This is a genomic window from Streptomyces flavalbus (assembly GCF_042674625.1).
Taxonomy (GTDB): Bacteria; Actinomycetota; Actinomycetes; order Streptomycetales; family Streptomycetaceae; genus Streptomyces; species Streptomyces flavalbus.
This window is the reverse complement of sequence record NZ_JBHTEB010000001.1, coordinates 3350911-3464174: the sequence shown is the minus strand read 5'-3', so window position 1 is coordinate 3464174 and position 113264 is coordinate 3350911. Positions and strand designations below refer to the sequence as shown.

The following is a 113264-nucleotide window of genomic DNA, read 5'->3' as shown; positions in this document are numbered from 1 at the left end:
TGAGGTCGTCTGCATAGCGCTTGGTGAAGGCCGGGTGGGCGGTGACGGCAGCGATGTAGGCGATCAGGTCCTCGGGGAGTACGTCCTGGAGCCCGTAGGAGTTGGCGAGGTGGTGTAACAGCCCTGGAGTGATGTTGGGGGTGCGGTCGGCGTGCATGAGTGGCAGCACACGGCCGCCGTTTCCCTTGAAGTAGTCATTGTCGGGGATGAGGGCGGTGAAGAGTAGCGCTGGGCCGGTTTGTAGGCGTTGAGTGTGCTGTTCGACGACAAAGACCTGGCCGTCAATGTCGGCCTGCCACAGCTCGGGGCGGGAGAAGTCGATGACACGGCCGTCGGGTATGAGCCACTGGCGATCAAAGGCTCTGCGGGCGATGCGTATTGGAGCGGGACAGGGGCCCTGCTCAACTCGGAGGAGTGTCGGCGGGTGGGGATGACCGGGGATCTGGACGGCTTCCTTGTCCAGGGTGCGGTCGCGGGTTTCTTTGAACAGTTCCTGCTTCGTGGAGGGGTTGCGTTCTTGGATGAGGCGGTTCCAACGTCGTCGGAGGAGCGCTTTCGAGGGGCTGATGACCCAGTTCCGGTTGGGTTTGATGCCGGGTTTATGCCAGGGAAGGAGGTCGGTGAGGGCGGGGAAGGTGTCCCACCCACTCTGGGAGGCGGGTGTGAAGGGCACAGCCTCCGCACATCGTGACGTGCGCCAGCCGGGACCATTGATGTGTAAGTTGTGCAGTTGCTCTTCCTTGTTCCGGCGGGTGCCATAGACGGCTGCGTAGTGGATGGGGGCCAGTTCGTCCTGTGGCTGGCCTTTTCGGCGGACGAAGATGGCGATGGCCAACTCCTGCTGAACTCCAGGGAAGAAGCGGCTGTTGACCGGTGGCCTTTTGGTCTCGGGTGTGAGGTCGATAACCCAGCCCTCGGTGCAGTTACGCCGCAGGTAGGAGCGCATACCTTGGAAGCCCGCGCCGCGGATGAATCCACCGGTGCTGACGAAGCAGACGACACCATGTCGGTGGTCATCGTGCTGGTCGAAAACTTTGTGGGTGGCCCAGCGCCAAAAGTAGGTGCACAGGCTCTTTAGCTTGTTCTCGTACACGCCTGCCGCACCGCGCAGCCGGAACGCGTCCAAGGGCGGGGCGCCGCGGCCTGGGGAACCCTTCTCGATCCATCCACCCTGGCCTTCTGCCTGTTCGCGGTGGGGAGGGTTGCCAATGACCACGGTGATGCGTTCATTGCGCTGGATGGTGCTGGCAGCTTCGGCGTTATCCCGTAAAGGGCCCCACAAGGCACCGTATCGATCAAAGAGTTCGCTGGGCCGCCAGGGGTCAGCGAGCGTGTCGGCTAGGTGCAGTCGCATGTCACGCAGCCGGACCCGGGTATTGAGCCGGCGCAGCATCTGCCCGACGCGCATCTGTGCAACGGCGAAAGCGCCCATCTGCTTTTCGAAGCCGATCAGACGGCCTGCGAGTTCCTGGACGGATTCGGCGCGGAAGCCGTAATTGCCGCCCTCGGACTGTTTGTGGGCGACGAGATCGATGATGCCGGTGAGGAAGGTGCCGGTGCCCATGGCCGGGTCGATGATGGACACACCGGGGTCGGCGAAACCGTCTTGGCAACCCAGCGTGGTGATCAGCACTTCGTCGACAAGGCGGACCATCTCCTCCATCAGCGGCGCTGGGGTGTAATAGGTGCCGGAGTCCTTGCGGAGGTCGGGGTCGTACTCCTGCAGGAAGTGTTCGTAGAGGTGAATGTGGAAGCTGGGTTCGCTGGCCAGGGCGCTCTGCCAGTCGATGGCGTCGATGACGCGCACGAGCATGTCGAGGCTGTCGCGAAACTCTCCCTCGACCTGATCGGTGAGGATCTGCAGAGCGCGCCCCATGACGGAATGCTCCGCTCCCAGCCGACGGCCGACCTCATGCAGGCTCATCTTGGCCAGTGACCTGTCATGGCCATCGGCGGTGTCCGAGCTGGCGAGCAGGAGCGCGAAGGTGACGGATTGGGCATACCGGTCGGCGAAGGCCGCGCGTTTGTCCCGGTCATCGGTGGTGGGAAAGAGATCGACTTCGAGAGTGGAGGCCAAGTCAGTGAAGGGACGCTGGTGGCGTGGGAGACTGGCCTCGGCGTCGAGCCGGTCATGGACGGCATCGCGCAGGAGTGTGCACAGCGGGGCTACCTGAGCGACAACTTCCCGCATCGATGTCAGTGCATGCGGCTGCCAACTGAAGAACGCTGTCAGCATTGATACGAAGGCGGCTTCGCTGGCCACCGGTAGCCGCAGACGGGCGCCGGCAGTACGCAGATCGCCGTCGAGATGGATGGCGTCGCCGTATTGCCGCCCTGAGCGATACATGATCCAGGTCTGGCCGTTGGTGTAGATCAAGTTGGGGAGCTTCGCCATTCCCTCCCACTGCCGTCGATCACGTTGGTTCAGCCCGCCAGGATGAATCACGCTTTTGTCCGGGCTCTTCAGCTCGACGTAGCCGACGATGTTGCGAGATAGCTTCCCGATCCGCACAGCCAGGTCGGGGCGGATTCGGTGTGTGGCGACCGCTACCTCGGCATGCAGGACGGCTTGTAGCCCTAACACGTTCGCCGCGTCGACGAGAAGTGTCTCCACGGCGCGGCGGATCCCCGCTTCCTTCTGCCCGTGCAGCAATGCCTGCTTGCAGGCTGCGCCGAACTCGCTGATGATTCCCCGAAACCCGTCCCTGCGCTGCATCCCGCCCCCCAGAGGCCAGCACACTGCCGGTATCCAACTCAACACACGGTAAGCGTGACATCACCGAACGTCGAGAGGGTCTCAAGGCTGCGTACACCCACCGGCCTGCGACAGCGCCCCCTTCTCCCTGCACTGCGCTGGTTCCGGAAGCGTAGAGGCCCCTCCGTGATCTGGCGGAAGGGCCTCTGAACAGCGATTTGTTTGTGCCCGGCAGGATTCGAACCTGCGACACCCGCTTTAGGAGTGGGATTGGATCCTTGCCGGGGGGGACTGGCCCTGCCGTGTGGTGCTGTTCTGCCTGATCAGCGCCACACGTCACGGGGGTGTACCAGTCTGTGACGGCTAGTCCCACACCGTCCGCTCACGCATCGCTCACGCATGTGGGACGTTCTCACCTGCGGCGGAGCGAATGTCTCTGGGTAGCTATCGGACGTAAGCCCTCCCCTGGGCGGGATGTCGATGGCCTGTGTGAGCGGATTGTGCCGCTCCTGCGGGAGTGGGCGAGGCGGTTCAGGTACCCGGGTCGCAAGCCGGTCCCGGACCGGCAGATGCTGTGCGGGATCCTGTTCGTGCTGCACACCGGCGGCCAGTGGGAACACCTTCCCCAGGAGCTCGGCTTCGGGTTCGGTGTGGCGTGCTGGCGACGGCTGAGGGACTGGAACGAGGCCGGGGTCTGCAGCAGCTGCATGAGGTGCTACTGGCCGAGCAGGATGCCGCCACCCCCACCCGCCTCGACTGGTTGAGGGCAGTTGTCGACTCCAGCCATGTCAGAGCGTTGGAACTGGAATGCACCTCCACTCAGTGATCAGAAGTTGAGAGAGTGTGGCTGTATGACTCGGATTCGAGGTAGACGGAGCCACCCGCCTTGATCATTCTGGACACGAACATCCTCAAGTCGACGTCGCTGCGGAGTCCCGCCGCCGACATGCTCCGCGCGATCCGGGCCGCGAAGGTGGAGCGGGTCGCGGCTCCTTAGATCGTCATGGAGGAAATCGCCGCGCAGCAGGTCCTCAGCTACCCGGCGAAACACGACGCGGCCTTGGAGGCAGTGGATAGCCTGCGCAAGGCCACCCCTTGGGCAGACATCGTGCGCCCTAAGAGCTCGTAACACGATCTTGGAGCGTCGCTCTCCCATGGGTGGCCCGATGGCTTCTTGGTGCTGCGGCTCAGGCTTCCGATACCTTGCGTGGCATGAGTGGCAGCTTCGACGTGGCCGAGGCTCTGGACGGCGGGCTTTCCGATCGGGAGCGGGCCTGGGCATTCATCCGCAGTTTTGCTGGTGCTTGGGGTGATCCGTTGACCGAGGGCGACGGCACGCCCGGGGCGGAACTGGCGCAGGCGGAGGCGGTTCTCGGCTGCTCGCTGCCGACTGCGCTGCACGAGCTCTATACGCTCGCCGGAGCCCGGACCGACCTGGTCGCCAACCAGGACCCCCTGCTGCCGCCTCACGAGATGTTCGTGCATGACGAGTGCGGTGGTGTCCTGGTATTCCGCAGCGAGAACCAGGGCTGCGCCTTCTGGGGCGTGCGCCTTACCGACCTTGACCAAGACGATCCCCCAGTGCTCGTCCAGGCGCGGCACGGCTGGGTGCCGTTCATGGGCCAGGTATCCGTGGCCTTCGTCGAGCTCGTACTGAGTGAGGCGCTGTTCGGCGGCGGGGGACGGCTGTACAACGCCTGCGAGCTCCCGGCAGACCTGCTTGATGCGGTGCCCGAACACTTTCAGCGGATCCAACTGCCGGACTACCCGATGTGGACCGGTCCGGAAGAGTTTCCCGTGCGTTGGTTCTCTGCCCCCGGCAAGCTGCTGCGCCAAGACGGCCTGGGCGTCCTCAGTTGGCTTCACGTCCGGGGCCGGACACGCGCCGATTTGGATGCGATCTGCGAGATCGTTCCTGGACGGTGGTCCCTGGGATACACCGAGTCACTCAGCTCCGAGCCGCCGCCCTTCTAATCTGCTGCGGGCCTTCTTGAGACGTCTCCAGCAAATGAGGCCGCAGGCAAGTGAGACGAGGGCGTCGTGCATGTCAAGGCGTCTTTCCCAGCGGACGGCCAGGCGCTTGAAGTGGTGCAGGAGCGAGAAGGTCTGCTCGACGACGTAGCGGAGCTTGCCCAGGCCCTTGATGTTTGGGGAGCCCTTACAGGAGATCACCGGCAAGATGCGCCGCCTGCGTAACTCACGCCGGTTGGGGTTGCTGTCGTAGCCCTTGTCGCCCAGAAGGGCGTCGGGGCGCCTGCGCGGACGGCCCGGCTTGCCGGCCACGGGTGGGATGCCGTCGACCAGGGCCAGGATCTGGGTGACGTCGTTGACGTTGGCCGCGGTGGTGACGACCTTGAACGGGGTGCCGTTACCGTCGCAGATCAGGTGATGTTTACTGCCCGTCTTCCCGCGGTCGACCGGTGACCGGCCGGTGGCCTCGCCCCCTTTTTCGCGCGGATGTGGGAGGCATCCACGCAGGTCCGCGTCCAGTCCAGGGCGTCGGCCGCGTGCAGCTCCGCTAGCAAGAGACGGTGCAACTGGTCGAAGACACCGGCCATGTGCCAACGGCACAGTCGACGCCAGCAGGTCTGGCCGGAGCCGAACCCCAACTCCACCGGCAGCAGTTGCCAGCTGACGTCGTTGTAGAGCACGTACAAGATGCCCTGCAGACATAGCCGGTCGTCCACCGGCTTCGGACCAGGCGCCTTCTCTGGCCAAGGCGGCAGCAGAGGCTCGATCAGCGCCCACAAGTCATCGTCCACGGTCCACGGCCGGTTCCCCACACGTCACGAACGGCGGAACCGTAGTACTGGTCACTGCCGGCCAGCACACATCCACAAGATCGTGTTACGAGCTCTAAGGGAAGGTAGCACGGCATTCTCGAAGAAACTGCTCGTGATGTGCCGGAATTCGATGAAAGGAACGCCACTCAGTCCCGGGGCGACTTCTGTAGAGGTTAAGAACCAACTCTTGCCACGCCGCCCCGCCGCAAGTTACAGCTAACTGTCATGGCAACCCGACCTATCGAAATGGGCCCCCGCCGGCCTCCATACCGCCCACGCCATCGAGCATGTGCGAACTGCGCGCGGCCTGACCCAGCACCAGCTCGCCGCTCACTGCACCGCACTGGGCCGCCCGATGACCAACACGGCCCTCAGCCGAACCGAACGCGCTCGCCGTCGCTGCGACATAGACGACCTCGTCGTCATCGCCACCGCGCTCGGCATCCCTGCCGCGACCCTGCTCCTGCCGTTTCCGTCGGTGCGCACCGGCGACCGGGAGGGGTGCTAGGGTCCGTCTTCAAACGGATCTTGCCCAGAGTAGGAGCGATGCGAGGGTGACCGCCGCTTCGTAGGAGGTGGCGGTCTTGTCGTATCGGGTGGCGATGCCGCGGAAGCCCTTGAGCCGGTTGAAGCAGCGCTCGATCACGTTGCGCCGCCGGTAGGTCTCCCGGTCGAACCCTGGCGGTCGGCCGCCTTGGCAACCGCGCCTCAGCCGGTGCCGTCGCTGGTCGGTTTTCTCCGGAATGGTGTGCGCAATGCCGCGTTTTCGCAGGTAGGCGCGGAAGCTGCGGGAGCTGTAAGCCTTGTCTGCGATGACCTGGTCGGGCCTGCACCGAGGCCGGCCCAGGCCGGTGCGGGGAACACGGATCCGTTCCAGCAGAGGGCGTGCACAGACACTGTCGTGGCGTTGGCCGGGCGTCACCAGGATCGCGAGCGGGCGGCCCTTGCCGTCGCAGGCGAGGTGGACTTTGGTGGTCAGTTGTCCAGGTACTTATGTGAGTGCACCACCGAGTACGAAGTTATGTGCACCACTGGTTAGGCCACGTCGGTCTCCCGCTCGATGGCCTGGAGGCGGTTCTTGAGCCGGTAGCTGTTGCCGTTGATCGAGACGACTTCGCAGTGGTGCAGGAGCCGGTCGAGGATCGCGGTGGCCAGGACCTCGTCGCCGAAGACCTGGCCCCATTCGCCGAAGGTCTTGTTCGAGGTCAGGATGATCGAGCCCTTCTCGTAACGCTTGGAGATGACCTGGAAGACCAGGTTCGCCTCGGCCCGTTCCAGCGGCTGGTAGCCCACCTCGTCCACCACGAGAACGGCGGGCCGGAGGTAGCTGGTGAGCTTGCTGATCAGACGGCCCTGGTCCTCGGCGGCCTTGAGGTGGCGGACCATGTCGTCAAGGCTGGTGAAGTAGATCGAGTAGCCGGCCCGGCAGGCCGCGACCGCCAAGGCGACGGCGATGTGCGTCTTGCCGACCCCGGGCGGTCCGAGCAGAGCGACGTTGGCCTTGTCCTCGACGAAGGAGAGGGTGGCCAGGTCCTTGACCTTGCGCGGGTCGAGGTCGGGCTGGAAGGAGAAGTCGTAGTCCTCCAGCGTCTTGTGGTGCGGCAGCTTCGACAGCCGCAGACCGTTGCGGAAGCGCCGGTCGTCGCGGACGGCGAGTTCCTCGGCCAGCACGAGGTCGAGGAAGTCGAGGTAGCCCATCTTGGCCTCGTCCGCCCGCTGGACGTACTGGTTCAGGGCCTCGGCCAGGTGCGGCAGGCCGAGCTTGGCGGCGGTGGTGCGGATGCGGGTGCTGGTCAGCTCGCTCAACGGGCTTCCTTGGTCGGGGTGGTGAAGGGACGGGTGCCGGTCAGCTCGTCATAGACCGACAGCGGGCGGCGGCCGACCTCGACGTTCGCGGCGGCGGCCCGGTTCAGCAGAGCCTGCAGCGGTCCGGCCTCCGCCTTCGGCGGCTGGCCGCGTCGGGGTGAGGGCAGAGCGTCGTCACCGGTGGTGACGCGGCGGCCTGCGCCGGTGGGAAGGCCGTCCCAGTGCGTCTCATCCACGATGCGGGCGCCCCGGCCAACGGCCCGCGGATGGATGGCCAGCAGGGTCTGGCCGCTTGCATCGGGAACGGTGGAATGGAGGCTGACTTGCGATTTCGTGGCCCGGATCTCGACTAGCTGGCGGGGGCGGACCTTGCGGGCGGGCACCGAGTAGAGGTTCGCGTCGAAGGCGACCAGGCAGTCCTTGCCGACATGCCGCAGGTGCCTTTGGGCGACCACGTAGGGGGCCGCCGGCAGCGGACGCAGGGCCATGTGGTCGCGCACGGCCCGGTGTCCGATGACCTCACCGTGGGTGCCGTGGACCTTCGCCCGCCGCAGCGGGACCCAGGCGGCGAAGGCGGCGTTGAGTTCCTCGATGGAGGAGAAGGCCCGCCCGGCCAGGACGTGGTCGCGGACGATGTTCACCTGCCGCTCGACCCGGCCCTTGCCCTGAGGCCGGTAGGCGGCCAGCACGTCGATGTCGAAGTCGTAGTGGCCGGCGAAGGCGACCGCCTCCGGGTGCAGCGGAACCGCCTCACCCGGGGCGACGTGCCGGCGCACGACCGTCTTGGTGCGGTCATAGACGATACTTATCGGCACCCCGCCGAAGTGCGCGAACGCGGCCCGATGGCAGTCGAAGAACGTGGCCAGGTCCTGGCTGGTGGTGAAACAGCAGAACGGGTCGCGCGAGTACGACAGCGTCATGTGGAAGGAATAGACCTTCGGGATGCCGACATGCGCGAGGATCTTGCCCTCGTCTCCCCAGTCGACCTGGGCCTGAGCACCGGGGACGACCTCGAAGCGCCGGTGCAGGCCCGCCAGCTCACCCGGGCTGATGCCCAGTTCCTCCGCGATCCGGGGCCGGGCTTCCTGCAGATAGAGCTTCACCCGCTGGTAGTTGATCGCGACCCCGTACTCCTGGGCCAGGCGGTCGTGGATCACCCTGCCCTTGAGCAGGATCTCCGACCTGAGCATCGCGTCGATCAGCGGCGCGACCTCATCCACCACCCGCCGAGGCCGCTGATCTGCTGTTTCTCTCTTCGGCGGCGCGACCGCCGCGGAGTCCTTCAGGTACTTGCTGACCGTCCGGCGGTTCAGCCCGGTCTCCTTCGCGATCTCCCGCAAGCTCATCGCACCGGACTCGTACAGCGGCCGGAACCGCCTCAACTCCAGCCAGCGATGTGGATCCAAAACCACCGTCAGCGGCCTCCCTGCCACCCCGAAACGACAGCAGCAGGCTCACGGCTGGCACCCCATCACCGCATCAAGAATGGTGCACTTTCATCCGTACGAGGTGGTGCACGTTCGCTTGTACGCCGACATCAGTCCGCCGCGGGATCGGCCGAGGGCGTGATCGTCCGGTTCGTCCTGCTGGTGCCGCCCCCTTTTCGGCCCGTGGCGGCGGCGTGCTGGTGAGCGCGGACGATGGTGGAGTCGATCTGGACCAGCCAGTCGATGTCGCCGGCCGCGTCCGCCTGGGCCTGGATCTGCTGCAGAGCCCGGGTGAACACCCCGTCCAGGGCGTAGCGGCGGAAGCGGGTGTAGACGGTCTTCCACGGCCCGTAGCGTTCCGGCAGGTCACGCCAGGAGATCCCGGTGCGGATCTTGTAGACCATCCCGTTGATGACCTGCCGGTCCTCCACTCGAGGCCGCCCCGTCGCGGCCCGGGGTATCAGCGGAGCGAGCAACTCCCACTCCCGGTCGGTGAGTTCATGACGACGTACCACAACACCATGATCTACCACCCAGATGATCTTTGAAGACAGCCCCTAGGCCGTTTCGTTTGGATCAGTCGGTCGTTGGTCCGGGTGTGCCGTTGACTGACGCGCAGTGGGCGCGGATCGAGCCGTTACTCCCGGACCGGACGCCGAGGCGGGGTGGCCGGTGGCGTGACCACCGTGAGGTGATCGACGCGATCGCCTTCAAGTTCCAGACCGGCACGCAGTGGGTCCACCTGCCGGAGAAGTACGGCAACTGGCGAGGCGTCTACAACCGGCTGCGGATGTGGGCCGTCGATGGCACCTGGGAGCGGGTGTTCACCGCGCTGATGGCGCAGGCTGACTCTGACGAGGACCTCAACTGGGCTGTCTCGGTGGACTCCACCATCGTGCGCGCTCACCAGCACGCGGCCGGGGCTCGCAAAAAGGGGCCCCGGTCGGCGAACCGGACGATCACGCCATCGGCCGGTCCCGCGGCGGACTGACCACGAAGATCCACCTGGTGGCCGACGGCCGCTGCCGACCCCTGGCGTTCGTCCTGACCGCAGGACAGGCCGGTGACGCACCCGCCTTCGAGCAGGTCATGGCCCGCCTGCGAGTGCCCCGGCAGCGTGGTCGGCCTCGCACCACTCCGGACGTCGTCCTGGCCGACAAGGCGTACTCCTCGCGTGCCATCCGCAAGCACCTGCGCAAGCGCGGAATCCGTGCGGTCATCCCCGTCCCGGCCGATCAGCAGGCACACCGCCTTCGACGCGGCAGCCGGGGCGGCAGGCCGCCCGCCTTCGACCGCGAGACCTACAAGCACCGCAACACCGTCGAGCGGTGCATCAACCGCCTCAAGCAGTGGCGCGGCATCGCCACCCGCTACGAGAAGACAGCCACGATCTACCTGGCCGGACTCCACATCGCAGGCATCTTTCTGTGGTCCGCACGGTGATCCAAACGAAAGTCCCTAGTTGGCGCGGGTCTGGATTGAGGACCGCATAGGGCATGCGACGTACGCACGGGCTGCGGCGGAAGCCAAGCGGGCGGGCCGTACGCCGCCAGGGCGGTACCGCGTGCGCTGGTACGACCCCGACGGCAGGCCGAAGATGAAGACCTTTGCCCGCAAGGTCGATGCCGAGGCGGAGCGGACGAGGATGGAGTCCCGTCTCAACGACGGCTCCTACCGCGATCCCGCAGCCGCACGCGTGAAGTTCGCGGAGGTGGCTGAGTCCTGGCTGGCGGCGCAGATTCATCTCAAGCGTTCGACCCGGGGGCGCTATCGCGGTGTTCTTGACGTCCACGTGATCCCCAAGTGGGGTACCACTCCGCTGGACCGCATCCACTTCGAGGACATCGCCGAATGGCTCGCGGACCTGCTGTCCGGCGAGGCGACCGGCGGCAGGAAGCTCAGCCCCCGCTCGGTCCGCAAGGCGTACGTCGTCCTCAGCCGCGTTCTCGGCTACGCGGTCAAGGCCCGTCGTCTGGCGGTCAACCCGGCTGTCGGTGTGCCCCTGCCGAAGGCGGCGCCGGCCGACCACGTGTACCTCGACGACATGCAGGTCGACGCGCTGGCCAACGCGTCAGGCGCTTACCGGGTGTTCATCCTGCTGCTGACCTACACCGGCCTGCGCTGGGGCGAGGCGTCCGCGCTGAAGGTCGGCCGCGTCGACCTCGACGCCTGCCGGGCCCACATCGTTGAGGCGTACGCCGAGGACAACGGCAAGCTCTACCTCGACACCCCCAAGAACCATGAGCGCCGGTCCGTACCCATCCCGCGGTTCCTGGCGGAGGAGTTGAAGCCGCACGTCCAGGGACGGGGAGATGAGGAGTTGCTCTTCACTGCCCCGCAGGGCGGACCGTTGCGGGCGCGGAACTTCCGCCAGAGGTTCTTCGCGCCGGCGGTCGTGAAGGCAGGGCTGGGGCACCTCAAGGTCACCCCGCACAAGCTGCGGCACACGGCGGCTTCCCTGGCCATCGCCAGCGGAGCGGACGTCAACGTCGTACAGACGATGCTGGGCCACAAGTCCGCGACCTTGACGTTGGACACGTATGGTCACCTCTTCCCGGACCGTCTGGACGAGGTCTCGAAGAAGATGCACAAGCGCCGGGCCAAGCAGTTGGCCAAGGCGAAGGCCAAGCTGGAGAAGGCGGAGCGGAAGGCTCGCGAGGCGGCCGAGGCGGTGGCTGCCCTGGAGGGCGATGCCGCGTGATGTGTGCCTAACCCGTGCCGGGGCGCCGTAGCCGAAGAGGGAACCCCGACGCGCTAATGCGGTGGGGTTCCCCTTTGCGTCTCCCTCGGATCAGATCAGTCGCGGTCGGCGGCCTTCCTCCCAGGCTCTGTCCATCGCAGCAGCGGCCGCATCCCCGGCCAACCGCTCGATCTCCTCGGGCACCTCCCGCTCGTCGAGGACGAAGAGCCTCCCGCCGACGAGGTGCGTGGTCGTCTTCCAGCCGAGACGCCGTCCCGCCTCCCTGGCGGCACGCCGGACGTCCTTGAGCTCGCCCATCTCCGCGAGATCGTCCGCGCCGAGGATCAGCTGCCCGTAGTAGCCCTCGTACTCCGGCTTCAGAGCGCCGCGCATCAGCGACTCAAGCCGCTCCACCAGCTTCTCGCACCGGCGCCGGGCCAGCTCGTCCTTCGCGGGCATATCGCACAGCTCCCCACCTCTGCCCGCAGCCCGTGTGTGCCATATGTGTGCTGCGAGTGCGAAGGCCCTCCCGTCCGATGGACGGAAGGGCCTCTGACCTGGCGTTTTGCTGTGCCCCCGGCAGGATTCGAACCTGCGACACCCGCTTTAGGAGAGCGGTGCTCTATCCCCTGAGCTACGAAGGCGGTGCCGCCCGTGCAGGCGGCGTCACAAGGTTAGCGGATCGGGGGTGGGGTGTGGGGGTCAGGGTGGGGGGAGGTGGGTGAAGCGGGCGGCGACGTGGAGGTCCGTTTCGATGGCTGAGGCGGTGGCGGCGAGGGGCGGGAGGATGTCTTCCAGGCACTCGGCGATGGTGCGGCGGGCCGCGTGGGTGGCGACGTTGATCGCGGCGATCGCTCGGCCGGTGCGGTCGCGGACGGGTACGGCGATGGAACGCAGGCCCTCCTCAAGTTCCTGGTCGACCAGGGCGTAACCCTGGGCTCGGGTCTCGGCGAGGGTCCGCCGCAAGGCCGTGACGTCGGTGATCGTGTGGGGGGTGAAGGGGAGGAGGGGGACCGTTGCCCACGCGCTGTCGTCCGGGGCGTCTGACAGGAGGACTCGGCCCATTGAGGTGGCGTATGCCGGGAGGCGGGTGCCGGTGGTGAGGTTGACGCTCATGACGCGGGTGGTGGCTACCCGGGCCGTGTACTGGATCTCCTTGGCGTCTGGGGTGAGGACCGCCAGGGAGGAGGACTCGTGGAGCGTCCCGGTCAGGGCCGTCAGGTGGGGGGTCGCGATGTCCGCCAGGGACGTGCGGGAGAGGGGTGGGAAGCCCAGGGAGAGGACGCGCGGGGTGAGGGTGAACGTGCGGTGGGGGGTCTGGGTCGCCAGGCCCAGGTGTTCGTAGGTGATCAGGGCGCGGCGGGCCGTCGCGCGGGCCAGGCCCGTTGCCCTCGCGACCTCCGTCAGGGTCAGCTCGGCGCGGCCCTCGTCGAAGGCGGTGAGTACGGTCAGGCCCCTGGCGAGGGACTCGATGAACTCCCGGCCCAGTTGCTGCTTCGAGGCGCCCGTCCAGAGGGCCAGGTCGGAGGGGGGTGGGCCCGGTTCCGGGGTGGGGGCCGTGGCCAGGTCCTCCTCCATCGCCGCGACCGCCTCCCGTAGGCGGGGGAGCAGGGTTTCCCTCAAGTTCTGTGCCGAGTGGCGGCTCGTGTGGCTGACGATGCTCGCCACGCACGCGATCCTGGAGGTCGCGGGGTTCCGTACGGGGACGGCCACCGCCACCAGGCCCGGTTCGATCAACTGGTCGTCCAGGACGTGGTCGTCCTGGCGCGCCACCTCCGTGCGGGCGGTGAAGTCGTCGGGGGGAGGGGGCTCCCAGGGCTCCCCAGGGGTGGGAACGTGGCCTCCGTCGGGTTCGCGGCGCGGCGGGTTCGCCAGGTGTGCCAGTCGGCCGCCGACCACTCCGTCGCGAACAGGGGGCCCGGAGCCGTGCGTTCCGCCGGGAGCAGGTCGCCGATGCGGAAGCTGAGGGACATCGCCCGGCGTCGGGTGGCCTGGTGGATGAAGCGGATGCCGTCGCGGTCGCCGACCGCCAGCGACACCGACTCGTCCAGTTCGTCGGCGAGGGCGTCGGCGCGGGCGCCGAGCAGGGTGGGGAGGCGGAGAGCGGCCAGGTAGGCGTTGCCCAGTTCCATCAGGCGGGGGGCCAGCGTGACGTCGCGGCCGTCCTGGCGGACGTAGTCCATGCGGGCCAGGGTCGCGGTGATGCGGTCCACCGTGGAGCGGGCGAGGCCCGTCGCGCGCTCCAGCTCGCTGGGGGTGAGCGTGCCGTCGGCCTCGGTGAGGCGTCGCAGTACGGCGATCCCGCGCATGAGTGGGGTCACCGCCTCCGCCGGAACGACGGGCTGGGGCGCGGCCCCAGTGGCCTCGGGCTCCTGCGTCGTGGTGTGGGCGGGCATCGGGTGGTCGTCTCCGGTACGGCGGTCGTGGCAGGGCCAACCGTAATGCGCCCCACCTGAATGCGCCCTGACGGAAGGCGCCCCGGCGGAGGGCCGTGGCTCGCTGCCCCACCTGAACGCGCCCTGGCGGAGGGCCGTGGCTCGCTGCCCCACCTGAACGTGCCCCGGCGGAAGCCCGCCGCCCCGCCGCCCCGCCTACCGTCTCGTCACCCGCACCACAAGGTTCCCCGACGCGTCCGCCGCCGTCACCTCCACGCGGATGCCGTGCCGTCGGTCCTTGAACGTCTCGCCGGGGGTGAACGCGGCGTCGGAGAGTTCCGCGTGGACGTTGGGGGAGCGGGTGCAGCCGCCGCTGTCACGGCGGGAGTCGTGCACCGTGATCGGGCCCCGGCCGGTGTCCACCTCCGCGTCGACCCGGTAGACCAGTACGCCCGGACGGCACACCGCCTCGTCGTTGCCGCCGCGGGTGCGCAGTTCGAGGGCGTACCCGGTGCTGTCGTCCACCGGTATGAAGACCAGCTTGGGGCCGCCCGCGCGGGACAGCGGCGTCAGCAGGTGCTCCGTCGTGCCGGGGAGGGACGCGCAGGCGACCTGGTGGGCGTCCAGCCAGCCCAGTTTCCACTTGTGCCAGCCGAGCAGGTCGTTGTTGGCGCCCCAGTCCTCGCTCATGATGTCCCAGTGGCCGACCGCGCCCCCGCCCTCCTGCGTGTAGAGGTCGGGCAGGCCGAAGACGTGGCCGTTCTCGTGCGGCAGGACGCGGTAGCCGGTCCTGGCGTAGGAGCCGGAGCCGTCGTCCTGGCGGGAGTAGACGAAGGAGGCGTTGGCCACCGGGACGCCGTCCGCCGTCGGCGCCTCCGCGTTGCCCGCGAAGGTGACGGAGAGGACCGTGTCCAGGGCGGAGGGGCCCGCGTTCGGGGTGACCAGGACGTTCAGGAGGTCGTACGCCCGGAAGTCGACCTCGGGGTCGGCGGCGGCCACGATGTCCTCGACCAGCTTCCGGTAGCCGGGGTCGAAGGGCGCGCCGCGTTCTATGCCGTACGCCCGGAACGGCTTCGGCATCCGCAGCCAGCCGCGGATCGGGGTCTCGGGGCGGTAGTCGAGGCGGCCGTAGGAGCTGGTGCGGAACCACTTGCGGGTCTGCGGGAAGAACTCCCGGAAGCGGGCCCGCGCGCTGCCCTTCCCGGGCGCGTCCGAGAAGTCGATCATCAGGGTGAGGGCGCGTACGGTGCCGGTGGAGCGGGTGTAGCCGGTGGAGGTCGGGACGCCCTCCGACATCTGCACCTCCAGACCGCCGCTGATCATGCAGGGGCCCAGCGCGGCGGAGTGGGCCGCGGACATCGGGCGGGGACCGGCCGCCGTCATGTCGCCCGGCAGCAGGTGTCCCGTGCCCGCCGAGGTGCTGACCGCCAGGGTGAGGGCCGCCACCGCCGTGAGCGCGCCCGCCCGCCGGGCGCGTATCCGACGGCTGCGCGGCAGCGGCTGCATGTGGGCACCTTCCGCTCCAGGCAGCCACCGGTCTCCGGCTGCACCCTCTTGATCACCCTCCGCCGAGGCGGGCGCGGGCGCTCGTTGGGGGAGACCGATCGTGGGAACCGGGGAAGAGCGCGGCTCTAGTGGTGCGCTAGGCGGGTGCGAGTGGCGTGCGAGGAGCGCGCGACTGACATGCGAGTGGTGTGCGAGTCGCGTGCTAGTCGGCTGTGATACAGGTCACGCCGATTCTTGCCCCCCGGGTGAAATAACCGGGGACCCGTTCCCCGTTTGAACCTGCGTCCGGGTCGAAACGGGGAGTGCCTCCCCGGATTGCCCGAGACCACCAGTCCGACACGATCAGTCAGCCCTCCGAAGGAGCACACCGTGCAGACCGCGCCCCCCGTGCGACGCAGGACGACCCGGCCGCGCGCCGACGCTCTGCGGAACCGGGAGCGGATCGTCACCGCCGCCCGTGAGATGTTCGTCGAACACGGCCCTGACGTGCCGCTCGACGAGATCGCCCGCCGCGCCGGTGTCGGCAACGCGACGGTTTACCGGAACTTCCCCGACCGTGACGCCCTCGTACGCGAGGTCGTCTGTTCGGTGATGGACCGTACGGCGCGGGCGGCCGAGGAGGCGATCGCCGAGGGCGGTGACGCGTTCTCCGCGCTGGAGCGCTTCGTGCACACCGCCGCCGAGGAGCGGATCAGCGCGCTGTGCCCGATGATCTCCAGCACCTTCGACCAGCACCACCCCGACCTGGAATCGGCCCGGCTACGGGTCGAGCGACTCGTCGCGGACGTCATGGACCGCGCCAAGGAGGCCGGTCAGCTCCGCGTCGACGTGGGCGTCGGCGATCTGATGATCGTCATCGCCCAGCTCAGCCGCCCTCCGGCCGGGCTCGAATGCCTCAGCGTGGACCGCTACGTCCACCGCCATCTCCAGTTGTTCCTGGACGGTCTGCGGGCCCCGGCCCGCTCCGAGGACCTGCCGGGAGCCTCCGTGACCTTGGAGGACCTGCGGAAGTCCTGAGTCCGATCGAACGCTGAGCGCCGGGCGGCGATGAGTTCCCGCCCACCCGGCAGTCCTCATCTTCGAACCTTCGAAGCTCAGCCCGACCAATCACCGAATCGCCACCGAATCAACGTCCCTCACCACCACCAGCACCACCAAGCACCGACATTTCCGTCACGAAGTCCCGAAGTGGGTACCCCCATGTCTGAAACAGTCCGAAGCACCCCGGGTGCTTCCGGCGCTCCCGGCGCCTCCGCCGCCCCGGCCCCCGAGCCGGGTCGCTGGAAGGCGCTGGTCTTCATCGCGCTCGCCCAGTTGATGGTCGTCCTCGACGCGACCATCGTGAACATCGCGCTGCCCTCCGCCCAGCAGGACCTGGGCATATCCGACGGCAACCGGCAGTGGGTCGTCACGGCCTACGCGCTCGCCTTCGGTGGTCTGCTGCTGTTCGGCGGCCGGATCGCCGACCTGTGGGGCCGCAAGCGCACGTTCGTCCTCGGCCTGGTCGGCTTCGCCGCGGCCTCCGCGCTCGGCGGTGCCGCCACCAACGGCGCGATGATGTTCGGCTCGCGCGCCCTCCAGGGCGTGTTCGGCGCGCTGCTCGCGCCCGCCGCGCTGTCGCTGCTCGCCGTGATGTTCACCGACGCCAAGGAGCGCGCCAAGGCGTTCGGCATCTACGGTGCGATCGCCGGTGGCGGTGGCGCCGTCGGTCTGATCCTCGGCGGTTTCCTCACCGAGTACCTGAACTGGCGCTGGACGTTCTTCGTCAACATCCCGTTCGCCGTGGTCGCCGCGGCCGGTGCCTACCTGGTCGTCCGGGAGCCCAGTGGCGGCCGTAACCGCTCCCCGCTCGACATCCCCGGCGTGGTCCTGTCCACCCTCGGCCTGGTCTCGCTGGTCTACGGCTTCACGCGCGCCGAGTCCGACGGCTGGAGCGACGCGGTGACCGTCACCATGTTCGTCGCGTCGGCCGTGCTGCTCACCGCGTTCGTCGTGGTCGAGGCCCGGGTCAAGGCCCCGCTGCTGCCGCTGCGCGTGGTGACCGAGCGCAACCGCGGTGGGATCTACCTCTCGCTGGGCCTGGCGATCATCGCCATGTTCGGTCTGTTCCTGTTCCTCACCTACTACCTCCAGATCGTCAAGGGCTACTCGCCGGTGAAGACCGGCTTCGCCTTCCTGCCGATGATCGTGGGCATGATCACCGGGTCCACCCAGATCGGCACCCGGCTGATGACCCGGGTCGCGCCGCGCCTGCTGATGGGCCCGGGCTTCCTGGTCGCCGCCCTCGGCATGTTGCTGCTGACCCAGTTGGAGATCGACTCCTCCTACGCCGCCCTGCTGCTGCCCGCGATGCTGCTGCTCGGCCTCGGCATGGGTACGGCGTTCATGCCCGCGATGTCGCTGGCCACCCAGGGCGTCGAGCCCCGGGACGCCGGTGTCGCCTCCGCGATGGTCAACACCTCGCAGCAGGTCGGCGGCGCGATCGGCACGGCCCTGCTGAACACGATCGCCGCCTCCGCGACGACCGCGTACATCGAGGACCACCTCGGCTCCGCCGGTACCCGCGCCCAGGCGCAGCTCGTGCAGCTCCAGGGCCAGGTCGAGGGCTACACCAGCGCCATCTGGTTCGCCGTCGGCATCCTGGTCGTCGCCGCGACGATCGCGCTGACCCTCGTCAACGCGGGCAAGCCCAACATGGGCGCCGCGGCCGGGTCCGGCGTCGGTGCCGAGGACGCTGAGGGCGCAGCCGCCATACCGGTGGTCGCGCACTAACCGCGCCGCCCCTTCGGGTTCGTTCGCACCACCCGTACGTACGGGGAAGGGGACGCCCCGTCCGTACGGTCCCCAGCGGGCCTGCCCTGGACCGCGCCGAGCGTCTGACTCAGCGCAGCCAGGGCAGGTCCGCTCCCGCTTCCCGGGGCTGGAGTCCCTCGGCGACGATCTCCATGATCTCGCCGAGGGACTTCTGCTGTTCCGGGGAGAGGCGGTCGAACAGCGCCTGGCGTACGGCGGCCACATGGCCCGGCGCGGTGCGCCGCAGCACGTCGTAGCCCTGGTCGGTCAGTACGGCGAGCTGGCCCCGCTTGTCCGAGGGGCAGTCCTCGCGGCGGACCCAGCCGCTCTTCTCCAGCCGGGCGACGGCGTGCGAGAGCCGGGAGCGGGTGATCTTCGCCCGCCTGGCCAGCTCCGTCATGCGCAGCTGGCGGTCCGGGGCCTCGGCGAGCTGGACGAGCAGCCCGTAGTACACGTGCGGCATCCCCGCGTCCCGCTGGAGCTGACGGTCGAGGTGGTCCTCCAGGAGGGTCGCCGCGTTCAGGTACGAGCGCCAGACGCGCTGCTCCTCCGCGGTGAGCCACACGGGGTCGTCGGGCGGCGGGGTCGTGGGGGCCGTGTTCATGGGTCCACTGTACGAGCGGGCTTCTTGAAAGTTAAACAAGTGGGTCGTATCGTGATGACGTCAAGTGCTTGAGATTTGAAGCAATCGGATGCCCAGGTGCCGAGTAGCCGGGCAAGCAAGGAGTCGTCGTCATGGCTGCCGCAGCCGTCGAGCGTATGCCCGCCCTCTACCTCAGCCACGGCGCCCCGCCCCTCGCGGACGACCCCGTCTGGCCCGGCCAGCTCGCCGCCTGGGCCGCCGGACTGCCGCGGCCCACGGCCGTCCTGATGGTCTCCGCGCACTGGGAGGAGGCCCCGCTCGCCATCGGCGCCACCGAGACCGTCCCCCTCGTCTACGACTTCTGGGGCTTCCCCGAGCACTACTACCGCGTGCGGTACGGCGCCCCCGGCGCCCCCGGGCTGGCCGAGTCCGTACGGAAGCTGCTGCGCGCCCCGGGCACGCCCGTGCAGGACATCCCCGACCGTGGCCTCGACCACGGCGCCTACGTCCCGCTCGTCGAGATGTACCCGGACGCCGACATCCCGGTCCTCCAGATCTCCCTGCCGACCCTGGACCCGGTGCGGCTGATGGAGATCGGGCGCAAGCTCGCGCCGCTGCGCGACGAGGGCGTACTGATCGTCGGCTCCGGCTTCTTCACCCACAACCTCGCCGCCCTGCGGCACACCGGCGGGGGAGTGCCGCGCTGGTCGGCCGAGTTCGACGACTGGGGGCGCCGGGCGCTGGAGACCCGGGACGTCGACGCCCTGCTCGACTTCGGGCACAAGTCGCCCGCCGGGCGGCTCGCCCACCCGCGCACCGAGCACTTCGCCCCGCTCTTCGTGACCATGGGCGCGGCCGAGGCCGCCGGGGACCTCGGGGAACAGGAGTCGGTGATCGACGGGTTCTGGATGGGGCTGGCCAAGCGGTCGGTGCAGTTCGGGTGACCGGGCGGGGCGCGTGGCCGCTTGCCCGTCGCGTGGTCGCCGCCTGGCTGCGGCCTGGCCGCGGCTTGGTCGCCGCCTGGCCGCCGCTTGGTCGCCGCGGCAACTTTCGCGCGGCACCGTTCGTCTAGAGGGGTGAGGGTCACCAACGGCGGTGCTCCTCGGGGGTGAGGACCGCGGTACCGAGTGTGATGGGCCGGTGTGACGGCCATCTCACGCACGGAGGGCCGGAGAGGCTCGCCAGGGCCCTCGGATCGCTCTCGATCCGGGTGCTGAGCTGGGCCTCCGTACGGTTCGGCGGTCGCCGGTCACCCTTGGGCGCCCGGTGCAGCCCGACAGGGTACTGCATGATCAGAAAATTCGAGGGGTGGGTTGGGAATTCTGTCCTGATTCCAGTCGTTGTTTCCATCGGATGCCGGGCACCCGGAGAGAGTGCCGAGAGCCCCAGGTGTCCCTAGGAACACCCGCTGACCTCACCATCGCAAGGGAGCACGCATGGCAACCCGTGCCGTCGCCCGTCGTACGTCCGCCAGTGGCGAGACCTCCGGCGCGGCAAGCAGTGTTCGCGGCCACGGCGGCGAGATCGCCGACCGCGATCTGGTCGGCATGTACCTCGACGAGATCGCGCGGACCCCGCTGCTCGACGCCGCCAAGGAGGTCGAGCTGTCCCAGACGATCGAGGCGGGTGTGTTCGCCCAGCAGGTCCTCGACGGGTACGAGGAGTCGAAGACCGACGCCAGCCGCGAGGAGCTGGAAGCCCTGGTCGCCGAGGGGGAGCGGGCCAAGGACGTCTTCATACGCTCCAACCTCCGCCTGGTCGTCGCCGTCGCCCGTCGCTACCCGCGCAGCGGCCTGCCCCTGCTCGACCTGATCCAGGAGGGCAACGCGGGCCTGGTGCGCGCCGTCGAGAAGTTCGACTACCGCAAGGGCTTCAAGTTCTCCACGTACGCGACGTGGTGGATCCGCCAGGCCATCACCCGCTCCATAGCCGACCAGTCGCGCACCATCCGGCTCCCCGTCCACCTGGTGGAGGAGCTGGGCCGGATCCGGCGCGTGCAGCGCGAGTTCAACCGTGAGCACGGCCGGGAGCCGGAGCCCACGGAGATCGCGGCCGAGCTGGGCTCCACGCCGGAGCGCGTCACCGACGTGCTCGACTGGGCCCGTGACCCGGTCTCCCTGAACATGTCGGTCGACGACGAGGGCGAGACGCAGTTCGGTGACCTCCTGGAGGACACCTCCGCCGTGTCGCCGGAGCAGTCGGTGCTGACGCTGCTGCGCAGCGAGGAGCTGGACGACCTGATCGGCCGCCTCGACCAGCGCACGGCCTCGATCATCAAGATGCGCTACGGCATCGAGGACGGCCGCGAGCGCACCCTGACCGAGGTCGGCAAGGAGCACGGCCTGACCCGTGAGCGCATCCGCCAGATCGAGAAGCACGCGCTGATCGAGCTGAAGAAGCTGGCCCGCCAGACCGGCTTCGACGCGGCGGCGTGAGACCGCCCCGGTCGACGACCGGGGGCGCCCCGAGGGCGTCTGGACTGTGACACGAGTGGCTGAGGTGACTCGTGCGCCCCGGGGGCGTACGGTGGCGAGGCCGCCGGTGGCGTACGACCGGGGGTGGCCGCGTACGCCGGGTGGCTAAAGCCCGCGCGAACATGGCCGTGGAACGCCGCTTCAATCGGCTCGGACCGGGAACAAGACTTCCGGGTACAGGAGTTCGAGCCGGTTCGCTGCTGGCGCATCCGTGACCGACCTGTACCACCGAGCCAGAGACCAAGTCCCGTCGCACACCCCCCCAGCGCCGGGACTTTCCCCGCCGGGCTTCGGCGCCTTCCCCCGGGCGTCGGAGCCCGGCCCTTTTGCGGGCCGTACGGCCGAGGTGCGCTCAGGGGCGTGCCAGGGAGCGGGGCACCCCGTACCTGAACACCGGGGTGGCCCGCTCCGGATGGCAGATTGTGCCACAGCGGCATAGCCTGCCGACGTGAGTAGCGCCACCCCATCGCCGTTTCCGCCCGGATCCTCCGCTTCCCTCTCCCTCACCGAGCGGCGGAAGGCCGCCACGCGGATGGAGATCGCCCGCGCGGCGGCCCGGCTCTTCGTCACCCACGGACTGCGCGGCACCCGCGCCGAGGACATCGCCCAGGCGGCCGGGGTCGCCCCGCGCACCTTCTACCGCTACTTCGCCACCAAGGAGGAGGCGGTCGCCCCGCTCTACGCGACGGGCGCCCAGCGCTGGGCCGACGCGGTGCGCGACGCCCCCGCCGAACTGTCCGTCCCGGCGGCGCTCGAACACGCCGTACGCCACACCCTCACGCCCGGCGTCGGGGTCTCCGCCGCGTCCTGGGAGTGGGCGCGCACCCTGATCCGCCTCGCCAGCACCAGCCCGGCGGTGCGCAAGGTGTGGGCGGAGGTGTGCCAGGAGACGGAGGGGATGCTGGCGGGGGCGCTGCGGGGGCGGGTCACGAGGGCCGAGGACGGGGGCGGCGGGGAACCCGGCGATCCCGGCGATCCCCGTGACCCCGGTGACCTCGGTGACCCCGGTGATCCCGCCTTTCCCGGGCTGCGGTTCGCCGCCGCCGTCGCCAGTGCGGCCGTACGTGTGGCGGTGGAGTCCTGGGCCAGCGGTGACGAGCCGTTCGACGGCCCCCGGGGGCCGGTGGAGTCGGCGCTGCGGAACCTGGCGGCGCTGCGGGGGTTCCCGTGGCCGGGGTCTTCGTCCGGGGCCTAGGCAGCCGCCCTCGCGTGACTCACCCTCCCGCCCGGCTCAACCGCCCGCCCAGCTCCCGTACGCACGTCACCAGTTGTTCCGGTGCGTGGACGGTGAAGTCGCAGCCCAGCATGGCCAGGCGGACCGCCAGCCACTCCACCGGGTCGCCGGTCGTGGCGCGCAGGCGGCAGCGGTCGGGGCCGAGGGGCTCGGGGGCGCCCAGCCAGGCGGGGACGCGCGCCGCGACGGCCTCGGCGGGGGCGGCGAGGGTGACGTGGAACTCGTAGGTCTGGCCGTGGTGCCGTATCGACTGCCGTAGGTACTCGGCCGCGTTGCCGGTGGGGAGTTCGCGCGGGGTGAAGCGGGCGCCGGTGGCGAAGGGCTCGCTCACGCGGTCGACGCGGAAGGTGCGCCAGTCGTCGCGGTCGAGGTCGTAGGCGACGAGGTACCAGCGCCGCCCCGTCGACACCAGCCGGTAGGGCTCGGTCAGGCGTCGGGACTCGATGCCGTCCTTGGCGCGGTAGGCGAACCGGAGCCGTTCGTGCCCGGCGACCGTGGACGCCATCACGGTGAGCGTCTCGGGGGCGATGCTCGGGCCGTCCCCGCTGGTCAGCGGGGTGGTCGCGGCCTGGAGGGTGGCGACGCGGTGGCGGAGCCGGGAGGGCAGTACCTGCTCCAGCTTGGCCAGGGCGCGCACCGACGCCTCGTCCACGCCCTCGACCGCGTGCCCGGCCCCGGCGCGCAGGCCGACCGCGATGGCGACGGCCTCCTCGTCGTCGAGCACGAGCGGGGGCAGCGCCTTGCCCGCGACGAGCCGGTAGCCGCCGTCGGCGCCCATGGTCGCCTGCACGGGATAGCCGAGTTCGCGGAGCCGGTCGATGTCCCGGCGGACCGTGCGCCGGGAGACCCCGAGCCGGTCGGCCAGTTCGCCGCCGGGCCACTCGCGGGGCGTCTGGAGGAGGGACAGCAGTTGGAGGAGCCGTGCCGGGGTGTCCGTCGTCATGGATCGAGGATGCCGCAGAACTAGGACGTGATCTGTCCTACTCGGGGTCTAACTTCGAGGCATGACCTCCACCGAGACGACTCCCACCACGGATGCGAGTACCGGCGACCGGCGCCGCTGGCTCGCCCTCGCGATCATCATGACGGCGGCCTTCATGGACCTCGTCGACGTCACGATCGTCAATGTCGCGATCCCCTCCATCCAGCGGGACGCGGGCGCGTCCTTCAGCCAGATCCAGTGGATAACCGCCGGTTACGCGCTCGCCTTCGCCGCCGGTCTGATCACCGGTGGTCGGCTGGGTGACATCCACGGCCGCAAGCGGCTGTTCCTGATCGGTATCGGTGGCTTCACGCTCGCCTCCGCGCTGTGCGGGTTCGCCGCCAACCCGGAGATGCTGGTCGCCTCCCGAATCCTCCAGGGCGGCATGGCGGCGATGATGGTGCCGCAGGTGCTGGCGATCGTGCACGCCACCTTCCCGGCGCACGAGCGGGGCAAGGTGTTCGGGCTGTTCGGCGCGATCGTGGGGCTCGGGGCCGTGTCCGGTCCGCTGCTGGGCGCGCTGCTGACGCAGTGGAACCTGTTCGGGCTCGAATGGCGACCGATCTTCCTCATCAACCTTCCGGTCGGGATCGCCGGACTGATCCTCGGCCGCCGCTTCATCACCGAGTCCAAGGCCCCGCACGCCCTGCGCCTTGACCTGGTCGGCGTGGCGCTGGTGACGCTGGGACTGCTGATGCTGCTGTATCCGCTGACCCGCGGCCATGAGCTGGGCTGGCCGCTGTGGGGGTACGTGTCGATGGGCGGCGCGCTGGTGGTGTTCGGGGCGCTGGTGGCGTACGAGCGGCGCAAGAGCGCGCGGGACGGTTCGCCGCTGATCGAGCTGTCGCTGTTCAAGGTCAAGAGCTTCGCGGCGGGCATCGCCGTACAGACCGTCTTCGGGATCGGGCTCGGCGTCTTCTTCCTGGTGTGGACGCTCTACATGCAGATCGGCCTGGGCTGGACGCCGCTGCGGGCCGGGCTGACCGGGGTGCCGTTCTCGATCGCGGTCTCGGTGGCGGCGGGGATGTCGGTGCAGAAGCTGGTGCCGCGGTTCGGGCGCAAGGTGCTCCAGTCGGGCGCGCTGGTGCTGGGCGCCGGGCTGCTGATCTACCTGTGGGAGGCCGAGCGGTACGGCCTCGGCATCTCCTCCTGGCAGATGATGCTGCCGCTGGTCGTCATGGGCGCGGGCATGGGCCTGATCTTCGCGCCGCTGACGGACGCGATCCTCTCGGAGGTGCCGCACGAGCACGCCGGGTCGGCGTCCGGGCTGATCAACACCGTGCAGCAGATGGGCAACGCGCTCGGGCTCGGGCTGGTGTCGGTGGTGTTCTTCGGGGTGATCGACGAGGACGTGGCCCCGGCCCGGATCGGTGCGGAGTTCGTGGACGCCTTCCAGTACGCGGTGGGCTGGGTCGCCGCGGTGATGGGCGTGATCTTCCTGCTGATGTTCGCGCTGCCGAAGCGGCCCGCGCAGCATGTGGAGGGGGCCTCGGCCGCGGCGGTGGCCAAGGAGCCTGAGCTGGTGGGCTGAGGGGGCATCCCTCGGGAGCGGGGCCCGGCATCAGCGGGATGCCGGGCCCCGCTCGCGTCCGGGTGAGCCCGTTCATGCCCGGTTAGAGTCCGATCCTGTTTACTTTCCGGAAATCCGGGCGTAGCCTCCGCACTGAAACCACACGTTCGGGCATGACGTGCGGAGCGTCAGCGGAAGCGGAGGCGAACGGGCATGTACGCACCGGAGCGGCAGCAGGAGATCCTCCGGCTCGCCCGGGACGGCGGCAGAGTGGACGTGGTCTCGCTGGCCGAGGAGTTCCAGGTCACCGCGGAGACCATCCGCCGGGACCTGAAGGCCCTCGACCGCGCCGGACTGGTCCGGCGGGTGCACGGCGGCGCCATCCCCGTCGGGCGGCTCGACTTCGAGCCGGACCTCGCCGAGCGCGAGTCCACCTCCACCGACGAGAAGGACCGCATCGCCAAGGCCGCCGTCGCGGAGCTGCCGACCGAGGGCACGCTCATCCTCGACGCCGGTACGACGGTGGCCCGCCTCGCCGCCGCCGTCCCGCTGGAGGCCGACCTCACCGTCGTCACCCACAGCCTGCCGATCGCCGCCCGGCTCGCGGACCACCCCGGCATCCAGCTCCATCTCGTCGGGGGGCGCGTCCGGCACCGTACGCGCGCCGCCGTGGACGCCTGGGCGCTGCGGGCGTACGGCGAGATCCGCGCCGACGTGCTCTTCGTGGCCGCCAACGGCTTCTCCGCCGAGCACGGGCTGACCACGCCCGACCTCGCCGAGGCCGCGGTGAAGCGGGCGGCGATGGCGGCGGCCCGCCGCGTCGTGCTGCTCGCCGACTCCGGCAAGCACGGCCAGGAGCACTTCGCCCGCTTCGGCGCGCTGACCGACGTGGACCTGCTGGTCACCGACAGCGGGCTGAGCCCCGAGGACGCCGCCGTCATCGAGCGCGGCGGCACGGAAGTAGTACGCGCATGATCGTCACCGTCACCCCCAACCCGTCCCTCGACCGCACCTACGAGGTCCCCTCCCTGGAGCGCGGCGACGTCATCCGCGCCACCGGCGAGCGCATGGACCCCGGCGGCAAGGGCGTCAACGTCTCGCGCGCCGTCGCCGCCGCCGGGCGGCGCACGGTCGCCGTGCTGCCCCTGGGTGGTGCGCCGGGCGCGCTCGTCGCGGAGCTGCTCGACGCGCAGGGCATCGAGGTGGCGCCGGTGCCGGTGGCCGGGGCGACCCGGTCCAACATCGCGCTCGCGGAGGCGGACGGCGTCCTGACGAAGATCAACGCGCCGGGTCCCGAACTGTCGGACGCGGAACAGGAACTGCTCCTGGAGACGGTACGGCGGCAGTCCCGCGACGCCGACTGGATCGCCTGCTGCGGCAGCCTGCCCCGCGGTCTCGCCCCCTCCTGGTACGCCGACCTGGTCGCCCGCGCCCACGCCGCGGGCACCCGCATCGCCCTCGACACCTCCGGGCCCGCGCTGCTCGCCGCGCTGCGCGAGCGCCCCGACGTCGTCAAGCCCAACGCCGAGGAACTCGCCGAGGCGGTCGGACGGCCACTGGCCACCGTGGGCGACGCGGTGAAGGCGGCCGAGGAGTTGCGTGAGCGGGGCGCGTGCGCCGTCCTCGCGAGCCTGGGCGCCGACGGGCAACTCCTCGTCGACGCCGCGGGCACCTGGTACGGCAGCGCCCAGGTGGACGCCGTCCGCAGCAACGTCGGCGCCGGTGACTCCTCCCTCGCCGGGTTCCTGATCGCGGGCGGCAGCGGGCCCGACGCCCTCGCCTCCGCCATCGCGCACGGCGCCGCCGCCGTCCAGTTGCCGGGCAGCGTGATGCCGACGCCCCGGGACCTGGACCCGGCGGCGGTGACGGTGACGTCCGAGGTGCCGGTGGACCGGGTGCTCACGGAGCCGGTGTCGTGAGCGGGCGTACGGCGTCCCGGCGGCGGTCGGTGAAGTGGTCGGCGAGGTGGTCGGGCGGCTCTCCGGCCCTACGCGCCTTGCTCGCCGTGCACGCCTTGCTCGCCGTACATGCCTCGCTCGTCGTACGCGCCTTGCACGCCTTACTCGGCGTCGTCCGCCACCGCCCCCTCCACACGGCGGTTCGGGTCTTCCCGGCCCGAACCGGCAGCAGCCCCACAACCCCCCACCGCACCCCCGTCCCCACCTTCGCCCACCTCCCCACCCCACACCGGGCGATACGCGTGCTAAGGAGCCCGCGATGAGTGACATGATCACCGCGGATCTGGTCGACCTCGACCTGTCCGCCGACACCAAGGAAGCAGCGGCGCGCGCCCTCGCCGAGCGCATGGCCGCGCTCGGCCGGGTCACCGACCTCGACGGCTTCCTCGCCGACGTGGCGGCCCGCGAGGCGCAGATGCCGACCGGCCTGGACGGCGGCATCGGCATCCCGCACTGCCGGAGCGAGCATGTCACCGAGCCGACGCTGGCCTTCGGGCGCAGTACGGCCGGGATCGACTTCGGCGCGGCGGACGGCCCCGCCGACCTGGTCTTCCTGATCGCCGCGCCCGCCGGGGCCGACGACGCCCATCTGACGATCCTGTCGTCGCTGGCCCGCAAGCTGATGGACGCCGAGTTCACGGGCGCGCTGCGGTCGGTGTCCGACGCGGCGGAGGCGGCGGCGCTGATCCGGGGGGACGCGCCGTCGGGCCCCTTGGCTTCCGCGGCCCCCGAAGACTCCGTGGCGGCGCCGGTGGCGGCCTCCGCCGACGCCGCCACGGACCGCCCGACGTCGGAGGGTCCGGCATCGGGCCACCCCTTCCGGATCGTCGCCGTCACCTCCTGCCCCACCGGCATCGCGCACACCTACATGGCGGCCGAGGCGCTGGAGAACGCGGGCCGGGACGCCGACGGCGTCGAGATCGTCGTGGAGACGCAGGGCTCGGCCGGGTTCACCCGGCTCGACCCGGCGGTCATCGCGGCGGCGGACGGCGTGATCTTCGCCCACGATGTCGCCGTACGCGAGAAGGACCGCTTCGCCGGGAAGCCCACCGTCGACGTCGGGGTGAAGGCGGGCATCAACCGGCCCGCCGAACTGATCGCCGAGGTGCGCCAGAAGGCGGCGCGCGGGGAGGTCACGGCCGCCGCCCGGCCCGGGGCCAGGCCTGTGGACCGCGCCGGTGAGCCCGGTGAGGGGTACGGCACCAAGCTGCGCAAGTGGCTGATGTCCGGCGTGAGTTACATGGTGCCGTTCGTCGCCGCGGGCGGTCTGCTCATCGCGCTCGGCTTCGCGATCGGCGGCTACCAGATCAACGAGGCCAAGTCCGTCACCGAGCACTTCGACTGGGGGCAGGTCGACAGTTGGGGCGCGCTGCTCTTCCAGATCGGCGCCGCCGCCTTCGGGTTCCTGGTGCCCGTCCTCGCCGGGTACATCGCCTACGGCATGGCCGACCGGCCCGGCCTCGTGCCCGGCTTCGTCGGCGGCGCGATCTCGCTGACGGTCGGCGCCGGGTTCCTCGGCGGCCTGGTCGCCGGTCTGATCGCCGGTGGGGTGGTCCTCGCCATCCAGCGGATCGACATACCGCCGGTGCTGCGCGGGATCATGCCGGTGGTGGTGATCCCGCTGGTGTCCACGGTCGTCGTCGGGTTCCTGATGTTCGTGGTGATCGGCAAGCCGATCTCCGAGGCGCAGAAGGCCCTCACCGACTGGCTGAACGGCCTCTCCGGCACCAACGCCGTCCTCCTCGGCGTCCTGCTCGGCCTGATGATGTGCTTCGACCTCGGCGGCCCCGTCAACAAGGTCGCCTACACCTTCGCCACCGCCGGGATCTCCGTCGCCGCGCCCAGCGACTCCGCGATGAAGATCATGGCCGCGGTGATGGCGGCAGGCATGGTGCCGCCGCTGGGCATGGCCCTCGCGACCGTGCTCCGCAAGAAGCTCTTCACCACCGCCGAACGCGAGAACGGCAAGGCCGCCTGGGTCCTCGGCGCCTCCTTCATCTCCGAGGGCGCGATCCCGTTCGCCGCCGCCGACCCGCTGCGGGTCATCCCGGCGTCGATGGCGGGCGGCGCGGTCACCGGCGCGCTGACCATGGCCTTCGGCTCCACCCTGCGCGCCCCGCACGGCGGCGTCTGGGTCACCTTCCTGATCGGCAAGCCGTTCCTGTACCTGCTGGCCATCGCGGCCGGTACGGCGGTGACGGCGGGGCTGGTGATCCTGCTGAAGGGGATGCGCGGACCGGTCCCCGGCGCCGAGCCGACCGAGGCGACGGACGGCCCGGCGGCCACCGGCACGTCGACGGACGCGAAGCAGGCGGTGGCGGCGGCGTAAGGCACGTCAGGAACGCCGGGCGGGAACGCCGGGCGGTGGCGTCGGGCGGTGGCGTCGGGCGGTGCGGGTCAGGAGACCTGTGCCGCCCGGCGCTCCATGGCGTCCCGCGCCGCGTCCTCCGTCGGGTACACCTCGCACATGTGCCGCCCGTCCGGGGTGGCCGTGTGCTCGACCTCCCACAGGGAGATCTCCCGACCGTCGCGGAGCAGGAACGCGTGCTCGTAGAGCGAGAACCCCATGCCGACCCGGCCCGCCCGGCACGGACGCCCGAACGCCTGCGTGATCTGGTGCGCGAACGCGGTGCTCAGCAGCGCCGCCGTCTCCGCACCGGGCCGGTCGGGGTTCTCCGCGCGGCGCAGCAGCCGACGCGCGTGGTCCGCCGAGTCGTCCGGCACGTACGCGTGCCGGGGTTCGGGGAGCGGTGCCAACTGCGCCAGCACCGGCAGTTCGAAGTCCGGGGCGTCCGGAGGCATCGGCAGCCGGGCGGTGGCCACGCGCAACTCCTCCTCGTCGACGTACACCTCGCGCTGTAAGCAGTGGTCCGGGGCCGTGTTGTGCACCAGCTCCCAGAGCGTGAGCGCCGAACCGTCGGCCAGCAGCCACGTGTGCCGGTACGTCTCCCGGTGCAGCCCCGCGCCGTGGTGCGCGGAGTGCAGCGAACTGTCGTGGGCCAGCGCGCTGTCGAGCCGCCTTATCGTGTCGTCGGGCAGCTCGAAGGAGTTCAGTGCACGGCCGAGCAGTCGCGCGAGGTGCTCCTCCGGAGACTCGGGCGACTCGGATGGTTCGTACGCTGCCGTCTCGTACGGAACGCTCAAGGTTTCTCCTGGCGTTGCTGCATGTCACCTTGTGGGTGCATACCGTAGCCCCTCGGTCGGACATCATGTCCGGGAACCGAGAAAACGTACGCCGGGAAAACGGCCGCCCCGCGCGAAAAGTTCCCGCATCCCCGACGATCCGTCAAACCATCGCCACCACCGCCCCGTCGCCCGCTGGTCCACACCCCCCGTCCACCCCTGGTCTACGGCGCCCCGTACAGCTCCCCGTACGACGGCCACGCGCCCCCGGGCCCCGTCACCGGCTCGGCCGCCCGCACCGCTCGTACGATCGCCCGCGTCACGGTGTCCGCCGCGGCGGCGAGCAGGTCGTTCAGCGCCAGCGGGCCGCCGCCGGGGTCGAGCGGGCGGTCGCCGGTCGCCAGGGTGAAGACCGTGTCGCCGTCGTTGAGCAGGTGCACCGGGCGTACGGCCCGGGCGATGCCGTCATGCGCGGTACCGGCCACCTTCTGCGCCTGCGCCTTGGAGAGGACCGCGTCGGTGGCGACCACCGCCAGGGTGGTGTTGAGCGGCGGTGGCGCGTTCTTCGCCGCGACCTCCGCCAGACGCCGCCGCGCCGCCTCGTGCACCCGCGCCGCCGGATACTCCACCCGGCCCTGGAACAGCTCCCCGTACAACACCCCCGTCCGTGGATCCACCACCTCACCCGCCGCGTTCGCCACCACCAGCGCCGCCACGGTGATCCCCGAGTCGAGCAGGACGCTCGCGGTGCCGATGCCGCCCTTCACCGTCCCGACCACCGCCCCCGTCCCGGCGCCGACGCAGCCCTCCGCGACCGCCGCGCCGTCCCCGCTCGCCGCCGCCGCTTCCACCGCGGCCCGGCCGAGCGCCGCGTCCGGCCTGGCCCGGAAGTCGCCGCCGCGCCCCAGGTCGAAGACGCACGCCGCGGGCACCACGGGCACCACGTGCGCCGCATCCGGCCCGACCCGCACCCCGCGCCCCTGCTCCTCCAGCCAGCCCATCACTCCCGACGCCGCGTCCAGCCCGTACGCGCTGCCGCCGGTCAGCACCACCGCCTCGACCCGCTGCACCAGGTTGCGGGGGTCCAGGGCGTCGGTCTCCTTCGTGCCGGGGCCACTCCCGCGCACGTCCACCGCGGCGACCGCCCCGCCCTCCGGGGCGAGCACGACCGTGGTGCCGGTGAGCCAGCCGTCCCCGATCCGCGTCGCGTGGCCCACCCGCAGCCCGGCCACGTCCGTCAATGCGTCTGCTGTCATGGGACCAGTGTGGTGCTGTCGCGGGAACCGGTCCGGGACCCCGGTCACCGCGCCACGCTCGCCTCCCGGGGCGCCCTCCCGCTCCGTCCCCGGTCGGTGCGCGCCGCCAGCAGCACGCCGGTCAGGACCGACAGCGCCGACACCGCGCCCGCCACCAGGACCGCCCAGTCGCCGAGGAACGTGCAGCAGATCACCAGGAGCGCGGTGCTCGGCAGGAGGAGCTGCTCGGCGATGCCCACCTTGAAGTACCGCGCGTGCAGGGCCCACACGGACAGCAGGTACAGCGCCGTCGGCAGGGTCACCGCCGCCGCGGCGGCCAGTGTCGAGATGTGCGCCGCGCCGACCGCCTGCTCGACCGCCACCTCCAGACCCGCGCCGATGGCCGCCGCCGAGGCGAAGATCAGGTAGTGGCCGTAACCCCACAGGAACGCCTGTCTGTTGGAGCGCAGGTGACCGTGGATCGGCACCACGAAGTAGACCCACCAGGCGGAGAACACGATCAGCAGCCCGCCCGCGGCGACCGGCAGCAGATCGCCCAGCGCCTCGTGCTCGTCGGCGGCGGACTGCACGGCGACCGTGGCCGCGAGGATCGTCTCGCCGAGCACGATGATCGTGAACAGTCCGTACCGCTCGGCGATGTGCCGGGGATGCCACGTCGTGGACCGGGCGCGCTCCGCGATCACCGGCACGCACAGCTCCGCGACCACCATCACCCAGAACACCCACAGCCGGGCGGGCTCCGGCAGCACCAACAGCCCCAGCCAGCCGACCTGGCAGAGCAGCACCCCGGTCGCGTACCGCACGGCGACGGCTCTCTCCGCGCCCTGGGCCGTTCTCGCCGCCCGCAGCCACTGCGTGGCCATCGCCACCCGCATGATCGCGTAGCCGAGCCAGACGAGCAGGAAGTCATGGTCGTCGAAGGCCCGCGCCACCCCGGCGGCGAGCACCAGCACGCCCGCCATCTGCACCAGGGTGACGATGCGGTACAGCACGTCGTCGTTGTCGTACGCCGAGGCGAACCAGGTGAAGTTCATCCAGGCCCACCAGATGGCGAAGAACACCATCGCGTAGTTCAGGATGCCCTCGCCCACGTGCTGCTCCGCGAGGGCGTGCACCAGTTGGGCGCCCGCCTGCGCGACGGCCACGACGAAGCAGAGGTCGAAGAACAGCTCCAGCGGGGTGGCGGTGCGATGGGCCTCGTCCCGGGCACGGGCGGTGAGCCGCCGCAGCGGCGCCTGCGGATGCCGCGCGCCGCTGGATCCGGCCGAGCCGACGGGCGGTGTCGAACTGGACATCATGGGACCAAGTGCAGCAGATACCTGCCGGGAAATCTTGGAAACGTGCGCACGCGGGGGCGTGGGCGCGGGGCCGTACCCTGGAGGCATGACCACCGCATCCGCCCCCGAGCCGCGCGAGCCGAAGGCCGCGCTGATCTTCGACGATCCGCTGGACCAGCAGTCCTCGGACGACACCGACCGAGGCTGGGGCGAGCGGCCGGGCGGCACCGGCGGCGGCGCGGACGACCTGAAGCGCTTCCTCGACGAGAAGCCGCCGCACCACCTCTGACGGAGCCCCGCTACCGGCCTCGTGACCTGACGGAGCCTTTCTACCGCTGGTCGGGACCCGAGCCCGTGCCCTGCTGGGCGGGGCCCGTACCGCGCTGGGCGAGCAGCGCGTCGCGGATCTCCTTGAGGACCTCCAGCTCGGTCACCTCGATGACCTCCTGCGTGCCCTCGCGCGCCTTGCGGCGGGCCTCCTGCCGGGCCAGGTACTTGGACATCGGCAGGACCATGATGAAGTAGACGACCGCCGCCGTGATCACGAAGGTGAGCGTGGCCCCGAGGACGGAGCCCCACAGGATCGTCACGCCGGTGACCGTGCCGTCCTCCGCGACATCGCACGGGCCCTTCAGGCAGGACCGGTAGTGGTCCAGGTTCTGCGTGCCGATCGCCCCGACCAGCGGGTTGATGACCCCCTTCACCACCGAGTTGACGATGTTGGTGAAGGCGGCGCCGATGACCACCGCCACGGCCAGGTCGATCACGTTGCCGCGCATCAGGAAGGTCTTGAAGCCCTGCCAGACGCTCGGTCCCTGCTTCTCGCTCACGTCGGAGCCTCTCCCCACGCGCACCCGGCGCGGAACACATCGCGGAACAAAACGCTCCGCAACCTACGTCAGCGCCCCGCGGAGCTGTCCAGCCGGGTTGCCTGAAGAGGGGACTTGGCACGAAGCCGGGGCGCGGTGCGGGCACCCGGTGTAGGGCACGGCTCACCACAACGTCACCGCCAGCCGTGCCGTCGCGCTCGCGCCCGCCAGCTCGGCCGCGTCGCCACGCGGCACGGAGAGCAGCAGCAGGGTGCCCTCGATGGCACCGGGGTCGGCCGACGACCCACCCGGCACCTTGCTCACCACGGCTCCGCGCGCGACCACCCGGACCTCCCCGCCCGTCGCCGTCTCCTCCGCGGCGATGACGTCGACCCGGTCGCCCGGCCGCAGCAGCCGGACCGTCGCCGCGTCGGCGATCCGCACCGGTGCGGTCACGCGCCGGGCGCGGCGCTGCTCATCCACCCGCCCAGGCCGGTCATCCGCCACCGGACCCATCGGACTCACCGGACCCATCGGCCCCATCGGACTCACCGGCCCCATCGGACTCGCCGGACTCGCCGGGTGCCCGCGGGCCCGCCCGTCCCGCTGCGGTTCCGAGGGTGCCCGCGCTCCGGCCGCCACCAGCGCGACGGCGGTGACGGCCAGCCCGGCCGCCACGGCCCGCCGCCGGTGTCGTAGCAACCGGCGCAGTCCCTCCCGCCCGCCGCGCACCCGCACGGGCGGGAAGTGCGGCACCTCGCGGCCGGGCGGCACGTCCGTGCCTGACGGGGGCGTGGGCAAGGACGCGGGAAGCACCGGAGCGCCGGACATGAACATGGACATGGGCATGGGCATGGACATACGAGCCACCACCTGGGACAACGCGACGACGAATCGGCTTGCCCGTCCACGATGACGTCTCACGCCGCCGCCCGCCGAAGCCCGTGCACTACTCACAGGTTGTGGACAACTCGCCCACCCGAACGAGGAATTCCGCCCCCGTCCTCACCTTCCCCCATGGCGGCACGCCCTACGGCAGCTCAAACCCCGCATCCATCCCGCCCAACGCCCCCACGCACAGACAGTCCCGCTCCCCGCTCGCGGGCAGTGCCGCCACCGCGTCGAACAGCACCCCCCGCAGCCGGTCCACGTTGGCCGCGAAGACCCGCAGCACCTCGTCGTGGGAGACGCCCTCGCCAGTCTCGGCGCCCGCGTCGAGGTCGGTGACCAGGGTCAGGGACGTGTAGCACAGCTCCAGCTCACGGGCGAGCGCCGCCTCCGGGTGCCCGGTCATGCCGACCACGGACCAGCCCTGCGCCTGGTGCCACAGCGACTCGGCGCGGGTGGAGAACCGCGGCCCCTCCACCACGACCAGCGTGCCGCCGTCCACCGGCTCCCAGTCCCGCCCGCGGGCCGCCTTCAGCGCGGCGGCGCGACCGGTGGGGCAGTAGGGGTCGGCCAGGGACACGTGCACGACGTTCGGGACCCGGCCGTCGGGCAGCGGCAGGCCGTCGAAGTACGTGGCCGCCCGGGACTTCGTACGGTCGACCAGTTGGTCCGGCACGAGCAGCGTGCCCGGCCCGTACTCCGGCCGCAGCCCGCCCACCGCGCACGGCCCGAGGACCTGGCGCACGCCGACCGACCGCAGCGCCCACAGGTTGGCGCGGTAGTTGATCCGGTGCGGCGGCAGATGGTGGCCGCGTCCGTGCCGGGGCAGGAAGGCGACCCGGCGCCCGGCGACCTCGCCGAGGAAGAGGGAGTCGCTGGGCGCTCCGTACGGCGTGTCCACCTGTATCTCGGTCACGTCGTCGAGGAACGAGTAGAAGCCGGAGCCTCCGATCACGCCGATCTCGGCGTTCACCTTGTTCGCCATGCCCCTGACCCTAGCCGTCCCGGACGGCCCCCAGGTACGCCGAGAACCCTGTCGCCGTACGACGACAGGGTTCCGTAAGACCTGGCGGGAGTGCTACGCGGCCGAGCTGGTGGAGGTGCCGCTGCTCGACGACTTCGAGTCCGAGGACGACGACGAACCGGACGCGGACGAGCTGGACGACGAACCCGACGACGACTTCGACGCGGCGGGCGAGCTGCTCGACGAGGAGCCGCGGCTGTCGTTGCGGTAGAAGCCCGAGCCCTTGAACACGATGCCGACCGCGGAGAACACCTTCTTGAGGCGGCCACCGCAGTTGGGGCACTCGGTCAGGGCGTCGTCGGTGAACTTCTGCACCGCCTCAAGGCCCTCGCCGCACTCGGTGCACTGGTACTGGTAGGTCGGCACTGTCTTCCTCCTGGCACTCTCACTCGATGAGTGCTAACGACGCTCCATAGTGACGTATTCCCGCCGTTCAGTCCACTGCCACCGGCGAGCGGTGACCGACGCCACGCGCGACGGTCCGGCCACCGGGCCGTGCCGCGAGCCGCGAACGCAGCGCCAGCACGGTCGCCAGGGCGAGCATCGTGCCCCCCATCGGCACCAGGAACCCGGCGCCGTCCCACAGCCGGTCCTCCAGTTGCCCGGCGACCGTGACCGCCGCCGCCTGGCCGAGCGCGACCGCGCCGGTCAGCCAGGTGAACGCCTCGGTGCGGGCACCGGCCGGAACCAGCCCCTCCACGAGGGTGTAGCCGGTGATCAGCGCGGGCGCGATGGCCATGCCCACCAGCAGACCGAGCCCGGCGAGGACGACCACCGAGTGGGCGGCCCACAGCCCGGACGCGACCAGCGCGAGGGCGGCGTACCCGACGACGAGGCGCTGCTGCGGGGCCGCCTTCCAGGCGATGGCGCCGCAGGCGATGCCGGAGAGCATGTTGCCCGCGGCGAAGACGCCGTACAGGACGCCGTTCAGGCCCGGTTCGCCGATCGACTCGGTGAACGCGGCCAGGGAGACCTGCATCCCCCCGAAGACGGAGCCGATGCCCAGGAACGCCACGATCAGCACCCGCACGCCGGGGACGCGCGGCGCGGAGGCGTGCTCCACGCGCGCGTGCCCGCCCGCGCTCACCTCGGGCTGGCTACCCCGCTGCGCGGCGAACAGCAGGCCGCCGACGAGGGTCAGCGCGGCCTCGGTCACCAGGCCCGCGGCCGGGTCGACGGTGGTGCACAGCGCGGTGGCGAGCAGCGGACCGACGACGAAGGTCAGCTCGTCGGTGACCGACTCGAAGGCCGCCGCGGTGGTCATCAGGGGCGAGCCCTGGAGCTTGACGCCCCAGCGGGCGCGCACCATGGGGCCGATCTGCGGCACCGAGGCGCCGGTGGGCACGGCTGCCGCGAACAGCGCCCACAGCGGCGCGTCCGCCAGCGCCAGCGCGGTCAGGCCGAGCCCGGCCACGCCGTGCACCAGCACGCCGGGGACCAGGACGGCACGTTGCCCGAAGCGGTCGGCCAGACGGCCGCTGTAGGGGGCGAACAGCGCCATGGAGACGCCCGTGACGGCCGCGACGGCGCCCGCCGCGCCGTAGGAGCCGGTGGTGTGCTGCACGAGCAGCACGATGGACAGGGTGAGCATCGCGAACGGCTGGCGTGCCGCGAAGCCGGGCAGCAGGAACGTCCAGGCGCCGCGGGTGCGCAGCAACTGGCCGTAGCCCTGGCGGGACGAGGACGCCGAGTTCTTCGGCTTCTTCGAGGAGGTGACCGTGGACACCACGGCCCGTGCCTTTCTGCCGCCTGGTAGCGCGCCCTCGTGGGTGAGGGGCGGCGCCGAGAGCTGTCCTCGCGCGCGGGACTGCGGTAGATACCGGGGCCCGCTGCTCCAGCGGGCGACCCGGCCGCCATACGGCCGCGCCAGCTCTGCGTCAGGCAGAGGTGGTTCGATCAGGTGCGTCCACATGATACAAGGACCGACGCCGGGCGCGCCTGTGAAAGCCAGCACTACCAGGCCGTACACCTGCGATGAGGCCCGGCACCGCGACGCCGTACCCCCGCGATCAAGCTCCGCACTGCGACGCCGTACGTCTGCGACGCCGTACGTCTGCGACGAGGCCCCGCACCACGGCGCCGTACCCCCGCGATCAAGCCCCGCACCTACGACACCGCACACCTAACGGAGTGCCTACGTACCGCTGGTCCCCAGCCACCCCGCCAGCTTGCCCCCGCGGCCCACCGCGCGCAGCCGTCGTTCCGCCGCGTCGCGGACCGGGTCGGTGGTGACCACCAGGAGTTCGTCGCCGCGGCGCAGCACGGTCGTCGGCAGGGGCACGAAGGACTTCCCCTCCCGGACGACGAGGGTGACCGCCGCCCCGGGTGGCAGCCGCAGCTCGGCCACCTCGACGCCGTGCATCCGGGAGCCGTCCGGGATCGCAACGGACAGCAGGTGCCCGCGCAGCCGCTCCAGGGGCGCCGACTCGATGCCGAGGTCGGTGGCCTCCGCCCGGTCGCCCAGGCGCAGCTTGCGGGCGAGCCAGGGCAGGGTCGGGCCCTGGACGAGGGTGTAGACGACGACCAGGACGAAGACGATGTTGAAGATCCGGCGGCTGCCCGCGACGCCGTTCACCATGGGGATGGTCGCCAGGATGATGGGCACGGCGCCGCGCAGCCCGGCCCAGGACATCAGCGCCTGCTCCCGCCACGGCACCCGGAACGGCGGCAGGCAGAGCGCGACGCTCAGCGGGCGGGCGACGACGGTCAGGACCAGCCCGATGACGAGGCCGGGCAGGATGTCGTCGCCGAGTTCGTGCGGGGTGACCAGCAGGCCGAGCAGGACGAACATGCCGATCTGGGCGATCCAGCCGAGGCCGTCGGCGAAGCCCCGGGTGGCGGGCCAGTGCGGGAGGCGGGCGTTGCCCAGCACCATCGAGGCGAGGTACACCGCGAGGAACCCGCTGCCGTGGGCGATCGCGCCGAGCGCGTAGCCGCTGACGGCGATCGCCAGCACGGCGATGGGGTAGAGGCCGGAGGCGGGCAGCGCCACGTGCCGCAGCGCCCATGAGCCGAGCCAGCCGACCGCGAGTCCGATGGTGCCGCCGATGAGCAGCTCCAGCGCTATCTCGCCCACCAGCACGGTCCAGTGCTCGATCGGCCCGGCGGTGGAGAAGGCGACGACGAGGATGACCACCGGGGCGTCGTTGAAGCCGGACTCGGCCTCCAGCGTGCCGGTCACGCGCGCGGGCAGCGGGATGCGCCGCAGGACGGAGAAGACGGCGGCGGCGTCGGTGGAGGACACCACCGCGCCGATGATGAGCGCCTGCCGCCACTCCAGCCCGGTCAGGTAGTGCGCTCCGGCCGCCGTGACCCCCACGCTCACCGCGACCCCGAACAGCGCCAGCGCGGAGGCGGCGGGCAGGGCGGGCCGGATCTCCTTCCACTTCGTGCCGAGTCCGCCCTCGGCCAGGATCACGACGAGGGCCGCGTAGCCGATGACCTGGGTGAGTGCGGCGTTGTCGAAGTGGATGTCGCCGATGCCGTCCTGGCCCATGGCCATGCCGATGCCCAGGTACACGAGCAGGCTGGGGAGCCCGCTGCGCGAGGAGATCCGGACCGCTGCGACGGCGACGAGCAGGACGAGCGAGCAGACGAGCAGGAGCTGGTTGAGCTGGTGGACAGTCAGCGGCCGTTCCCTTCCCTGGCCCACGCGTGGCACGCACGCGTGACGGCTCACGCGCGGCACGCGCGCGTGGATGCCTTCGTGCATGGGACACGGAGCGGCACCGCGCGCCCCCGGCCGACGCCGCGCTCCGTATCAACCATTCGGTTACTTCATTACCTTACCTAACTCTTGACGATTTCTTGACGCGGATCCAGGCATGATCGAACGTCCGTCCGCGCCGGTTCCCCACTCCGCGTCAAGTGGCGTGGGGCCCTGCGCCTATGGTTGCTCCAGCGCTCATTCAAAATCACAGCACCGACAGCACCGACCTGCCGCTCGCGTTAGGACAGCAAGGACAGCGATGCCCCCCAACACCACCGCCACAACGGGTCAGCAGCCCGCCAAGTCCGGCAGGAAGAAGGGACGCGGCGCCCGCCTGATCGTGCTCGTGCTGGTACTGGCCATCATCGGCGGCATCGCCTACGGGGCGTACTGGTCCATCAGCACCGTGCGCGCCTCGTTCCCGCAGACCAAGGGCTCGATCACGCTCGACGGCCTGTCCGGCCCGGTGGACGTCAAACGCGACGGCTACGGCATCCCGCAGCTCTACGCCTCCTCCGACGAGGACCTGTTCATGGCGCAGGGCTTCGTGCAGGCGCAGGACCGGTTCTACGAGATGGACGTCCGCCGCCACATGACGTCCGGGCGGCTGTCGGAGATGTTCGGCAAGAGCCAGATCGACAACGACGAGTTCCTGCGCACCCTGGGCTGGGACCGCGTCGCGCGGGAGGAGTACGACAACAAGCTGTCGGACGAGACCAAGAAATACCTCGACGCGTACGCCAGGGGGGTCAACGCCTACCTGGAGGGCAAGGACGGCGAGGAGATCTCCCTGGAGTACGCGGCGCTGGGCTTCAGCAACGACTACAAGCCCGCGAAGTGGACGCCGGTCGACTCGGTCTCCTGGCTGAAGGCGATGGCCTGGGACCTGCGCGGCAACATGGAGGACGAGATCGACCGGGCGCTGGCGACCAGTCGCCTCGGTCCGCAGCAGATCGCCGAGCTGTACCCGCAGTACCCCTACGGCCGCCACAAGGCGATCGTGCAGGAGGGCCAGTACGACGAGCTGACCGGCGCCTGGTCGCAGGGCGAGGACACCGGCACCGGGGGCTCCGGGACGGGGTTCGGCACCGACTCCACCGGCACGTCGACGGACGGCACGGCGACCGGCACGGCCGGTACGACCGGAACAGGCACGGGCGCGACTGGAACAGGCACGGACGCGACCGGAACGGCCACCGGTACCAGCGACGTCCTCCAGACCCAGCTAGGCGGCCTCTACGGCCTCCTGGAGGACCTCCCCACCGCCGTCGGGGTCAACGGCAACGGCATCGGCTCCAACTCCTGGGTCGTCGGCGGCGAGCACACCATCACCGGCAAGCCGCTGCTGGCCAACGACCCGCACCTGTCGGCCTCGCTGCCGTCGGTCTGGTACCAGATGGGCCTGCACTGCCGCAGCCTCTCCGACAAGTGCCAGTACGACGTCGCCGGTTACACCTTCGCGGGCCTGCCCGGCGTGGTCATCGGCCACAACCGGGACATCTCCTGGGGCATGACCAACTCCGGCGTCGACGTCACCGACCTGTACCTGGAGAAGCTCACCGGCGACGGCTACCTGTCCGGCGGCAAGGTCGTCCCGTTCACCACGCGCGAGGAGACCATCAAGGTCGCCGGGGGCAAGGCGGAGCGGATCGTCGTCCGCGAGACCGACAACGGCCCCCTGCTGTCCGACCGCGACGACGAGCTGGTCAAGGTCGGCCGCAAGGCCACCGTCGACACCGCGGCACCCGACCGCGGCGACGGCTACGGCATCGCCCTGCGCTGGACCGCGCTGGAGCCGGGCACCACCATGGACGCCGTCTTCGCGATGAACAAGGCGGCCGACTGGGAGGACTTCCGGGCCGCGGCGGCGCTGTTCGACGTCCCCTCGCAGAACCTGATCTACGCCGACACCGAGAACAACATCGGCTACACGTTGCCGGGGAAGATCCCCACGCGCGCGAAGAACCACGACGGCTCGATCCCGGCGCCCGGCTGGGACACCAAGTACCGCTGGACCGGCTACATCGAGCGGGACGAACTGCCGTACGAGTACAACCCGGAGCGCGGCTACATCGTCACCGCCAACCAGGCCGTCGTGAACAAGGACTACCCCTACACGCTCACCACGGACTGGGGCTACGGCACCCGCAGCCAGCGCATCACCGACCTGATCGAGTCGAAGATCAAGGGCGGCGGCAAGGTCTCCACCGACGACATGCGCCAGATGCAGATGGACAACAGCAGCGAGATCGCCAAGCTGCTCGTCCCGCAACTGCTGAAGATCGACGTCGGCGACAAGGACGTCCGCGAGGCGCAGAAGCTGCTGGAGGGCTGGGACTACACCCAGGACGCCGACTCCGCGGCGGCGGCCTACTTCAACTCGACGTGGCGCAACATCCTCAAGCTGGCCTTCGGCAACAAGCTGCCCAAGGAGCTGCGCGTCAAGGGCCAGTGCCTGTGGGTCGACCCGGTCAACCCCACCGGCCCGGCCGACGAGGTGGAGAAGGTCCGCGAGTGCGGGCAGCGCGACGCCGAGCAGGCCCAGCCGGACGGCGGCGACCGCTGGTTCGAGGTGGTGCGCAACCTCATGGACGACGAGGACAGCGACTGGTGGACCACGCCCCGCTCGGGCACCCGCCCGGCCGCCTCCGCCGACCGTGACGCCCTGTTCAAGCGCGCCATGATCGACGCCCGCTGGGAGCTGACCGCCAAGCTCGGCAAGGACATCGACACCTGGAGCTGGGGCAGGCTGCACCGCCTGTTCCTGAAGAACCAGACGCTCGGCACCTCCGGCCCCGGCTTCCTCCAGTACGTCCTCAACCGCGGCCCCTGGAAGCTCAGCGGCGGCGAGGCCACGGTCAACGCGACCGGCTGGAACGCGGCGGGCGGCTTCGGCGTCGTCTGGGTGCCGTCGATGCGGATGGTGGTCAACCTGGACAACCTCGACAAGTCCCAGTGGATCAACCTCACGGGCGCCTCCGGGCACGCCTACAGCGCCCACTACACCGACCAGACCGACAAGTGGGCCGACGGTGAACTGCTGCCGTGGGCCTTCACCGAGAAGGCGGTCGACGGCGGTACGAGCGACACGCTGGTGCTCAAGCCCTGACACGTCGGGCATTCACGGAAGGGGCCGTCACGCGCGCGTGACGGCCCCTTCGCCTGTCCGGGGAGGCTTCAGGGGAAGCGTCGCACCCCGGATGGCGTCACGACCGCCCGCACCGGCCGGTCGTGCGGCTCGGCGGGCACCCGCGCGACGACCTCCGTGTCATACAGCAGGACGACCAGCGCGGGGTGCGCGCCCGCGCGGTCCAGACGGGCGAGGACCCGGTCGTACGACCCTCCGCCGCGGCCCAGCCGCATCCCGCGCGTGTCGACGGCGAGGCCGGGCAGCAGCACGGCGTCGGCGGCGGTGACGGCGTCCGGGCCGAGCCGCTCCCCGGCGGGCTCGAACAGGGCCATCCGGCCGCCGTGTTGCACCCGCGCGAGCGAGCCCTCCCCGGTGTACTCGCCCCAGTCCAGGTCGTTGTCCGGCAGCAGCGCGGGCAACAGGATGCGCACGCCCCGCTCGCGCAGCGCGTCAAGGAGCGCGAGCGTGCCGGGCTCGCTCCCCACGGAGACGTACGCCGCCACCGTGCGCGCGTGCGCCAGCTCCGGCAGGCCCAGCGCGTGCCGGGCCAGCGCCTCGCCCGATTCCCGCACGTCATCCGCCGTCAATCTGTTCCTCACCGTGAGGAACTCCCGCCGCAACGTTCGCTTGTCAGGCTCCGCTGAGGAGTCGATGTGGCGCACCTGTTGCTCCTGTTGTCTCCGTCAATGTGCTCATATGTGAGCCATCGGGCCGGAGCCTCAGATTCCTCACAAAGGCACCGGTTATGGTGTCGGGCATGACTCAGTCGCACCCCAGGATCAGCAAGGCTGTCATCCCCGCAGCAGGCCTCGGCACCCGGTTCCTGCCGGCGACGAAGGCCACTCCCAAGGAGATGCTGCCGGTCGTGGACAAGCCCGCGATCCAGTATGTGGTCGAGGAGGCCGTGTCCGCCGGTCTCGACGACGTCCTCATGGTCACGGGCCGCAACAAGCGCCCCTTGGAGGACCATTTCGACCGCAACTACGAGCTTGAGTCGGCCCTGGGGAAGAAGGGCGACGCCGAGCGGCTCGCCAAGGTCCAGGAGTCCAGCGACCTCGCCACCATGCACTACGTCCGCCAGGGCGACCCCAAGGGCCTCGGCCACGCCGTCCTGTGCGCCGCCCCGCACGTCGGCCAGGAGCCCTTCGCCGTCCTCCTCGGGGATGACCTGATCGACGCCCGCGACCCGCTGCTGAAGCGGATGATCGAGGTCCAGGAGCAGTACGGCGGCAGCGTGATCGCCCTCATGGAGGTCGCGCCCGAGCAGGTCCACCTCTACGGCTGCGCCGCCGTCGACACCACCGAGGACAGCGACGTCGTCAAGGTCAACGGCCTGGTCGAGAAGCCGGACCCGGCGGACGCCCCGTCGAACTACGCCGTCATCGGCCGCTACGTCCTCGACCCGGCGATCTTCGCCATACTGCGCAGGACGGAGCCCGGCCGCGGCGGCGAGATCCAGCTCACCGACGCCCTCCAGCAGCTCGCCGCGGACGAGAAGGTCGGCGGCCCGGTGCACGGCGTCGTCTTCAAGGGCCGCCGCTATGACACCGGGGACCGTGGCGACTACCTGCGTGCCATTGTCAGACTCGCGTGCGAACGTGAAGACCTGGGCCCGGAGTTCCGGGCCTGGCTGCGCAGTTACGTCACCGAGGAGATGTAGCCACCTTGAGCACCGCCGCCGCCCACGCCACCGGCCCGGACCAACCGGATCACGCGGGCCACCCGGACCATCCCTCCGGTCCGCGGGAGGACCGCTTCGGCCCGGACCGCCTGTGGTCGGTGGACGAACACCTGGACGACATCCTCGCCACCGTCCGCCCCCTGGACCCCATCGAGCTGCAACTGCTCGACGCCCAGGGCTGCGTCCTGGTCGACGACATCACGGTGCCGGTCTCCCTGCCGCCGTTCGACAACAGCTCGATGGACGGCTACGCGGTCCGGGTCGCCGACGTCGCGGGCGCCAGCGAGGAGTACCCGGCCGCCCTGGAGGTCGTCGGGGACGTCGCGGCGGGCGCCGCCGAACCGCTGCACGTCGGCCCCGGCCAGGCCGCCCGCATCATGACCGGCGCCCCGCTGCCGCCCGGCGCCGAGACGGTGGTGCCCGTGGAGTGGACCGACGGCGGCCTCGGCGCGGGCCCGGTCACCGGGATGCGGGCCCGCAGCCTCGCCCCGGAGGCCGCCTCCGGGCAGGTCCAGGTGTACCGGGCCGCCGAGGCACGCGCGCACGTGCGCGCCCGGGGCAGCGACGTCAAGGAGGGCGACCGCGCCCTGGCGGCCGGTACGGTGCTCGGCCCGCCGCAGATCTCCCTGCTCGCCGCCATCGGCCGCGGCACCGTCCGGGTACGGCCCCGCCCACGCGTGGTGGTCCTGTCCACCGGCAGCGAACTCGTCCAGCCGGGCGGCGAACTGGCCCCCGGTCAGATCTACGACTCCAACAGCTTCGCCCTCACCGCCGCCGCCCGCGACGCCGGGGCCATCGCCTACCGCGTGGGCGCCGTCACCGACGACGCCGAGACCCTGCGCACCACCATCGAGGACCAGCTCGTCCGCGCCGACCTGCTGGTCACCACCGGCGGGGTCAGCGTCGGCGCGTACGACGTCGTCAAGGAGGCCCTGTCGTACGTCGGCGACGAGGACGAGCCCGGCAGCGGCATGGAGTTCCGCAAGCTGGCCATGCAGCCGGGCAAGCCGCAGGGCTTCGGCTCCATCGGCCCCGACCACACCCCGCTGCTGGCCCTCCCCGGCAACCCGGTCTCGTCGTACGTCTCCTTCGAGCTGTTCGTGCGCCCCGCGATCCGCACCCTGATGGGCCTGAAGGACGTCCACCGCCCGCGCGCCCGCGCGCGGCTGACCGCGGACGAGCCGCTGACGTCCCCGAAGGGCCGCAGACAGTTCCTGCGCGGGCGGTACGCCGACGGCGCGGTCACCCCGGTCGGCGGCGCCGGGTCCCACCTGGTCGCGGCCCTCGCGCAGGCGGACGCGCTGATCGTCGTCCCGGAGGACGTGACGGCCGTCGAGCCCGGCAGCGAGGTCGAGGTGGTCCTGCTCGGCTGACGGCCACCGGTTGGGGGTACCGTGTCGCGCACGACAGGCCCGCGCGCCGCACCGCACCGGGCCACCCCGGACCGGGAGCGCCACGACAGCATGAGTACGCAGGACCGACTGACGCACCTCGACGACGCGGGCGCCGCCCGTATGGTCGACGTATCGGAGAAGGACGTCACCGCCCGCACCGCGCGCGCGAGCGGACGCGTGCTCGTCTCGCCCCGCGTGGTCGAGCTGCTGCGCGGCGAGGGGGTGCCGAAGGGGGACGCCCTGGCCACCGCGCGGATCGCGGGCATCATGGGCGCCAAGCGCACCCCGGACCTGATCCCGCTGTGCCACCCGTTGTCGGTGGCGGGTGTGAGACTGGACCTGTCGGTCGCGGACGACGCCGTGGAGATCGCCGCCACGGTGAAGACCACCGACCGCACGGGCGTGGAGATGGAGGCCCTCACCGCGGTCTCGGTCGCCGCGCTCACGGTGATCGACATGGTCAAGGCGGTCGACAAGGGAGCGGTCATCACGGACGTTCGGGTGGAGGAGAAGACGGGCGGCAAGTCGGGCGACTGGAGCCGGGCATGAGCCTCGACGGGTCGGTTGGCGGAGCGCTGACCGCGCCGTACAGCGCCCTGGTGGTCACGGCGTCCAACCGGGCCGCCGCGGGTGTCTACGCGGACAAGGGCGGCCCGCTGGTCGCGGACGGCCTGCGCGGCTTCGGCTTCGCGGTGGACGGCCCTCAGGTCGTCCCCGACGGCGACCCCGTGGAGGCGGCCCTGCGCGCGGGCGTCGACGCCGGGTACGACGTGATCGTCACCACCGGCGGTACGGGCGTCTCGCCGACCGACCGCACCCCCGAGGCGACCCGCGCGGTCCTCGACCACGAGGTGCCGGGCATCGCGGAGGCGATCCGCGCGTACGGCCGGGACAAGGTGCCCACGGCGGTGCTGTCGCGGGGGCTGGCGGGCGTGGCGGGCGGGACGCTGATCGTGAACCTGCCGGGCTCCACGGGCGGGGTGCGCGACGGGCTGGCCGTGCTTGAGCCGCTGCTGGTCCACGCCGTCGACCAGTTGCGCGGCGGCGACCACCCGAGACCCGGCGGCAGTGGGGGTGCGAGCTGAACAGCCCATCCTGGCCCGTCGAGCTGGCGGAGGGCGATGTCGTCCTCCGGCCGATAAAGCTGCGTGACCAGCGGGCCTGGCGCGAGGTGAACCGGCGCAACCGGGACTGGCTGCGCCCCTGGGAGGCGACCATCCCGCCGCCCTCGCCCGGCGGCCCGATCACCCACCGGCCGACCTACCGGCAGATGGTGCGGCACCTGCGCGCGGAGGCGAACGCGGGCCGGATGCTGCCGTTCGTGATCGAGTACCAGGGCAGACTGGTCGGCCAGCTAACGGTCGCCGGAATCACCTGGGGGTCGATGTGCTCGGGGCATGTCGGTTATTGGGTGGACGAGGCGGTGGCCGGTCGCGGGGTGATGCCGACGGCTGTCGCGCTGGCCGTGGACCACTGTTTCCGTACGGTCGGACTGCACCGTATCGAGGTCTGCATTCGCCCCGAGAACGGGCCGAGCCGCCGGGTGGTGGAGAAACTCGGATTCCGTGAGGAGGGGCTCAGGCCCCGTTATCTCCACATCGACGGCGCCTGGCGCGACCACCTGGTCTTCGCGCTGACCGCCGAGGAAGTGCCGGACGGCCTGCTCAACCGCTGGCGGCGCAGACGGAACTCACACAACGCGGAAATTGAATAAACGTTCGAATTTAGTCGGTCGGGGATCGTGACGGGACGCAGAATTCACGGTTCCAGTGGTCTGCTGATCGCATCGATCACAAAAAAAGTTCGAAATATCAGCCAGATCGTGCGACACACCGGCCCAATTGGCGGATGGCCTCACGCCAACCCCTCTACCGTGTGAGGCGTGAGCAGCAGCGGCCTCATCTACGCAGTCATCGTCGGGGCCTGGGCCGCCTACTTGGTGCCGATGTGGCTCCGTAGGCAGGACGAGCTGAACGAAGCCCGTCCGACGGAACGCTTCAGCACCGCCATCCGGTTGCTCTCCGGACGGGCGGCCATGGAGCGCCGGTACGCCAAGGACCTGCGGGCGCGCTCCACCGACGAGGAGGAGCCCGGCCCCGCCGACCCGGACGACGTCACCGACTCGGTGGACGTCCGGGCCTTCGCCATGCCCCCGACCCGCCCCAAGGCGCCGGTACCGGCCCCCGAGCGCGCCCGCACCGCGGAACGTGCCCCGGACGCGGCCCAACCGTCCCCGCCCTCCCCGCCTTCTCCGTCGTCCCCGCGCCCGCAGCGCATCCCGCCCGCCCGGCGCGCGCCCGGCGCGGAGGCGGCTGCGGCACGCGCCCGGCGCTCGAAGGTGCTCGCGCGCCGTAGACGTACGACGGTGATGCTCTTCCTCGCCTTCACGCTCGGCGCGATCGTCGCGGCGGTCGGCGGGCTCGCGTTCCTGTGGGCGCCCGGGGTGCCCGCCGTGCTGCTCAGCGGATACATCGCGTACCTGCGCTCGCAGGAGCGGCGGCGCTTCACGTACCAGATGGACCGCCGTCGCGCGGAGGCCGCGGCCCAGCATCTGCGGGAGCGCGCCCGCGCCCCGCGCCGCCCCTCCGGCACGGCCGTCGACGCCGACGAGCCCGAGGAGGAGGGACCGGAGCCGGAGGCCGACCCGGGGCTGACCGCCCTCGCCGCGGACCGGCGCGCGCTGGTCGAGCAGACCGACCACGCCGAGTGGGTCGACCAACAGCGTGAGCGCCAGCAGGGCCCCGGGCAGGGCGACAGTTGGGACCCGGTGCCGGTGCCGCTCCCGACGTACGTCACGGCCCCCGTCGCCCCGCGCGCGACGCCCGGCGTGGACCTCTCCGCCCCCGATACCTGGAGCTCGGCCCGCTCGGGCCCGGCAGCCCAGGAGCAGCGGACGGCGCCGGAGCCCCCTGCGGCTCCGGAACCAGCCCCGGAGGTCCCCGCCCCCGCCCGCGGCGACGCCCGCCGCCGTGCCGCCTCAGCCCGCCGCTCCCGCGAGCGCGGCGGCCGCACCCCGCTCTTCGACCAGTACGAGGACGGCGACCGCCCCCGCGCGGCCAACGAGTAGCGCCCTTCCGCCCTGCCCGGGGAACGGATTTCCAAGCACCCTGATCGGGATGCTAAGGTTTCACTCGTTGCAAGGGCCTGTGGCGCAGTCCGGTAGCGCACCTCGTTCGCATCGAGGGGGTCTGGGGTTCAAATCCCCACAGGTCCACGCAGCTCAGAGCCCCGGTTGGTGATCCAACCGGGGCTCTGACACGTTGTACGGCAGCCGTTTGTGGCGAGCCTCTTGGATCATTCCGGCGTCTGCCAGTTGGCGGCGCGGCCAAGCAGCTGCTGGCGGCTCAGATCGCTGATGCCCCGGCTCAGGCGGCCTCGTGCTGCGGGAGGCGGGTGCTGATGGCGTCGTCGAGTTCGGTCATCGTGCGGTGGAACGCTGCTTCCAGGTCCACGTCGTAGCGGTGGGCCAGGATCAGGATCGACCAGAGGCAGTCCGCGAGTTCGTGTTCCAGGGCCGTTCGGCCACCCGGTGCCTCTCGGGCGTCCTCCTCGGCCATTACCGGTTTGGCCAGGTCGCCGACGTCGTCCGCGGAGCCGAGCGTGAACTCCTCCCGGCCTCCGGACCTGGCCGCGTTCGTGGCGGCTCAGGGTGTGTGTGGGCTCACAACGCCTTCGCGTAGCAGCGGCTGTCCTTGTGGAAGCGGTAGTAGCCGAACTTCGTGCAGGGGGTGTAGCCGCTGGAGGTGTAGAGGGCTATGGCCTCTGGTTGTTGGGTGCCTGTTTCCAGGACCATGCGGGTGCGGCCCGCCGCGCGGGCGTCTTCCTCCAGGGCGGCCAGGATGCGGCGGGCGAGGCCCAGGCCGCGGGCCTCGCGGATGACGAACATGCGCTTCAGCTCGGCGTCGCCGTCCTCGTTGCCCTCATCGTTCTTGTCCTGGCTGCGCCAGCCGCCGGTCGCCACCGGGCGGTCCCGGTCGTCGTAGGCGATGAGGTAGACGCCGTTCGGGGGCCGGAAGTCGGCCGGGTCGAGCGGGGTGGCGTCGCCGCCGTCGCCGTAGCGCTCGTGGTACTCGGCCTGGACCTCGTCGTTCAGCTTGACGGCGTCGGGGTGGTCGAAGGCGACCTGGCGTATATTCATGCGGCGTATCGTACAATCATGCGGATGGTGGGCAGGGGCTGCTCGAATCTGGACAATGTCCAAGGTAAGGGTATGGTGCCCCGGTGCTGACTGTGACCACCGTGAATGTGAACGGGCTGCGGGCCGCCTCGAAGAAGGGGTTCGTGGAGTGGCTTCGTGACACCTCCGCCGATGTGCTGTGCCTCCAGGAGGTGCGCGCCGAGCCCCAGCAGTTGCCCGAAGAGGTGCGGGCGCCCGACGGGTGGCATGTCGTGCACGCGCCCGCCGCCGCCAAGGGGCGGGCTGGCGTTTCGTTGTACACGCGGCGGGAGCCCGATCGGGTGCAGGTGGGGTTCGGGTCGGCCGAGTTCGATGGCAGTGGGCGGTACGTGGAGGTGGAGCTGCCGGGGGTGGTGGTCGCGTCGCTCTATCTGCCGTCGGGGGAGGTCGGGACCGCGCGGCAGGAGGAGAAGGTGCGGTTCATGGGGGAGTTCCTTCCCTATCTGAAAGAGCTGCGGGAGCGGGCCGCCGCCGGGGGGCGGGACGTGCTCGTCTGTGGGGACTGGAACATCGCTCACCAGCGCGCCGATCTGAAGAACTGGCGGGGGAACGCCAAGAGTTCGGGGTTCCTGCCCGAGGAGCGTGAGTGGTTGTCGCGCGTGCTCGACGCGGGGGACGGCGGGTACGTCGACGTGATGCGGGCGCTGCATCCTGACGTCGAAGGGCCTTACTCCTGGTGGTCCTATCGCGGGCGGGCCTTCGACAACGACACCGGGTGGCGGATCGACTATCACTTCGCCACGGCCGGGCTTGCCGCGCGGGCCGTGAAGGGGGTCGTCGAGCGGGCCGCCCGGCATGAGGAGCGGTGGTCCGATCACGCGCCCGTGACCGTGGTGTACGAGTCGCGGTAGTCAGCGTTGCAGTCTTCTGTCCAACGCCAGTGACAGTTCCGCCTCCACCACGCTGCGCGCCAGCGGGCGCAGGCGTTGCAGGTCCTTCTCCGTGCCGTGGCGCAGGACCATCTCGGCGAACAGGTCCGCCAGCGCGTCCGCGTGTTCCCGTACCCGGGCGCCCGCCCGCAGCACCTCCGCGAGCGGGATGCCCTCGCGGACCAGCGCCGAGGAGACGTCCAGCAGCCGTCGGCTGATGTGCACGATCTCGTCGCCGTCCGTGCCCACGTACCCGAGGTCCATCGCGGCGGCCAGGTTCTCCGGCGTGACCTCGCCCTCGAAGCGGGCGGCGAGTTCCTCGGGGGTGAGGCGGACCGGCGTCTCCTCGGTGGGTTCGCCGTAGTAGCCCAGCAGGTCACCGACCTCGCGGCCATGGTCGAAGGCGTCGGCCAGCTCCGCGATGCCGTTCAGGGTGTGGCCGCGGTCGAGGAGCGCGGCGATGGTGCGCAGGCGGGCCAGGTGGTGGTCGTCGTACCAGGCGATGCGGCCCTCGCGGCGCGGTGGCGGGAGCAGTTTGCGTTCCCGGTAGAAGCGGAGGGTGCGGACGGTGATGCCAGCGAGGCTGGCCAGTTCCTCCATGCGGTACTCACGCTTCTCTGTCACGCCCCGACTCTAAATCGTACCGCCGGTAACTTTCCTTCGCCTGACCCCTACCCATCGGTAGTCACCTCCTCTACGCTCCCATTGCGCCAGTGTTCACTGGCGGAATCGGCTGACGACAGCAGTCGGGTTCAGCATGTTCGGACGAGTGTGGAGGCATCGGATGGCCGAGCACGAGCACGTAAGGGTGGCCGTCGTCGGGTCCGGGTTCGGCGGACTCGGGGCCGCCGTACGGCTGCGCAGGGAGGGAATCACCGACTTCGTCGTCCTGGAACGGGCCGACAGCGTCGGCGGCACCTGGCGGGACAACAGCTACCCGGGGTGCGCCTGCGACGTGCCCTCCCACCTCTACTCCTTCTCCTTCGCGCCCAACCCCGACTGGCCGCGCACCTTCTCCGGGCAGCGGCACATCCGCGCCTACCTGGAGCACGTCACCGACACCTTCCGGCTCCGTCCCCACCTCCGCTTCAACTCCGAGGTGAAGAAGATGACCTGGGATGCCGAGCGGTTGCGGTGGGTCATCCAGACCTCCTCGGGGACGCTTACCGCCGACGTCGTCGTGTCCGCGACCGGGCCGCTGTCCGATCCCAAGGTGCCGGACATCCCCGGGCTCGACTCCTTCCCCGGCAAGGTCTTCCACTCCGCCCGCTGGGACCACGACTACGACCTGCGCGGCAAGCGCGTCGCCATGGTCGGCACCGGCGCCTCCGCCATCCAGATCGTGCCGTCCATCCAGCCCCGGGTCGGTCGACTCACCCTCTTCCAGCGGACCCCGCCGTGGGTGATGCCCCGGGTGGACCGGTCGATCAGCGGGCTTGAGCGCGCCCTGCACCGGAACCTGCCCTTCACCACCCAGCTCCGGCGCGGACTGCTGTGGGGCATCCGGGAGTTGCAGGTGGGGGCCTTCACCAAGCACCCGGGCCAGCTCGGCTTCGTCGAGCAGCTCGCCAAGCGGAACATGGCCCGCGCCATCAAGGACCCCGCGCTGCGCGCCAAGCTCACCCCGGACTACCGCATCGGCTGCAAGCGCATCCTGCTCTCCAACGACTACTATCCGGCGCTCGCCCAGCCCAACGTCGACGTCGTCGCCAGTGGGCTGACCGAGGTGCGGGGCTCCACCCTCGTCGCCGCCGACGGGACCGAGACCGAGGCGGACGCCATCATCTTCGGGACCGGGTTCCACGTCACCGACATGCCCATCGCCGAGCGGGTCGTGGGGGCCGACGGGCGCACCCTCGCCGAGACCTGGAAGGGCGGCATGGAGGCGCTGCGCGGCGCCTCGGCGGCCGGGTTCCCCAACTGGATGACGCTCATCGGGCCCAACACCGGGCTCGGGAACTCCTCGATGATCCTGATGATCGAGTCCCAGTTGAACTACCTCGCCGACTACCTGCGCCAGTTGGACGTGCTCGGCGGGCGCGTCGCCCTCGACGCCCGCGCCGACGCCGTCACCGCCTGGAACCACCGGGTGCAGGAGCGGATGAAGCGCACGGTGTGGAACACCGGCGGCTGCACCAGCTGGTACCTGGACGCCAGCGGGCGCAACACCACCATCTGGCCGGGTACGACGGCCGAGTTCCGGCGCGCGACCCGGCGGGTGGACCTCGCGGAGTACGAGGTGCTGCGGCCCGCCGTCGCCGAGGCCCAGGACACCGACATAGCCGAGGCCGCCGTATGAGCCGGCTGACGCACGCCACCAGCGGCCCCTACGCCCCGCCCGCCCCCGCCCGCGAACTCACCGCCGTCTCCGCCGACGGCGCCCGGCTGCACGTCGAGGTGCACGGGCCCGAGAAGGCGCCCACCGTCGTCCTCTCGCACGGCTGGACCTGCTCCACCGCCTTCTGGGCCGCGCAGATCCGCGACCTGGCCGCCGACCACCGCGTCATCGCCTACGACCAGCGCGGCCACGGACGCAGCCCGGCCAGCCCTACGTGCAGTCCCGAGGCGCTCGCCGACGACCTGGAAGCCGTACTCGACGCCGCCCTCGCCCCCGGCGAACGCGCGGTGGTCGTCGGGCACTCCATGGGCGCCATGACCGTGGTGGCCGCGGCGGAGCGCCCGGCGCTGCGGGAGCGGGCCGCCGCCGTCCTGCTGTGCAGCACCGGCGTCTCCCGGCTGGTCGCGGAGTCGACGGTGATACCGATGCGACCCGGCCGGGTGCGCACCTGGCTCACCCGCAAGGTGCTGGGCTCCCGCGCCCCGCTCGGCCCGGTCACACCGCTCGCCCGCCGCATCCTCAGGTACGGCACGATGGGCGCCGGTTCGAGCCCCGCCGCGGTGGACGCCTGCGCCCGGATCGTGCACGCCTGCCCGCGCCGGGTGCGGTACGCCTGGTCGCAGGTGCTGGACCTGCTCGACCTCGACCACGGCGTACGGCAGCTCACCGCGCCGACCGCGGTGCTGGTCGGCACGCACGACCGGCTCACCCCGCCGGTGCACGCGCGGGCGCTGGTCGCCGCGCTGCCGCACTGCGTGGGGCTGACCGTGGCGCCCGGCCTCGGCCATATGACGCCGATGGAGGCGCCCGAACTGGTCACCGGGAAGATACGGGAACTCGTCACCACGTACGTGAAGGTCAAGGAGGGCGCATGACCAGGGTGAGCCTGGAGGGGCAGGTCGCGGTCGTCACCGGAGCCGCGCGCGGCGTCGGGGAGCTGCTGGCCCGCAAGCTGTCGGCGCGCGGCGCGAGCGTGGCGCTGGTCGGCCTGGAGCCGGACGAGCTGAAGCGGGTCTCCGAGCGGCTGCACGGCGACAGCGACTGCTGGCACGCCGACGTCACCGACCACGAGGCCATGGCGGAGGTCGCCCGCGAGGTCAAGGAACGGTTCGGCAAGGTCGACATCGTGGTCGCCAACGCGGGCGTCGCCACCGGGGGACCGTTCAGCGAGTCCGACCCGGTGGCCTGGCGGCGGGTCATCGAGGTGAACCTCATCGGGTCCGCCGTCACCGCCCGCGCCTTCCTGCCGCTGCTCGCCGCGAGCCGGGGGTACCTCCTCCAGATCGCGTCCCTCGCCGCGATCACCCCGGCGCCGATGATGACGGCGTACTGCGCCTCCAAGTCCGGTGTGGAGGCGTACGCGCACAGCCTGCGCGCCGAGGTCGGCTACAAGGGCGTGCGGGTCGGGGTGGCGTACCTGTCGTGGACGGACACCGACATGGTGCGCGGCGCCGACCAGACGGACGTGATGCGGGAGTTGCGGCAGCGGCTGCCGTGGCCGTCGAACAAGACCTATCCGCTGGGTCCGGCGGTGGACCGGATCGTCGCCGGGATCGAGCGTCGGTCCAGCCATGTGTACGGGCAGTGGTGGCTGCGCGGGATGCAGGGCGTGCGCGGCTACCTGCCCGCGCTGATCGGGACGGTCGGGCAGCGGGAGGTGAGGCGGTTCGCGGACCGGCTCGACGGGCTGCGCACCGGGCTGGTCGGCGCGGGCGGCGCCGCCGACGAACAGGCCAGGGCTACGCAGCGTAAGTGATCGACATGCGGGGCGTCACCGCCCATGTGAATCTGGGTCGGGGCCCACGAGGCCCACTTCCCCCACTCACCACAGGAGTGAACCCACATGGGTATGAAGGACAAGTTCCAGGACCAGGCCGAGCAGTGGCAGCAGCAGGCCAAGGACAAGATGCAGGAGACCCGCGAGCGGTCCCAGCAGCAGCGCGGCCGTCAGCAGGGCGAGCAGCCGGAGCACATGCCTCCCGGCGGCGAGCGCTCGCGCCAGGACCGGGAGCGTGACGACGAGGAGCGCTTCGACCAGGACTACGACGTCTGACGCGAGGCGATGCGCTGAGTAGAAGGGGTGCTCCCGGACGGGGGGCACCCCTTCTCTCGTGCCCGGCACTTAGGTGCGCGGTGGCAGCTTCGGGCGGGACCTGTCCGGTACGGCGCCGTAGTCCGGCGGCACCGACGCGGGGTGCTCCGCCAGCAGGTCGAGGGCGAGGCGTACGGCGTCGTCGAGCTGGGCGTAGCGGCCCTCGGCCCAGTCGAGCGGGGTGCGCAGGGCCTCCAGGTCGGGGGTGACGCCCTCGTTCTCCACGGACCAGCCGTAGGCGTCGAACCAGGCCGCGTTCATCGGCACCGTGATCACCGTGCCGTCGCCGAGCCGGTGCCGTCCGGTCATGCCGACGACGCCGCCCCAGGTGCGCTGCCCGACCACCGGGCCCAGCCTCAGCAGCTTGAACGCGGCGGTGATCATGTCGCCGTCGGAGGAGGTCGCCTCGTCCGCGAGCGCCACGACCGGGCCGCGCGGGGCGTTGGAGGTGTACGACACCGGCTGGGCGTTGCGGGTGAGGTCCCAGCCGAGGATCGTGCGGGTGAGCTTCTCCACGACGAGTTCGCTGATGTGGCCGCCCGCGTTGCCGCGCACGTCGACGATGAGCGCGGGCCGGGACACCTCCATGCGCAGGTCGCGGTTGAACTGCGCCCAGCCGGAGCCGCCCATGTCGGGGATGTGCAGATAGCCGCACTTGCCGCCGCTCAGCTCCCGGACCACCTCGCGGCGTTTGGCCACCCAGTCCTGGTAGCGCAGGGGGCGTTCGTCGGCGAGCGGGACGACGGCGACCCGGCGGGAGCGGCCCGCGGTGCCCTCGGCCGGGGTGAAGGTCAGCTCCACCGTCGTACCGCCCGCACCCGCGAGCAGCGGGTACGGTCCCGCCACCGGGTCCACCGGCCGTCCGTCGACATGGGTGAGGACGGCGCCCTCGCGGATGCCGGAACCGGCGAGCGGGGAGCGGGCCTTGGAGTCGGAGGAGTCGCCGGGCAGGATGCGCCGGACCGTCCACTGGCCGTCCCGGCGGGTGAAGTTGGCGCCGAGGAGGCCCTGCCAGCGCTGGTAGTGCGGCGGGCCCTCGTTGCGGCGGGCGGGGGTGACGTAGGCGTGCGAGGTGCCCAGCTCGCCCAGCACCTCGCGGAGCAGGTCGGCGAACTCGTCGGGGGAGGCGACCCGGTCGACCAGCGGCCGGTACTGCGCCAGCACCGCGTCCCAGTCGATGCCGCACATCCCCGGGTCCCAGAAGTAGGCGCGGATGAGCCGACCGGCCTCCTCGTACGCCTGCCGCCACTCGGCGCCCGGGTCGACCTCGTGCAGGATGCGGCGGGCGTCGATCCACACGGTGCTGTCGCTGTCGCCGGTCTCGGTGGCGGGGACGGCGCGCAGGTCACCCTCGTCGACGACGACCAGCCGGGAGCCGTCACCGCTGACGGCGAACCAGTCGAGGTGGCCGACGAGTTCGGTCCGCTTGGCCTTGGTGATGCCGAAGTGTTCGAGGGTGGGGCGGCCGGTGGTGTCGTCGGGGTTGGCGAAGGTCTCGCCGAGCGCGCCGGAGATCGGCCAGCGCAGCCAGACCAGGCCGCCGCCCGCGACCGGGTGCAGCGCCGAGTACTTGGAGGCGGTGACGGGGAAGGGCGTGACCCGGCACTCCAGGCCCTCCGTCTCGACGGTGACCGCGCCCGCCTCGCCCCCGCCCGCCTCGTCGGCCACCGGGTCCAGGCCACCGGCCGCCGGGCGCCCGTCGGGGCTGAGGGCGAACGGGGACGGGGTCGCCGACGACAGCGGCACCAGGTAGGGGCGGCAGCCCAGCGGGAAGGACAGGTCGCCGGTGTGGACGTCGTACACCGGGTCGAAGCCGCGCCAGGAGAGGAAGGCGAGGTAGCGGCCGTCGGAGGTGAAGACGGGGTTCTCGTCCTCGAAGCGGCCGTCGGTGACGTCCACGACGAACCGGTCCTTGATGCGGGCCATCCTGATCTGCCGCAGGGTGCGCCCGATCCCGGGGTGCGACCAGGTCAGCCACGCCCCGTCCGGCGAGAACGCCAGGTCGCGGACCGGGCCGTTGTCCGACCTGACCAGCTCGGTGACCTCGCCGCCTCCGTCCTCGGTGGCGTCGAGCAGCAGCAGCCGTCCGTCGTGCGCGGCGAGGGCGAGGCGCTCGCCGCGCGGGTCGGAGACCAGCTCCAGGACCCGGCCCAGCTCGCCCCCCGCCAGCCGCCGGGGCTCACGGTCGCCGGTGGCGCGCGGCAGGTAGGCGATCTCGACGGCGTCCTCGCCCTCCGCGTCCGTCACGTACGCCACCTGGCCGCCCGAGCCGAGCATCACCGGCAGCCGGACCCGTACGCCGGGGGTGTCGGTGATGGTGCGGGCGGGGCCGTCGCGGTGGGTGAGCCAGTACAGGCTGCCGCGTACGACGACGGCGCTGGCGCGGCCCGTCTCGTCCACGGAGACGCCGTCGACGTGCTGGGAGGCGGGCACCTGGTAGCGGCGCCGCCCGGCGCGCGGCCCGCTGAGCCGGACGTCCAGGCGGCGCGGCTGCGAACCGGCGGCCAGGTCGTCGACGATCCACAGGTCACCGGCGCACTGGTAGACGACCCGGGTGCCGTCGCTGGCGGCGTGCCGGGCGTAGAAGGCGTCGTGGTCGGTGTGGCGGCGCAGGTCGGAGCCGTCGTGGGCGCAGGAGTAGAGGTTGCCGACGCCCTCGTGGTCGGAGAGGAAGGCGACCCGGCCGCCGACCAGCATGGGGCAGGCCAGATGGCCGCCGATGCCGTCGAGGAGCCGTTCGCCGTGCAGCCAGAGGCGGCCGGTGGCGCCGCCCCGGTAGCGCTTCCAGGCCGAGGGTTCGTGCGGTGGGGTGCCGGTGAGCAGCAGGGTCCTGCGCTCGGCGTCGAGGTCGGCCACCTGGATGTCGGTGACGGGGCCCCAGGGGAGTTTGCGGCCGGGGTCGCCGTCGGGGGTGAGCTTGTAGGCCCAGGTGAAGTGGGAGAACGGTTCGCCGTGCGAGGCGACGGCGAGGATCTCGCCGTCCGGGGTCCAGCCGCGCACCTGGGTGTCGGGGCTGCCCCAGTAGGTCAGCCGACGGCTCTCACCGCCGTCCACCGGGACGAGCTGGATCTCCGGCACCCAGCTCCGCCAGCTCGTGTAGGCGATGTGGCGGCCGTCGGGGGAGAAGCGGGGGTCGCCGGTCTTGGCGCGGTCAACGGTGAGCCGCCAGGCGCGGCCCGCCCCGTCGAGGGAGGTCAGCCAGAGGTCGTCCTCGGCGACGAAGCAGAGCAGGTCACCGCTGACGTGGGGCAGGCGCAGATAGCTCACCCTCCCCATGCTTTTCCGGGGGCGGGGGCGGGGCAACTCGTGGTCGGGGCGCCGACGTGACCCAGGCCACGTACGAAACGGTTTCGTTTCCCTCGCGATCCGGGTTACAGTCGACGTGTACGAAACCGTGTCGTTCACTCAGGTGGCGCGGCACGGCCCGGGTTCCGGAGTGAGGAAGGTGAAGTGAGATGACCGAGGTCGCGACCGCGCGCCGCAGTCGGCTCACGCCCGAGCGTGAGGCCGAGCTGTACAAGGCCGTGCTCGACCTGCTCCGCGAGGTCGGCTACGACGCCCTGACCATGGACGCCGTGGCCACCCGCACCCGGTCCAGCAAGGCCACGCTCTACCGCCAGTGGGGCGGCAAGGCCGAGCTGGTGGCGAAGGCGATCCGGTGCATGAAGCCGGGCGGCCTCGCCGACCACGACACCGGGTCCCTGCGGGGCGACTTCCTCGCCCTGGCGACCCGGGAGGACGACTGCCAGCTTGAGCAGAACGCCGCGCTGATGCGCGGTCTCGCCATGGCGGTGCACGGGAACCCCGACCTGCTGCGGGCCTTCAAGGAGTTCGTGATCGAGCCCGAACTGGCGGAGTTCCAGCGGGTGCTGCGGCGCGCCGTCGACCGGGGTGAGGTCCGTGCGGACAACCCCGCGCTCGGCTACGTCGTGCACATGATGCTCGGAGCCTTCGCGACACGGACGCTGATCGACGAACTGCCACCGACCCAGGCGTTCCTCACCTCGTACATCGACGCCGTGATCCTCCCCGCTCTCGGCGTCCCGACCACCTGAGCACCACCCCTTCCGTTACCACCTGACGCGAACCGCTCACGTCGTCGGGCCGATCAGCCGCGCTCCCCACCGCGCTGGTCACCCCTGCCCCGAAACATCCCACGACCTGACCGGGAGTACGCCCTCGTGGCCACGTTCCTCTACAAACTCGGCCGGCTCGCCTTCCGGCGACGGCATTTCGTCGCCCTGATCTGGGTGGCGCTGCTGACGCTCGCGGGCGTCGGCGCGGCGAGCGCCCCCACCCCCGGGTCCACCTCCTTCTCCATCCCGGGCACCGAGGCCCAGAGGGCCTTCGACCTGCTGGAGGAGCGGTTCCCCGGGATGAGCGCCGACGGCGCCACCGCCCGCGTCGTCTTCAAGGCGCCCGCGGGCGAGAAGATGACCGACGCGGAGCACGAGGCCACCGTCAAGGACACGGTCAAGGAGCTGTCCGGCGGCTCCGAGGTCGTCTCCGTCGCCGACCCGTTCAAGGCGGACGCCGTCAGCGAGGACGGCACGATCGCCTACGCGCAGGTGCGGTACGAGGTCTCCGGCATGGAGCTGAAGGAGTCCACCAAGGACGCCCTGGAGCAGGCCGCCGAGGACGCCCGGGAGAGCGGGCTGACCGTCGAGATAGGCGGTGACGCCCTGCAGGCCGTGCCGGAGACCGGCACCGGCGAGATCATCGGCATCGCGGTCGCCGCGGTCGTCCTCGTCATCACCTTCGGCTCGCTGCTCGCGGCCGGGCTGCCGCTGCTCACCGCGATCATCGGCGTCGGCATCGGCGTCGCCTCGATCACCGCGCTGGCCAGCACCCTCGACCTGGGCTCCACCACCTCCACGCTGGCCACGATGATCGGCCTCGCGGTCGGCATCGACTACGCGCTGTTCATCGTCTCACGGTACCGGGCCGAACTCGCCGAGGGCCGGGAGCGGGAGGAGGCCGCCGGACGGGCCGTCGGCACCGCGGGCTCCGCGGTGGTCTTCGCGGGCCTCACCGTGGTGATCGCGCTGGTCGGCCTCTCCGTCGTCAACATCCCGATGCTGACGAAGATGGGCGTCGCCGCCGCGGGCACCGTCGCCATCGCCGTACTGATCGCCCTCACCATGATCCCCGCGCTGCTCGGCTTCGCGGGCCGCAAGGTCCGTCCCGCCGGGGAGAAGAGCAAGCTGCTGGGCGGCGGGCGCACCCCGAAGCGGCCGGGCCGCGCCAACATGGGCACCCGCTGGGCCAGCTTCGTCGTACGGCGCCCGGTCGCCGTCCTGCTGCTCGGCGTGCTCGGCCTGGGCGCCGCGGCCGTCCCGGTGTCGTCCCTGGAACTGGGGCTGGGTGACGACGGCTCCCAGCCGACGTCCACCACCCAGCGCCGCGCCTACGACCTGCTCTCCGAAGGGTTCGGTCCCGGGTTCAACGGTCCGCTGATGGTCGTCGTCGACGCCGACGGCAGCGACGACGCGCAGGGCGTCTTCGACGACGTGGCCAAGCAGGTCGGCGACCTCGACGGGGTCGTGACGGCGATGCCGCCCGCGCCCAACGAGGCGGGCGACACCGCGACGATCACCGTGATCCCCGACTCCAAGCCGTCGTCGGTCACCACCGAGGACCTGGTGCACGCCATCCGCGACACCGGGACCGACGTCAGGGCCGACACCGGCGCGGAGGTGCTGGTCACCGGCGCGACGGCGATGAACATCGACGTCTCCGAGAAGCTGAACGACGCGCTGGTGCCGTATCTGATCCTGGTCGTCGGCCTGGCGTTCCTGCTGCTGATCGTGGTCTTCCGGTCGATCCTCGTCCCGCTGAAGGCGGCGCTCGGCTTCCTCCTCAGCGTCATGGCGGCGCTGGGCGCGGTGGTCGCGGTCTTCCAGTGGGGCTGGCTGTCCGGCCTGATGGGCGTGGAGGAGACCGGCCCGGTCATGTCGATGATGCCGATCTTCATGATCGGCGTGGTCTTCGGCCTGGCCATGGACTACGAGGTGTTCCTCGTGACCCGGATGCGGGAGGCGTACGTCCACGGGGAGAAGCCCACGCAGGCGGTGGTGACCGGCTTCAAGCACGGCGCCCGGGTCGTGACAGCCGCCGCGGTCATCATGATCGCCGTGTTCTCCGGCTTCATCGGCTCCAGCGAGTCCATGGTCAAGATGATCGGCTTCGGGCTGGCGATCGCGGTCTTCTTCGACGCGTTCATCGTCCGCATGGCGATCGTCCCGGCCGTCCTCGCGCTGCTCGGCCGCCGCGCCTGGTGGCTGCCGAAGTGGCTGGACCGTGTCCTGCCCAACGTGGACGTCGAGGGCGAGGGCCTGCGCGCCCACGCCGCCGCGGAGGCCGACCGCGACGACGACAAGGAGCTGGTACGCGCCTGACGTACCGCTTCTGAGCGAGACCAGCCGGTGAGGGTTCCGTGGGGACGGGGCGCCCTCACCGGCTTCCTCCATGCCGGGCGCCCGACCCGTCCCGGCGGGATCCCGGGATCGTGCCGTCCCCGCAGGTCAGCGGGGTGGGTGTCCCGACCTGAGGGAAGCGGGCGGGAGCCGATTGCGGGGGGCCTGGCGGGCCGCGCAGACTCGGCGCAGCGGATCGGACGTCACTCAAAGTGAGTGATCGGTGTCTCTGTGTGCCAGGGGTCGTCCGGCCCGATGGCCTCCGCTCCGCCTCCTCTCTCGCATCGAAGGGACCTCGTCATGACTCGTGTACGCACCGCCCTGCTCGCCCTGGTCGCCGCCTCCGTCTCCGCGCTCGGGGTGGCCGCGGCCACGCCCGTCGCCGCCGCCCCCGTCACCTCCGTCCAGGCGGCCCCCGTTCAGGAGCGGGGCGCGGCGGGGCTCGACGTCTACCGGGGCCGGTACCTCGGCTGGGCCGACTGCGACAAAGCGGGCCGCCAGGGCGTCGAGCGCGGCCACTGGGATCAGTACCAGTGCGCCGAGGGCCGCCTGTTCTGGCACCTGTGGACCAACCGCTGACCGTACGGACCGCGGCGGCACCCGCGTCCGCGATAAGCGGTCGCGGGTGCCGGGCGGGCGCCGCTAGCGTGCCCGGCATGACGAATGGAATCAGTCCCCGTTTCGCCGCGGCGCTCGACGAGTTGGGGCTCGGGGAGGTGGGCGCGCGCGTCCGGAGCTTCCCGGAGGCGACGCGCACCGCGGCCGAGGCCGCCGCCGCGATCGGCTGCGAGCTGAGTCAGATCTGCAAGTCACTGATCTTCGCCGCCGACGGGGTGCCCGTCCTGGTGCTCATGGACGGCGCCTCCCGGGTGGACGTGGAGCGGGTCCGGGCCGAACTGGGCGTCGAGCGGGTGACACGCGCCCAGGCCGACGTCGTGCGCGAGTCCACCGGCTACGCCATCGGCGGCGTCCCGCCCTTCGGCCACCGCACCCGCACCCGCGTCCTCGCCGACTGCTCCCTGCTCGCCCACGACGTGGTCTGGGCGGCGGCGGGCACCCCGTACGCGGTGTTCCCGATGGAACCCAAGGAGCTGATCGCGCACGCGGGCGGCACCCTGGTGGACGTGCGGGAGCAGTAGCCGTACCGCGTAGGTGCGTCCCCCCGGTGCGAGGGGCACCCTGGAAGCAGGTATTCCGGAGGTGACCGTCATGACGATGCACACCACAGTGGGATGGCACGTGGAGCTGGAGTTCCAGGAGGACGACCAGCACACGCGGGCGGCGGCGCTGGTGCGGCTGCCGGACGGGTCCGAGGTACGGGCCCACGGTGGTGCCTCCAGGCACCAGACGGACGCGAATCAGCCCCGGGTCGGCGAGGAGATCGCCGGGGCCCGCGCCCTCAACGAACTCGCGATGCGGCTCCTCACCAAGGCGCACGACGAGATCGACGCGGCATCCGGGCGTACGTCGCACCCGATTCACGTATAGGCGTAACAGCGGGCGAAATGAGCGGCACGGTCCGACGGATGGGTTAATTCCGGCGGCCGTGCCGACTCTTTTGACTGACACCGGTACCGAGTGGGGCATGGCTTATCGAGTTCGGGCCGCCCGGATGTCCATGATCGTTTCCTTCCCGTGTTCATTCCCGCCGTATTCCGGAAGGTGCGTGCCGTATGGGACATCAGGTGTCCGAGGTGGAATTGCCGCCGATTTTCTGTCCGCTGGAAACCGCCCTGCACCCGCGCGTCCGGAGCGTCGAGCGGCGGGCCGAGGAGTGGATCCACGGCATCGGCATGTGCGGCAGCGAGCGGGAGGCGGCGTGGGTCGTCGCCACGCACAGCGCCCACTTCATGGCCTGGTTCGCGCCGCACGCCGAGGACGACGACCGGCTGCTCGCGACGGCCCTGTGGGTCTACTGGGGCTTCGGCTTCGACGACGCCCGCTGCGACACCGGCCCGCTCAGCGGCCGTCCCGCCCAGTTCAACGCGCTCGCCTGCCGGGTGCAGCGCGCCTACGACGCGCCGTCGGCGGTCAGCGACGACCCGTACGTCATCGCCAACCAGGACATCGCCCGGCGGTTCCGGTCCTTCGCCGGGCCCACCCAGGTCGACCGGTTCGGGCACGCCCAGCGGGCGTGGCTGGCGGGGGTCGCCTGGCAGATCGGCAACCAGTCGGCCGGGGTCATGCCCGGCCTCGACGACTACCTCGCCATGCGGCTGCTGTCCAGCGGCGGCGAGCCGACGTACGCCCTGCTGGAGCTGGCCAACGGCCTGGAAGTCCCCGACCGGGAGATGCACCGCCCGGCCGTGCGGGCGCTGACCGAGATGGCGATCATGGTCGCCGCCCTCGACAACGACCGGCACTCCCTGGTCAAGGAGCTGGCCCCCGGCCACGCCGACCAGAACATCCACACCGTGCTGATGGCCGAGCACTCCGTACCGCTCCAGGACGCCGTCCACCTGGCGACCGGCCTGCGCGACCGCGTCCTGCTGCGGTTCCTCGACCTGTACGACCAGGTCCGCCCCACCGCCAGCGCCGACCTGCGCTGCTATCTGCAGGGGCTGCGCTACGGGATGCGCGGCAACAACGAGTGGGGGCTGCGCGTCCCCCGCTACCTGAGCCGCGGGCACTGGCCCGACGTGATGGAGCTGAGCGAGCTGACCTACGCCGAGGAGCCGTCCGACACCCGGCCGGGACCGGTCGAGGGCGCGCCCGGCATCGCCTGGTGGTGGGACCGGGACCTCGGCTGACCCCGCGGTGCGTCGGCGGTCAGCGGGTGGGCGACGCCAGGTCCAGCGTCCACCAGGGGCCGCCCGCGCCCGCCGCCACTCCGACGCCCGCGTGGGTGTAGTGGCAGGTCAGCAGGATTTTGCGGTGGGCGGGACTGTCCAGCCAGGCGCCCACCGCCGCGTCGGCGCCGCGCTGTCCGGCGGTGAGGTTCTCGGCGCTGTGCCGGGGTCGGAACCCGGCGGCCCGCATCCGGTCGGCGGGACTGCTGCCGTCCGCGCCGGTGTGGGTGAGCCGCCCGCTCCGGGCCAGGTAGTCGCTGTGCGCCTGCGCGGCCCGGCGGAGCGCGGCGTGCGGGCGCACCGGGGCGCAACCGGCGCGCTCGCGGTGGTGGTTGACGGCGGTGAGGACACCGTCCGCGGTGGGCCGGGCCTTGGAAGGTGGGGACGGCCGGGACGGCGGGGGCGGCGGGCCCGGCTCGTCCGGCAGCGGCCACGGCGGGACCTCGTAGCGCGGGGGCGGGGGCGGAGGCGGAAACGGGTCGCCGACCGCCCCCGCCGGGGCCGGGAATAGGGCCCATGCAATCGCGGCGAGAACAACCCCTGCTCTTTTTCCTCCCGTCGTCTTTCCATTCTTTTCCCGCCCCTTCGGGTAATGCGGCATTTCCTGTTTTCCGTTCGTCGTGGTGAATGGCTAGGGTGGGGTTGCGTTTCCGTCGATAATTCCTTCCGGAGGTTCCCCATGTCCTCGCTGTTCCGCCGTTCCGCCGTGGTCGCCGTCGCCGCGGTCGCCCTGACCGCGGGCCTCGGCGCCACCGCCGCCAGCGCCCGCCCGGCGACCGCCCCGGTGGCCGTGAACCCGGGCCCCGACGGCGGCTTCCACGGCGGCGGTCACGACCGGCCGCTGCACTTCGGCCCGTTCGAGTTCCCGCGCCACGGGTCGGTCTCCGGCGGCTTCTCCTGGGGTATGCGCTGAGCCCGTGCCGCCGAGACGCTGAACTGAGGGCCGCCCCCGGGCGGCCCTCAGCGCTTCAGGGTGGCCGCGCTCGCCACCAGCACCAGCACCACACAGCCCAGGATCAGCAGCGCGTCCCGCACGAACAGCCCGGTCACGCCGGTGTGCGTGGCGGCCTCGCCCGCGGCCCGCACGGCGTACGTCATCGGCATCACCTTCGCCGCGCCCGACAGCACCCCGTGCATCTCCTCCCGGGGCACGAACAGCCCGCACACCAGGAACTGCGGCAGCACCCCGGCGGGCAGGAACTGCACCGCCTGGAACTCGTTGCGGGCGAAGGCGCTCACCAGCAGCCCCAGGGCGAGCCCCAGCAGCGCGCCCAGCATGGCGATGACCATCAGCAGATACGCGGGCCCCTTGATGTCCAGGCCCAGCGGGCCCACGGACAGCAGCGTCGACAGCACCGCCTGGAGCAGCGCGAGGAAGGCGAAGGCGACGCTGTAGCCGAGGACGATGTCCAGGCGCCGCACCGGCATCGTCAGCAGCCGCTCCGCGGTGCCGGTGGTGCGCTCCCGCAGCGTGGAGACGGACGCCACCAGGTACATCACGATCACCGGGAAGATCCCGAAGACCTGCGGCCCGACCCGTTCGAAGGTCGCCTCCGCGTCATGGAACATCAGCTTCAGCAGCACCATCAACATGCACGGGATGCCGAGCAGCAGCGCGGTGGAGCCCTTGTCGCGGGAGATCTGCTGGAGCACCCGGACCGCGGTCGCGCCGGTGATGGTGGGCGAGAACGGCAGCCGCGCCACGAGCCCGGCGGCGCCCACGGCGGGCTGTCCCGCGGCGCTCACGAGGGCACGTCCACGGCGAAGAACGACCGCTCCGCGGCGGGCGCGGCGGCCTGGTCGACCAGGCCCGGCAGACCGGGCAGCGGGTCGGGCGGCGCGGCCCGGCGCTGGGCGGCGCGCGCCTCGGCCGCCGTCGCCGTCTCCACCAGCCGCATGAACGCCTCTTCCACGTCGACGCACCCGGTGTGCCCGAGCAGGGTGTCCCGGTCGGCGCTGGCCAGCAGCCGCCCCGAGCGCATCAGCAGCAGCCGGTCGCAGCGGTCGGCCTCGTCCATGACGTGGCTGGACACCAGCAGCGTCGTGCCCTCGTCGGCCAGCCGCCCGAACACCGCCCACAGCTCCCGGCGCACCATCGGGTCGAGGCCCACCGTGGGCTCGTCCATCACCAGCAGGTCGGGCCGGTTCAGCAGCGCCACCGCCAGCGACACCCGCGAGTACTGCCCCCCGGAGAGCCGGGCGACCAGCTTGTCCGCGTACGACGCCAGGTCGACCTCCTTCACCACCCGCACCACGGCGTCCTCCCGCCGCCAGCCGCGCATCCCGAGGGCGGCGGCGAAGTAGCGCAGGTTCTCCAGCACCGTCAGGTCCGCGTACACGGACGGCGCCTGGGTGACGTAGCCCACGCGGGTGCGCAGCGGGGTGGCGCCCGCCGGGTGGCCCAGCACCTGGACGTGGCCGGAGGTGGGCTGCTGGACGCCGACGACCGAGCGCAGCAGCGTGGTCTTGCCGCAGCCGCTCGGTCCCAGCACCCCCACGATGCAGCCGCGCGGCACGACGAAGCTGAGGCCGCGCAGGACCTCGTTGCCGCCCCGCGCCACCGTCAGGCCGTAGGCGGCCACGGCCGGGAGGCCGTCAGGGGGTGCCGTGGCCCCGGGATCGCTCTGCCGCACTGTTCCACCGTGTTCCACCGTGTCGCCCCACTGCCCTACTGCCCTACTGCCCGACGAAGACCAAGCGGTCGGAGCCGCCGCTCAGGACTCCCGCCGGGTCATCGCCCAGGCGATCTCCTGGAGCTGCCGGTACGCCTCCGCGGTGGGCTGCGCGCACGACAGCGACCGCAGCGCGTCGGCGACCTGGTGGCGGGCCTCGTCCTCCGCGGCCTGCCGTCCGCCCGCCTCCTCCACCAGACGGCGGGCGAGTTCCACGTCCCGCTCGGTCAGCGGCTCCGGGGCGGCGTACAGGGCGCGCAGCCGCCGGGACGTCGCGCCGTCTCGCTCCAGGGCGGCCACCACCGGCAGGGACTTCTTGCGGGCGGCCAGGTCGGCGCCGACCGGCTTGCCGCTGCGGGCGGTGCGCCCCCAGATGCCGAGGACGTCGTCGGCGCACTGGAAGGCCACTCCGAGCCGCCGCCCGAACTCCCTGAGTCCCCGCACCTGTGCGTCGGCGGCCCCGGCGAGCACGCCGCCCAGCGCGCAGGCACAGCCCATCAGCGCGCCCGTCTTGCCCGCGGCCATGGTCAGGTACTGCGCCACCGTCACCTCGGACGCGTCCTCGAAGACGACGTCGCTGCTCTGGCCCGCGACGAGTTCCAGCAGCGCGTCGACGACCTCGCGGACGGCCGCCGTGCCGTGCTCCCCGGGCGCCTGCGCGGCCTCCCGCACCGCCGCGACCAGCAGGGCGTCGCCGGTGAGCACGGCGGCCGGGACGCCGAACACGGACCAGGCGGCGGGGCGGTGGCGGCGCAGCGCGTCGCCGTCGATGACGTCGTCGTGCAGCAGGGTGAAGTCGTGAACGAGTTCCACGGCCACCGCGCCGGGCACCGCGGCGTGCGCGGTGCCGCCGACCGCCACCGCGGACAGCAGGGTCAGCGCGGGCCGCACGGACTTGCCGGTGCCCCGGCCACTCTCGCTGGGGGTGCCGTCGGCCTCGCACCAGCCGCGGTGGTACTCCGCCACCCGCCGCTCGGCGGCCGGGAGCGCGGCCACCGCCGTCCGCAGGGCGGGCACCAGCAGTTCGTCGACCCAGTCAAGACGCGGGAACGCCCCGGTCGGGGCCGAGTCGGTGACCTGCTGCAACATGCGCTGCTCCTCACGACTGCAAACGGGCGACGCGGCGGCGAACGACCGCGCGCAGGGGCCCCGCCAGTCAACCGGTTCGCGTTCGGCGGCGCGAAGCCGCGGCACCGCCTGAGGGGCAATGACCGCCAAATGATCACCGGGGCGGCGCAGCCCTACTACCGTGCGTCCAGCCGACAATCGGAAGGCGGGCGGCGGCTGCCGCGTCGCGCCCGCGAACGTTACCCGAGGGCCGCGCGCACCGCCCGCACCAGCGCCTGCGCCCGCTGGTCCGCCGTCACGCTGGCGCGAAAGCCGTTGGTGACATAGCCGAAGGCGACACCCGCCTCCGGGTCGGCGAAGCCGAGGGCGCCGCCGCGGCCCGGGTGTCCGAAGGAGGCCGGGGACAGCAGCGGCGAGGCGGCGCCGTGCAGCATGTAGCCGAGGCCGAAGCGGGTGCCGACGACGAGCACCCGGTCCGGGCCCGCCGACTCCTCGCCCCGCGCCAGGGCCGCCGTCTCCGGCGTGAACAGCCGGGTGCCGCCGTCCACCTCCCCGATGAGGGCGGCGTAGAAGCGGGCGAGCCCGTCGGCGGTGGCGATGCCGCCCGAGGCGGCCAGGCCGGCGGCGCGGTAGCCGGGGTCGTTCTCGTCGGGCAGCGGCGTGATCGCGGCGAAGGCGCGGCTGGTGAGGGAGGCGGGGTCGGCGTAGGCGTCGGCGACGGCACGCTTGGGCCGGGTCCTCAGCGCGCCGGACGCGGCGGGCGGCTCGGTCGGCCCCACCCGGCCCGCGCGGGACGCCACCGCGGCGGGCAGCCCGAGCCACAGGTCGGCGCCGACCGGGGCGGCGATCTCGTCGGCGATCCAGGCACCGATCGGCCGCCCGGTGACCCGGCGCGCCAGCTCGCCGGTCAGCCAGCTGTACGTCTGGGCGTGGTAGCCGTGGTCCGTGCCCGGCTCCCACACCGGTGCCTGCGCGGCGACCGCCGCCGCGCCCAGGTCCGGGTCGGCGGCCTCGGCCGGGGTCAGCGGACGGTCCAGGACCGGCACCCCGGCGCGGTGCCCGAGCAGGTGCCGGACGAGCGTGCGCTCCTTGCCCGCCGCCTTGAACTCCGGCCACCACTCACCGACCGGCGCGTCCAGGTCCAGTGCGCCGCGCTGGTGCAGCAGCAGGAGGACGGCGGCGGCGACGCCCTTGGTCGCGGAGCGCACGATCTGCGCGGTGCCGCGCTCCCAGGGCGCGGAGCCGTCGACGTCCTTGACGCCGCCCCACAGGTCGACGACGCGGTGCCCGTCCCGGTAGACGGCGACGGCGGCGCCGCGCTCACCGAGCGCCTGGAAGTTGCGTGCGAACGCTTCCCTGACCGGCTCGAAGCCGTCGGCCACGGTGCCGTGCACGTCCACGTCCGTACTCCACTCTCTCGACACTGTCTCGATGCCGCCTGCGACAGTGAGTGGAACACGGGCGCCGGGCCTTCGATTCCTCGGGGTCACGCCCCCGCCGTCACCGACCGCGGGTCGAACCCGAAGGGCAGCTCCAGGCGGTGCGCCCGCATCAGGGCGTCGTCGGAGAGCAGGGTGCCCGTGGGGCCGTCGGCGGCGATGACGCCGTCGCTCAGCACCAGGGAGCGCGGGCACAGTTCGAGGGCGTACGGCAGGTCGTGGGTGACCATCAGGACCGTCACGTCCAGCGAGCGCAGGATGTCCGCGAGTTCACGGCGGGAGGCCGGGTCGAGGTTGGAGGACGGCTCGTCCAGGACGAGGATCTCCGGCTCCATCGCCAGCACGGTCGCCACCGCCACCCGGCGCCGCTGCCCGAAGGACAGGTGGTGCGGGGGCCGGTCCATGAACTCCGCCATGCCGACCCGTTCAAGGGCGGCCTCCACGCGCGCGTGCAGCTCGGCGCCCTTCAGCCCGGCCGCCGCGGGGCCGAAGGCGACGTCCTCGCGCACGGTCGGCATGAAGAGCTGGTCGTCGGGGTCCTGGAAGACGATGCCGACCTTCTGCCGGATGGCGGCCATGTGCCGCCTGCCGACCGGCAGTCCGGCCACCGTCACCGATCCGGCGCCGCCGCCGAGGATGCCGTTGAGGTGCAGCACGAGCGTGGTCTTCCCGGCGCCGTTCGGACCGAGCAGCGCGACCCGCTCACCGCGCTCGATGCGGAAGTCCACGCCGAACAGGGCCTGGTGGCCGTCCGGGTAGGCGAAGGCGAGGCCGCAGACCTCAAGGGACGGGGGCGGTACGGGTGCGGTCACAGGGTCCATCCCAGCAGACATACGACGAGGGCGGCGACGGGCAGGGCGAAGGCGTACGACCACTGGGCGCGCGAGGCGGTCACCTCGTCGATGACCGGCATCGACCCGGCGTACCCCCGGCTCACCATGGCCAGGTGCACGCGCTCGCCGCGTTCGTAGGAGCGGATGAACAGGGCGCCCGCCGACTTGGCGAGCACGCCCCAGTGCCGGATGCCGCGCGCCTCGAAGCCGCGGGACTCGCGGGCGATCCGCATCCGCCGCATCTCGTCGGTGATGACGTCGCCGTAGCGGATCATGAAGGAGGCGATCTGCACCAGCAGCGGCGGGAGTCTGAGGCGCTGGAGGCCGAGGAGGAGTTCGCGCAGTTCGGTGGTGGCGGCCAGCAGGACGGAGGTGGCGACGCCGAGGGTGCCCTTGGCGAGCACGTTCCAGGCGCCCCACAGCCCGCTGACGCTCAGGGACATGCCGAGCACCTCCACGCGCTCGCCCTCCGCCACGAACGGCAGCAGCACCGCGAACGCCACGAACGGCACCTCGATCAGCAGCCGCTTCAACAGGAACCCCGGCGGCACGCGCGCCGCCCACGCCACCCCGGCGAGCAGCACGGCGTACAGCCCGAACGCCCAGACCGCCTCGCGCGGCGTGGACACCACGACGACCACGAAGGCGAACGCGGCGGCCAGCTTGGTGTGCGGCGGCAGCCCGTGCACGGGGGAGTGCCCGTGCCGGTAGAGCTTGTGCGCGTGCCCGGCTCCCATGTCAGACGCTCGTCGTCGGGCTGGTGGGGCTGGCGTCCGCGGTACGGCGCCTGCGGACCGCCCAGAACACGCCGGTGCCCGCGACGACCGTGACGCCGACGCCGAGGACGCCCGCGAGACCGCCGGAGAGCCGGGCGTCGTCGACGTCCTTGACGCCGTAGTCGGCGAGCGGGGAGTCGGCCAGGTCGTGGTCCTCGGCCCGCTGGTCGATGCCGTTGTCGGCGGCGACCTTCTCCAGGCCGTCCGGGTCGGCGGAGGCGTAGAAGCTGACGAACCCGGCGAGGACGAGCGAGGTCACCAGACCGGCGATCCACACCCGGCGCGGGGAGCGCGCGGCGGCGGCGACCGGCTCGGCGGCCGGGGCGTCGACGAGTTCGCCGTTCACCCGCAGCTTCAGCCGCTGGGTGAGCCCGCGCGCCCCGTACACCAGGTCCGGGCGTACGGCGATGACCGCGCCGACCGTGAGGGCGGTGATGGTGGCCTCGCCGAGGCCGATGAGGACGTGCACGCCGACCATGGCGGTGGCGACCTTGCCGATCGAGACGTCGGTGGTGCCGCCGACCGCGTACAGGGCGGTGAACGCCAGCGCGGCGGCGGGCACGGAGAGCAGGGCGGCGGCGAAGGAGGCGACGGTGACGGTGCGGCGGGTGCGCGGCAGCACCTTCACCAGGCCGCGGAAGAGGCCGTAGGCGACGACGGTGGTGACGAGCGCCATGGTGGTGATGTTCACGCCGAGCGCGGTCAGCCCGCCGTCCGCGAACAGCACGCCCTGCATCAGCAGGACGACGGACACGCACAGGACCCCCGTGTAGGGGCCGACGAGTATCGCGGCCAGCGCGCCGCCGAGCAGGTGTCCGCTGGTCCCCGCGGCGACCGGGAAGTTCAGCATCTGCACGGCGAAGATGAACGCGGCCACCAGCCCGGCCAGCGGCGCGGTGCGTTCGTCCAGTTCCCTGCGCGCGCCGCGCAGGCTCACCGCGATCGCGCCCGCGGCGAGCACGCCCGCGGCGGCGGAGGTGGGGGCGTCGATGAATCCGTCAGGTACATGCACCGTTCGATGATAGAGGCTTAATGCGAACGGGTTGCAAGAGCGAGGTGGTCGTTATCACGTCCCGCCGAGAACTCTTCCTGCTGCTCGGCGGGCATGAAACGGAGATTGTGGGACATTGGAGTGGAAGCGGATTCATGGCTTTCACATAGGTCACTCATGGTAAGGGGCCGTCTGATGTCCGTAGTCGAAGAGTACGCGCGAGCCCAGATCGTCACGGACACCGACGACCAGGTGCCGACCGAGCGGGGGGCCGTCCCGGTCGTCCTGCGCTACGACCCCGACCGCGACCCCCGCTCGGTGCGCATAGGCCTGCCGGGACCGCACGAGTGGACCCTCGCCCGGTCCCTGTTGGAGCAGGGCCTGCGCGCCCCCGCGGGCAGCGGGAGCGTGCGGGTGTGGCCGTGCGGGCGGGTGCAGGCGGTGGTGGAGTTCCACTCCGCGGGCGGGGTTGCGGTCGTCCAGTTCGAGTCCAAGACCCTGATGCGCTTCCTGGGCCGCACCTACCAGGCCGCGGCGACGCCCGTCAGCCGCCCTGCCTGAGCAGCGCCGCCACGATCGGGCCCGCCGTCTCACCGCCGTGCCCGCCCGACTGCACCACACCGGCGGCGGCCAGGTCGTCCCGGTAGGCGGTGAACCAGCCGTTGGGCTTCTTCTGGTTGTCGACCTCGGCCGAGCCCGTCTTCGCGCCCACGTCACCGCTGACGCCCGCCATCGCCTCCGCCGCGGTGCCGTAGTGGGCGGTGTACGCCATCAGCTCCCGCAACTGGGCGAGGGTGGCCGCGGACATCGTCCGGGAGGCGGTGGCCAGCGTGCGGTCGTCGACCGACGGGGCCACCAGGTACGGCTGGTGGAAGACGCCCGCCTTGACGGTCGCGGAGACCGACGCCATGTTCAGCGGGTTCATCCGGACCAGGCCCTGCCCGATCAGCGCGGCGCCCATCGGGGCGTCCGACGTCACCGGCACCGCGCCGTCGAAGGTGGGCACGCCGACCGCCCAGTTGTCCAGGCCGAGCCCGAAGACCTGCTGCGCCTGCCTGGTCAGGTCGTCGTCCTTCAGCTTCGGCGCCTGGCTGATGAAGGCGGTGTTGCAGGAGCGGGCGAAGCTGGCCTTGAAGGTGCCGCCGTCGATCTTGAACTTGTCGTCGTTCTGGAACTTCCAGCCGCCGTACGTGAAGTACTTCGGGCACGGGTGCGGCCCGTTCACCGAGGCCAGGCCCTTCTCCAGCAGCAGCGAGGCGCTGATCACCTTCATCGTGGAGCCGGGGGCCAGCGAGCCCTGGAAGGCGGTGTTGAAGCCGGGGGAGGAGTTCGCCACGGCGAGGATCTCGCCCGTCGACGGGCGCAGCACCACCACCGACGCCCGGTCGCGGGCGGCGACCTGCGCCTCGGCCGCCTTCTGGAGGGACGGGCTGAGCGTCGTCTTGACCTCGCCGGGCGTGCCCTCGCGCAGTTCGAGGAGCGTCTTGTCGGCCAGTTCGGCGGCCTCGGCGCCCTCGTCGGACGTGGCGTCGTCCTTCGCCGCCTCGCCGCGCACCACGCGCAGTTCGACGCCCGCCTTGCCCCCGGCCGTCTTGCCGTACTTCTCGCGCAGGCCGTCGAGGACCGGCCCGAGGGACGGGTAGGTGTCGGTGGTCAGCTCCCCGCCCTCGCGGTCCAGGGCGGTGACCGGCGGGGTGCCCGCCTCGCCGGTGACCAGCCGGTCGCGGTCCCGCAGCTCCGGGTGCAGCACGGCGGGCGACCAGTCGACGACCGGCTCGCCGTCCGACTCCCGGCGTACGACGGTCAGCGCGCTGTCGTACGCCAGCGGCTTGCTGAGGTCGTCGAAGACCACGGTGCCCTTGACGGCGAACGGCAGCCGGGCGCCCTCGCGGGTGCCGGGGGTGAGGGTGACGTCCTTGATGCGGGCGTCCTTGGCGTACCCGGTCAGCAGCGGCCTGGCCGCCTCCGGGTCGTCGGTGGCGGCGGCTGCCTCGGCCGCCTCGCCGTGCTGCCAGGCGGTGAGGAACGCCCGGGCGGCGGTGGTGACCTCGCGGGCGGTGAGCGGGCCCGTCTTCTTCGCCTTCTCGGTGGCGGCGACGGTCGCGGTGGCCTCGCCCTCGCCGCCGCCGAACAGCGCCCAGGCGCCGATCCCGGCGCCGACCGCCGCCGCGGCGACCACCGTGCCGACGACGACGGGCCGCCTCCTGCTCCGCCGCTCGGCGACGCGCCTTCTCTTGCCCACAGCTACCCGTTCCTCCGCACTCTTCCGGCCCCGTGACCTGCCCGTACCTACTTCCCCAACGACGGCATCACCTTAGAGTCCCGTCGCCTGGCCCCCCGGCAGGGGTGACGTCACCCGCCCAGCACCCGGTTTCAGCCACCCGCGCGCAGTACGGCGGCCACGATCGGGCCCGCCGCGTCGCCGCCGTGGCCGCCCTCCTGGCTCATCGCGGCGGCGGCGACGTCGTCCCGGTAGCCGGTGAACCAACTGTTGGCGGCCTCCTGCCCGTCGACCTCGGCGGACCCGGTCTTCGCGCCCTTGTCGCCGGGCACCTGGGCCATCACCTGGGCGGCGGTGCCGCTGGTCGCCGTGCGGTTCATCATCGCCCGCAGCTGCTGCACCGTCGCCGCGTCCAGGCCCCGCGCCTGGGCCAGCGGGCGGTCGTCGAGGTCCTGCGGGACGATCACCGGCTGCCGGAAGGCGCCCGTGATCGCGGTGGCCGTGACGGACGCCATGTTCAGCGGGCTCATCTGCACCTGCCCCTGCCCGATCATGTTGGCCGCGGTGTCGGGCCCGCCGGACGCCGGGACGGAGCCGTCGAAGGACGGGACACCGACCTTCCAGTTGTCCTTGCCGAGCCCGAAGCGCTCCTCGGCCTCCTTGGTGAGGGAGTCGACCCCCACCTCGTCGGCGTACTTCACGAACGCGGTGTTGCAGGAGCGGGCGAAGCTCTCCGAGAGCGTCGCGTTCTCGTTCGGGGTCATACCGGTGAGGTTGTGGAAGGTCTGGCTCTGCCACACCGCCTCGTCGGGGCACGGCGCCGGGCCGTTCATCGAGGTCACCCCGGTGTCGATGAGCATGGCCGCGCTGATGACCTTCATGGTGGAGCCGGGCGCCAGCTTGCCGAGGAACGCCGCGTTGAAGCCGTCCTGGCGGTGGTTGGCGACCGCGAGGACCTCGCCGGTGCTCGGCTTGACCGCGACCACCGACGACTCGTCGTACTCCGTGACCGCCTTCTCGGCCGCCGCCTGCACGGACGCGCTGAGCGTGGTGCGCAGCTTGCCCGGCTTGCCCTCGGTCAGCGTGAGGAGCGGGGTGTCGGCGGCGCCGCTGGTGGTGTGCCGGACCGCCAGCTCGACGCCGGGTGTGCCGCCGGTGGTGTCGCCGTACTTGGCGCGCAGCTCGTCCAGGATCGGGCCGAGGGAGGGGTACTTCTTCTTCGTCAGCACGGTGCCGTCGCGGTCGACGGCCTCGATCGGCGGGTCCGCCGCCTCGCCGGTGACCAGGAGGTCGCCCTCCTTCAGCTCCGGGTGGACCACGGAGGGCTGCCAGTCGACCAGCGCCCGCCCGGTGGTCTCCCCGCGGACCACGCCCAGTTCGCTGTCGTACGCCAGCTTCTTGCTCGCGCCCTCGTAGGACACGGTCGCCCGCACCGAGAAGGGCACGGTGGTGCCGGTCGCCTTCCCCGGTGTGATCTTCACGTCCTCGATGTGCGCGGCCCGCCCGAAGGACGACAGCAGCGGCTCGGCCGCGGCGGCGTTGTCGGTGAACCCGGCCGCCCGCCCGGCGTCCCCCTGCGCCCACGCCGCGAGGAACTCCCGCGTGGTCTCCTCGACCTCGTCGGCGCTCGGCGGCCCGCTCTTCACCTCGGCCTGGGCCGTGCCGCCGTCGTCGTTCAGCGCGGACACGAAGGTGTACGCGCCGTACCCCGCCCCTCCGATCATCACGGCGAAGACCCCGCCGATGACAGCGGCCCTTACCCCGTTCCCCATGCCCTGGCCCCTCCCCATTGCGGACCCTCGACTGTAAGCGCCGGGGCGGGAGGGACGTGAGGGCTGTTTACGTCTGTTCTCGTATGGTGTCCGAACGGAGACCCCCGAGGGGCTCAGGGCCAGGTCAGACCCACGTATCCAGCCACATACGTGAACGCCAGTCATCGATCGGGATCGCGGTGCCGGTGTACAGCGGGTGGAAGTAGATGAAGTTCCAGGCGATCAGCAGCACCAGCACACCCGCGCCCGCCGCCCCCGCGACCCGGCGGGTGTCCCGGGCGCCGGGCCGGCCGAGGAGGGCGCCGACGAGCATCGCCAGCGCCAGACAGAGGAACGGCACGAAGACATCGGCGTAGAAGAAGAAGATCGTGCGCTCCTGGTAGCGGAACCACGGCAGGTAGCCCGCCGCCACACCGCAGGCGATCGCGCCCGCCCGCCAGTCCCGCCGGAACAGCCACCGCCACACCACGTACAGCAACGCGACGCACGCCGCCCACCACAGCACCGGCGTGCCCAGCGCCAGCACCTCCCGCGCGCACTTCTCGCCCGCGTCCACCGGGCAGCCGTCCGTGCCGGGCGCCGGGGACTCGTAGAAGTACGACACCGGGCGGCCCAGGACCAGCCAGCTCCACGGGTTGGACTCGTAGGTGTGCGGCGAGGACAGGCCCACGTGGAAGTCGTACACCTGGTGCTCGTAGTGCCACAGGCTCAGCCACCAGTCCGGGAACAGCCAGCTCCAGTCGCTGCCGCGGCCGTTCGCGGTGGCCCAGTCGCGGTAGTAGCCGCCGGTGCCGTCCGACGGGGAGAGGATCCAGCCGAGCCACGACAGCAGGTAGACGGCGACCGCGACGGGGACCGTCGCCAGGAACGCCAGCCCCAGGTCGCGCCTGAGCACCGCCGTGTACGGGCGGTGGGCGCCCGCCACCCGGCGCGTCCCGACGTCCCACAGCACCGTCAGCACGCAGAACGCCACCAGCACGTACAGGCCGTTCCACTTGGTGCCGACCGCCAGGCCCAGCATCAGGCCCGCCGCCCAGCGCCACGGCCGCCAGCCCAGCCGGGTCGTCTCCGCCACGTACGCGTCCGGGCGGACCATGCCGTCCTCGTCCACCGGCAGCTCCGCCGCCAGTCTCTCCCGCGCCCGGTCCCGGTCCACCAGCAGACAGCCGAACGCCGCCAGCACGAAGAACATCAGCACGCTGTCCAGCAGCGCGGTGCGGCTCATCACGAAGTGCAGCCCGTCCAGGGCCAGCAGCGCGCCCGCCAGACAGCCGAGGAACGTGGAACGGAACAGCCGCCGCCCGATCCGGCAGACGAGCAGCACGGAGAGGGTGCCGAGCAGGGCGGGCATGAAGCGCCAGCCGAACGGCTCGAAGCCGAAGACCAGTTCCCCGAGCCCGATCACGTACTTGCCGACCGGCGGGTGCACGACGTACGCCGCGTCCGTCGGGATCGGCACGTCGCCGCCGGAGGAGAGGATCAGGTCGTTGGCGTTCTTGTCCCAGTTGACCTCGAAGCCGCGGTGGACGATCGCCCAGGCGTCCTTGGCGTAGTACGTCTCGTCGAATATCACCGCCTTCGGGCTGCCCAGGTTCCAGAACCGCAGCACCCCCGCGAACAGCGTCACCAGCAGCGGACCGCCCCAGCCCGACCAGCGCGTGATCCGCTCGGCCAGCGCCTGCCGCACCCCGAGCGCCGCCCACAGCCGCGGACCGGGCGCCGTGTACGGCGGCACCAGGCGGTCACCGACGTCGCTGACGTCACCGTCGTGCGGGCCGCCCTGGTAGCCGAACCGGCGCAGCCGCCGCTGCCACGGCGTCCGTCGCTCGTGCGGGGCCTGGTCCTGACGGGTGTCCGTGGAGGACGCGGTACTGGTCACCGCGCCATCGTAGGGAACGCGTCTGTGCGAGTCCCGCGCATGGGGGCACGGGGCCGGTTGCGTCCGGTTATCGGGTGCATCGGGCGCATCGCCGGGGCTGGGAGGATGGGGGACGTGACTGGAACCCCCGGAACCCTCGTCCTGGCAGGAACCCCCATCGGTGACATCGCGGACGCGCCGCCCCGGCTCGCCGAGGAGCTGACGGCCGCCGACGTGGTCGCCGCCGAGGACACCCGGCGGCTGCGCCGACTGACCCAGGCCCTCGGGGTGACGCCCAAGGGGCGCGTCGTCTCCTACTTCGAGGGCAACGAGGCCGCCCGCACGCCCGAGCTGGTGGCGGAGCTGGCGGGCGGCGCGCGCGTGCTGCTCGTCACCGACGCCGGGATGCCGTCCGTGTCCGACCCCGGGTACCGGCTGGTCGCCGCCGCGGTGGAGCGGGACATCCGGGTCACCGCCGTCCCCGGGCCGTCCGCCGTGCTCACCGCGCTCGCCCTGTCCGGGCTGCCCGTCGACCGCTTCTGCTTCGAGGGGTTCCTGCCCCGGAAGGCGGGCGAGCGGCTCTCCCGGCTGCGTGAGGTCGCGGCCGAGCGCCGCACCCTCGTCTACTTCGAGGCCCCCCACCGGCTCGACGACACCCTCGCCGCGATGGCCGAGGTGTTCGGCGGGGAGCGGCGGGCGGCCGTGTGCCGGGAGCTGACGAAGACGTACGAGGAGGTACGGCGCGGTCCGCTGGCCGAGCTGGCGGCGTGGGCGGAGCAGGGGGTGCGCGGGGAGATCACCGTGGTGGTCGAGGGGGCGCCGGAGAAGGGGGCCGAGGAGGTCGGGCCGGAGGAGCTGGTGCGGCGGGTGCGGGTGCGGGAGGAGGCGGGGGAGCGGCGGAAGGAGGCGATCGCGGCGGTCGCTGTGGAGGCGGGTGTGCCGAAGCGGGTTGTCTTCGACGCGGTGGTGGCTGCCAAGTCCTCGCCGTGAGCGGGTGCGGGTTTGGGGTGGCTGATCGCGCCCATTCGGCGGAGCCGCATGATGTCACAGCCCCGCGCCCCTGACCGGCGTTGTGCCACGCGTCGGCAAAGGGGTGCCGGGTCTTTGGCAAGAGGCACCCAAATGCTGGGCAATTGTGGGTAGTTGACGTGCTCGGCGCTGCCGCCTGGGCATCCACTGGGCGGGGGACGAAACGTCCTCCAGTGGATCAAACGGGAGCTGCCATGAGCGATATCGCCGTCGGGCACGAGGCGTACAGCTTCGCCTGTATGCGCTGTGGGCACGGCTGGGAACAGGCGTATGACATCGAGCACCACACGGACGCGCGGGGACACGAGTTCGTGCAGTACGTCGTCGAGGGGCACGTCGTGCCGTCGCCGCTGAGCCGTCCCGTGTGCGCCAACTGCGACGGACACCTGGTGCGGATCATGCGGCCGGGCCGGGTGTCGTCGGCGCTGCGGGCCGTCGCGGGCGGCCAGCGCCGGGAACCGCGGCACTGGCCGCTGTCCGGGCTGCTGCACCCCTTCCAGCGCCGGGCCAGCTGAGACGGGACGGCGGGGGCACCCACGCCGCTTTTCGTAGGATCGGGACATGCCTTCCCGTGACGCCGAAGCCCCGCCCCTGCCGCCGCCCCTGACGGTCCCGGTCGCCGACTCCCACACCCACCTCGACATGCAGTCCGGCACGGTGGCCGAGGCCCTGGAGAAGGCCGCCTCGGTCGGCGTCACCACCGTCGTGCAGGTCGGCTGCGACCTCGACGGCTCCCGCTGGGCGGCCGACACCGCCGCGGCGCACGACAGCGTCCACGCCGCCGTCGCGCTGCACCCCAACGAGGCCCCGCGCATCGTCCACGGCGACCCCGACGGCTGGTCCCGGCAGGGCGCCCGCGCCCCCGGCGGCGACGCGGCCCTCGACGACGCGCTCGCCGAGATCGACCGGCTGGCCGCGCTCCCGCAGGTCAGGGCGGTCGGCGAGACCGGCCTCGACTACTTCCGCACCGGCCCCGAGGGCAAGGACGCGCAGGAACGCTCCTTCCGTGCCCACATCGAGATCGCCAAGCGGCACGGCAAGGCCCTCGTCATCCACGACCGGGACGCCCACACCGACGTCCTGCGGGTGCTGAAGGAGGAGGGCGCCCCCGAGCGGACCGTCTTCCACTGCTACTCAGGCGACGCCGAGATGGCCGAGACCTGCGCCCGCGCGGGCTACTACATGTCCTTCGCGGGCAACGTCACCTTCAAGAACGCCCAGCACCTGCGGGACGCGCTCGCGGTGGCGCCGCTGGAGCTGGTCCTGGTGGAGACGGACGCCCCCTTCCTCACCCCGGCGCCGTACCGGGGGCGGCCCAACGCGCCCTACCTGGTCCCGGTGACCGTGCGCGCGATGGCCGCCGTACGCGGCGTCGACGAGGACGCGCTGGCGACGGCGCTCGGCGCGAACACGGCCCGCGCGTTCAGCTACTGACCGTCTGTTCGCATACCCCGTGTAGCCGCGTCGCTTTGGAGAGTGACCGACGCTCCGCTAGGTTCTGGCCCCGATCCGGACCCCTGGACGCCCCCGGCCCTTGGAGCGTGTCGGCAATGAGCAATGCGCAGTACGGGACGCAGTACGCCCCGTCGCCGTACGGGACGACGTATGACGTACCCGTCGAGGCGGACGGGGACGGGCTGGCGGTGCCGTACGTCCCCGCGCAGCAGGCGCGTACCGAGCCCGGCGCGCGGCGGCCGTCCTCGCACCGGCGCGGCGCCCGGTCCCGCTCCCGCGCCCGCGCCCGGTCCCGTGCCCGCTCCCGGGCGGCGGGGTCCGACGGGTCGGTGCGGCGGCTGCTGCCGCGGGCGCTGGTGGTGGCGTTCCTCGCGGGCGGGACCACCGCGTTCGTCGCCGAGGACAAGGCGGTCGAGCTGAACGTCGACGGGCACCCGCGGCGGCTGCACACCTTCGCCGACGACGTCACCGAACTCCTCGCCGACGAGGGCGTCGACCTCGGCGCGCACGACGTGGTCGCCCCCGGGCCCGGCGAGCGGATCGCCAGCGGCGACGAGGTCGAGGTGCGCTACGGGCGCCCCCTGCGGCTCACCCTCGACGGACAGCGGCGCGAGGTGTGGACGACGGCGCGCACGGTCGAGGGGGCGCTGCGCCAGTTCGGGGTCCGGCCGCAGGGCGCGTACGTCTCCACGCCGACCGCCCGGCGCATCGGGCGGGCCGGGCTCACCCTCGACGTCCGCACCGAGCGCACGGTCACCGTCATGGCCGACGGGCGGGCCCGCACCGTCCGCACCAACGCGGCGACCGTGCGGGAGGTCGTCGCGGAGGCGGGCGTCACGCTGCGCGGGCAGGACACCACCTCGGTGCCGCAGGAGAGCTTCCCGCGCGACGGGCAGACCGTCACCGTGCTGCGGATCACCCGGGGGCGGGAGGTGCGGGACGAGGAGATCCCGTTCGAGGAACGCCGGGTGCCGGACCCCATGGTGTTCGAGGGCACGGAGATCGTGGAGCAGGCGGGGCAGCCCGGCCTGAGACGCGTCACCTACCTCCTCAGGACCGTCAACGGGGTCCGACAGCAGCCCCGGCGGATCAGGTCCGAGGTGGTGCGGGAGCCGCGCGAGCGGGTGGTCAAGGTCGGCACGCGACCGCTGCCGTCGTCCGTCGAGGGCGCCGACCACCTCAACTGGCGGGGGCTCGCGGAGTGCGAGTCGGGCGGGCGGCCGGACGCGGTGGACGCCTCCGGGACGTACGGCGGGCTGTACCAGTTCGACACCCACACCTGGCAGGACCTCGGCGGCCACGGCCGCCCCCAGGACGCCCCGGCCGCGGAACAGACCTACCGCGCGAAGAAGCTCTACGTCCGCCGCGGCACGGCACCCTGGCCGCACTGCGGGTCCCGGTTGCAGGGGTGAGCGGCACCGGCGGCCCCCCGCCCACCCGTACCCTTGTCCCGTGAGCAGCCCCACCCCCGACGCCCTGCTGGGCCCCGCCGACGTACGTGAACTGGCGGCGGCCCTCGGTGTGCGTCCCACCAAGCAGCGCGGTCAGAACTTCGTGATCGACGCCAACACCGTCCGCCGTATCGTCCGCACCGCGGAGGTCACGGCCGACGACAACGTCGTGGAGGTGGGTCCGGGCCTCGGCTCCCTCACCCTCGCGCTGCTGGAGGCCGCCGCGCACGTCACCGCCGTGGAGATCGACGACGTGCTCGCCGCCGCGCTCCCCGCCACCATCGCCGCCCGGCTGCCCGGCCGCGCCGACCGCTTCGCGCTGGTCCACTCCGACGCCCTGCACGTCACCGAGCTGCCGGGCCCCGCGCCGACCGCGCTGGTGGCGAACCTGCCGTACAACGTGGCCGTCCCGGTGCTGCTGCACATGCTCCAGACGTTCCCCAGCATCGAGCGCACCCTCGTCATGGTGCAGTCCGAGGTCGCCGACCGCCTCGCCGCCACCCCCGGCTCCAAGGTGTACGGCGTCCCGTCGGTCAAGGCCAACTGGTACGCCGACGTGAAGCGGGCCGGTGCCATCGGACGCAACGTCTTCTGGCCCGCCCCGAACGTCGACAGCGGCCTGGTCGCGCTCACCCGCCGCGCCGAGCCGGTCAAGACGACCGCGAGCAGGCGCGAGGTCTTCACCGTCATCGACGCGGCGTTCGCCCAGCGCCGCAAGACGCTGCGCGCCGCGCTCGCCGGATGGGCCGGTTCCGCGGCGGCGGCCGAGGCGGCGCTGGTCGCGGCGGGCGTCTCCCCGCAGGCCCGCGGCGAGTCCCTGACGGTCGAGGAGTTCGCCCGCATCGCCGAACACGCCCCGCACGAGGAGCCAGGTCAGCAGTGAGCGTCACCGTACGCGTTCCCGCCAAGGTCAACGTCCAGCTCGCGGTCGGTGCCGCCCGGCCCGACGGCTTCCACGACCTGGCCAACGTCTTCCTCGCGGTCGGCCTGTACGACGAGATCACCGTCACCCCGGCCGCCCCCGGCGACGGCGTCCACGTCACCTGCGACGGCCCCGACGCCGCGCTCGTCCCCCTGGACGGCACGAACCTCGCCGCCCGCGCCGCCGAGGCGCTCGCCGCGCGCTACGGGCGCAGGCCGGACGTGCGTATCCACATCGCCAAGGACATCCCCGTCGCGGGCGGCATGGCGGGCGGCAGCGCGGACGGCGCGGGCGCGCTGGTCGCCTGTGACGCGCTGTGGGGGACGGCCGCCCCGCGCCGTGAACTCCTCGACATCTGCGCCGAGCTGGGCAGCGACGTGCCGTTCAGCCTGCTCGGCGGGGCCGCGCTCGGCACCGGGCGGGGGGAGAAGCTGACGGCGCTGGACGTCGGCGGCGTCTTCCACTGGGTGTTCGCGATGGCGGACCGGGGCCTGTCCACCCCGGCGGTGTTCCGCGAGTTCGACCGGCTGGCCGAGGGCCGGGACGTGCCCGCGCCGGTCGCCTCCCGCCCCCTGCTCGACGCGCTGGCCAAGGGCGACCCGGACGCGCTCGCCGCCGCCGTCTCCAACGACCTCCAGCCCGCCGCGCTCTCCCTCTTCCCCGCCCTCGCCGACACCCTCGCCGCGGGCACCGCCGCGGGCGCGCTGACCGCGCTGGTCTCCGGCTCGGGGCCGACCACCGCGTTCCTCGCCCGCGACGCGGAGTCGGCGGTGAAGGTCGCGGACGTGTTGCGGGTGTCTGGGACGTGCCGGTCGGTGCGTACCGCGTCGGGGCCCGCGCAGGGGGCGACGCTCATTCCACGTGAGCGCGCTGGCGTGTGAATCCACCGTCACCGAGACGCCGGAGAAGCCGGTGGCCGCCGAGCCCGCCGCACCGGCCGAGGAGCTGACCGGCCGCTGGGATGCCTGGGGCTATCCGGCGGCGACCTTCACCAGGAAGTCCGCGTTCGCGGCCAGGTCGTGGCCCAGAACCACCGCGTGGTGGGGGAGTCGGGCCAGACACTCGACGACGGCCTGCCGGGCGTCGGAGACGCCACCGCCATCGACGCGGGCCAGCTCGAACACGTCGGGGTACCGGTCCTCGGTCTTCCCGCTCATGAAGTCGCCTGCTCCCAGCTTCCGCCCGGCTTCCTCCACGGCCGGGGTGGCGCCGGGCTCGATGCGAGGGAACACCAGCGCCGCGGCCTGCCCGCCGGTCGCCAGGTCCAGCCCGAACCAGGCGGGGAACTGGTCGGGGAACACCTGCGCCTTCAACTCCCGCTTGCCGTCCCACAGCGGTTCCCGGTGCCCGGCCGCCAGAGCGTCCGTCACCCGCTGGTCCTGGGTGGGGTGCAGCGACTCCCCGGCCTCCAGCCGCTCCCGGGCCACGTCGAACCAGCCCAGGGCATCCAGCAGCCCCAGGCCGAGCGCGGCGGCCGAGGGCCAGGGCAGCACGTCCACGTCCCCCGTGGCGTTGACGCGGACGAACACGCGGTCGTTGGCCAGCAGCTCCCACCCGTGGCGGGCGGCAAGCGTCATGGCGCTGGTGGTCTTGCCCGCGCCCTTGGACCCGAACGCCAGGACCACCCGGCCGTCCAGGGCCACGGCGGAGGCGTGCAGCAGGGACCAGCCGGAGCGCAGCAGCACGCCGCGCATGGCCTCCCGCGCCAGGCGGGCGGCGGCGGTGGCCACCGGCTCGGTGTCGCACCCCAGGATGGCCATCCGCCCGGTGGCGGGCTCCGAGCGGTACGCCAGGGCCTCGTCCGGGGACACTGCCGTGATGACGCCCTCCGTATCGTCCCGGGCCACCAGGGTGTGGGCCCTGGCGTACGTGGTGCTCGTGTGCGGGGCCTGGGTCACGGCCAGGGCGGCGTCCGCGTACCGCTGGGCGTCCACGTCGGCCACGACCAGCGGGGCGGCACACACACTCTCCGGGGCTACCTCCACGGCGTTCCACCACGGCCCGAAGTAGCGGCGGGACCAGTCGGTGACGGCCTGGGTGGAGGAGAGCACGGACATGGCCGCGCCAGCGGCCTCCAGACGGGTGGCGTAGATGGTCACGGGGTCCTCACTGTCGGAAGCGAACTGGATGGGGTCCCGCGCAACGCACGGTAGGCAGCGCGGAGTTTGGTGTGAGCGGCGTCGAGTTGGCGGGCCTCTGCCTCGTCCAGGGCAGGCAGGCACGGTAGAGGACGCCCGGCGGTGAATCGCAACGGAATTCCCAGCCAGCCGTCCCGGTACGGCGCGGACAGCTCCACCAGCCCGTCCTCCACGCCGAGCGCCAGGCGCAGCGCGGTGACGACCGCACCGGCGGGTCCGGACCGGGTGCGCCCTATCCCGGCGTTGATCCGTCCGGGGCGGGCGGCCAACTCGTCGCGTACCTGCTGGAGGGGGACAGGGAGAGGTTCGCCGTTGACGCGGGTGGCCGAGGCGCACACCACGGCGGCGTCCCCGTGCTCCCCGATCACGTGGCCGTCCACGGCGGTCAGCGGTACCTCCAGCAGGCGGGCCAGGGTGAGGCGGTAGCGGGCGCTGTCCAGGTTGGAGCCGATGCCGAACACCCGGGCGCAGCCCGAGGCGTCGGCGAACAGGCGGACCATCACGTCCACCGGGTTGGTGACCACGAGCACCGTGCCCGGGTAGCCGCGCAGCGCCTCCCCGAGAGCGCGGATCACGAGGGCGTTGGCGTGCGCTCCGCCCATGCGCACGTCCGCGGTGTGGGTGTTGGTGAACCGGGCACGAACGGCAACCACCACGGCCTGGCAGTCCACCAACTCGGCCAAGGGCACGGCGGCCGGTCGCACCGGGGAGCCCACCGCCGCGCGCATGTCGTCCAGGTCGGCCACCAGGGCGGCCGTCTGCCCGGGCGTACGGGAGGCGACCAGCAGCCGGGCGCACAGCCCGTAGGCCACCAGCGTCCCGGCCACGGCCTGCCCGACCGCACCGGCCCCGACCACGCCGACCGCCGACACCGGGGCCGCGGGCGGGGTCATGAGGCCACCGCCAGGGCGTGGTCCAGGGCGTGGTCCCAGACAGCGCGTACGTCCGCGCCGGTCGCTAGGTCGGCACTGATCGCGTCCACCAGAGTGCACACCGTCACGGCGCGCTCCACCAGGGCGAGCCCTTGGGTGGGCAACGGCAGCGCGGAGGGCGCGGACAGGTACGTGGTCAGGATGTTGGTGGTGTCCATCAGCCACAGCGTCAGCAGTTCCCGCAGCCACACCCGCCGTGCCTGGTGGGACAGCCGCAGAGCCCGCGCCTGCCCGAACACGTCCAGCCCGTTCGCGACCCGGCGGGCGGTGTCCCCGGCTGGCTGGCGGGCGGCCAGGAACAGCACGGTCCGGCTGAACAACTTGGCCACGTCCATGCTCGGACCGGCCCGTAACAGCCCGGGGTCCAGCAGCACCGGCCGCGCCTCGGGTCCGTCCGGGAACACCACGTGCTCCGGCTTGAGGTCCCCGTACGCCAGGGCGGTGCGCTCGGCAACGGGCAGACGCATACGCAGCCGGTGCAGCCGCGCCACGGCGCCGCGCAGCAGCTCCACCACCTCGTGGCGCTGGTCCGGAGGGCAGCGCTCGGCGCCCAGGCGGTCCACGTACACCGTCCCGGACAGGCCGTTGAACTTGCGGAGGAACGTGCCCACGATGCTGCGCTCCCCGATCACCCCGCCAGGGTCCAGGCCACGCACCAACTCCGGTCGGTGCAGCGGGCGCAGCTCCGCGAGCGGCACCGCCAGCAGCTCGGCCGTGTCCCCGGGGGATGCCAGTAGCAGCTTTCCCAGGGTCGGGCCGGTCACCGGCTCGGTGAACAGCACGCCCCGGCTCGTCCCGGCCAGCGCGCACACCCGGGGCTGCTCCATGTCGGCCAGGAGCCGAAGCTGGACTGCCTCCCGTTCCACCAGGCTGTCCGCGCGCTGCGCGTACTCGCGTTGCGCCTGGGCGACGTTGGACCAGGTGCCGCACGCGCCGCGCAGCAGGGACACCAGGGAGACGCCCAGGACGGACACTTTCGCATACAGGGTTCGGTCACCTACCCGGGCGCGGTGCACGTAGCTGGTGACGCTGGGCACGTGCTGCTCCAGGCACACGGGCACGCCGGGCCACAGGTCGGCGGCGGCCCGGTGGATCTGGGCGGCGGTGTGCACGAAGACCTCACCGACGCTGGGCCGGGTCAGCGGCTCGCGCAGAGGTGGAGCGGTGGGAACGGCGGTGGTCACGAACGCCTCCTCGGGTTCGGCTTGCTGTCCGTGCACGGTCGGGGTGCCTCCCTCCCCGACGGGGGACGCGGGGAGGGAGGCGGTCAAGGCCACCCCGGCTGCAGGGAGGGCTGCCCTGTCGACCGCAGCCGGGGCAGCAGCTCAGGGCGCGCTACCGGGTGGGCGGGGCTGGCAGTTGGGCGCGCACACCCACAGGCGGAACAGAGGGCCCCGGTGCCATGTCTCGCCCCAGCCCTGGGCCTCCCTTGCCCAGGGACGGCCGCAGCGGGCGCAGTCCATGGCCCTCGGCTGCCGGGGCTTGAGCCGGGCTTATGTCCGGCAGGGCCCTGGGCGGTTGCCCGGTCACGGCTTCACGTCCGTCCGCAGCTCTGCCCACACCCGTTTTCCCCAGCCCAGCAGGTCCGTCCCCCACCGGTCGGACAGGGTCTCCACGACCACGAGCCCCCGGCCGCCCGTGTCGGCGGCGGAGGCGGTGCGCATCGCTGGCAGGGAGAGATGGGCCTTGTCCACGACCGCGACCCGGACCCACCCAGGGGCAGGACGGCTGACGGTCACCCGGACGTTCCGGCAGGCCGTGTGCTCCAGGCTGTTGGTCACCAGCTCGGACACGATCAGGCAACCGTCGTCCGCCAGGCCGTCCAGCCCCCAGGCGGTCAACGCCGTGCGCACCAGTCTGCGGGCGGCCGACGCGCTGGCCTCCTCGCATGGCAGGGTCTCGGTGTAGCCCGGGTGCCCTGTGGGGTGAGCGGAAGCGATCACAGTCATCGGAGCCTCGTCGGTCGTGAGCGGGGACCGTGTCCATCTGCTAGGCAGTGGGCACATACCTAGCCAACGACCGCGCGTGCGTGGCTGGGAGGGCCGGGAAGGGGTGCGTTCCTGGCGGGGGGCCAGCATGGGGGGCCAGGATGAAATCCGGTGTGGCAAAAGAGACTTGAGGACAGCGCATGACGAGTCCGGACGGCATCGGCCACCTGCTGCGGGGTCTCCGGGAGCAGGCGGGGCGCACCAGACGTGACCAGGCCGAACACCTGGAGCGTGTCAGCGGCCGGTTCGTCGACCCGGAGAACATCAAACGGTGGGAGACGGAGAAGCGACTTCCCATCCCGGACTGGCACGACGTGATCGCCGAGGGGTACGGCATCCCCGTGGAGGAGATCCGGCGGGCGGTGGCCGTCAGCCGCCGGTATCGCAGGCTCGTGTCAACATCGGTACTACTAGAGGACCAAGAGGAGGCTTCCCCCGTGGAGCGACGCGAATTCCTCGGCGTCTCGATACTGGCTGCTGGGATCGCCACCGAGCCATGGGGACGGCTCGCGGTGGCACTGACCGGTCCGAACGTGGACAGCCAGGTCGCGGACCAGCTGGTGGAGGCGACAGCACAGCTTTTCGTCAGCGAACACCACATTCCCGCCAAGCTGCTGGCCGACCGCCTGGGCGGCCACCTGGAGACCCTGACCGCGCTCATCCCACGCTCCGGCACCCACCGCCAGGCGCTCACCGTCGCGGCCGGGGAGACGGCCGCGCTCGCGGGCTGGGCGGCCTACGACGTGGGCGACATGGACACCGCGCGGCATTACTACAAGACGGCGGCTCTGGCCGGACGGGAGGCCGGACACCCTGCGGTCGTGGCCCTGGCCATGGGCTACGCCTCGTACGCCGTACCGGCGGACAAGGCGCGGGAGATGCTGGCCGCCGCCCAGGAGCACGTACGCGGTGCCGGGTACGCCGCTGCCCGCTCCTGGCTGGCCGCCCGGGAGGCGGAGGAAGCCGCCGCGAGTGGGGACCGAGAGGGCGCGGTGCGCGCCCTGGACCGGGCGACCACCGCCTTTGACTACGCCAACCCCGACGCCGAACAGGCGTGGATTCGCTTCTACCAGCGGCCCCGCCTGGACTCCCTGACCGTCTCCACGTACTCCCGGCTCCGCCACCCCGACCTGGGCCGGGCTGCCGAAGACGCTTTGACACACCTGGGGGACGACGACTCCAAGGTGTCCATCGCGGTCCTGTCCGACGCTGCCACCGGCTACGTGCTGTCCGGTGACGTGGACCGGGGCGTGGAGGTCGGGCGCCGGTTCGTGGACGCCGCGATCACCACGCCCACGACCATGGGCCGCCAGCGCCTGGCGTCCATGGCCGCGCTACTGCCCCAGCAGCACAGTGCGGCGCGGGACCTCACCGAGGACATCCGCGCCGCGCTCGCCGCCTGATCAGCCCTTGGCTGTCTCCTCGCTCACCCACGACAGGTAGGCGTCACTGCCGTGCGTGACCGGGGTGGCGATGATCTCCGGCGTGTCGTAGTCGTGCACCTGCTTGATGTGCGCCTCCAGTTCCGGGTACCGCTCGGCGGTCGTCTTGTAGAGCACGCGCCATTCCTGGTCCGTCTGGACCGCGCCCTCCCACCGGTACACGCTGGTGATCGGACCGTCGATCTGCGCGCAGGCCGCCACCTTGGCCTCGACCGCGCTGGCGGCCAGGGTCTGGGCTTTCTCGGCGGTGTCGGTCGTAGTCAGGACGGTCAGGTAGTCAGCCACGGTCGGTCTCCTTCGTACGGCGTTTCCGAGACCGTACCCACGCCTGGCCGGTGGTCCGGTGATGGCCGGAAAGCGTCGCTGATCGGTTGCCCGTGGGGGCCGTGGTGATCCTCTCACCGGGTGTTCGTGGCGAAGGCGGGGCGGGCAACGATCTTGTCCCTAGGGTGAGTTCTCGCTCGATGACTCCCCACGGAAGGCAACGCCCGTGTCCAGAACCCCCCACCCCCGCCCACGCTCTCTGTCCCGTCGCGGTGTGATCGGTGCCGCCGCCGGTGCCGTGGCCGCCTCCGCCGTCTCCGGTGCCGTGGCCCCGGACGCCTCCGCCGACCCGGGCGCCGCGCGGGCCGCCGGGACCGCACCCCAGCGGTTCCCCGCCACCCGGACCGAGGCCGCCACCGGTGCCGGTACGGCCACCACCGCCGTCCCCGCCTCCTACGTCGCCCTGCGCTGGACCGGCGCTCCCGAGGGCGCCGCGATCCGGTTCGCGGACGGCGGCGCGGCGGGCGCCTTCCGGCCGGTGACGGGCGGCTGCGCGACCGTCGACGGCGGCGGTACGGCCCTGGTGCCCGCCCAGAACGCCACCGCCTACGAGGTGCGGACCCCGGCCGGGGCGACGGACGTGCGCTCGCTGGCCATCGACACCACCGACGGACCGGCCGAGACCTTCCGGGTGCCGACCGAGCCCACGCGCGTGCGGGGCGTCAGCTACCTCTCCCGCCCCGCGTGGGGCGCCGACGAGTCCAAGCGTTACAAGGACGGCGTGGTCAACTCGCCCGAGGTGTACTACCCGCTCCAGTCGATCACCGTCCACCACACGGCGGGCGTGAACGGCGACCCCGACCCGGCGGCGACGATCCGGGCGATCTACGAGTACCACGCGGTCACCCTGGACTGGGGCGACATCGGGTACCACTTCCTCATCGATGAGGCGGGGAACGTGTACGAGGGTCGGTACTCCGGTGCCGACGGCATCCCCGGCTTCGACGCCGACGGCAAGGTCGTCACCGCCTTCCACACCGGTGGCTACAACTCCGGCAACCTGGGCATCGCCCTGCTCGGCGAGCTGACGGCGACCGGGCCCACGGACGCCGCCAAGGCGGCCCTGACCAGGCTGATCAGGGCCGTCTGCCGGATCAAGGGGCTCGACCCGCGGGGGCGGACCACCTACGTCAACCCCGTCAACGGCGTCACCAGGGACGTCCCCGTCGTCAGCGGCCACCGCGACTGGCTGGCCACCGAGTGCCCCGGCCAGACGATGTACGACCTGCTCGACGAGGTCCGCGCCGCCGCCTCCGCCTGACCTGCGTGGGGACCGGCCACCCGTCCCCGGCCATTAGGCTGGGAGGCTGACCGGTCCCCGCGCACAGGAGTGAAATGGCCGTCAACCTGGTCAATGTCGAGAACGTCAGCAAGGTGTACGGCACCCGTGCCCTGCTCGACGGGATCTCCCTCGGCGTCTCGGAGGGGGACCGCATCGGCGTCGTGGGGCGCAACGGCGACGGCAAGACGACCCTCATCCGGATGCTCGCCAAGCTGGAGGACGCCGACACCGGCCGCGTCACCCACTCCGGCGGGCTGCGCATGGGCGTCCTCACCCAGCACGACTCCCTCGACCCGGCGGCGACGGTCCGGCACGAGGTCATCCGGGACCTCGCCGACCACGAGTGGGCCGGGAACGCCAAGATCAGGGACGTACTGACGGGGCTGTTCGGCGGGCTCGACCTGCCCGGGTTCCCGCAGGGCCTGGACACCGTCATCGGGCCGCTGTCCGGTGGTGAGCGGCGGCGGATCGCGCTCGCGAAGCTGCTGATTGAGGATCAAGACCTGATCGTTCTTGATGAGCCCACCAACCACCTCGACGTGGAAGGCATCGCCTGGCTCGCCCGGCATCTGCGGGAGCGGCGGTCGGCGCTGGTCTGCGTCACCCACGACCGGTGGTTCCTGGACCAGGTGTGCACACGGATGTGGGACGTCCAGCGCGGCGTCGTCCACGAGTACGAGGGCGGCTACTCCGACTACGTCTTCGCCCGCGCCGAGCGCGAGCGCATCGCCGCCACCGAGGAGGCCAAGCGGCAGAACCTGGTCCGCAAGGAGCTGGCCTGGCTGCGGCGCGGGGCGCCCGCGCGGACCTCCAAGCCGCGGTTCCGGGTGGAGGCCGCCAACGAGCTGATCAAGGACGTACCGCCGCCGCGGGACAGCAGCGAGCTGATGAAGTTCGCCTCGTCGCGGCTCGGCAAGACCGTGTTCGACCTGGAGGACATCACCGTCCAGGCCGGGCCCAAGGTGCTGATGAAGCACGTCACCTGGCAGCTCGGGCCCGGCGACCGGATCGGCCTCGTCGGCGTCAACGGCGCGGGCAAGACCTCGCTGCTGCGGGCCATGGCGGACGCGGCGTACAGCGAGGGCGAGCGGCAGCCCGTCGGCGGGCGGATCAAGGTCGGCAAGACCGTGAAGCTGGCCTACCTCTCCCAGGAGGTGGCCGAGCTGAACCCCTCGTGGCGGGTCCTGGAGGCCGTGCAGGCGGTGCGTGAGCGCGTCGACCTGGGCAAGGGGCGCGAGATGACCGCGGGGCAGTTGTGCGAGACGTTCGGGTTCGGCAAGGAGAAGCAGTGGACGCCGGTCGGGGACCTGTCCGGCGGTGAGCGGCGGCGGCTGCAGCTGCTGCGGCTGCTGATGGACGAGCCGAACGTGCTCTTCCTCGACGAGCCCACCAACGACCTCGACATCGAGACGCTGACGCAGTTGGAGGACGTCCTCGACGGCTGGCCCGGCTCGATGGTCGTCATCTCCCACGACCGGTTCTTCGTCGAGCGCACCACCGACCGCGTCTTCGCCCTGCTCGGTGACGGCACCCTGCGGATGCTGCCGCGCGGCATCGACGAGTACCTGGAGCGGCGGCAGCGGATGGAGGAGGCCGCCGCGTCCGCCGCCGCGTCCGCCTCGCCGGTCGCCGCTGCCCGGCCCGGCGGCGAGAAGAGCGCCGCCGACCAGCGCGCCGCGAAGAAGGAACTCCAGCGGATCGAACGGCAGTTGGACAAACTCTCCGAGAAGGAGACCAAGCTGCACGCCGCCATCGCGGAGAGCGCCACCGACTTCGCCAAGGTCGCCGAACTCGACGCCGAGCTGCGTCGGCTGACCGGTGAGCGGGAGGAACTGGAGCTGCGCTGGCTGGAACTCGCCGAGGACGCGTAGGCGCCGGACGGCCACTTCGGTGTCCGGACGACCACTTCGGTGTGGGGAGCGCGCGTCGCGTGAAGGGGGCGTGAAGGCGCGTAACGAGGGCATCACGGGCCGGTCCTCCCTTGGGAACAGGGGTGGATGCGGCCCGGTGCGCTGTCGGTGCCGGGTGATAGAAAGGGCCGTCTAAGGCCGTCTAAGGCCGTCTAGATCTGGCTTACGACTGGCTAGAAATCAGTGAGGAACGGGGGAAGCCGCTGATGACGCAGCCGCCCAACCAGCCGCCGCAGCCGGGTGGTTTCGGAGCGCCGCAGGACCAGCCGCCGGGAGCGCCCGGCACGCCGCCGGGTGTGCCTGGTACGCCGCCCGGTGCGCCCGCGGGGGGTGGGTTCGGGGCGCCGCAGACCCCGCCGCCTCCGGCCGGTCCGCCGCAGCCCGGGTACGGCTACCCGCAGCAGCCCGCGCCGTCCGGGCCGTACGCCCAGCCGGGGCCGTACAACACCCCCGGCCCGTACAACACGCCGGGGCCGTACGGGCAGCCGCAGCAGCCCGGGTACGGCTATCCGCAGCCGCAGTTCCCGGGCGCGCCCGGCACCCCGCCGCCGTCCGGGGGCGGTTCGCGGGGCCCCTTCAAGGGCAAGCCCGCGGTCGTCATCGGTGCCGCGGTGGCCGTCCTGCTCGTCGCCGGGGCCACGGTGTTCGCGGTGACCAGCGGCGACGACGGCGACGGCAAGGGCAAGAAGAAGCCGGTCGCCCAGCAGACCGACGACGCCAAGCCCAGCGAGAGTGGTGCCCCGGTCAACCCCGGCGACGGCAGCGGTGACGGCGGCGAGGACCCCGACAACCTCAACGAGGGCCGCCAGGCCGGTGAGGCCAGGGTCCTCTGGTACAAGGAGGCCCCGGACGCGCCCGGTTCCGGCGCCGACGCCGAGGGCATGTGGATCACCGACAAGACGGCGGTGAAGGCGGCGTACAAGCAGCTCTTCGCCTTCAACGTCGGCGACGGCGCCCCCACCTGGGACCCGATCACCTTCGAGCAGAAGATCTGCGCGACCACCGCGGAGAAGACCGCCGACGACAAGATCGTCGTCGCCTACATGAACGGCGCCAGCGACCGCGCCAAGTGCAACCAGCTCCAGGAGGTCGACCTCGCCACCGGCGAGAAGGGCTGGAGCGGCGAGGTCGCCGACGGCGGGCTCTTCGACAGCGCGCTGAGCATCGAGCTGTCCATCACCGGCAACACCCTGATGGTCGGCCGCTCGCAGTCCGGCACCGGGTACGACGTGACGACCGGCAAGAAGCTGTTCGACAAGGAGAAGTACGGCGACGCCTGCTTCCCGACCGCCTTCGCGGGCGGCGCGCGGCTGATCGCCGTCTCGTCCTGTGGCGCGGGCACCGACAACGAGCACGACGAGGTGCAGGAGCTGGACCCGAAGACGGGGAAGGCCAAGTGGACACGGGAGTTCGGCAAGGGGTGGCGGGTCGCCCGCACCTACTCCGTCGACCCGCTGGTGGTCTACAGCACCAACGAGGACAAGAAGCAGTGGAACATCTCCGCCCTCGGCGCGGACGGCTCCATCCGCTCCCAGGTCAGCGTCGACGAGGACTTCGCCCCCGAGTGCGGCTGGGCCATCCTTCAGCGTGACCTCACCGGCTGCCAGGGCGTCGCCGTCGACGACGACACGCTGTACCTGCCGACCGAGTCCACCGCCAGCGCCAACGAGGTCGTCGCGATCAGCCTCGCCAACGGCAAGGAGGAGTGGCGGGTGAAGTCCCCGGCGGCCACGGCGATGCTGCCGCTGAAGGTGGAGGGCGGCAAGCTCATCGCGTACGTCCAGGCGACGTACGACGGGGGCGGGCAGGTGGTCTCCATTCCCACGGCTGGCAGCAGCCACGAACCGACCAAGCTGCTGCAGAACCCGCAGGGTGCGGCGGCGGTCGAGCGGGGGTTCTTCTCCCGGGCCGTGGACTGGGTCGACGGGCGGTTCTACATCTCCACGACCCGGCTGTCCGGGAACGACGACTCCAAGGAGAAGTTGATGCTTGCCTACGGCAAGTAGTTCCGCCGCTCTGTGGTTCTTTGGTTCTTTCCGGTCGTTCTGAACTTTCCTAGCTTCACGAGGTAACCGACGTCATGACCCAGCCGCCGCCCCCGCCGCCCAACCAGCCTCCGCAGGGGGGATTCGGTGCGCCTACCCCGCCCCAGGGGCAGCCGGGGTACGGGTATCCGCAGGGGGCGCCTACGCCGCCTCCGGCTCCGCCGCAGTCTCAGCCGCAGCCTCAGCCTGGGTACGGGTATCCGGGGCAGCCCAATCCCTATACCGTGCAGCAGCCCGGGGGTTACGCGTATCCCGGGGCCAGTACCGTGCCCATGCAGACGCCCGGGGCGCCGAGTGGGGGTGGTGGCGGTGGGAAGGTCAACGCCCAGGTCGCCATCATCGTCGCGGCCGTCGTCGCCATCGCGCTGATCGTCGGTGGGGGTGTCTGGTACTCCAAGTCGAGTGGCTCGGACGACGGGAAGAACGACACCGCCAGTAGTAATGGTGGCGGTGGCGGTGGTGGTGGCGGTGACGAGGGTGCGGACGGCAAGTCGTCCACGGGGACCGAGAAGGTGCCCTCCGACCCCGCCTCCAAGGTGCTCTTCCAGGTGCCCACGCCCAAGGTCGAGAAGGACGACAGCGTGGTCGTCGAGGGGTCCTGGCTCACCGACGACGTGTACGCCAAGAGCGGCATCGCCGAGATCGTCGGCTACGACCGCGACAAGGGCACCGAGAAGTGGACGATCCCGCTGTCCGGGCCGGTGTGCCAGGCCAGCCGGTTCAAGACCGAGGACAACCTGACCGCCGTCATCTTCCAGCCGGAGATGCCGGACAAGAACTCCTCCGCCGGGTGCAGCCAGGTCGCCGCGATCAACCTCGACACCGGCAAGAAGCTGTGGGAGGAGACCGCGAAGACCGGTGACCAGCCGATCCGGTTCGACAACGTCACCGTCAGCGGCGGCACCGTGGCCGTGGGCAGCACGAGTGGCGGTGCCGCGTTCGACATCAAGAGCGGCAAGTCCCTGTGGGCGCCCAAGCCCGCGGACACCTGCTACGACGCCGGTTACGGCGGTGGGCCGAAGCTGGTCGCCGTGCGCAAGTGCGGGCCGTACGACCAGCGGCAGCTGCACATCCAGACCATCGACCCGAAGTCCGGGAAGGTGATCTCCGAGTACAAGATGACCGAGGGCATCGAGTACGCGAGCGTCGTCTCGACCGAGCCGCTCGTCGTCGCCGCGGACGTCGGTGACTCCGCGGGGGACGGCAGCGGGATCTCGGACTTCTTCTCCATCGACAACAAGACCGGCAAGCTGCGCAACCGGATCTCCGCGCCGGGTGACACGTACGCCGCCGAGTGCGACGGCATCTCCCGCATCGAGGACTGCTCCGGGATCGCCGTCGGCAACGACCGGCTCTACCTGCCGACCGAGGAGCACGACGGCAGCGGGGAGTCGTACAGCCGGACCAACGAGATCGTCTCCTTCGACCTCGCCACGGGGAAGCAGACCGGGCAGCGGGCGGACGCGGGCGACGGGTACACGATCACGCCGCTGCGGATGGACGGCGGCAACGTGATCGCGTACAAGAGGCCGCCGTACGACAAGGGCGGGCAGATCGTCAGCATCGACGGTGAGTCGTTCAAGGAGACCAAGCTGCTGGAGAACCCGTCGACGGAGTCGGTGCAGCGGGTGGAGACCAGCATGTTGCCCGAGTACGCCGAGATCCTGTACTCGCAGGGGCGGCTGTACATGTCCGATGTGTACGCGAGTGCGTCCAGTTCTGGCGAGCAGGACTATCTCGTGATCGCTTTCGGTGCGGGGGTGTGAAAGGTTCGCCGGTAGGGGCAGCGCAACGCCGAGTGAGCGTGTAGCTTCCGGGAGCATGTCGGGAAGCTGACGTCGTGTCGTGTCCTGGGGGGCGGCGGCGTCAGGGGGGTCTTCCCGTGTGGACCTCCGGGCATCCATAGTGGGCGTCCGTTGGGGGGACTGGGGGGTTACTCGATGGGAGTGCGGCTCATGGTGGTCGATGACCACCGTCTGCTTGCCGAGGCGCTGGCCTCCGCGCTGAAGCTGCGGGGGCACCGGGTGCTGGCCGCGGCGGCGCCCGCGGCGGGGGCGGCGGAGCTGGTCATCGCGCGGGCGCCGGAGGTGTGCCTGTGGGGGACCGCCGTGCCCGCGGAGGCCGGGGTGTTCGATCCGGTGCTGCGGATCAAGCGGGAGCGGCCGCAGGTGGCGGTGCTGGTGCTGGGGCCGGTGCCGAGTCCTCGGGGGATCGCGGCGGCGTTCGCGGCGGGGGCGTCCGGGTATGTGCGGCACGATGAGCGGATAGAGGGTGTCGAGCGGGCGATCATGAAGGCGCGGGCGGGGGAGGCGGCGGTGGCGCCCGTGCTGCTTCAGGGGGCGTTCAGTGAGCTGCTGAATCCGGCGGAGCAGCCGGATGACGAGGGGCAGCGGCTGTTGCAGATGCTGACGCCTCGGGAGGTGGAGGTGCTGGTGCGGGTCGCGGAGGGGGAGGACACGCGGCTGATCGCGGCGGGGATGGGGATCGCGCCGTCGACCGCGCGCACGCACGTCCAGCGTGTGCTGATGAAGCTGGGCGTCGGCTCCCGCCTGGAGGCCGCGGCCCTGGCCGCCCGCACGGGCCTCCTGGACCGCGCGTCCCACCCTGATCCCTGAGCCGCGGATGCCTGCGGCGGCCTGTGGCGGTGGCATCGTGGCGCGCGTAGCGCTTTACGCCGGAGGGTGGGTCGGGGCCGCGCCGGGGGGTGTCCGTCCTCGGAACCGCGCGGGCTGTGGGGTGAGGGGTGAACGGGGTCTTGCGCGCGAACCACTGCGGGCGGACACCCCCCGACACGTCCCCTTCCGTAGTACGGCGGCTCTCCCTAGCTGCGGGCAGTCGTGCCGCTGGGGCGGCACGGGTGGGCGCAGCGGCACCCCGTTAGCGCCGGGCCGCGCGACCCACCCCCGCGCCAGCACCCACGCCGGGCCGCATGGGCCCACCCGGCGTGGAGCTACTCGCCCTCCTCCGGAGGAACAGGCGGAGCCGTGGGGCGGAGTTTTAGCCAGGTCAGGAAGAACAGGCCCAGCAGCAACATGCCGAGGCCCGTCCAGAGGTTGATGTTGACGCCCTCCGCCTTGTCGATGTCCGCGTCCGACGCGGTGAACCCCGCGATCGTCACGATGACGCCGTACAGGACGAACAGGACGCCGATGATGCGCCGGATGTCGAAGAGGCGGGCCGCGGTCGCGGACTTGGTCTCCAGTTCCGTGACCTCACGGTGGACGTCACGCTCGGAGTACTCGTGGTGCTCGGACATGGTCCTTCAAACTCCCCAGTCGGAACGTCGTCAGAACGAGAACGGGATGTAGCAGGCCGCGGCCAGCACCACCGCCCCCCACCCGAGCAGCGCGGGCCTGCGGTACCACGCGTCGTCGCCCTCGGCGGGCGGCTCCTCCATGCCGGGCGAGCGGGTGCCGTACACCAGGCCCTGGAGGTCGTCCGCGGGCTTCGGCGCGGTGAAGAGGCTGACCGCGAACATGACCACCGCCCCGGCCACGAACCCGGCGATCGCCGAGACGAAGTTGGCGCCCTGGTCGCTGGGGATGTCGATGATGTCCTGCTTGTAGATGACGAAATAGTTGATCATCGCGGCCGTCGTGCCCGCGAGCAGGCCCCAGAAGCCCGACTTCATCGACGCCCGCCGCCAGAACATGCCGATGATGAAGACCACGAACATCGGCACGTTGAAGAAGGAGAACAGCGTCTGGAGGTAGCTCATGATGTTGGAGAACGACGACGCCAGGAACGCCGTGCCGATGGACGCCAGGACGCCCACCGCGGTGATGAGGCGGCCGAAGCGGACGTAGTAGGTGTCCTCGCGGCCCCGGATGACGTACTTCGCCCAGATGTCGTTGGTGAACACCGTGTTGAAGGACGACACGTTCGCCGCCATGCCCGCCATGAACGCGGCCAGGAGGCCGGTCACCGCGATGCCCAGGACGCCGTTGGGCAGCAACTCGCGCATGAGGTACGGGATCGCGTCGTTGTACTGGTAGCCCGAGGCGGGCGTGCCGAACTGGGGGACCAGGGCCGCCGCCACCAGGCCGGGGATCATCACGAGGAAGACGATGAAGATCTTCGGGAAGGCCGCGATCAGGGGCGTGCGCTGGCCCGCCGAGAGGTTCTTCGCGGAGAGCGCGCGCTGGACCTCCGCGAAGTTCGTCGTCCAGTAGCCGAAGGAGAGGACGAAGCCGAGGCCGAGGACGATCGTGAGCCAGTTGGCGCCCAGGGGGTTGTCGCTGCCGATGCCCGTGCCGCCCCACGCCGTCATGAAGTTGTCGCCGTGGCTCTCGGTGAGGGTGTCGGAGAGGCCGCCCCAGCCGCCGACCTTCTTCAGGCCGAGGATCGTGATCGGGATCAGCGCGGCCAGGATGACGAAGAACTGGAGCACCTCGTTGTAGATCGCCGAGGAGAGGCCGCCCAGGGTGATGTAGACGAGGACGAAGAAGCCTGCCACGACGATCGAGACCCACTCCGGCCAGCCGAGGAGCGCCTCGACGACGATCGCCAGCGCGTAGAGGTTGACGCCCGCGATGAGGATCGCGGCGAAGGCGAAGAGGATGGAGCTGAGGAGGTGGGCTCCCCGGTCGAAGCGCAGGAGCAGGAACTCGGGGACCGAGCGGACCTTCGAGCCGTAGTAGAACGGCATCATCACCAGGCCCAGGAAGACCATCGCCGGGATGGCGCCGATCCAGTACCAGTGGGTCGTGTAGACGCCGTACTGCGCGCTGTTGGCGGCCATGCCCAGGATCTCGGTGGCGCCCAGGTTGGCGGCGATGAACGCCAGGCCGGTGACCCAGGCCGGGAGTGAGCGGCCCGAGAGGAAGAAGTCCAGGCTCGTCTTGACCGAGCGGCGGGCCGCGAAGCCGATGCCCAGCACGGCGACGAAGTAGATGCCCAGGATCAGGTAGTCGAGCCAGTTCGTGGGGAGCCGTAGCTCGGCGGCGAGGGTGATGGGGGGATGTGTGGGGGTTTGCATATGTACTCGCTTCGTTGCGCGAACCGATACAGGGCGGAACCTACGCCTCCGCGTTTAGTAATTGAACACTTCTGTTGGTTGTCTTTGTTTGATTGTGATGTTGACCGTTCTGGTGAGTTGTGTTTCGATGTGTTTGGTTATGTTTGAAGAGTGGCGGGAGTAGCGGTGAAGAAGACCTCGACCCGGCTGGCCGACGGTCGTGAGCTGATCTATTACGACCTGCGTGACGACGCCGTGCGGGACGCGGTCGACCGGCGTCCGCTGGAGCCGACCGTCACCACCTCCGAGATCCGTGGTGACGTGCTGCTGGGGGACGCCGTCGCCATCGCCTCGCACCGGCAGGGGCGGACCTACCACCCGCCCGCGGACGAGTGCCCGCTCTGTCCCACGCGGGGGGAGCGGCTGAGTGAGATCCCCGAGTCGTCGTATGACGTGGTCGTTTTCGAGAACCGGTTTCCCTCGCTCGCCGGGGACTCCGGGCGGTGTGAGGTGGTCTGCTTCACCTCCGATCACGACGCCTCCTTCGCCTCGCTGAGCGAGGAACAGGCGCGGCTGGTGCTGGACGCCTGGACCGATCGCACCGCCGAGCTGTCCCATGTGCCGTCCGTCGAGCAGGTGTTCTGTTTTGAGAACCGTGGCGCCGAGATCGGCGTCACCCTCCAGCACCCGCACGGGCAGATCTACGCCTACCCCTTCACCACCCCCCGCACCGCCCTGATGCTGCGCCAGGTCGCCGCCCACAAGGAGGCCACCGGCGGGGAGAACCTCTTCGACGCCGTGCTGGAGCGGGAACTCGGGGAGGAGCGGGTCGTCCTTGAGGGGGAACACTGGGTGGCCTTCGTGCCGTATGCCGCGCACTGGCCGTACGAGGTGCATCTGTATCCGCGGCGGCGGGTTCCTGACCTGCTGGGGCTGGACGAGGCCGCGCGTACAGAGTTTCCCAAGGTTTATCTGGAACTGTTGCGGCGGTTCGACCGGATCTTCGGGGAAGGGGAGCCTCCGACGCCGTACATCGCCGCCTGGCACCAGGCGCCGTTCGGGCAGTTGGAGCAGTTCGACGGTGTCAGCCGTGACGACTTCGCGCTGCACCTTGAGCTTTTCACCATTCGCCGTACGTCCGGCAAGCTGAAGTTCCTCGCGGGCTCCGAGTCCGGCATGAACGTGTTCATCAACGACGTGCCGCCGGAGCGCGCGGCCGAGCGACTGCGAGAGGTGGCTGGTTCATGAGCGGGAAGTACCTGGTGACCGGTGGGGCGGGGTACGTCGGCAGTGTCGTCGCCCAGCATCTGCTGGAGGTCGGGCACGAGGTCGTCGTCCTCGACAACCTCTCCACCGGGTTCCGGGAGGGGGTGCCGGGTGGGGCCGCGTTCGTCGAGGGGGACATCCGCGATGCCGCCAAATGGCTGGACTCCTCCTACGACGGGGTGCTGCACTTCGCCGCCTTCTCGCAGGTCGGTGAGTCGGTGGTGAAGCCCGAGAAGTACTGGGACAACAACGTCGGCGGGACCATGGCCCTGCTCGGCGCGATGCGGGACGCGGGGGTGCGGAGGCTCGTCTTCTCGTCCACCGCCGCGACCTATGGTGAGCCCTCGCGGGTGCCCATCGAGGAGAGCGCGCCCACCGCGCCCACCAATCCCTACGGCGCCTCGAAGCTCGCCGTCGACCACATGATCAGCAGTGAGGCCGTGGCCCATGGGCTGGGCGCCGTCTCCCTGCGGTACTTCAACGTGGCGGGCGCCTACGGGAAGTTCGGGGAGCGGCACGATCCCGAGTCGCACCTGATCCCGCTGGTCCTCCAGGTCGCGCAGGGGAAGCGGGACGCCATCTCCGTGTACGGCGACGACTACCCGACGCCGGACGGCACGTGTGTGCGGGACTACATCCACGTGGCCGACCTGGCGGAGGCCCATCTGCTGGCGCTGGCGGCGGCCGAGTCCGGTGAGCACCTGATCTGCAACCTCGGCAACGGCAACGGCTTCTCCGTGCGGGAGGTCATCGAGACCGTGCGGCGGGTGACGGGGCATCCGGTCCCCGAGGTCACCGCCCCGCGCCGCGGGGGCGACCCGGCCGTCCTGGTCGCCGCCGCCGAGGTGGCCCGGGAGCGGCTCGGGTGGCGTCCGTCCCGGACGGACCTCGCGGACATCGTCGCGGACGCGTGGGCCTTCGCCCAGCGGCGCGGCAACTAGCAGGCTGGCAGTTCAGGGCAAGGGAAGGGTGAGGTTGGGGATGAGCGTCGACACGGCGGCCGAGGTCGCTGAGGGGTTCACACGGCTGTACGGGAGTGCGCCGGACGGGGTGTGGGCCGCGCCCGGCCGCGTCAACCTCATCGGGGAGCACACCGACTACAACGACGGCTTCGTGATGCCGTTCGCCCTCCCGCACACCGCCGTCGCCGCCGTCTCGCGGCGGGACGACGGTGTGCTGCGGCTGCACTCCGCCGACGTCGAGGGCGGCGTCGTGGAACTGCGCGTGGACGCGCTTGAGCCCGGGTCCGACCGGGGCTGGACCGCGTACCCGGCGGGGGTCGTGTGGGCGCTGCGGGCGGCCGGGCACGCGGTGACCGGCGCCGACGTCCATCTGGCGTCCACCGTTCCGGCGGGCGCGGGGCTGTCGTCGTCGGCGGCGCTGGAGGTCGTGGTCGCGCTCGCGCTGAACGAGCTGTACGGGCTGGGGCTGCGCGGGTGGCAGCTCGCGCGGCTGTGCCAGCGCGCCGAGAACGTGTACGTCGGCGCGCCCGTCGGGATCATGGACCAGACCGCGTCCGCCTGCTGCGAGGCCGGGCACGCGCTGTTCCTGGACACCCGCGACCTGTCCCAGAGGCAGATCCCCTTCGACCTCGCCGCCGAGGGGATGTGCCTGCTCGTCGTCGACACCCGCGTCAAGCACTCCCACAGCGAGGGCGAGTACGGCAAGCGCCGCGCGGGCTGCGAGAAGGGCGCCGCGCTGCTCGGCGTGGATGCCCTGCGGGACGTTCCCTACGCGGAGCTGGACGCGGCCCTTGAGCGGCTGGGCGACGAGGAGGAAGTACGGCGTCTGGTGCGGCACGTGGTGACCGAGGACGAGCGCGTCGAGCGGGTCGTGGGGCTGCTGGAGGCGGGGCGGACGCGTGACATCGGGCCCGTCCTCGTCGAGGGGCACGCCTCCCTGCGGGACGACTTCCGCATCTCCTGCCCGGAGCTGGACCTCGTCGTCGACACCGCCCTGGCCGCCGGTGCCCTCGGCGCCCGGATGACCGGCGGCGGCTTCGGCGGCTCGGCGATCGTGCTGGTCGAGGCGGCCGACGTGGACGGCGTCACCAAGGCGGTGCGCGAGGCGTTCGCGGCGGCCGGGTTCACCGAGCCACGGGTGTTCGAGGCGGTGCCCGCGGCGGGGGCGCGGCGGCTGGTCTAGCCGAGCGCCTTGGTGAGGGTGTACTCCGTGACGCCCGGCGGGTAGTCCTCGATCGCGCAGACGACGGTGTAGCCCAGCTTGGTGTAGAAGCCGGGGGCCTGGAAGTCCCAGGTCTCCAGGCGGGCGGCGGTGCAGTCGCGTTCGGTGGCGGCGCGGTGCTCGGCCTCGGTGAGCAGCCGGGAGCCGAGGCCGTGGCCCCGGTGGCGGCCGTCCACCCAGAGCAGGTTGACGTGCAGCCAGGTCGTCCAGGTGTAGCCCACCAGGCCGCCCGCGAGGGTGTCGTCCTCGTCCATGATCCACAGGTGCAGCGGCCGGTGCTCCTCGGCCGGGGTGCCGCGCAGCGCCCGCAGGACCGGGGAGAGCGTGGAGTTGGTCTCCCGCAGCCGGGCGCGGAGCAGATCACGTCGGGTCTTGTCGACTTCTGTCTCCAGACGGAACATGCGGCACACCATAGGCGCGTCAGGCGGCCAGTTCTGCGAATTTCCTTCCCCTCACGGCCCCCGCCCGTACTCTGATGAGCAGCACCGGTGGGGGCCGGTGCTTTTCAGGGGGCGAGACAAGTCGGGTACGACACCCGAAGTGGGGGTAGCAGTCTCTGCACGGCGGCGGCCGTGTGGCTGCGGCGACCCCTTCCCGGGGAAGTGGTTCGAGAGACCCGGGAGCTTCGGGCGTCGTACCCGCACCGGTCGCGGCTCCCGACGATGGGGTGATCCCCTGCTCATGGAGAGCTTGGGGAAGGGGGTTTCGTGGTTCGCATCCGAGTCCTGGTCGTCGACGATCACCGTATTTTCGCGGAGTCGCTCGCCGCGGCGCTGGCCGCCGAGCCCGATGTCGACGTGTCCGCGGCCGGGAGCGGTCCCGCCGCGCTGCGCAGTCTGGAGCGGGCGGCCGCCGAGGGGCGCCGGTTCGACGTACTGCTCGTGGACGCCGATCTGGGCGGCACGGTGCCGGGGGTCCGGCCCGCCGCCGTACCGGTGCGGGAGGGCGGTGAGGACGGGCTCGTCGACGGGTTGTCGCTGGTCGCGGGGGTGCGGTCGGCGCAGCCCGGTGTGCGGATCGTCGTGCTCGCCGAGCGGGACGACGCCCGGCGGGCGGCGCTGGCGCTCCAGGCCGGGGCGTCCGGGTGGGTGGCGAAGGACTGCTCGCTGTCCCGGCTGCTGACGGTCATACGGGGCGTGCTGCGCGACGAGACGCATCTGCCGCCCGCGCTGCTCACCGGGGTGCTGCGGGAGCTGACGGCCGCGCGCAAGCACCGCACCGAGAGCGAGCGGCTCGTGGAGTCGCTGACGCCACGGGAGCGGGAGGTGCTGCGGTGCATGGTGGCGGGGCTGGGGCGCAAGGCGGTCGCCGAGCGCCTGTACCTGTCGCCGCACACCGTCCGCACGCACATGCAGAACGTCCTCGGCAAGCTGGGCGTCCACTCCACCCTCGCGGCGGTCGCGCTGGCGCGGCGGGCGGGCGTGGGGCCGGTGGACCTGGGGCCGCCGGGACGGATGGGTCCGGAGGAGAGCAACAGCGCCTGAGCGGGGGCGTGTCCTCAGCCGGGGATGTTGTCGAACGGGGCCGTCAGTTGGCGCAGGAGGGCCGCCAGTTCGGCGCGCTGCGCGTGGGACAGCTCGGCGAGGATGGCGCGCTCCTGGGCCAGCAGGCCCGCCAGTGCCTGGTCCGCGCGGTCCTGGCCCTCGGGGGTGAGGCGGACCAGCACGCCGCGCCGGTCGCTGGGGTCGGGCAGCCGTTCGACCAGGCCCTTCTTGGCGAGGCGGTCGATGCGGTTGGTCATCGTGCCGGAGGTGACCAGGGTCTGGGTCAGCAGTTGTCCGGGGGAGAGCTGGTACGGCGTTCCGGCGCGCCGGAGCGCGGTCAGCACGTCGAACTCCCAGGGCTCCAGGTGGTGCTCGGCGAACGCGAGTCGCCGGGCACGGTCCAGGTGCCGGGCCAGTCTGCTCACCCGGCTGAGGACCTCTAGTGGTTCCACGTCGAGGTCCGGGCGCTCCCGGCGCCACGCCGCGACCAGCCGATCGACCTCGTCCTCCATAGCGATCAGTGTAGTGGTTGTGTCGACGTGAAGTCTCTTGACGTCAAGATATGCGGGTTGTCAGTCTGGTCGTATGACGACTTCCGCCGTCCCCGGCTGGGACCCCGCGCAGTACCTGCGCCACGCCGACCACCGCGCCCGCCCCTTCGTCGACCTGCTGGCCCGGGTCCCTGACCTGCCCGGTGACCCGCCGGTCGTCGCGGACCTGGGCTGCGGGCCCGGCAACGTCACCGCGCTGCTGGCCGACCGCTGGCCGGGTGCCCGGATCACCGGCTACGACAACTCGCCCGCGATGCTGGCGCGTGGCCGGGCCGACCATCCCGAGCTGGCCTTCGCGGAGGCCGACGCCCGCACGTGGACACCCGCGCCGGGCTCCCACGACCTGATCGTCAGCAACGCGACCCTCCAGTGGGTGCCGGGGCACGTGGACCGCTTCCCCGACTGGATCGCCGCGCTGGCCCCCGGCGGCACGTTCGCCTTCCAGGTGCCGGGGAACTTCGACGCCCCCAGCCACCGCCTGATGCGCGAGCTGGCCGACTCCGCCCGCTGGCGCGACCGCCTCGCCGGGGCCCTGCGCCACGACGACGCCGTCCACACCCCCGAGGCGTACCTGGCCCACCTCACCGCCCTCGGCTGCACGGTGGACGCCTGGGAGACGACGTACGTCCATCTGCTGACGGGGGAGGACCCCGTCCTGGACTGGGTGAAGGGCACGGGTCTGCGCCCTGTCCTCGCCGCCCTCGACGCCGACCCGGAGGCCCGCGAGGCGTTCATCGACGACTACCGGACCGCCCTGCGCGAGGCGTACCCCACGGGCCGGTACGGCACCCCGTTCCCGTTCCGCCGGGTGTTCGCGGTGGCGTGCAAGGGGGGACGGTGATCCTCGCCGTCGACCACGTCCAGCTCGCCGCCCCACCGGGCAGCGAGGAACGGCTGCGGGCCTTTTACGGCGGTGTCCTCGGCATGACGGAGGTCCCCAAGCCACCGCCGCTGCTCCTCACGGGACCCGGTGGGCAACCGCCTGGAGTTCCTGGAGCAGGTCGGCTAGCTCTTGCGGCGGCCTATCAGGTGCGGTTTCGCCTCCAGGCCGTCCAGGCCGTGCCAGGCCAGGTTGACCAGGTGGGCGGCTACCTCCGCCTTCTTCGGGCGGCGGACCTCCAGCCACCACTGGCCGGTCAGGGCGACCATGCCGACGAGGGCCTGGGCGTAGAGGGGGGCCAGCTTGGGGTCGAAGCCGCGGCTCTTGAACTCGCGGCCGAGAATGTCCTCCACCTGGGTGGCGATGTCCGAGATCAGGGACGCGAAAGAGCCCGTGGACTGGGGGATCGGGGAGTCGCGGACCAGGATGCGGAAGCCGTCCGTGTACTCCTCGATGTAGTCCAGGAGGGCGAAGGCCGCCTGTTCGCACAGCTCCCGGGGGTGGCCCGCGGTGAGGGAGCTGGTCACCATGTCCAGGAGGCGGCGCATCTCGCGGTCCACCACCACCGCGTACAGCCCCTCCTTGCCGCCGAAGTGCTCGTACACCACCGGCTTGGACACCCCGGCCTTCGCCGCGATCTCCTCCACCGACGTGCCCTCGAAGCCCTTCGCGGCGAAAAGGGTGCGACCGATCTCCAGCAACTGCTGGCGGCGCTCGGCACCGGTCATCCGGATTCGACGCGCACGCCGCGGCTTCTCATTGCTTGGGGTGCTGCTGGAGTCGGTCGCCACACCGTCAATCATGCCGCCTCGGCGGTCGCCTTCCGGCGGCGGGCACCGTCTTCGTCGGTGTTGCGGCGGGAATCGATACGCGAGCGTGACGGCCAGCGCACGTCATACGCCCAGCCGAGCTTCTCGAACCAGCGGATCAGCCGGGCCGAGGAGTCGATCTGACCGCGCTCCACACCGTGCCGCGCCGACGTCGGGTCGGCGTGGTGCAGGTTGTGCCAGGACTCCCCGCACGACAGCACCGCCAGCCACCACACGTTGCCCGAGCGGTCCCGCGACTTGAACGGCCGCTTGCCGACGGCGTGGCAGATGGAGTTGATCGACCAGGTGACGTGGTGGAGGAGGGCCACCCGGACCAGCGAGCCCCAGAAGAAGCCGGTGAACGCGCCCCACCAGGACATCGTCACCAGACCGCCGATCAGCGCGGGCAGCGCCAGGGACACAACCGTCCAGAGCACGAACTGGCGGGAGACCGCACGCAGTGCCGGGTCCTTGATCAGGTCCGGCGCGTACTTCTCCTGGGAGGTCTGCTCCTCGTCGAACATCCAGGCGATATGGGCCCACCACAGGCCCTTCAGCAGCGCCGGGACCGTCTCGCCGTACCGCCACGGCGAGTGCGGGTCACCCTCCGCGTCGGAGAACTTGTGGTGCTTGCGGTGGTCGGCGACCCAGCGGACCAGCGGCCCTTCGACCGCCATCGAACCCGCGATGGCCAGCGCGATCTTCAACGGCCGCTTGGCCTTGAAGGAACCGTGAGTGAAGTGACGGTGGAAACCGATGGTGATGCCGTGGCATCCGAGGAAGTAGAAGAAGACCAGCAGACCGAGGTCCAGCCAGCTCACCCCCCACCCCCACGCCAGCGGCACGGCCGCGATCAGCGCGAGGAACGGAACGGTGATGAACAGCAGCAGCGCGAGCTGCTCGACCGAACGCTTCTGCTCACCACCCAGGGTGGCGGGGGCCAGGGTGTCATCGGCCCCTTTCGGGGCTTCTTCCATCACATCGGAGCTTGTGGTCATATGCGGCGTCCCTGTGGGATCGGGGGTTGAGGCGGGTGCCGGGGCGCGGAACCGCGCGGTGCTCCCTACGGTTCCGTAACCTACGGCGTCGTAAGTATGGCAGCGCGTCGCCCGGCGGCAAGAGCCCGTGAGCCTGCGCGTCCCAGCCGCCGCCTATCCTGGTGTCGGTCGGACAGCGCGGTCCGCTCTGTTTACTTCCCGGATGTCCGGTCCGTATGCGGCGCCCGCCGCCCGACGGTCACCCGGGTTCCCTCCCAGCCGAGCTTCAGACGAGCTTCAACACTGCAAGGAGCCGCACCTGTGAGCAGTGCCGACGACCAGACCACGACGACCAGCAGCGAACTGCGCGCCGACATCCGCCGACTGGGTGACCTCCTGGGAGAGACCCTGGTCCGGCAGGAGGGCCCGGAGCTGCTGGAGCTCGTCGAGAAGGTTCGCCGTCTCACCCGAGAGGACGGCGAGGCCGCCGCTGAACTGCTACGCGGCACCGAACTCCAGACCGCGGCCAAGCTGGTCCGCGCGTTCTCCACCTACTTCCACCTCGCCAACGTCACCGAACAGGTGCACCGCGGCCGGGAACTGCGCCAGCGCCGCGCCGTCGAGGGCGGACTGCTCTCCCGCACCGCCGACCGCCTCAAGGACGCCGACCCCGAACACCTGCGCGAGACGGTCCAGCACCTCCACGTCCGCCCGGTGTTCACCGCGCACCCCACCGAGGCCGCCCGCCGCTCCGTCCTCAACAAGCTGCGCCGCATCGCCGCCCTCCTCGACACGCCCGTCCTGGAGTCCGACCGGCGCCGCCACGACACCCGGCTGGCCGAGAACATCGACCTCGTCTGGCAGACCGACGAACTCCGCGTCGTCCGCCCCGAACCCGCCGACGAGGCCCGCAACGCCATCTACTACCTCGACGAACTCCACGCGGGCGCCGTCGGCGACGTCCTGGAGGACCTCACCGCGGAACTGGAGCGCGTCGGCGTCAAGCTCCCCGACGACACCCGCCCCATCACCTTCGGAAGCTGGATCGGCGGCGACCGCGACGGCAACCCCAACGTCACCCCCCAGGTCACCTGGGACGTCCTCATCCTCCAGCACGAACACGGCATCAACGACGCCCTGGAGATGATCGACGAGCTGCGCGGCTTCCTCTCCAACTCCATCCGCTACACCGGCGCCACGGAGGAACTCCTGGAGTCCCTCCAGACCGACCTGGAGCGGCTGCCGGAGATCAGCCCCCGCTACAAGCGCCTCAACGCCGAGGAGCCCTACCGGCTGAAGTCCACCTGCGTCCGCCAGAAGCTCGCCAACACCAAGAAGCGCCTCGCCCAGGGCACCCCGCACGAGCCCGGCCGCGACTACCTCGGCACCAGCGAACTCCTGCACGACCTGCGGATCATCCAGACCTCGCTCAGGGAGCACCGCGGCGGCCTCTTCGCCGACGGCCGCCTCGCCCGCACCATCCGCACCCTCGCCGCCTTCGGCCTCCAGCTCGCCACCCTCGACGTCCGCGAGCACGCCGACGCCCACCACCACGCCCTCGGCCAGCTCTTCGACCGGCTCGGCGAGGAGTCCTGGCGGTACGCCGACATGCCCCGCGAGTACCGCGCCAAGCTGCTCGCCAAGGAACTGCGCTCCCGCAGGCCCCTCGCCCCGACCCCGGCGCCCGTCGACGCCGCCGGGGCCAAGACCCTCGGCGTCTTCGAGACCGTGAAGAAGGCCCTGGCGGTCTTCGGACCCGAGGTCATCGAGTCGTACATCATCTCCATGTGCCAGGGCGCCGACGACGTCTTCGCCGCCGCCGTCCTCGCCCGCGAGGCGGGCCTGCTCGACCTGCACGCCGGATGGGCGAAGATCGGCATCGTGCCGCTCCTGGAGACCACCGACGAGCTGAAGGCCGCCGACACCATCCTGGAGGACATGCTCTCCGACCCGTCCTACCGGCGCCTCGTCGCGCTGCGCGGCGACGTTCAGGAGGTCATGCTCGGCTACTCCGACTCCTCCAAGTTCGGCGGCATCACCACCAGCCAGTGGGAGATCCACCGGGCGCAGCGGCGGCTGCGCGACGTCGCCCACCGCTACGGCGTACGGCTGCGCCTCTTCCACGGCCGCGGCGGCACCGTCGGCCGCGGCGGCGGCCCCACCCACGACGCCATCCTCGCCCAGCCCTGGGGCACCCTGGAGGGCGAGATCAAGGTCACCGAGCAGGGCGAGGTCATCTCCGACAAGTACCTCATCCCGTCGCTGGCCAGGGAGAACCTGGAACTGACGGTGGCGGCCACGCTCCAGGCGTCCGCCCTGCACACCGCGCCCCGCCAGTCCGACGAGGCCCTCGCCCGCTGGGACGCCGCGATGGACGTCGTCTCCGACGCCGCGCACGGCGCCTACCGCCGACTGGTCGAGGACCCCGACCTGCCGACGTACTTCCTCGCGTCGACGCCGGTGGACCAGCTCGCCGACCTGCACCTGGGCTCCCGGCCCTCCCGCCGCCCCGGCTCCGGCGTCTCCCTCGACGGACTGCGCGCCATCCCCTGGGTGTTCGGCTGGACCCAGTCCCGGCAGATCGTGCCCGGCTGGTTCGGCGTGGGCTCCGGGCTGAAGGCGCTGCGCGAGGCGGGCCTGGACACCGTCCTCGACGAGATGTACGAGCGCTGGCACTTCTTCCGCAACTTCATCTCCAACGTCGAGATGACCCTCGCTAAGACGGACCTGCGGATCGCCCAGCACTACGTCGACACCCTCGTCCCCGACGAGCTGAAGCACATCTTCGACACCATCCGCACGGAACACGAGCTGACCGTCCGTGAGGTGCTGCGCGTCACCGGCGAGACCGAACTGCTCGACGCGCAGCCCGTGCTGAAGCAGACCTTCGCCATCCGCGACGCCTACCTCGACCCGATCTCCTACCTCCAGGTCGCCCTGCTCAAGCGCCAGCGCGAGGCCGCCGCCTCCGGCGCCGAGGCCGACCCGCTGCTCGCCCGCGCCCTGCTGCTCACCGTCAACGGTGTCGCGGCGGGCCTGCGCAACACCGGCTGACCCCGCACACGACGGTGCCCCCCGCGCCACGTACGAGTCCGTACGGGCACGGGGGGCACCGGCGTATCCAGGTTCACCCGGAAGGGTCAGCCCTGCTGCGCCTTCCGGCGGCGGAACGCGAGGAAACCGCCCGCCGCGACGAGCACCGCCGCGACGCCGGAGAGCAGGCCCACCGGGGCGCTGCTGCCGGTCTCGGCCAGGTTCCCGTCCTCACCCTGCGCCGACGGCGAGGACGACGGCGCCGACGACGGGGAGGCACCCGGGGCGACCTCGCCACCGGACTCACTGGCGGACGGCGACGGGGAGGCCGTCGTACCCGTGCTCTCGGACGCCGAGGCGGACGGCGTCGCGCTCTCGGTCTCCTCGCCCGGGGTCTCGGACTCGCCCGGGCTCTCGGACTCGCCCGGGCTCTCCGGCGTGGTGTCCGCGGGGCAGGTGTGCGAGAGGTTGAACTTCTTCAGGTCACCGCCGCGCACCTCGGCGACCGCGGACGTCAGCTCGGCGCCCGGCTGCGACCACACGTAGGCGTGCTTGTCGGACGGCGGGCCGAAGTTGGTGACGACCTGCTCGCCGCCCGGCTCGAAGGTCACCGTGAGCTTCACGAAGTCCGTGGAGTTCCCCGGCAGTACGAAGTGCCAGCCGTCCTGCCCGTCGGGCACACCGGGGCACTCGTCGCGCGACTCCTGAGGGGCGCCGCCGTCATCGGTGGTCGCGGTGCGGGGGAGCTGCTGGCGCAGCTGAACGGTGTACGTGCCGTCCGTGGCGAAGGCGGGCGCGACAGGCAGCGCGAGCAGGACGGCGGAGGACGCGGCGGTGACGATTACACCGGCGCGGGAGAGGGTACGCATGAGTCAACCCATCTTCTGTTACCTATGGGGAAGATGTGAGGGGGGCAGCTCAGCTTCCTGCACCAGAGGGGCGCGGGTCAATCACGAACAGGAAACACTCGAACGATCCACAGCCGTGGAATTAGGGCATCCCGCCTCAGACCGCCACGAACGCGGCGCTGAGCAGCGCGGCCCCCGCCCCCGCCATCACCCACGCCAGCCGCGTACGCCGCAGGCCGCCCGCCACCACCACCGCCGCCAGCAGCAGCGCACCGCCCAACGGCACCCACGCGTACAGCACCCCGGCCGGACCCGACCGCACCGCCTCCGCGCCGCCCGGCTTCACCACGACGGCGTAGGTACGGCCCTTCTCCACGGCCACGGAGTCCTCGACGACCACCTCACCGCGCCGGGCGGCCGAGCCCCCGTCCCCCGTGAACGCGCCCCGGCACCACCCGTCGTCGCACCGCGACACCGTCACCGTGCCGGACTCCCGGCCCTTGGTGAGCATCACGTACTGCGCGGTCCCCCAGGACGCCCACACGCCCCCGGTCAGGATCAGCGCCGCGACGACCCCCATCGCCGCGAGCCGTCCGAACCGCAGCGCGGTGGCGGCGCCCTGGCTCGACATGACGGCGGTAGGCATGGCCGAAATCCTTGGCCATGCCTGCGCGAGGAGTCAACTCGAACAGGGTGGAGCAAAGGGGCAAGTCACGAGTTGTACGTACTCTGCGCCCGCTCCAGACCCTCGATCACCAGACACTCCACCGCGTCCGCCGCCCGGTCCACGAAGTAGTCCAACTCCTTGCGCTCCGCCGACGAGAAGTCCTTCAGCACGAAGTCCGCCACCGGCATCCGCCCCGGCGGACGCCCGATCCCGAACCGCGCCCGGTGGTACTCCGCGCCCATCGCCTTCGTCATCGACTTCAGGCCGTTGTGCCCGTTGTCCCCGCCGCCCAGCTTCAGCCGCAGCGTCCCGTAGTCGATGTCCAACTCGTCATGCACGGCCACCACCCGCGCCAGTGGCACCTTGTAGAAGTCCCGCAGCGCGTTCACCGGCCCACCCGACAGGTTCATGTACGACATCGGCTTCGCCAGCACCACCCGCCGGTTCCCCGGCCCCGGCGGACCGATCCGGCCCTCCACGACCTGCGCCTGCGCCCGGCCCGCCCGCTTGAACCGGCCCCCGATCCGCTCCGCCAGCAGATCCGCCACCATGAAGCCCACGTTGTGCCGGTTCCCGGCGTACTCCGGCCCCGGATTGCCCAGCCCCACGATCAGCCACGGGGCACCGGCATCGGTCGTCACGTCCATCTCTCCTCGGATACGCGCCAGCCGCTGCCCCACCCGGCACGGGCGGAACAGCGGCTGACGAAACGACGTACGGGTACGGATCAGGCCTCGGCGGGAGCCTCGCCCTCACCCTCGGCCTCGGCACCCTCCGGGGCCTCCTCGGCCTGCGCGGCCAGCACCTGGAGGACCACCGCGTCCTCCTCGACGGCCAGCGTGACACCGTTCGGCAGGGTGATGTCCTTGGCCAGGACGGAGGCACCGGCCTCCAGGCCCTCCACCGACACCGTGACCTGCTCCGGGATGTGCGTGGCCTCGGCCTCGACCGGCAGCGCGTTCAGCACGTGCTCCAGCAGGTTGCCACCCGCCGCCAGCTCGCCCTCGGCCACGACCGGGATCTCGACGTTGACCTTCTCGCCGCGCTTCACCAGCAGCAGGTCGACGTGCTCCAGGAAGCCCTTGATCGCGTCGCGCTGCACGGCCTTCGGGATCGCCAGCTCGTTCTGCTTGCCGTCGATGTCCAGCGAGATCAGCACGTTCGGGGTACGCAGCGCCAGCAGCAGCTCGTGACCCGGCAGGGTCAGGTGCAGCGGGTCGGAACCGTGGCCGTACAGCACACCGGGAACCTTGTCGGCGCGACGGATACGGCGGGCGGCGCC

101 protein-coding genes, 2 tRNA genes and 4 pseudogenes (2 of these 107 only partly in view) are annotated in these 113264 nt (G+C 71.6%); 55 read left to right on the top strand and 52 right to left on the bottom strand.

The window, feature by feature from the left end; translation table 11 throughout:
- Positions 1-2716: the 5' portion of a type ISP restriction/modification enzyme gene (locus ACFQZ6_RS15415; RefSeq protein ID WP_381608927.1), read on the bottom strand. It extends 749 nt beyond the left edge of the window; 2716 of the gene's 3465 nt are visible here — the first part of the coding sequence; it begins with the start codon at positions 2714-2716; its stop codon lies beyond the left edge, outside the window.
- A 464-nt stretch (positions 2717-3180) separates the two neighbouring features.
- Between ACFQZ6_RS15415 and ACFQZ6_RS15410 the strand changes: the two are divergent.
- Both ACFQZ6_RS15410 and ACFQZ6_RS15405 read left to right on the top strand, forming a co-directional pair.
- Positions 3181-3494 (top strand): annotated as a pseudogene (locus ACFQZ6_RS15410) (transposase); the annotation flags it as partial.
- Positions 3495-3907: 413 nt separating this feature from the next.
- On the top strand, positions 3908-4669 hold the full coding sequence (locus ACFQZ6_RS15405) for an SMI1/KNR4 family protein (RefSeq protein ID WP_381608924.1): 762 nt from the start codon (positions 3908-3910) through the stop codon (positions 4667-4669).
- Here the strand turns inward: ACFQZ6_RS15405 and ACFQZ6_RS15400 are convergent.
- A protein-coding gene (locus tag ACFQZ6_RS15400) for an IS5 family transposase (protein WP_381608921.1) occupies positions 4640-5478 on the bottom strand; the annotation gives its coding sequence in 2 pieces (ribosomal slippage) (positions 4640-5158 and positions 5161-5478; 837 coding nt in all). The two genes, ACFQZ6_RS15405 and ACFQZ6_RS15400, sit on opposite strands and share 30 nt — an antisense overlap.
- A 289-nt stretch (positions 5479-5767) precedes the next feature.
- Here ACFQZ6_RS15400 and ACFQZ6_RS15395 point away from each other — a divergent pair.
- A complete protein-coding gene (locus ACFQZ6_RS15395) occupies positions 5768-5986 on the top strand; it encodes a helix-turn-helix domain-containing protein (protein WP_381608917.1) in 219 nt (72 codons plus the stop codon).
- Between the two features lie 9 nt (positions 5987-5995).
- On the opposite strand, the pseudogene ACFQZ6_RS15390 reads toward ACFQZ6_RS15395, so the two are convergent.
- The 4 genes and pseudogenes from ACFQZ6_RS15390 to ACFQZ6_RS15375 form a co-directional block, all read right to left on the bottom strand.
- Positions 5996-6463: pseudogene (locus tag ACFQZ6_RS15390) on the bottom strand (IS5 family transposase); the annotation flags it as partial.
- A gap of 50 nt (positions 6464-6513) precedes the next feature.
- On the bottom strand, positions 6514-7284 hold the full coding sequence (gene istB / locus ACFQZ6_RS15385) for an IS21-like element helper ATPase IstB (protein WP_381604214.1): 771 nt from the start codon (positions 7282-7284) through the stop codon (positions 6514-6516).
- Positions 7281-8630, bottom strand: coding sequence for an IS21 family transposase (gene istA / locus ACFQZ6_RS15380; protein ID WP_449334067.1), 1350 nt, complete (start codon positions 8628-8630; stop codon positions 7281-7283). Before istA ends, istB begins: the two co-directional genes overlap by 4 nt.
- Before the next feature lie 191 nt (positions 8631-8821).
- On the bottom strand, positions 8822-9226 hold the full coding sequence (locus ACFQZ6_RS15375; protein WP_381608915.1) for an IS5 family transposase: 405 nt from the start codon (positions 9224-9226) through the stop codon (positions 8822-8824).
- Between the two features lie 56 nt (positions 9227-9282).
- Here ACFQZ6_RS15375 and ACFQZ6_RS15370 point away from each other — a divergent pair.
- Together ACFQZ6_RS15370 and ACFQZ6_RS15365 are read left to right on the top strand one after the other, a co-directional pair.
- A protein-coding gene (locus ACFQZ6_RS15370) for an IS5 family transposase (protein WP_381608912.1) occupies positions 9283-10154 on the top strand; the annotation gives its coding sequence in 2 pieces (ribosomal slippage) (positions 9283-9666 and positions 9669-10154; 870 coding nt in all).
- Positions 10155-10275: 121 nt separating this feature from the next.
- On the top strand, positions 10276-11412 hold the full coding sequence (locus ACFQZ6_RS15365; RefSeq protein ID WP_381608910.1) for a tyrosine-type recombinase/integrase: 1137 nt from the start codon (positions 10276-10278) through the stop codon (positions 11410-11412).
- 90 nt (positions 11413-11502) lie between these two features.
- On the opposite strand, the gene ACFQZ6_RS15360 is transcribed toward ACFQZ6_RS15365, so the two are convergent.
- The 4 genes and pseudogenes from ACFQZ6_RS15360 to ACFQZ6_RS15345 all read right to left on the bottom strand — a co-directional run bounded on the left by ACFQZ6_RS15360 (position 11503) and on the right by ACFQZ6_RS15345 (position 15272).
- Positions 11503-11850, bottom strand: a complete 348-nt coding sequence (locus tag ACFQZ6_RS15360) for a hypothetical protein (protein ID WP_381608907.1) — start codon at positions 11848-11850, stop codon at positions 11503-11505.
- A gap of 112 nt (positions 11851-11962) precedes the next feature.
- Positions 11963-12035, bottom strand: a tRNA-Arg gene (locus ACFQZ6_RS15355).
- A gap of 58 nt (positions 12036-12093) precedes the next feature.
- Positions 12094-13787, bottom strand: a pseudogene (locus ACFQZ6_RS15350) (IclR family transcriptional regulator domain-containing protein).
- Between the two features lie 195 nt (positions 13788-13982).
- Positions 13983-15272 carry a M6 family metalloprotease domain-containing protein gene (locus ACFQZ6_RS15345; protein ID WP_381608905.1) on the bottom strand — a complete coding sequence of 430 codons (1290 nt, stop codon included), beginning with the start codon at positions 15270-15272 and terminating at the stop codon, positions 13983-13985.
- 369 nt (positions 15273-15641) lie between these two features.
- Here ACFQZ6_RS15345 and ACFQZ6_RS15340 point away from each other — a divergent pair, with 369 nt between their 5' ends.
- Together ACFQZ6_RS15340 and ACFQZ6_RS15335 are read left to right on the top strand one after the other, a co-directional pair.
- The gene (locus ACFQZ6_RS15340; RefSeq protein ID WP_381608903.1) at positions 15642-16289 is read left to right on the top strand and encodes a TetR/AcrR family transcriptional regulator; all 648 of its coding nucleotides are present in this window, start codon (positions 15642-15644) and stop codon (positions 16287-16289) included.
- 183 nt (positions 16290-16472) lie between these two features.
- On the top strand, positions 16473-18044 hold the full coding sequence (locus ACFQZ6_RS15335) for an MFS transporter (protein ID WP_381608900.1): 1572 nt from the start codon (positions 16473-16475) through the stop codon (positions 18042-18044).
- Positions 18045-18153: 109 nt separating this feature from the next.
- On the opposite strand, the gene ACFQZ6_RS15330 is transcribed toward ACFQZ6_RS15335, so the two are convergent.
- Positions 18154-18669, bottom strand: coding sequence for a MarR family winged helix-turn-helix transcriptional regulator (locus ACFQZ6_RS15330; protein WP_381608897.1), 516 nt, complete (start codon positions 18667-18669; stop codon positions 18154-18156).
- A 131-nt stretch (positions 18670-18800) separates the two neighbouring features.
- Between ACFQZ6_RS15330 and ACFQZ6_RS15325 the strand changes: the two genes are divergently transcribed.
- From ACFQZ6_RS15325 to ACFQZ6_RS15315, 3 genes are all read left to right on the top strand, one after another.
- A complete protein-coding gene (locus ACFQZ6_RS15325; protein WP_381608894.1) occupies positions 18801-19592 on the top strand; it encodes a dioxygenase family protein in 792 nt (263 codons plus the stop codon).
- A gap of 492 nt (positions 19593-20084) precedes the next feature.
- Positions 20085-21083, top strand: coding sequence for a sigma-70 family RNA polymerase sigma factor (locus ACFQZ6_RS15320; RefSeq protein ID WP_381608891.1), 999 nt, complete (start codon positions 20085-20087; stop codon positions 21081-21083).
- A gap of 487 nt (positions 21084-21570) precedes the next feature.
- Positions 21571-22317 carry a TetR/AcrR family transcriptional regulator gene (locus ACFQZ6_RS15315; protein ID WP_381608888.1) on the top strand — a complete coding sequence of 249 codons (747 nt, stop codon included), beginning with the start codon at positions 21571-21573 and terminating at the stop codon, positions 22315-22317.
- Between the two features lie 19 nt (positions 22318-22336).
- On the opposite strand, the gene ACFQZ6_RS15310 is transcribed toward ACFQZ6_RS15315, so the two are convergent.
- Positions 22337-23299: a helix-turn-helix transcriptional regulator gene (locus ACFQZ6_RS15310; RefSeq protein WP_381608886.1), complete on the bottom strand. Its 963-nt coding sequence runs from the start codon at positions 23297-23299 to the stop codon at positions 22337-22339.
- A gap of 61 nt (positions 23300-23360) precedes the next feature.
- On the opposite strand from ACFQZ6_RS15310, the gene ACFQZ6_RS15305 reads away from it, so the two are divergent.
- The 4 genes from ACFQZ6_RS15305 to ACFQZ6_RS15290 all read left to right on the top strand — a co-directional run bounded on the left by ACFQZ6_RS15305 (position 23361) and on the right by ACFQZ6_RS15290 (position 29135).
- Positions 23361-24869, top strand: coding sequence for an MFS transporter (locus tag ACFQZ6_RS15305; protein WP_381608883.1), 1509 nt, complete (start codon positions 23361-23363; stop codon positions 24867-24869).
- Between the two features lie 192 nt (positions 24870-25061).
- The gene (locus tag ACFQZ6_RS15300) at positions 25062-25823 is read left to right on the top strand and encodes a DeoR/GlpR family DNA-binding transcription regulator (protein ID WP_381608881.1); all 762 of its coding nucleotides are present in this window, start codon (positions 25062-25064) and stop codon (positions 25821-25823) included.
- The gene (gene pfkB / locus ACFQZ6_RS15295) at positions 25820-26767 is read left to right on the top strand and encodes a 1-phosphofructokinase (protein ID WP_381608878.1); all 948 of its coding nucleotides are present in this window, start codon (positions 25820-25822) and stop codon (positions 26765-26767) included. Before ACFQZ6_RS15300 ends, pfkB begins: the two co-directional genes overlap by 4 nt.
- Before the next feature lie 298 nt (positions 26768-27065).
- Positions 27066-29135, top strand: a complete 2070-nt coding sequence (locus tag ACFQZ6_RS15290) for a PTS fructose transporter subunit IIABC (RefSeq protein WP_381608875.1) — start codon at positions 27066-27068, stop codon at positions 29133-29135.
- A gap of 68 nt (positions 29136-29203) precedes the next feature.
- Here the strand turns inward: ACFQZ6_RS15290 and ACFQZ6_RS15285 are convergent, their stop codons facing one another.
- The 3 genes from ACFQZ6_RS15285 to ACFQZ6_RS15275 form a co-directional block, all read right to left on the bottom strand.
- Positions 29204-29950, bottom strand: coding sequence for a DUF6227 family protein (locus ACFQZ6_RS15285; protein ID WP_381608872.1), 747 nt, complete (start codon positions 29948-29950; stop codon positions 29204-29206).
- A gap of 203 nt (positions 29951-30153) precedes the next feature.
- Positions 30154-31185 carry a P1 family peptidase gene (locus tag ACFQZ6_RS15280; protein WP_381608869.1) on the bottom strand — a complete coding sequence of 344 codons (1032 nt, stop codon included), beginning with the start codon at positions 31183-31185 and terminating at the stop codon, positions 30154-30156.
- Between the two features lie 44 nt (positions 31186-31229).
- On the bottom strand, positions 31230-32483 hold the full coding sequence (locus ACFQZ6_RS15275) for a low temperature requirement protein A (RefSeq protein WP_381608866.1): 1254 nt from the start codon (positions 32481-32483) through the stop codon (positions 31230-31232).
- A gap of 85 nt (positions 32484-32568) precedes the next feature.
- On the opposite strand from ACFQZ6_RS15275, the gene ACFQZ6_RS15270 reads away from it, so the two are divergent.
- On the top strand, positions 32569-32751 hold the full coding sequence (locus ACFQZ6_RS15270; RefSeq protein WP_360215792.1) for a hypothetical protein: 183 nt from the start codon (positions 32569-32571) through the stop codon (positions 32749-32751).
- 40 nt (positions 32752-32791) lie between these two features.
- Here the strand turns inward: ACFQZ6_RS15270 and mscL are convergent, their stop codons facing one another.
- From mscL to ACFQZ6_RS15240, 6 genes are all read right to left on the bottom strand, one after another.
- Complete coding sequence (gene mscL / locus ACFQZ6_RS15265) at positions 32792-33292, bottom strand: large conductance mechanosensitive channel protein MscL (RefSeq protein ID WP_381608863.1); 501 nt, start codon at positions 33290-33292, stop codon at positions 32792-32794.
- Positions 33293-33454: 162 nt separating this feature from the next.
- The gene (locus ACFQZ6_RS15260) at positions 33455-34132 is read right to left on the bottom strand and encodes a hypothetical protein (protein ID WP_381608860.1); all 678 of its coding nucleotides are present in this window, start codon (positions 34130-34132) and stop codon (positions 33455-33457) included.
- 169 nt (positions 34133-34301) lie between these two features.
- Positions 34302-35144, bottom strand: a complete 843-nt coding sequence (locus tag ACFQZ6_RS15255) for an S-methyl-5'-thioadenosine phosphorylase (protein ID WP_381608857.1) — start codon at positions 35142-35144, stop codon at positions 34302-34304.
- A 93-nt stretch (positions 35145-35237) separates the two neighbouring features.
- Entirely contained in the window at positions 35238-35549 is a 312-nt protein-coding gene (locus ACFQZ6_RS15250) for an FmdB family zinc ribbon protein (protein WP_381608854.1), read from the bottom strand.
- A gap of 67 nt (positions 35550-35616) precedes the next feature.
- Positions 35617-36912 carry an MFS transporter gene (locus ACFQZ6_RS15245; protein ID WP_381608851.1) on the bottom strand — a complete coding sequence of 432 codons (1296 nt, stop codon included), beginning with the start codon at positions 36910-36912 and terminating at the stop codon, positions 35617-35619.
- A gap of 405 nt (positions 36913-37317) precedes the next feature.
- A complete protein-coding gene (locus ACFQZ6_RS15240) occupies positions 37318-38895 on the bottom strand; it encodes a potassium/proton antiporter (RefSeq protein WP_381608848.1) in 1578 nt (525 codons plus the stop codon).
- 256 nt (positions 38896-39151) lie between these two features.
- On the opposite strand from ACFQZ6_RS15240, the gene ACFQZ6_RS15235 reads away from it, so the two are divergent.
- The gene (locus tag ACFQZ6_RS15235) at positions 39152-42001 is read left to right on the top strand and encodes a penicillin acylase family protein (protein WP_381608845.1); all 2850 of its coding nucleotides are present in this window, start codon (positions 39152-39154) and stop codon (positions 41999-42001) included.
- A 68-nt stretch (positions 42002-42069) separates the two neighbouring features.
- Here the strand turns inward: ACFQZ6_RS15235 and ACFQZ6_RS15230 are convergent, their stop codons facing one another.
- Complete coding sequence (locus ACFQZ6_RS15230; protein ID WP_381608842.1) at positions 42070-42684, bottom strand: 5-formyltetrahydrofolate cyclo-ligase; 615 nt, start codon at positions 42682-42684, stop codon at positions 42070-42072.
- Positions 42685-42779: 95 nt separating this feature from the next.
- On the opposite strand from ACFQZ6_RS15230, the gene galU reads away from it, so the two are divergent.
- The 7 genes from galU to ACFQZ6_RS15195 all read left to right on the top strand — a co-directional run bounded on the left by galU (position 42780) and on the right by ACFQZ6_RS15195 (position 48311).
- Positions 42780-43682 carry a UTP--glucose-1-phosphate uridylyltransferase GalU gene (gene galU / locus ACFQZ6_RS15225; protein ID WP_381608839.1) on the top strand — a complete coding sequence of 301 codons (903 nt, stop codon included), beginning with the start codon at positions 42780-42782 and terminating at the stop codon, positions 43680-43682.
- A gap of 119 nt (positions 43683-43801) precedes the next feature.
- The gene (gene glp, locus ACFQZ6_RS15220; protein WP_381618327.1) at positions 43802-45076 is read left to right on the top strand and encodes a molybdotransferase-like divisome protein Glp; all 1275 of its coding nucleotides are present in this window, start codon (positions 43802-43804) and stop codon (positions 45074-45076) included.
- Between the two features lie 90 nt (positions 45077-45166).
- Positions 45167-45646 carry a cyclic pyranopterin monophosphate synthase MoaC gene (gene moaC, locus ACFQZ6_RS15215; protein WP_381608836.1) on the top strand — a complete coding sequence of 160 codons (480 nt, stop codon included), beginning with the start codon at positions 45167-45169 and terminating at the stop codon, positions 45644-45646.
- On the top strand, positions 45643-46182 hold the full coding sequence (locus ACFQZ6_RS15210; protein ID WP_381608833.1) for a MogA/MoaB family molybdenum cofactor biosynthesis protein: 540 nt from the start codon (positions 45643-45645) through the stop codon (positions 46180-46182). Before moaC ends, ACFQZ6_RS15210 begins: the two co-directional genes overlap by 4 nt.
- Entirely contained in the window at positions 46179-46811 is a 633-nt protein-coding gene (locus tag ACFQZ6_RS15205) for a GNAT family N-acetyltransferase (protein WP_381618324.1), read from the top strand. Before ACFQZ6_RS15210 ends, ACFQZ6_RS15205 begins: the two co-directional genes overlap by 4 nt.
- A gap of 168 nt (positions 46812-46979) precedes the next feature.
- On the top strand, positions 46980-48164 hold the full coding sequence (sepX, locus tag ACFQZ6_RS15200; RefSeq protein WP_381608830.1) for a divisome protein SepX/GlpR: 1185 nt from the start codon (positions 46980-46982) through the stop codon (positions 48162-48164).
- 73 nt (positions 48165-48237) lie between these two features.
- A tRNA-Ala gene (locus ACFQZ6_RS15195) sits at positions 48238-48311 on the top strand.
- A 151-nt stretch (positions 48312-48462) separates the two neighbouring features.
- On the opposite strand, the gene ACFQZ6_RS15190 is transcribed toward ACFQZ6_RS15195, so the two are convergent.
- Together ACFQZ6_RS15190 and ACFQZ6_RS15185 are read right to left on the bottom strand one after the other, a co-directional pair.
- Positions 48463-48654: a MazG nucleotide pyrophosphohydrolase domain-containing protein gene (locus tag ACFQZ6_RS15190; protein ID WP_381608828.1), complete on the bottom strand. Its 192-nt coding sequence runs from the start codon at positions 48652-48654 to the stop codon at positions 48463-48465.
- 104 nt (positions 48655-48758) lie between these two features.
- A complete protein-coding gene (locus tag ACFQZ6_RS15185; protein ID WP_381608825.1) occupies positions 48759-49235 on the bottom strand; it encodes a GNAT family N-acetyltransferase in 477 nt (158 codons plus the stop codon).
- Between the two features lie 83 nt (positions 49236-49318).
- Between ACFQZ6_RS15185 and xth the strand changes: the two genes are divergently transcribed.
- Positions 49319-50125: an exodeoxyribonuclease III gene (gene xth, locus ACFQZ6_RS15180; protein WP_381608822.1), complete on the top strand. Its 807-nt coding sequence runs from the start codon at positions 49319-49321 to the stop codon at positions 50123-50125.
- Here xth and ACFQZ6_RS15175 read toward each other — a convergent pair whose 3' ends face one another.
- A complete protein-coding gene (locus ACFQZ6_RS15175) occupies positions 50126-50767 on the bottom strand; it encodes a MerR family transcriptional regulator (protein ID WP_381608819.1) in 642 nt (213 codons plus the stop codon).
- A 160-nt stretch (positions 50768-50927) separates the two neighbouring features.
- Here ACFQZ6_RS15175 and ACFQZ6_RS15170 point away from each other — a divergent pair, with 160 nt between their 5' ends.
- The 4 genes from ACFQZ6_RS15170 to ACFQZ6_RS15155 all read left to right on the top strand — a co-directional run bounded on the left by ACFQZ6_RS15170 (position 50928) and on the right by ACFQZ6_RS15155 (position 54534).
- Positions 50928-52442 (top strand): flavin-containing monooxygenase, encoded by a 1515-nt coding sequence (locus ACFQZ6_RS15170; RefSeq protein WP_381608816.1) that lies wholly within the window; start codon positions 50928-50930, stop codon positions 52440-52442.
- Positions 52439-53356 carry an alpha/beta fold hydrolase gene (locus ACFQZ6_RS15165; RefSeq protein ID WP_381608813.1) on the top strand — a complete coding sequence of 306 codons (918 nt, stop codon included), beginning with the start codon at positions 52439-52441 and terminating at the stop codon, positions 53354-53356. Before ACFQZ6_RS15170 ends, ACFQZ6_RS15165 begins: the two co-directional genes overlap by 4 nt.
- The gene (locus ACFQZ6_RS15160) at positions 53353-54237 is read left to right on the top strand and encodes an SDR family oxidoreductase (RefSeq protein ID WP_381608809.1); all 885 of its coding nucleotides are present in this window, start codon (positions 53353-53355) and stop codon (positions 54235-54237) included. Before ACFQZ6_RS15165 ends, ACFQZ6_RS15160 begins: the two co-directional genes overlap by 4 nt.
- 87 nt (positions 54238-54324) lie before the next feature.
- Positions 54325-54534: a hypothetical protein gene (locus ACFQZ6_RS15155; RefSeq protein WP_381608806.1), complete on the top strand. Its 210-nt coding sequence runs from the start codon at positions 54325-54327 to the stop codon at positions 54532-54534.
- A 69-nt stretch (positions 54535-54603) separates the two neighbouring features.
- On the opposite strand, the gene ACFQZ6_RS15150 is transcribed toward ACFQZ6_RS15155, so the two are convergent.
- Positions 54604-57840 carry a S41 family peptidase gene (locus ACFQZ6_RS15150; RefSeq protein WP_381608804.1) on the bottom strand — a complete coding sequence of 1079 codons (3237 nt, stop codon included), beginning with the start codon at positions 57838-57840 and terminating at the stop codon, positions 54604-54606.
- Between the two features lie 188 nt (positions 57841-58028).
- Here ACFQZ6_RS15150 and ACFQZ6_RS15145 point away from each other — a divergent pair, with 188 nt between their 5' ends.
- The 6 genes from ACFQZ6_RS15145 (at position 58029) to ACFQZ6_RS15120 (ending at position 63739) form a co-directional block, all read left to right on the top strand.
- Positions 58029-58628, top strand: a complete 600-nt coding sequence (locus tag ACFQZ6_RS15145) for a TetR/AcrR family transcriptional regulator (RefSeq protein WP_381608802.1) — start codon at positions 58029-58031, stop codon at positions 58626-58628.
- Positions 58629-58754: 126 nt separating this feature from the next.
- Positions 58755-60971, top strand: coding sequence for an MMPL family transporter (locus tag ACFQZ6_RS15140; RefSeq protein WP_381608799.1), 2217 nt, complete (start codon positions 58755-58757; stop codon positions 60969-60971).
- A gap of 318 nt (positions 60972-61289) precedes the next feature.
- A complete protein-coding gene (locus tag ACFQZ6_RS15135) occupies positions 61290-61568 on the top strand; it encodes a hypothetical protein (protein ID WP_381608796.1) in 279 nt (92 codons plus the stop codon).
- A 77-nt stretch (positions 61569-61645) separates the two neighbouring features.
- Positions 61646-62128 (top strand): YbaK/EbsC family protein, encoded by a 483-nt coding sequence (locus ACFQZ6_RS15130; protein ID WP_381608793.1) that lies wholly within the window; start codon positions 61646-61648, stop codon positions 62126-62128.
- A 70-nt stretch (positions 62129-62198) separates the two neighbouring features.
- On the top strand, positions 62199-62477 hold the full coding sequence (locus tag ACFQZ6_RS15125) for a DUF1876 domain-containing protein (RefSeq protein ID WP_381608790.1): 279 nt from the start codon (positions 62199-62201) through the stop codon (positions 62475-62477).
- Between the two features lie 185 nt (positions 62478-62662).
- The gene (locus ACFQZ6_RS15120; RefSeq protein ID WP_381608786.1) at positions 62663-63739 is read left to right on the top strand and encodes a terpene synthase family protein; all 1077 of its coding nucleotides are present in this window, start codon (positions 62663-62665) and stop codon (positions 63737-63739) included.
- 19 nt (positions 63740-63758) lie between these two features.
- Here the strand turns inward: ACFQZ6_RS15120 and ACFQZ6_RS15115 are convergent, their stop codons facing one another.
- The gene (locus ACFQZ6_RS15115; RefSeq protein ID WP_381608783.1) at positions 63759-64379 is read right to left on the bottom strand and encodes a CAP domain-containing protein; all 621 of its coding nucleotides are present in this window, start codon (positions 64377-64379) and stop codon (positions 63759-63761) included.
- Positions 64380-64457: 78 nt separating this feature from the next.
- Between ACFQZ6_RS15115 and ACFQZ6_RS15110 the strand changes: the two genes are divergently transcribed.
- The gene (locus ACFQZ6_RS15110; RefSeq protein WP_381608781.1) at positions 64458-64691 is read left to right on the top strand and encodes a hypothetical protein; all 234 of its coding nucleotides are present in this window, start codon (positions 64458-64460) and stop codon (positions 64689-64691) included.
- A 47-nt stretch (positions 64692-64738) separates the two neighbouring features.
- Here the strand turns inward: ACFQZ6_RS15110 and ACFQZ6_RS15105 are convergent, their stop codons facing one another.
- The 7 genes from ACFQZ6_RS15105 to ACFQZ6_RS15075 all read right to left on the bottom strand — a co-directional run bounded on the left by ACFQZ6_RS15105 (position 64739) and on the right by ACFQZ6_RS15075 (position 71578).
- Positions 64739-65524 (bottom strand): ABC transporter permease, encoded by a 786-nt coding sequence (locus ACFQZ6_RS15105; RefSeq protein WP_381608778.1) that lies wholly within the window; start codon positions 65522-65524, stop codon positions 64739-64741.
- A complete protein-coding gene (locus ACFQZ6_RS15100; protein ID WP_381608775.1) occupies positions 65521-66411 on the bottom strand; it encodes an ABC transporter ATP-binding protein in 891 nt (296 codons plus the stop codon). Before ACFQZ6_RS15100 ends, ACFQZ6_RS15105 begins: the two co-directional genes overlap by 4 nt.
- Positions 66412-66492: 81 nt before the next feature.
- Positions 66493-67539, bottom strand: a complete 1047-nt coding sequence (locus ACFQZ6_RS15095) for a polyprenyl synthetase family protein (protein WP_381608772.1) — start codon at positions 67537-67539, stop codon at positions 66493-66495.
- Between the two features lie 218 nt (positions 67540-67757).
- A complete protein-coding gene (locus tag ACFQZ6_RS15090; protein WP_381608769.1) occupies positions 67758-68918 on the bottom strand; it encodes a serine hydrolase domain-containing protein in 1161 nt (386 codons plus the stop codon).
- Positions 68919-69004: 86 nt separating this feature from the next.
- Entirely contained in the window at positions 69005-69778 is a 774-nt protein-coding gene (locus ACFQZ6_RS15085; protein ID WP_381608766.1) for an energy-coupling factor ABC transporter ATP-binding protein, read from the bottom strand.
- On the bottom strand, positions 69766-70527 hold the full coding sequence (cbiQ, locus tag ACFQZ6_RS15080; protein ID WP_381608763.1) for a cobalt ECF transporter T component CbiQ: 762 nt from the start codon (positions 70525-70527) through the stop codon (positions 69766-69768). The genes ACFQZ6_RS15085 and cbiQ overlap by 13 nt, the downstream gene beginning before the upstream one ends.
- Position 70528: 1 nt before the next feature.
- A complete protein-coding gene (locus ACFQZ6_RS15075; RefSeq protein WP_381608760.1) occupies positions 70529-71578 on the bottom strand; it encodes an energy-coupling factor ABC transporter permease in 1050 nt (349 codons plus the stop codon).
- Positions 71579-71752: 174 nt separating this feature from the next.
- On the opposite strand from ACFQZ6_RS15075, the gene ACFQZ6_RS15070 reads away from it, so the two are divergent.
- Positions 71753-72118, top strand: a complete 366-nt coding sequence (locus ACFQZ6_RS15070; protein ID WP_381608757.1) for an SsgA family sporulation/cell division regulator — start codon at positions 71753-71755, stop codon at positions 72116-72118.
- On the opposite strand, the gene ACFQZ6_RS15065 is transcribed toward ACFQZ6_RS15070, so the two are convergent.
- The 3 genes from ACFQZ6_RS15065 to ACFQZ6_RS15055 all read right to left on the bottom strand — a co-directional run bounded on the left by ACFQZ6_RS15065 (position 72102) and on the right by ACFQZ6_RS15055 (position 77429).
- Positions 72102-73799 carry a penicillin-binding transpeptidase domain-containing protein gene (locus ACFQZ6_RS15065; protein WP_381608754.1) on the bottom strand — a complete coding sequence of 566 codons (1698 nt, stop codon included), beginning with the start codon at positions 73797-73799 and terminating at the stop codon, positions 72102-72104. The genes ACFQZ6_RS15070 and ACFQZ6_RS15065 overlap by 17 nt on opposite strands.
- A gap of 131 nt (positions 73800-73930) precedes the next feature.
- Positions 73931-75550: a penicillin-binding transpeptidase domain-containing protein gene (locus ACFQZ6_RS15060; protein ID WP_381608752.1), complete on the bottom strand. Its 1620-nt coding sequence runs from the start codon at positions 75548-75550 to the stop codon at positions 73931-73933.
- A gap of 124 nt (positions 75551-75674) precedes the next feature.
- Positions 75675-77429, bottom strand: coding sequence for a dolichyl-phosphate-mannose--protein mannosyltransferase (locus ACFQZ6_RS15055; RefSeq protein ID WP_381608749.1), 1755 nt, complete (start codon positions 77427-77429; stop codon positions 75675-75677).
- A 105-nt stretch (positions 77430-77534) separates the two neighbouring features.
- On the opposite strand from ACFQZ6_RS15055, the gene rsmI reads away from it, so the two are divergent.
- From rsmI to ACFQZ6_RS15025, 6 genes are all read left to right on the top strand, one after another.
- Positions 77535-78398 carry a 16S rRNA (cytidine(1402)-2'-O)-methyltransferase gene (rsmI, locus tag ACFQZ6_RS15050; RefSeq protein ID WP_381608746.1) on the top strand — a complete coding sequence of 288 codons (864 nt, stop codon included), beginning with the start codon at positions 77535-77537 and terminating at the stop codon, positions 78396-78398.
- Positions 78399-78631: 233 nt separating this feature from the next.
- Positions 78632-78952: a hypothetical protein gene (locus tag ACFQZ6_RS15045; protein WP_381608743.1), complete on the top strand. Its 321-nt coding sequence runs from the start codon at positions 78632-78634 to the stop codon at positions 78950-78952.
- A 46-nt stretch (positions 78953-78998) separates the two neighbouring features.
- A complete protein-coding gene (locus ACFQZ6_RS15040) occupies positions 78999-79871 on the top strand; it encodes a TatD family hydrolase (RefSeq protein ID WP_381608740.1) in 873 nt (290 codons plus the stop codon).
- Positions 79872-79987: 116 nt separating this feature from the next.
- On the top strand, positions 79988-81304 hold the full coding sequence (locus ACFQZ6_RS15035; protein ID WP_381608737.1) for a ubiquitin-like domain-containing protein: 1317 nt from the start codon (positions 79988-79990) through the stop codon (positions 81302-81304).
- A gap of 40 nt (positions 81305-81344) precedes the next feature.
- Complete coding sequence (rsmA, locus tag ACFQZ6_RS15030; RefSeq protein ID WP_381608734.1) at positions 81345-82226, top strand: 16S rRNA (adenine(1518)-N(6)/adenine(1519)-N(6))-dimethyltransferase RsmA; 882 nt, start codon at positions 81345-81347, stop codon at positions 82224-82226.
- A complete protein-coding gene (locus ACFQZ6_RS15025; RefSeq protein ID WP_381608731.1) occupies positions 82223-83146 on the top strand; it encodes a 4-(cytidine 5'-diphospho)-2-C-methyl-D-erythritol kinase in 924 nt (307 codons plus the stop codon). The genes rsmA and ACFQZ6_RS15025 overlap by 4 nt, the downstream gene beginning before the upstream one ends.
- A 90-nt stretch (positions 83147-83236) precedes the next feature.
- Here ACFQZ6_RS15025 and ACFQZ6_RS15020 read toward each other — a convergent pair whose 3' ends face one another.
- The 4 genes from ACFQZ6_RS15020 to ACFQZ6_RS15005 all read right to left on the bottom strand — a co-directional run bounded on the left by ACFQZ6_RS15020 (position 83237) and on the right by ACFQZ6_RS15005 (position 87284).
- Entirely contained in the window at positions 83237-84322 is a 1086-nt protein-coding gene (locus ACFQZ6_RS15020) for a hypothetical protein (protein WP_381618321.1), read from the bottom strand.
- A 38-nt stretch (positions 84323-84360) separates the two neighbouring features.
- A complete protein-coding gene (locus ACFQZ6_RS15015; RefSeq protein WP_381608728.1) occupies positions 84361-85296 on the bottom strand; it encodes a lactate/malate family dehydrogenase in 936 nt (311 codons plus the stop codon).
- Positions 85293-86555, bottom strand: a complete 1263-nt coding sequence (locus ACFQZ6_RS15010) for a hypothetical protein (protein WP_381608725.1) — start codon at positions 86553-86555, stop codon at positions 85293-85295. The genes ACFQZ6_RS15015 and ACFQZ6_RS15010 overlap by 4 nt, the downstream gene beginning before the upstream one ends.
- Before the next feature lie 306 nt (positions 86556-86861).
- Positions 86862-87284, bottom strand: coding sequence for an ATP-binding protein (locus ACFQZ6_RS15005; RefSeq protein WP_381608723.1), 423 nt, complete (start codon positions 87282-87284; stop codon positions 86862-86864).
- Between the two features lie 179 nt (positions 87285-87463).
- On the opposite strand from ACFQZ6_RS15005, the gene ACFQZ6_RS15000 reads away from it, so the two are divergent.
- A complete protein-coding gene (locus tag ACFQZ6_RS15000) occupies positions 87464-88726 on the top strand; it encodes a helix-turn-helix domain-containing protein (RefSeq protein ID WP_381608721.1) in 1263 nt (420 codons plus the stop codon).
- Here the strand turns inward: ACFQZ6_RS15000 and cutA are convergent, their stop codons facing one another.
- On the bottom strand, positions 88727-89050 hold the full coding sequence (gene cutA / locus ACFQZ6_RS14995) for a divalent-cation tolerance protein CutA (RefSeq protein ID WP_381608718.1): 324 nt from the start codon (positions 89048-89050) through the stop codon (positions 88727-88729).
- A 253-nt stretch (positions 89051-89303) separates the two neighbouring features.
- Between cutA and ACFQZ6_RS14990 the strand changes: the two genes are divergently transcribed.
- From ACFQZ6_RS14990 to ACFQZ6_RS14970, 5 genes are all read left to right on the top strand, one after another.
- Positions 89304-90350 carry a peptidoglycan recognition protein family protein gene (locus tag ACFQZ6_RS14990; protein ID WP_381608715.1) on the top strand — a complete coding sequence of 349 codons (1047 nt, stop codon included), beginning with the start codon at positions 89304-89306 and terminating at the stop codon, positions 90348-90350.
- Positions 90351-90424: 74 nt separating this feature from the next.
- Positions 90425-92242 carry an ABC-F family ATP-binding cassette domain-containing protein gene (locus tag ACFQZ6_RS14985; protein ID WP_381608712.1) on the top strand — a complete coding sequence of 606 codons (1818 nt, stop codon included), beginning with the start codon at positions 90425-90427 and terminating at the stop codon, positions 92240-92242.
- A gap of 245 nt (positions 92243-92487) precedes the next feature.
- Positions 92488-94287, top strand: coding sequence for an outer membrane protein assembly factor BamB family protein (locus ACFQZ6_RS14980; protein ID WP_381608710.1), 1800 nt, complete (start codon positions 92488-92490; stop codon positions 94285-94287).
- A 74-nt stretch (positions 94288-94361) separates the two neighbouring features.
- The gene (locus tag ACFQZ6_RS14975) at positions 94362-96092 is read left to right on the top strand and encodes an outer membrane protein assembly factor BamB family protein (RefSeq protein ID WP_381608707.1); all 1731 of its coding nucleotides are present in this window, start codon (positions 94362-94364) and stop codon (positions 96090-96092) included.
- Between the two features lie 174 nt (positions 96093-96266).
- Positions 96267-96941, top strand: a complete 675-nt coding sequence (locus ACFQZ6_RS14970; RefSeq protein WP_381608704.1) for a helix-turn-helix transcriptional regulator — start codon at positions 96267-96269, stop codon at positions 96939-96941.
- 335 nt (positions 96942-97276) lie between these two features.
- Here ACFQZ6_RS14970 and ACFQZ6_RS14965 read toward each other — a convergent pair whose 3' ends face one another.
- Both ACFQZ6_RS14965 and ACFQZ6_RS14960 read right to left on the bottom strand, forming a co-directional pair.
- Positions 97277-97582, bottom strand: a complete 306-nt coding sequence (locus tag ACFQZ6_RS14965; RefSeq protein ID WP_381608701.1) for a hypothetical protein — start codon at positions 97580-97582, stop codon at positions 97277-97279.
- A 30-nt stretch (positions 97583-97612) separates the two neighbouring features.
- Positions 97613-99304, bottom strand: a complete 1692-nt coding sequence (locus ACFQZ6_RS14960) for a sodium:solute symporter family protein (protein ID WP_381608698.1) — start codon at positions 99302-99304, stop codon at positions 97613-97615.
- A gap of 165 nt (positions 99305-99469) precedes the next feature.
- On the opposite strand from ACFQZ6_RS14960, the gene galT reads away from it, so the two are divergent.
- From galT to galK, 3 genes are read left to right on the top strand one after another with little or no spacing between them, the layout of a single operon-like run.
- Positions 99470-100531, top strand: coding sequence for a galactose-1-phosphate uridylyltransferase (galT, locus tag ACFQZ6_RS14955; protein ID WP_381608694.1), 1062 nt, complete (start codon positions 99470-99472; stop codon positions 100529-100531).
- On the top strand, positions 100528-101490 hold the full coding sequence (gene galE, locus ACFQZ6_RS14950) for a UDP-glucose 4-epimerase GalE (RefSeq protein WP_381608691.1): 963 nt from the start codon (positions 100528-100530) through the stop codon (positions 101488-101490). Before galT ends, galE begins: the two co-directional genes overlap by 4 nt.
- Positions 101491-101530: 40 nt before the next feature.
- A complete protein-coding gene (gene galK, locus ACFQZ6_RS14945; RefSeq protein WP_381608688.1) occupies positions 101531-102694 on the top strand; it encodes a galactokinase in 1164 nt (387 codons plus the stop codon).
- On the opposite strand, the gene ACFQZ6_RS14940 is transcribed toward galK, so the two are convergent.
- Positions 102691-103146 (bottom strand): GNAT family N-acetyltransferase, encoded by a 456-nt coding sequence (locus ACFQZ6_RS14940; RefSeq protein ID WP_381608685.1) that lies wholly within the window; start codon positions 103144-103146, stop codon positions 102691-102693. The genes galK and ACFQZ6_RS14940 overlap by 4 nt on opposite strands.
- Positions 103147-103440: 294 nt before the next feature.
- Between ACFQZ6_RS14940 and ACFQZ6_RS14935 the strand changes: the two genes are divergently transcribed.
- On the top strand, positions 103441-104217 hold the full coding sequence (locus ACFQZ6_RS14935) for a LuxR C-terminal-related transcriptional regulator (protein WP_381608682.1): 777 nt from the start codon (positions 103441-103443) through the stop codon (positions 104215-104217).
- Between the two features lie 14 nt (positions 104218-104231).
- On the opposite strand, the gene tamR is transcribed toward ACFQZ6_RS14935, so the two are convergent.
- The gene (gene tamR / locus ACFQZ6_RS14930) at positions 104232-104729 is read right to left on the bottom strand and encodes a MarR family transcriptional regulator TamR (RefSeq protein ID WP_381608679.1); all 498 of its coding nucleotides are present in this window, start codon (positions 104727-104729) and stop codon (positions 104232-104234) included.
- Positions 104730-104802: 73 nt separating this feature from the next.
- Between tamR and ACFQZ6_RS14925 the strand changes: the two genes are divergently transcribed.
- Both ACFQZ6_RS14925 and ACFQZ6_RS14920 read left to right on the top strand, forming a co-directional pair.
- Entirely contained in the window at positions 104803-105609 is an 807-nt protein-coding gene (locus tag ACFQZ6_RS14925; RefSeq protein ID WP_381608676.1) for a trans-aconitate 2-methyltransferase, read from the top strand.
- Positions 105606-105734 (top strand): annotated as a pseudogene (locus tag ACFQZ6_RS14920) (glyoxalase); the annotation flags it as partial. The gene ACFQZ6_RS14925 and the pseudogene ACFQZ6_RS14920, both read left to right, overlap by 4 nt.
- Before the next feature lie 39 nt (positions 105735-105773).
- Here ACFQZ6_RS14920 and ACFQZ6_RS14915 read toward each other — a convergent pair.
- Together ACFQZ6_RS14915 and ACFQZ6_RS14910 are read right to left on the bottom strand one after the other, a co-directional pair.
- Positions 105774-106451 carry a TetR family transcriptional regulator gene (locus ACFQZ6_RS14915; RefSeq protein ID WP_381608672.1) on the bottom strand — a complete coding sequence of 226 codons (678 nt, stop codon included), beginning with the start codon at positions 106449-106451 and terminating at the stop codon, positions 105774-105776.
- Entirely contained in the window at positions 106448-107455 is a 1008-nt protein-coding gene (locus tag ACFQZ6_RS14910; RefSeq protein WP_381608669.1) for an acyl-CoA desaturase, read from the bottom strand. The genes ACFQZ6_RS14915 and ACFQZ6_RS14910 overlap by 4 nt, the downstream gene beginning before the upstream one ends.
- Before the next feature lie 300 nt (positions 107456-107755).
- On the opposite strand from ACFQZ6_RS14910, the gene ppc reads away from it, so the two are divergent.
- Complete coding sequence (gene ppc / locus ACFQZ6_RS14905; protein ID WP_381608666.1) at positions 107756-110488, top strand: phosphoenolpyruvate carboxylase; 2733 nt, start codon at positions 107756-107758, stop codon at positions 110486-110488.
- An 86-nt stretch (positions 110489-110574) separates the two neighbouring features.
- Here ppc and ACFQZ6_RS14900 read toward each other — a convergent pair whose 3' ends face one another.
- The 4 genes from ACFQZ6_RS14900 to ACFQZ6_RS14885 form a co-directional block, all read right to left on the bottom strand.
- Complete coding sequence (locus ACFQZ6_RS14900; RefSeq protein ID WP_381608663.1) at positions 110575-111336, bottom strand: LPXTG cell wall anchor domain-containing protein; 762 nt, start codon at positions 111334-111336, stop codon at positions 110575-110577.
- A 136-nt stretch (positions 111337-111472) separates the two neighbouring features.
- Positions 111473-111961 (bottom strand): hypothetical protein, encoded by a 489-nt coding sequence (locus tag ACFQZ6_RS14895; RefSeq protein WP_381608660.1) that lies wholly within the window; start codon positions 111959-111961, stop codon positions 111473-111475.
- A 65-nt stretch (positions 111962-112026) separates the two neighbouring features.
- A complete protein-coding gene (pth, locus tag ACFQZ6_RS14890; RefSeq protein ID WP_381608657.1) occupies positions 112027-112629 on the bottom strand; it encodes an aminoacyl-tRNA hydrolase in 603 nt (200 codons plus the stop codon).
- Positions 112630-112709: 80 nt separating this feature from the next.
- On the bottom strand, positions 112710-113264 hold the 3' portion of the coding sequence (locus tag ACFQZ6_RS14885) for a 50S ribosomal protein L25/general stress protein Ctc (protein ID WP_381608654.1). 48 nt of this gene lie beyond the right edge of the window; 555 of the gene's 603 nt are visible here — the last part of the coding sequence; the start codon falls outside the window, past its right edge — the gene reads right to left on this strand; the stop codon is at positions 112710-112712.

Bases quoted from the DNA above. Each gene is read 5' to 3' on its own strand.
- galK (WP_381608688.1), top strand. From the start codon at position 101,531: ATGAGCGTCGACACGGCGGCCGAGGTCGCTGAGGGGTTCACACGGCTG.
- ACFQZ6_RS15360 (WP_381608907.1), bottom strand. From the start codon at position 11,850: ATGCCCGCGAAGGACGAGCTGGCCCGGCGCCGGTGCGAGAAGCTGGTG.
- pth (WP_381608657.1), bottom strand. From the start codon at position 112,629: ATGGACGTGACGACCGATGCCGGTGCCCCGTGGCTGATCGTGGGGCTG.
- galU (WP_381608839.1), top strand. From the start codon at position 42,780: ATGACTCAGTCGCACCCCAGGATCAGCAAGGCTGTCATCCCCGCAGCA.
- ACFQZ6_RS15060 (WP_381608752.1), bottom strand. From the start codon at position 75,550: ATGGGGAACGGGGTAAGGGCCGCTGTCATCGGCGGGGTCTTCGCCGTG.
- ACFQZ6_RS15045 (WP_381608743.1), top strand. From the start codon at position 78,632: ATGAGCGATATCGCCGTCGGGCACGAGGCGTACAGCTTCGCCTGTATG.
- ACFQZ6_RS15270 (WP_360215792.1), top strand. From the start codon at position 32,569: ATGACCACCGCATCCGCCCCCGAGCCGCGCGAGCCGAAGGCCGCGCTG.
- ACFQZ6_RS15095 (WP_381608772.1), bottom strand. From the start codon at position 67,539: ATGTTGCAGCAGGTCACCGACTCGGCCCCGACCGGGGCGTTCCCGCGT.
- ACFQZ6_RS15320 (WP_381608891.1), top strand. From the start codon at position 20,085: ATGGCAACCCGTGCCGTCGCCCGTCGTACGTCCGCCAGTGGCGAGACC.
- ACFQZ6_RS15300 (WP_381608881.1), top strand. From the start codon at position 25,062: ATGTACGCACCGGAGCGGCAGCAGGAGATCCTCCGGCTCGCCCGGGAC.
- ACFQZ6_RS14985 (WP_381608712.1), top strand. From the start codon at position 90,425: ATGGCCGTCAACCTGGTCAATGTCGAGAACGTCAGCAAGGTGTACGGC.
- ACFQZ6_RS15115 (WP_381608783.1), bottom strand. From the start codon at position 64,379: ATGCCGCATTACCCGAAGGGGCGGGAAAAGAATGGAAAGACGACGGGA.
- ACFQZ6_RS14940 (WP_381608685.1), bottom strand. From the start codon at position 103,146: ATGGTGTGCCGCATGTTCCGTCTGGAGACAGAAGTCGACAAGACCCGA.
- ACFQZ6_RS15255 (WP_381608857.1), bottom strand. From the start codon at position 35,144: ATGGCGAACAAGGTGAACGCCGAGATCGGCGTGATCGGAGGCTCCGGC.
- ACFQZ6_RS15275 (WP_381608866.1), bottom strand. From the start codon at position 32,483: ATGATGTCCAGTTCGACACCGCCCGTCGGCTCGGCCGGATCCAGCGGC.
- ACFQZ6_RS15110 (WP_381608781.1), top strand. From the start codon at position 64,458: ATGTCCTCGCTGTTCCGCCGTTCCGCCGTGGTCGCCGTCGCCGCGGTC.
- ACFQZ6_RS15260 (WP_381608860.1), bottom strand. From the start codon at position 34,132: ATGTCCATGCCCATGCCCATGTCCATGTTCATGTCCGGCGCTCCGGTG.
- ACFQZ6_RS14900 (WP_381608663.1), bottom strand. From the start codon at position 111,336: ATGCGTACCCTCTCCCGCGCCGGTGTAATCGTCACCGCCGCGTCCTCC.
- ACFQZ6_RS15135 (WP_381608796.1), top strand. From the start codon at position 61,290: ATGACTCGTGTACGCACCGCCCTGCTCGCCCTGGTCGCCGCCTCCGTC.
- ACFQZ6_RS15035 (WP_381608737.1), top strand. From the start codon at position 79,988: ATGAGCAATGCGCAGTACGGGACGCAGTACGCCCCGTCGCCGTACGGG.
- istA (WP_449334067.1), bottom strand. From the start codon at position 8,630: ATGAGCTTGCGGGAGATCGCGAAGGAGACCGGGCTGAACCGCCGGACG.
- ACFQZ6_RS15165 (WP_381608813.1), top strand. From the start codon at position 52,439: ATGAGCCGGCTGACGCACGCCACCAGCGGCCCCTACGCCCCGCCCGCC.
- ACFQZ6_RS15155 (WP_381608806.1), top strand. From the start codon at position 54,325: ATGGGTATGAAGGACAAGTTCCAGGACCAGGCCGAGCAGTGGCAGCAG.
- ACFQZ6_RS15235 (WP_381608845.1), top strand. From the start codon at position 39,152: ATGCCCCCCAACACCACCGCCACAACGGGTCAGCAGCCCGCCAAGTCC.
- ACFQZ6_RS14915 (WP_381608672.1), bottom strand. From the start codon at position 106,451: ATGATTGACGGTGTGGCGACCGACTCCAGCAGCACCCCAAGCAATGAG.
- ACFQZ6_RS14925 (WP_381608676.1), top strand. From the start codon at position 104,803: ATGACGACTTCCGCCGTCCCCGGCTGGGACCCCGCGCAGTACCTGCGC.
- ACFQZ6_RS14965 (WP_381608701.1), bottom strand. From the start codon at position 97,582: ATGTCCGAGCACCACGAGTACTCCGAGCGTGACGTCCACCGTGAGGTC.
- ACFQZ6_RS14970 (WP_381608704.1), top strand. From the start codon at position 96,267: ATGGGAGTGCGGCTCATGGTGGTCGATGACCACCGTCTGCTTGCCGAG.
- moaC (WP_381608836.1), top strand. From the start codon at position 45,167: ATGAGTACGCAGGACCGACTGACGCACCTCGACGACGCGGGCGCCGCC.
- ACFQZ6_RS15020 (WP_381618321.1), bottom strand. From the start codon at position 84,322: ATGTCCGTGCTCTCCTCCACCCAGGCCGTCACCGACTGGTCCCGCCGC.
- pfkB (WP_381608878.1), top strand. From the start codon at position 25,820: ATGATCGTCACCGTCACCCCCAACCCGTCCCTCGACCGCACCTACGAG.
- rsmI (WP_381608746.1), top strand. From the start codon at position 77,535: ATGGGGGACGTGACTGGAACCCCCGGAACCCTCGTCCTGGCAGGAACC.
- ACFQZ6_RS15130 (WP_381608793.1), top strand. From the start codon at position 61,646: ATGACGAATGGAATCAGTCCCCGTTTCGCCGCGGCGCTCGACGAGTTG.
- tamR (WP_381608679.1), bottom strand. From the start codon at position 104,729: ATGGAGGACGAGGTCGATCGGCTGGTCGCGGCGTGGCGCCGGGAGCGC.
- ACFQZ6_RS15310 (WP_381608886.1), bottom strand. From the start codon at position 23,299: ATGACGACGGACACCCCGGCACGGCTCCTCCAACTGCTGTCCCTCCTC.
- ACFQZ6_RS15145 (WP_381608802.1), top strand. From the start codon at position 58,029: ATGACCGAGGTCGCGACCGCGCGCCGCAGTCGGCTCACGCCCGAGCGT.
- ACFQZ6_RS15000 (WP_381608721.1), top strand. From the start codon at position 87,464: ATGACGAGTCCGGACGGCATCGGCCACCTGCTGCGGGGTCTCCGGGAG.
- ACFQZ6_RS15280 (WP_381608869.1), bottom strand. From the start codon at position 31,185: ATGACAGCAGACGCATTGACGGACGTGGCCGGGCTGCGGGTGGGCCAC.
- ACFQZ6_RS15005 (WP_381608723.1), bottom strand. From the start codon at position 87,284: ATGACTGTGATCGCTTCCGCTCACCCCACAGGGCACCCGGGCTACACC.
- ACFQZ6_RS15015 (WP_381608728.1), bottom strand. From the start codon at position 85,296: ATGACCCCGCCCGCGGCCCCGGTGTCGGCGGTCGGCGTGGTCGGGGCC.
- ACFQZ6_RS15325 (WP_381608894.1), top strand. From the start codon at position 18,801: ATGGCTGCCGCAGCCGTCGAGCGTATGCCCGCCCTCTACCTCAGCCAC.
- ACFQZ6_RS15240 (WP_381608848.1), bottom strand. From the start codon at position 38,895: ATGCACGAAGGCATCCACGCGCGCGTGCCGCGCGTGAGCCGTCACGCG.
- ACFQZ6_RS14980 (WP_381608710.1), top strand. From the start codon at position 92,488: ATGACGCAGCCGCCCAACCAGCCGCCGCAGCCGGGTGGTTTCGGAGCG.
- ACFQZ6_RS15185 (WP_381608825.1), bottom strand. From the start codon at position 49,235: ATGAATATACGCCAGGTCGCCTTCGACCACCCCGACGCCGTCAAGCTG.
- ACFQZ6_RS15120 (WP_381608786.1), top strand. From the start codon at position 62,663: ATGGGACATCAGGTGTCCGAGGTGGAATTGCCGCCGATTTTCTGTCCG.
- cbiQ (WP_381608763.1), bottom strand. From the start codon at position 70,527: ATGGGAGCCGGGCACGCGCACAAGCTCTACCGGCACGGGCACTCCCCC.
- ACFQZ6_RS14895 (WP_381608660.1), bottom strand. From the start codon at position 111,961: ATGCCTACCGCCGTCATGTCGAGCCAGGGCGCCGCCACCGCGCTGCGG.
- ACFQZ6_RS15345 (WP_381608905.1), bottom strand. From the start codon at position 15,272: ATGCAGCCGCTGCCGCGCAGCCGTCGGATACGCGCCCGGCGGGCGGGC.
- ACFQZ6_RS14910 (WP_381608669.1), bottom strand. From the start codon at position 107,455: ATGACCACAAGCTCCGATGTGATGGAAGAAGCCCCGAAAGGGGCCGAT.
- ACFQZ6_RS15125 (WP_381608790.1), top strand. From the start codon at position 62,199: ATGACGATGCACACCACAGTGGGATGGCACGTGGAGCTGGAGTTCCAG.
- ACFQZ6_RS15210 (WP_381608833.1), top strand. From the start codon at position 45,643: ATGAGCCTCGACGGGTCGGTTGGCGGAGCGCTGACCGCGCCGTACAGC.
- ACFQZ6_RS15335 (WP_381608900.1), top strand. From the start codon at position 16,473: ATGTCTGAAACAGTCCGAAGCACCCCGGGTGCTTCCGGCGCTCCCGGC.
- ACFQZ6_RS15330 (WP_381608897.1), bottom strand. From the start codon at position 18,669: ATGAACACGGCCCCCACGACCCCGCCGCCCGACGACCCCGTGTGGCTC.
- ACFQZ6_RS14975 (WP_381608707.1), top strand. From the start codon at position 94,362: ATGACCCAGCCGCCGCCCCCGCCGCCCAACCAGCCTCCGCAGGGGGGA.
- ACFQZ6_RS15040 (WP_381608740.1), top strand. From the start codon at position 78,999: ATGCCTTCCCGTGACGCCGAAGCCCCGCCCCTGCCGCCGCCCCTGACG.
- ACFQZ6_RS15085 (WP_381608766.1), bottom strand. From the start codon at position 69,778: ATGGACCCTGTGACCGCACCCGTACCGCCCCCGTCCCTTGAGGTCTGC.
- ACFQZ6_RS15290 (WP_381608875.1), top strand. From the start codon at position 27,066: ATGAGTGACATGATCACCGCGGATCTGGTCGACCTCGACCTGTCCGCC.
- ACFQZ6_RS15070 (WP_381608757.1), top strand. From the start codon at position 71,753: ATGTCCGTAGTCGAAGAGTACGCGCGAGCCCAGATCGTCACGGACACC.
- ACFQZ6_RS15305 (WP_381608883.1), top strand. From the start codon at position 23,361: ATGACCTCCACCGAGACGACTCCCACCACGGATGCGAGTACCGGCGAC.
- ACFQZ6_RS15160 (WP_381608809.1), top strand. From the start codon at position 53,353: ATGACCAGGGTGAGCCTGGAGGGGCAGGTCGCGGTCGTCACCGGAGCC.
- ACFQZ6_RS15170 (WP_381608816.1), top strand. From the start codon at position 50,928: ATGGCCGAGCACGAGCACGTAAGGGTGGCCGTCGTCGGGTCCGGGTTC.
- ACFQZ6_RS15405 (WP_381608924.1), top strand. From the start codon at position 3,908: ATGAGTGGCAGCTTCGACGTGGCCGAGGCTCTGGACGGCGGGCTTTCC.
- ACFQZ6_RS15190 (WP_381608828.1), bottom strand. From the start codon at position 48,654: ATGGCCGAGGAGGACGCCCGAGAGGCACCGGGTGGCCGAACGGCCCTG.
- galE (WP_381608691.1), top strand. From the start codon at position 100,528: ATGAGCGGGAAGTACCTGGTGACCGGTGGGGCGGGGTACGTCGGCAGT.
- ACFQZ6_RS14960 (WP_381608698.1), bottom strand. From the start codon at position 99,304: ATGCAAACCCCCACACATCCCCCCATCACCCTCGCCGCCGAGCTACGG.